Annotated in this window: 100 protein-coding genes, 1 other RNA gene and 1 pseudogene (1 of these 102 cut by a window edge); 46 read left to right on the top strand and 56 right to left on the bottom strand. The window is 64.6% G+C overall.

Annotation, left to right across the window (positions count from 1 at the left end; genetic code table 11):
* Nucleotides 1-344 carry the 3' portion of a YbaK/EbsC family protein gene (locus BN1132_RS11385; protein WP_042077655.1) on the top strand. Its footprint begins 145 nt before the window's first position, so the window shows 344 of its 489 coding nt (coding positions 146-489); the start codon falls outside the window, past its left edge; it ends in the stop codon at nt 342-344.
* A gap of 24 nt (nt 345-368) precedes the next feature.
* Here BN1132_RS11385 and mdtD read toward each other — a convergent pair whose 3' ends face one another.
* The 4 genes from mdtD to BN1132_RS11365 form a co-directional block, all read right to left on the bottom strand.
* Nucleotides 369-1,766, bottom strand: a complete 1,398-nt coding sequence (gene mdtD / locus BN1132_RS11380; RefSeq protein WP_042077654.1) for a multidrug transporter subunit MdtD — start codon at nt 1,764-1,766, stop codon at nt 369-371.
* A gap of 61 nt (nt 1,767-1,827) precedes the next feature.
* On the bottom strand, nt 1,828-2,973 hold the full coding sequence (locus BN1132_RS11375; protein WP_042077653.1) for a CobW family GTP-binding protein: 1,146 nt from the start codon (nt 2,971-2,973) through the stop codon (nt 1,828-1,830).
* A gap of 119 nt (nt 2,974-3,092) precedes the next feature.
* Nucleotides 3,093-4,499: a D-arabinono-1,4-lactone oxidase gene (locus tag BN1132_RS11370; protein ID WP_042077652.1), complete on the bottom strand. Its 1,407-nt coding sequence runs from the start codon at nt 4,497-4,499 to the stop codon at nt 3,093-3,095.
* Between the two features lie 117 nt (nt 4,500-4,616).
* On the bottom strand, nt 4,617-5,234 hold the full coding sequence (locus BN1132_RS11365; protein ID WP_042077650.1) for a LysE family transporter: 618 nt from the start codon (nt 5,232-5,234) through the stop codon (nt 4,617-4,619).
* A gap of 76 nt (nt 5,235-5,310) precedes the next feature.
* Here BN1132_RS11365 and BN1132_RS11360 point away from each other — a divergent pair, with 76 nt between their 5' ends.
* Nucleotides 5,311-6,222 (top strand): LysR family transcriptional regulator, encoded by a 912-nt coding sequence (locus tag BN1132_RS11360; protein WP_042077649.1) that lies wholly within the window; start codon nt 5,311-5,313, stop codon nt 6,220-6,222.
* Between the two features lie 6 nt (nt 6,223-6,228).
* Here the strand turns inward: BN1132_RS11360 and BN1132_RS11355 are convergent, their stop codons facing one another.
* The 3 genes from BN1132_RS11355 to BN1132_RS11345 all read right to left on the bottom strand — a co-directional run bounded on the left by BN1132_RS11355 (nt 6,229) and on the right by BN1132_RS11345 (nt 13,161).
* Nucleotides 6,229-7,803 (bottom strand): EAL domain-containing protein, encoded by a 1,575-nt coding sequence (locus BN1132_RS11355; protein ID WP_042077647.1) that lies wholly within the window; start codon nt 7,801-7,803, stop codon nt 6,229-6,231.
* Nucleotides 7,804-8,030: 227 nt separating this feature from the next.
* The gene (gene acnB / locus BN1132_RS11350; RefSeq protein ID WP_042077646.1) at nt 8,031-10,628 is read right to left on the bottom strand and encodes a bifunctional aconitate hydratase 2/2-methylisocitrate dehydratase; all 2,598 of its coding nucleotides are present in this window, start codon (nt 10,626-10,628) and stop codon (nt 8,031-8,033) included.
* A 229-nt stretch (nt 10,629-10,857) separates the two neighbouring features.
* Nucleotides 10,858-13,161, bottom strand: a complete 2,304-nt coding sequence (locus tag BN1132_RS11345; RefSeq protein WP_042077645.1) for a patatin-like phospholipase family protein — start codon at nt 13,159-13,161, stop codon at nt 10,858-10,860.
* A gap of 271 nt (nt 13,162-13,432) precedes the next feature.
* Here BN1132_RS11345 and BN1132_RS11340 point away from each other — a divergent pair, with 271 nt between their 5' ends.
* The 3 genes from BN1132_RS11340 to BN1132_RS19615 all read left to right on the top strand — a co-directional run bounded on the left by BN1132_RS11340 (nt 13,433) and on the right by BN1132_RS19615 (nt 16,189).
* Entirely contained in the window at nt 13,433-15,343 is a 1,911-nt protein-coding gene (locus BN1132_RS11340; RefSeq protein WP_042077644.1) for a methyl-accepting chemotaxis protein, read from the top strand.
* A 141-nt stretch (nt 15,344-15,484) separates the two neighbouring features.
* On the top strand, nt 15,485-15,667 hold the full coding sequence (locus BN1132_RS11335) for a hypothetical protein (RefSeq protein ID WP_042077642.1): 183 nt from the start codon (nt 15,485-15,487) through the stop codon (nt 15,665-15,667).
* Nucleotides 15,668-15,928: 261 nt separating this feature from the next.
* Entirely contained in the window at nt 15,929-16,189 is a 261-nt protein-coding gene (locus tag BN1132_RS19615) for a hypothetical protein (RefSeq protein ID WP_084202841.1), read from the top strand.
* Here the strand turns inward: BN1132_RS19615 and BN1132_RS11325 are convergent.
* The 6 genes from BN1132_RS11325 to ampD form a co-directional block, all read right to left on the bottom strand.
* Nucleotides 16,186-17,142: a GGDEF domain-containing protein gene (locus BN1132_RS11325; protein WP_042077698.1), complete on the bottom strand. Its 957-nt coding sequence runs from the start codon at nt 17,140-17,142 to the stop codon at nt 16,186-16,188. The two genes, BN1132_RS19615 and BN1132_RS11325, sit on opposite strands and share 4 nt — an antisense overlap.
* 126 nt (nt 17,143-17,268) lie before the next feature.
* Nucleotides 17,269-18,696 (bottom strand): dihydrolipoyl dehydrogenase, encoded by a 1,428-nt coding sequence (gene lpdA / locus BN1132_RS11320; RefSeq protein ID WP_042077639.1) that lies wholly within the window; start codon nt 18,694-18,696, stop codon nt 17,269-17,271.
* Between the two features lie 148 nt (nt 18,697-18,844).
* Entirely contained in the window at nt 18,845-20,737 is a 1,893-nt protein-coding gene (gene aceF / locus BN1132_RS11315; RefSeq protein ID WP_042077638.1) for a pyruvate dehydrogenase complex dihydrolipoyllysine-residue acetyltransferase, read from the bottom strand.
* Between the two features lie 120 nt (nt 20,738-20,857).
* Nucleotides 20,858-23,518, bottom strand: a complete 2,661-nt coding sequence (aceE, locus tag BN1132_RS11310) for a pyruvate dehydrogenase (acetyl-transferring), homodimeric type (protein WP_042077637.1) — start codon at nt 23,516-23,518, stop codon at nt 20,858-20,860.
* 83 nt (nt 23,519-23,601) lie between these two features.
* Complete coding sequence (gene pdhR / locus BN1132_RS11305; protein ID WP_010675815.1) at nt 23,602-24,366, bottom strand: pyruvate dehydrogenase complex transcriptional repressor PdhR; 765 nt, start codon at nt 24,364-24,366, stop codon at nt 23,602-23,604.
* A 278-nt stretch (nt 24,367-24,644) separates the two neighbouring features.
* The gene (gene ampD, locus BN1132_RS11295) at nt 24,645-25,214 is read right to left on the bottom strand and encodes a 1,6-anhydro-N-acetylmuramyl-L-alanine amidase AmpD (protein WP_042077634.1); all 570 of its coding nucleotides are present in this window, start codon (nt 25,212-25,214) and stop codon (nt 24,645-24,647) included.
* Between the two features lie 112 nt (nt 25,215-25,326).
* On the opposite strand from ampD, the gene BN1132_RS11290 reads away from it, so the two are divergent.
* The 9 genes from BN1132_RS11290 (at nt 25,327) to yacG (ending at nt 33,069) form a co-directional block, all read left to right on the top strand.
* Nucleotides 25,327-25,797, top strand: a complete 471-nt coding sequence (locus BN1132_RS11290; RefSeq protein ID WP_042077632.1) for a retropepsin-like aspartic protease family protein — start codon at nt 25,327-25,329, stop codon at nt 25,795-25,797.
* A gap of 3 nt (nt 25,798-25,800) precedes the next feature.
* Nucleotides 25,801-26,676, top strand: a complete 876-nt coding sequence (gene nadC, locus BN1132_RS11285; RefSeq protein ID WP_042077630.1) for a carboxylating nicotinate-nucleotide diphosphorylase — start codon at nt 25,801-25,803, stop codon at nt 26,674-26,676.
* 309 nt (nt 26,677-26,985) lie between these two features.
* Nucleotides 26,986-27,447: a pilin gene (locus BN1132_RS20365; RefSeq protein WP_042077629.1), complete on the top strand. Its 462-nt coding sequence runs from the start codon at nt 26,986-26,988 to the stop codon at nt 27,445-27,447.
* 3 nt (nt 27,448-27,450) lie between these two features.
* Nucleotides 27,451-29,157 (top strand): PilB family type IVa pilus assembly ATPase TapB, encoded by a 1,707-nt coding sequence (gene tapB / locus BN1132_RS11275; protein ID WP_042077628.1) that lies wholly within the window; start codon nt 27,451-27,453, stop codon nt 29,155-29,157.
* 127 nt (nt 29,158-29,284) lie between these two features.
* Nucleotides 29,285-30,526 carry a type II secretion system F family protein gene (locus BN1132_RS11270; protein WP_042077626.1) on the top strand — a complete coding sequence of 414 codons (1,242 nt, stop codon included), beginning with the start codon at nt 29,285-29,287 and terminating at the stop codon, nt 30,524-30,526.
* A 67-nt stretch (nt 30,527-30,593) separates the two neighbouring features.
* Complete coding sequence (locus BN1132_RS11265; RefSeq protein ID WP_042077625.1) at nt 30,594-31,469, top strand: prepilin peptidase; 876 nt, start codon at nt 30,594-30,596, stop codon at nt 31,467-31,469.
* Between the two features lie 18 nt (nt 31,470-31,487).
* On the top strand, nt 31,488-32,102 hold the full coding sequence (coaE, locus tag BN1132_RS11260; protein WP_042077623.1) for a dephospho-CoA kinase: 615 nt from the start codon (nt 31,488-31,490) through the stop codon (nt 32,100-32,102).
* A gap of 37 nt (nt 32,103-32,139) precedes the next feature.
* Nucleotides 32,140-32,862 carry a cell division protein ZapD gene (gene zapD, locus BN1132_RS11255; RefSeq protein WP_042077622.1) on the top strand — a complete coding sequence of 241 codons (723 nt, stop codon included), beginning with the start codon at nt 32,140-32,142 and terminating at the stop codon, nt 32,860-32,862.
* A 12-nt stretch (nt 32,863-32,874) separates the two neighbouring features.
* Nucleotides 32,875-33,069 carry a DNA gyrase inhibitor YacG gene (gene yacG, locus BN1132_RS11250; protein ID WP_042077620.1) on the top strand — a complete coding sequence of 65 codons (195 nt, stop codon included), beginning with the start codon at nt 32,875-32,877 and terminating at the stop codon, nt 33,067-33,069.
* 58 nt (nt 33,070-33,127) lie between these two features.
* Here yacG and mutT read toward each other — a convergent pair whose 3' ends face one another.
* The 21 genes from mutT to rsmI all read right to left on the bottom strand — a co-directional run bounded on the left by mutT (nt 33,128) and on the right by rsmI (nt 57,242).
* On the bottom strand, nt 33,128-33,532 hold the full coding sequence (mutT, locus tag BN1132_RS11245; RefSeq protein WP_174213873.1) for an 8-oxo-dGTP diphosphatase MutT: 405 nt from the start codon (nt 33,530-33,532) through the stop codon (nt 33,128-33,130).
* A gap of 8 nt (nt 33,533-33,540) precedes the next feature.
* Entirely contained in the window at nt 33,541-34,725 is a 1,185-nt protein-coding gene (locus BN1132_RS11240) for a tetratricopeptide repeat protein (RefSeq protein WP_042077618.1), read from the bottom strand.
* 68 nt (nt 34,726-34,793) lie between these two features.
* Nucleotides 34,794-37,514 (bottom strand): preprotein translocase subunit SecA, encoded by a 2,721-nt coding sequence (gene secA, locus BN1132_RS11235; protein ID WP_042077617.1) that lies wholly within the window; start codon nt 37,512-37,514, stop codon nt 34,794-34,796.
* Between the two features lie 57 nt (nt 37,515-37,571).
* Nucleotides 37,572-38,477 carry a M23 family metallopeptidase gene (locus BN1132_RS11230; RefSeq protein WP_042077615.1) on the bottom strand — a complete coding sequence of 302 codons (906 nt, stop codon included), beginning with the start codon at nt 38,475-38,477 and terminating at the stop codon, nt 37,572-37,574.
* Between the two features lie 140 nt (nt 38,478-38,617).
* Nucleotides 38,618-39,541 (bottom strand): UDP-3-O-acyl-N-acetylglucosamine deacetylase, encoded by a 924-nt coding sequence (lpxC, locus tag BN1132_RS11225; RefSeq protein ID WP_042077614.1) that lies wholly within the window; start codon nt 39,539-39,541, stop codon nt 38,618-38,620.
* A 102-nt stretch (nt 39,542-39,643) separates the two neighbouring features.
* Nucleotides 39,644-40,795 (bottom strand): cell division protein FtsZ, encoded by a 1,152-nt coding sequence (gene ftsZ, locus BN1132_RS11220; protein WP_005305686.1) that lies wholly within the window; start codon nt 40,793-40,795, stop codon nt 39,644-39,646.
* A gap of 39 nt (nt 40,796-40,834) precedes the next feature.
* Nucleotides 40,835-42,094 carry a cell division protein FtsA gene (gene ftsA / locus BN1132_RS11215; protein ID WP_025328454.1) on the bottom strand — a complete coding sequence of 420 codons (1,260 nt, stop codon included), beginning with the start codon at nt 42,092-42,094 and terminating at the stop codon, nt 40,835-40,837.
* Entirely contained in the window at nt 42,075-42,827 is a 753-nt protein-coding gene (locus BN1132_RS11210) for a cell division protein FtsQ/DivIB (protein ID WP_029314839.1), read from the bottom strand. Before BN1132_RS11210 ends, ftsA begins: the two co-directional genes overlap by 20 nt.
* A gap of 97 nt (nt 42,828-42,924) precedes the next feature.
* A complete protein-coding gene (gene murC, locus BN1132_RS11205; protein WP_042077612.1) occupies nt 42,925-44,379 on the bottom strand; it encodes a UDP-N-acetylmuramate--L-alanine ligase in 1,455 nt (484 codons plus the stop codon).
* A 110-nt stretch (nt 44,380-44,489) separates the two neighbouring features.
* Complete coding sequence (gene murG / locus BN1132_RS11200) at nt 44,490-45,557, bottom strand: undecaprenyldiphospho-muramoylpentapeptide beta-N-acetylglucosaminyltransferase (protein ID WP_042077609.1); 1,068 nt, start codon at nt 45,555-45,557, stop codon at nt 44,490-44,492.
* On the bottom strand, nt 45,554-46,738 hold the full coding sequence (ftsW, locus tag BN1132_RS11195; protein ID WP_042077608.1) for a cell division protein FtsW: 1,185 nt from the start codon (nt 46,736-46,738) through the stop codon (nt 45,554-45,556). The genes murG and ftsW overlap by 4 nt, the downstream gene beginning before the upstream one ends.
* Nucleotides 46,735-48,018, bottom strand: coding sequence for a UDP-N-acetylmuramoyl-L-alanine--D-glutamate ligase (gene murD / locus BN1132_RS11190; RefSeq protein ID WP_042077606.1), 1,284 nt, complete (start codon nt 48,016-48,018; stop codon nt 46,735-46,737). The genes ftsW and murD overlap by 4 nt, the downstream gene beginning before the upstream one ends.
* 3 nt (nt 48,019-48,021) lie before the next feature.
* Nucleotides 48,022-49,104 carry a phospho-N-acetylmuramoyl-pentapeptide-transferase gene (mraY, locus tag BN1132_RS11185; RefSeq protein ID WP_042077605.1) on the bottom strand — a complete coding sequence of 361 codons (1,083 nt, stop codon included), beginning with the start codon at nt 49,102-49,104 and terminating at the stop codon, nt 48,022-48,024.
* Complete coding sequence (locus BN1132_RS11180) at nt 49,098-50,453, bottom strand: UDP-N-acetylmuramoyl-tripeptide--D-alanyl-D-alanine ligase (RefSeq protein ID WP_042077604.1); 1,356 nt, start codon at nt 50,451-50,453, stop codon at nt 49,098-49,100. The genes mraY and BN1132_RS11180 overlap by 7 nt, the downstream gene beginning before the upstream one ends.
* Entirely contained in the window at nt 50,450-51,934 is a 1,485-nt protein-coding gene (gene murE / locus BN1132_RS11175; protein WP_042077603.1) for a UDP-N-acetylmuramoyl-L-alanyl-D-glutamate--2,6-diaminopimelate ligase, read from the bottom strand. The genes BN1132_RS11180 and murE overlap by 4 nt, the downstream gene beginning before the upstream one ends.
* A gap of 95 nt (nt 51,935-52,029) precedes the next feature.
* Nucleotides 52,030-53,796, bottom strand: a complete 1,767-nt coding sequence (locus tag BN1132_RS11170) for a penicillin-binding transpeptidase domain-containing protein (RefSeq protein WP_042077601.1) — start codon at nt 53,794-53,796, stop codon at nt 52,030-52,032.
* Nucleotides 53,793-54,107 carry a cell division protein FtsL gene (gene ftsL / locus BN1132_RS11165; RefSeq protein ID WP_042077599.1) on the bottom strand — a complete coding sequence of 105 codons (315 nt, stop codon included), beginning with the start codon at nt 54,105-54,107 and terminating at the stop codon, nt 53,793-53,795. Before ftsL ends, BN1132_RS11170 begins: the two co-directional genes overlap by 4 nt.
* A gap of 3 nt (nt 54,108-54,110) precedes the next feature.
* Nucleotides 54,111-55,049, bottom strand: coding sequence for a 16S rRNA (cytosine(1402)-N(4))-methyltransferase RsmH (gene rsmH / locus BN1132_RS11160; RefSeq protein WP_042077597.1), 939 nt, complete (start codon nt 55,047-55,049; stop codon nt 54,111-54,113).
* Complete coding sequence (gene mraZ, locus BN1132_RS11155; protein ID WP_042077595.1) at nt 55,050-55,508, bottom strand: division/cell wall cluster transcriptional repressor MraZ; 459 nt, start codon at nt 55,506-55,508, stop codon at nt 55,050-55,052.
* Nucleotides 55,509-55,959: 451 nt separating this feature from the next.
* Nucleotides 55,960-56,346, bottom strand: an RNA gene (gene rnpB / locus BN1132_RS19190) — RNase P RNA component class A.
* Between the two features lie 62 nt (nt 56,347-56,408).
* Entirely contained in the window at nt 56,409-57,242 is an 834-nt protein-coding gene (gene rsmI, locus BN1132_RS11150) for a 16S rRNA (cytidine(1402)-2'-O)-methyltransferase (protein ID WP_042077594.1), read from the bottom strand.
* Nucleotides 57,243-57,441: 199 nt separating this feature from the next.
* Here rsmI and BN1132_RS11145 point away from each other — a divergent pair, with 199 nt between their 5' ends.
* The 11 genes from BN1132_RS11145 (at nt 57,442) to BN1132_RS11095 (ending at nt 70,719) form a co-directional block, all read left to right on the top strand.
* Complete coding sequence (locus tag BN1132_RS11145; protein ID WP_042077593.1) at nt 57,442-59,232, top strand: penicillin-binding protein activator; 1,791 nt, start codon at nt 57,442-57,444, stop codon at nt 59,230-59,232.
* Nucleotides 59,150-59,545, top strand: coding sequence for a YraN family protein (locus BN1132_RS11140; protein WP_084202835.1), 396 nt, complete (start codon nt 59,150-59,152; stop codon nt 59,543-59,545). Before BN1132_RS11145 ends, BN1132_RS11140 begins: the two co-directional genes overlap by 83 nt.
* A gap of 9 nt (nt 59,546-59,554) precedes the next feature.
* Nucleotides 59,555-60,145: a D-sedoheptulose-7-phosphate isomerase gene (locus BN1132_RS11135; protein ID WP_010675848.1), complete on the top strand. Its 591-nt coding sequence runs from the start codon at nt 59,555-59,557 to the stop codon at nt 60,143-60,145.
* A 4-nt stretch (nt 60,146-60,149) separates the two neighbouring features.
* Nucleotides 60,150-60,728, top strand: coding sequence for a division/outer membrane stress-associated lipid-binding lipoprotein (dolP, locus tag BN1132_RS11130; RefSeq protein ID WP_042077591.1), 579 nt, complete (start codon nt 60,150-60,152; stop codon nt 60,726-60,728).
* Nucleotides 60,729-61,123: 395 nt separating this feature from the next.
* The gene (locus BN1132_RS11125) at nt 61,124-62,023 is read left to right on the top strand and encodes a LysR family transcriptional regulator ArgP (RefSeq protein WP_042077589.1); all 900 of its coding nucleotides are present in this window, start codon (nt 61,124-61,126) and stop codon (nt 62,021-62,023) included.
* An 86-nt stretch (nt 62,024-62,109) separates the two neighbouring features.
* On the top strand, nt 62,110-64,131 hold the full coding sequence (locus BN1132_RS11120) for an exoribonuclease II (protein WP_042077587.1): 2,022 nt from the start codon (nt 62,110-62,112) through the stop codon (nt 64,129-64,131).
* 652 nt (nt 64,132-64,783) lie between these two features.
* Nucleotides 64,784-66,712 carry a PTS mannitol transporter subunit IICBA gene (locus BN1132_RS11115; RefSeq protein ID WP_042077585.1) on the top strand — a complete coding sequence of 643 codons (1,929 nt, stop codon included), beginning with the start codon at nt 64,784-64,786 and terminating at the stop codon, nt 66,710-66,712.
* Nucleotides 66,713-66,749: 37 nt separating this feature from the next.
* Nucleotides 66,750-67,895 carry a mannitol-1-phosphate 5-dehydrogenase gene (locus tag BN1132_RS11110; protein WP_042077583.1) on the top strand — a complete coding sequence of 382 codons (1,146 nt, stop codon included), beginning with the start codon at nt 66,750-66,752 and terminating at the stop codon, nt 67,893-67,895.
* Nucleotides 67,896-68,011: 116 nt separating this feature from the next.
* The gene (locus BN1132_RS11105; protein ID WP_042077582.1) at nt 68,012-68,533 is read left to right on the top strand and encodes an MltR family transcriptional regulator; all 522 of its coding nucleotides are present in this window, start codon (nt 68,012-68,014) and stop codon (nt 68,531-68,533) included.
* Nucleotides 68,534-68,624: 91 nt separating this feature from the next.
* Nucleotides 68,625-70,406, top strand: a complete 1,782-nt coding sequence (locus BN1132_RS11100) for a cation:proton antiporter (RefSeq protein ID WP_042077580.1) — start codon at nt 68,625-68,627, stop codon at nt 70,404-70,406.
* A gap of 64 nt (nt 70,407-70,470) precedes the next feature.
* Nucleotides 70,471-70,719 (top strand): hypothetical protein, encoded by a 249-nt coding sequence (locus BN1132_RS11095; protein WP_042077579.1) that lies wholly within the window; start codon nt 70,471-70,473, stop codon nt 70,717-70,719.
* Between the two features lie 37 nt (nt 70,720-70,756).
* On the opposite strand, the gene BN1132_RS11090 is transcribed toward BN1132_RS11095, so the two are convergent.
* Both BN1132_RS11090 and zntB read right to left on the bottom strand, forming a co-directional pair.
* Nucleotides 70,757-71,275 carry a mechanosensitive ion channel domain-containing protein gene (locus BN1132_RS11090; RefSeq protein ID WP_042077578.1) on the bottom strand — a complete coding sequence of 173 codons (519 nt, stop codon included), beginning with the start codon at nt 71,273-71,275 and terminating at the stop codon, nt 70,757-70,759.
* 9 nt (nt 71,276-71,284) lie between these two features.
* Nucleotides 71,285-72,277, bottom strand: a complete 993-nt coding sequence (zntB, locus tag BN1132_RS11085) for a zinc transporter ZntB (RefSeq protein ID WP_042077577.1) — start codon at nt 72,275-72,277, stop codon at nt 71,285-71,287.
* A 104-nt stretch (nt 72,278-72,381) separates the two neighbouring features.
* Between zntB and BN1132_RS11080 the strand changes: the two genes are divergently transcribed.
* Complete coding sequence (locus BN1132_RS11080) at nt 72,382-72,831, top strand: YaiI/YqxD family protein (protein ID WP_042077576.1); 450 nt, start codon at nt 72,382-72,384, stop codon at nt 72,829-72,831.
* Nucleotides 72,832-72,957: 126 nt separating this feature from the next.
* On the opposite strand, the gene BN1132_RS11075 is transcribed toward BN1132_RS11080, so the two are convergent.
* On the bottom strand, nt 72,958-74,163 hold the full coding sequence (locus BN1132_RS11075) for a NupC/NupG family nucleoside CNT transporter (protein ID WP_042077575.1): 1,206 nt from the start codon (nt 74,161-74,163) through the stop codon (nt 72,958-72,960).
* A 563-nt stretch (nt 74,164-74,726) separates the two neighbouring features.
* Here BN1132_RS11075 and dbpA point away from each other — a divergent pair.
* Nucleotides 74,727-76,106, top strand: a complete 1,380-nt coding sequence (dbpA, locus tag BN1132_RS11070; protein WP_042077574.1) for an ATP-dependent RNA helicase DbpA — start codon at nt 74,727-74,729, stop codon at nt 76,104-76,106.
* A 72-nt stretch (nt 76,107-76,178) separates the two neighbouring features.
* Complete coding sequence (locus tag BN1132_RS11065) at nt 76,179-76,466, top strand: YkgJ family cysteine cluster protein (RefSeq protein ID WP_042077573.1); 288 nt, start codon at nt 76,179-76,181, stop codon at nt 76,464-76,466.
* Nucleotides 76,467-76,505: 39 nt separating this feature from the next.
* On the opposite strand, the gene BN1132_RS11060 is transcribed toward BN1132_RS11065, so the two are convergent.
* A complete protein-coding gene (locus tag BN1132_RS11060; RefSeq protein ID WP_042077572.1) occupies nt 76,506-76,901 on the bottom strand; it encodes a hypothetical protein in 396 nt (131 codons plus the stop codon).
* Between the two features lie 275 nt (nt 76,902-77,176).
* Here BN1132_RS11060 and BN1132_RS11055 point away from each other — a divergent pair, with 275 nt between their 5' ends.
* Entirely contained in the window at nt 77,177-78,574 is a 1,398-nt protein-coding gene (locus BN1132_RS11055; RefSeq protein WP_042077571.1) for a PepSY-associated TM helix domain-containing protein, read from the top strand.
* A gap of 66 nt (nt 78,575-78,640) precedes the next feature.
* Here the strand turns inward: BN1132_RS11055 and BN1132_RS11050 are convergent, their stop codons facing one another.
* The 5 genes from BN1132_RS11050 to BN1132_RS11030 form a co-directional block, all read right to left on the bottom strand.
* Nucleotides 78,641-78,859 carry a DUF6500 family protein gene (locus tag BN1132_RS11050; RefSeq protein ID WP_042077569.1) on the bottom strand — a complete coding sequence of 73 codons (219 nt, stop codon included), beginning with the start codon at nt 78,857-78,859 and terminating at the stop codon, nt 78,641-78,643.
* Between the two features lie 13 nt (nt 78,860-78,872).
* Nucleotides 78,873-79,886, bottom strand: coding sequence for a CobW family GTP-binding protein (locus BN1132_RS11045; protein ID WP_042077567.1), 1,014 nt, complete (start codon nt 79,884-79,886; stop codon nt 78,873-78,875).
* Nucleotides 79,887-79,997: 111 nt separating this feature from the next.
* A complete protein-coding gene (locus BN1132_RS11040; RefSeq protein WP_025325546.1) occupies nt 79,998-80,195 on the bottom strand; it encodes a YbdD/YjiX family protein in 198 nt (65 codons plus the stop codon).
* Between the two features lie 59 nt (nt 80,196-80,254).
* The gene (gene cstA, locus BN1132_RS11035) at nt 80,255-82,378 is read right to left on the bottom strand and encodes a pyruvate/proton symporter CstA (RefSeq protein ID WP_042077563.1); all 2,124 of its coding nucleotides are present in this window, start codon (nt 82,376-82,378) and stop codon (nt 80,255-80,257) included.
* Between the two features lie 242 nt (nt 82,379-82,620).
* Nucleotides 82,621-83,526, bottom strand: a complete 906-nt coding sequence (locus tag BN1132_RS11030) for a 1,4-dihydroxy-2-naphthoate polyprenyltransferase (protein ID WP_042077561.1) — start codon at nt 83,524-83,526, stop codon at nt 82,621-82,623.
* 209 nt (nt 83,527-83,735) lie between these two features.
* On the opposite strand from BN1132_RS11030, the gene BN1132_RS11025 reads away from it, so the two are divergent.
* The 8 genes from BN1132_RS11025 to BN1132_RS10990 all read left to right on the top strand — a co-directional run bounded on the left by BN1132_RS11025 (nt 83,736) and on the right by BN1132_RS10990 (nt 94,830).
* The gene (locus tag BN1132_RS11025; RefSeq protein ID WP_042077560.1) at nt 83,736-85,067 is read left to right on the top strand and encodes an isochorismate synthase; all 1,332 of its coding nucleotides are present in this window, start codon (nt 83,736-83,738) and stop codon (nt 85,065-85,067) included.
* A 34-nt stretch (nt 85,068-85,101) separates the two neighbouring features.
* A complete protein-coding gene (gene menD / locus BN1132_RS11020; RefSeq protein WP_042077559.1) occupies nt 85,102-86,835 on the top strand; it encodes a 2-succinyl-5-enolpyruvyl-6-hydroxy-3-cyclohexene-1-carboxylic-acid synthase in 1,734 nt (577 codons plus the stop codon).
* A complete protein-coding gene (gene menH / locus BN1132_RS11015; RefSeq protein ID WP_042077558.1) occupies nt 86,825-87,586 on the top strand; it encodes a 2-succinyl-6-hydroxy-2,4-cyclohexadiene-1-carboxylate synthase in 762 nt (253 codons plus the stop codon). The genes menD and menH overlap by 11 nt, the downstream gene beginning before the upstream one ends.
* Entirely contained in the window at nt 87,579-88,439 is an 861-nt protein-coding gene (menB, locus tag BN1132_RS11010; protein WP_042077557.1) for a 1,4-dihydroxy-2-naphthoyl-CoA synthase, read from the top strand. The genes menH and menB overlap by 8 nt, the downstream gene beginning before the upstream one ends.
* Entirely contained in the window at nt 88,439-89,368 is a 930-nt protein-coding gene (gene menC, locus BN1132_RS11005; protein ID WP_042077555.1) for an o-succinylbenzoate synthase, read from the top strand. The genes menB and menC overlap by 1 nt, the downstream gene beginning before the upstream one ends.
* On the top strand, nt 89,361-90,779 hold the full coding sequence (menE, locus tag BN1132_RS11000; protein ID WP_244462933.1) for an o-succinylbenzoate--CoA ligase: 1,419 nt from the start codon (nt 89,361-89,363) through the stop codon (nt 90,777-90,779). The genes menC and menE overlap by 8 nt, the downstream gene beginning before the upstream one ends.
* 177 nt (nt 90,780-90,956) lie before the next feature.
* Nucleotides 90,957-93,701, top strand: a complete 2,745-nt coding sequence (locus BN1132_RS10995; RefSeq protein ID WP_042077552.1) for a collagenase — start codon at nt 90,957-90,959, stop codon at nt 93,699-93,701.
* A gap of 166 nt (nt 93,702-93,867) precedes the next feature.
* Entirely contained in the window at nt 93,868-94,830 is a 963-nt protein-coding gene (locus tag BN1132_RS10990) for a SanA/YdcF family protein (protein WP_042077550.1), read from the top strand.
* 153 nt (nt 94,831-94,983) lie between these two features.
* Here BN1132_RS10990 and BN1132_RS10985 read toward each other — a convergent pair whose 3' ends face one another.
* From BN1132_RS10985 to sgrR, 3 genes are read right to left on the bottom strand one after another with little or no spacing between them, the layout of a single operon-like run.
* Nucleotides 94,984-95,682, bottom strand: a complete 699-nt coding sequence (locus BN1132_RS10985) for a hypothetical protein (RefSeq protein WP_042077548.1) — start codon at nt 95,680-95,682, stop codon at nt 94,984-94,986.
* A 30-nt stretch (nt 95,683-95,712) separates the two neighbouring features.
* Nucleotides 95,713-96,108 (bottom strand): acyl-CoA thioesterase, encoded by a 396-nt coding sequence (locus BN1132_RS10980; protein ID WP_042077546.1) that lies wholly within the window; start codon nt 96,106-96,108, stop codon nt 95,713-95,715.
* Between the two features lie 50 nt (nt 96,109-96,158).
* On the bottom strand, nt 96,159-97,898 hold the full coding sequence (gene sgrR / locus BN1132_RS10975) for an HTH-type transcriptional regulator SgrR (RefSeq protein ID WP_042077543.1): 1,740 nt from the start codon (nt 97,896-97,898) through the stop codon (nt 96,159-96,161).
* A gap of 100 nt (nt 97,899-97,998) precedes the next feature.
* Between sgrR and BN1132_RS19600 the strand changes: the two genes are divergently transcribed.
* The 3 genes from BN1132_RS19600 (at nt 97,999) to BN1132_RS10965 (ending at nt 100,318) form a co-directional block, all read left to right on the top strand.
* Nucleotides 97,999-98,175 carry a hypothetical protein gene (locus tag BN1132_RS19600; RefSeq protein WP_084202829.1) on the top strand — a complete coding sequence of 59 codons (177 nt, stop codon included), beginning with the start codon at nt 97,999-98,001 and terminating at the stop codon, nt 98,173-98,175.
* A gap of 138 nt (nt 98,176-98,313) precedes the next feature.
* A complete protein-coding gene (locus BN1132_RS10970) occupies nt 98,314-99,582 on the top strand; it encodes an O-acetylhomoserine aminocarboxypropyltransferase/cysteine synthase family protein (protein ID WP_042077540.1) in 1,269 nt (422 codons plus the stop codon).
* A 106-nt stretch (nt 99,583-99,688) separates the two neighbouring features.
* On the top strand, nt 99,689-100,318 hold the full coding sequence (locus BN1132_RS10965; RefSeq protein ID WP_042077537.1) for a glutathione S-transferase family protein: 630 nt from the start codon (nt 99,689-99,691) through the stop codon (nt 100,316-100,318).
* Nucleotides 100,319-100,448: 130 nt separating this feature from the next.
* Here BN1132_RS10965 and BN1132_RS10960 read toward each other — a convergent pair whose 3' ends face one another.
* Nucleotides 100,449-101,624: an iron-containing alcohol dehydrogenase gene (locus BN1132_RS10960; protein ID WP_084202828.1), complete on the bottom strand. Its 1,176-nt coding sequence runs from the start codon at nt 101,622-101,624 to the stop codon at nt 100,449-100,451.
* A 191-nt stretch (nt 101,625-101,815) separates the two neighbouring features.
* Between BN1132_RS10960 and BN1132_RS10955 the strand changes: the two genes are divergently transcribed.
* Nucleotides 101,816-102,400, top strand: coding sequence for a hypothetical protein (locus BN1132_RS10955; protein ID WP_042077533.1), 585 nt, complete (start codon nt 101,816-101,818; stop codon nt 102,398-102,400).
* A 102-nt stretch (nt 102,401-102,502) separates the two neighbouring features.
* Here BN1132_RS10955 and BN1132_RS10950 read toward each other — a convergent pair whose 3' ends face one another.
* The 4 genes from BN1132_RS10950 to BN1132_RS10935 form a co-directional block, all read right to left on the bottom strand.
* Nucleotides 102,503-102,931, bottom strand: a complete 429-nt coding sequence (locus BN1132_RS10950; RefSeq protein WP_042077531.1) for a hypothetical protein — start codon at nt 102,929-102,931, stop codon at nt 102,503-102,505.
* 194 nt (nt 102,932-103,125) lie between these two features.
* Nucleotides 103,126-103,872 carry an SDR family oxidoreductase gene (locus BN1132_RS10945; RefSeq protein ID WP_042077528.1) on the bottom strand — a complete coding sequence of 249 codons (747 nt, stop codon included), beginning with the start codon at nt 103,870-103,872 and terminating at the stop codon, nt 103,126-103,128.
* A gap of 42 nt (nt 103,873-103,914) precedes the next feature.
* On the bottom strand, nt 103,915-104,151 hold the full coding sequence (locus BN1132_RS10940; protein WP_042077525.1) for a DUF3624 domain-containing protein: 237 nt from the start codon (nt 104,149-104,151) through the stop codon (nt 103,915-103,917).
* Nucleotides 104,148-104,621, bottom strand: a complete 474-nt coding sequence (locus BN1132_RS10935; RefSeq protein ID WP_042077522.1) for a GNAT family N-acetyltransferase — start codon at nt 104,619-104,621, stop codon at nt 104,148-104,150. Before BN1132_RS10935 ends, BN1132_RS10940 begins: the two co-directional genes overlap by 4 nt.
* Before the next feature lie 186 nt (nt 104,622-104,807).
* Between BN1132_RS10935 and BN1132_RS10930 the strand changes: the two genes are divergently transcribed.
* Nucleotides 104,808-106,247: a RimK family protein gene (locus BN1132_RS10930; RefSeq protein ID WP_042077520.1), complete on the top strand. Its 1,440-nt coding sequence runs from the start codon at nt 104,808-104,810 to the stop codon at nt 106,245-106,247.
* A gap of 57 nt (nt 106,248-106,304) precedes the next feature.
* Here BN1132_RS10930 and BN1132_RS10925 read toward each other — a convergent pair whose 3' ends face one another.
* The 3 genes from BN1132_RS10925 to BN1132_RS10915 all read right to left on the bottom strand — a co-directional run bounded on the left by BN1132_RS10925 (nt 106,305) and on the right by BN1132_RS10915 (nt 108,986).
* Nucleotides 106,305-107,921, bottom strand: a complete 1,617-nt coding sequence (locus BN1132_RS10925) for an alpha-amylase family protein (protein ID WP_042077518.1) — start codon at nt 107,919-107,921, stop codon at nt 106,305-106,307.
* Nucleotides 107,922-108,045: 124 nt separating this feature from the next.
* Nucleotides 108,046-108,318: a DUF2442 domain-containing protein gene (locus tag BN1132_RS10920; protein ID WP_042077515.1), complete on the bottom strand. Its 273-nt coding sequence runs from the start codon at nt 108,316-108,318 to the stop codon at nt 108,046-108,048.
* A 197-nt stretch (nt 108,319-108,515) separates the two neighbouring features.
* Nucleotides 108,516-108,986 (bottom strand): Lrp/AsnC family transcriptional regulator, encoded by a 471-nt coding sequence (locus tag BN1132_RS10915; protein WP_042077514.1) that lies wholly within the window; start codon nt 108,984-108,986, stop codon nt 108,516-108,518.
* Between the two features lie 155 nt (nt 108,987-109,141).
* On the opposite strand from BN1132_RS10915, the gene BN1132_RS10910 reads away from it, so the two are divergent.
* Nucleotides 109,142-109,660 (top strand): phosphatase domain-containing protein, encoded by a 519-nt coding sequence (locus BN1132_RS10910; protein ID WP_042077513.1) that lies wholly within the window; start codon nt 109,142-109,144, stop codon nt 109,658-109,660.
* A gap of 4 nt (nt 109,661-109,664) precedes the next feature.
* Here BN1132_RS10910 and metA read toward each other — a convergent pair whose 3' ends face one another.
* Nucleotides 109,665-110,615 carry a homoserine O-acetyltransferase MetA gene (gene metA, locus BN1132_RS10905; RefSeq protein WP_042077510.1) on the bottom strand — a complete coding sequence of 317 codons (951 nt, stop codon included), beginning with the start codon at nt 110,613-110,615 and terminating at the stop codon, nt 109,665-109,667.
* Nucleotides 110,616-110,759: 144 nt separating this feature from the next.
* Between metA and BN1132_RS10900 the strand changes: the two genes are divergently transcribed.
* Together BN1132_RS10900 and BN1132_RS10895 are read left to right on the top strand one after the other, a co-directional pair.
* Nucleotides 110,760-111,998 carry an HD-GYP domain-containing protein gene (locus BN1132_RS10900; protein WP_042077694.1) on the top strand — a complete coding sequence of 413 codons (1,239 nt, stop codon included), beginning with the start codon at nt 110,760-110,762 and terminating at the stop codon, nt 111,996-111,998.
* A 28-nt stretch (nt 111,999-112,026) separates the two neighbouring features.
* The gene (locus BN1132_RS10895; protein WP_042077508.1) at nt 112,027-113,190 is read left to right on the top strand and encodes a competence/damage-inducible protein A; all 1,164 of its coding nucleotides are present in this window, start codon (nt 112,027-112,029) and stop codon (nt 113,188-113,190) included.
* Between the two features lie 9 nt (nt 113,191-113,199).
* On the opposite strand, the gene BN1132_RS10890 is transcribed toward BN1132_RS10895, so the two are convergent.
* Complete coding sequence (locus BN1132_RS10890; protein ID WP_042077693.1) at nt 113,200-113,715, bottom strand: metal-dependent hydrolase; 516 nt, start codon at nt 113,713-113,715, stop codon at nt 113,200-113,202.
* A gap of 393 nt (nt 113,716-114,108) precedes the next feature.
* Here BN1132_RS10890 and BN1132_RS19975 point away from each other — a divergent pair.
* Nucleotides 114,109-114,319: pseudogene (locus tag BN1132_RS19975) on the top strand (DUF342 domain-containing protein); the annotation flags it as partial.

Here is a 114,319-nt window from a genome sequence, read left to right as displayed (position 1 = left end):
CCCTGTTTCTCAAGTTCAAGGACGGCCGCTTCGCCCTGCTGCTGACCCACAGGGACGGGCGGCTCGACAGCAAGGCGGTCAAGGCCGCCCTGGGCGCCAAGCCCTCCATCTGCAGCGCCGAGGAGATGCAGGCCGAGATCGGCTGCCTGCCGGGCGCCGTCTGCCCCTTCCTGCCCAGGGCCGACGTGCCCCTGCTGGTGGACCCGCAGCTGCTGGCCCATCACGCCTTCACCTGGACCCCGGGCCACCCCGAGCTCACCTTCCTGCTGGAAACCGCTCACCTGGCCCGGCTGCTGGCACAACTGCCCGGCCCGGTCAGCTACCTGCCGGCGCCCCAGCCCTGAGGCTCCGGTGCGGGGCTCAGATCCTCATCCCCTGCGCTCCTGCCTGGCCAGCTGGGCAAAGATCAGGGCAGCCAGCATGGACATCAGCCCGATGCACAGATAGGTGAGGTGGAAGCCATCGAGCCAGCGCCCGCTCTCCTGGACCGCCTGCCCGGCGGAGAAGAGCCCCAGCAGGCTGGCGGCGATGGCCACCCCCAGGCTCATGGAGAGCTGCATCACCACCGACAGCAGGCCGTTGCCGCTGCTGGCATGCTCGGCGCTCAGATCTTGCAGCGTGAGCGTGTTCATGGCGGAGAATTGCAGGGAGTTGATGGCGCCAAACACCGCCAGCCACACCAGCAGCACGCCGTGGGGCACCTGGTTGTCGATGAAGTAGAAGCTCGCGATCATGGCCCCGAGCGCCAGGGTGTTGCCGATCAGGATGCGGCGATAGCCGATGCGCGGGATCAGCTTGTTTACCAGCGTCTTGGTCAGCATGGCGCCGATCACGGTCGGGATCATGGTCATCCCCGCCTTGCTCGGCGAGAAGCCGAGCCCCAGTTGCAGGAAGAGCGGGGTCAGGAAGGGCATGGCACCGCTGCCGAGGCGGGCGAACAGGTTGCCCCAGATGCCGATGGCGAAGGTGGAGGTCTTGAACAGCGCCAGGCTGAAGAGCGGCTGATCCACGGTGGCGGCATAGAGCCAGTAGCTCGCCATGGCGGCCAGCCCGAACAGCAGGGCGAACAGGGCCCAGCCGGTGGAGAGGCTGTGTTCCCCCAGCCCCTGCAAACCGACGGATACCAGCACCATGCCGGCGCTGAACAGCGCGAACCCCTGCCAGTCGAACCTGGCGGTGTGCTGGCGCAGTTCGGGCATGAAGTGCCAGCTCGCCACAAAACCTATCACCCCCACCGGCAGATTGATGAGGAAGACCCAGTGCCAGCTCGCCACCTCCACCAGCCAGCCCCCCAGGGCCGGGCCGATGAGGGGCCCGAGCAGGCCGGGGATGGTGACGAAGGACATGACCCTCAGCAGCTCGTGCTTGCTGTAGACCCGCAGCACCGCCAGGCGCCCTATGGGCATCAGCAGGGCGCCCCCCACCCCTTGCAGCACCCGGGCAACGACCAGCACGGGCAGGGTGTTCGCGACCGCACAGGCCAAGGAGCCCAGGGTAAACAGCAGGATGGCGGCCAGATAGACGCGGCGGGTGCCGAATCTGTCTGCCAACCAGCCGGAGGCCGGGATGAGCAGCGCCACCGTCAGCATGTAGGCGATGACCACGGACTGCATCTGCAGCGGGCTCTCCCCCAGGGCCTCGGCCATGCTGGGCAGGGCGGTGTTGAGAATGGTGCCATCCAGCGTTTGCATGAAGAAGCCGACCGCCGTCAGCCAGGGCAGCCAGGTACGTTGGGCTGGGGTCACCATGTGAGTGCTGTCAGGCATGAGCTGCCACCTCCTCGTCAGGTAAGAAAAGACCCGCACGGATGCGGGTCATATCAGCATATCAGGCATCCGGCTGGCCGAGCATGGCCCTGAGCTGCGCTTCCAGGCTGGGCTCAGGCGCCCTCAGAGTGTCGAGGAACAGACGCTCTATCCCTTCCCTGTCCTGGCTCTTCACGATGAACACCAGCCGGGACTGGGCCTTGCCTTCGGGCCACTCCCCCAGGGTCTGCAGCGGATAGAGCTGGCCGTGCACGCCGTGGATCACCACGGGCTGGCTCTCCCCCTCCAGCTGCAGTATGCCCTTGAGCCGCAGCAGGGCGTCGCCGTACTGCGCCTGCACCGCATCGATGGCGGCCAGCAGACGGGCGGCTCTGAGGGGCTCGCCGATGCGCAGGGAGAAGCTCTCAATATTGTTGTGAGCAAAAGAGCCGCCGTGCGCGAAATGGGTCGGCGCGGCCGTGCCCACCCTGGCGGCAAAGGGCGTCATCTGCGGCTGCATGGGAGAAGCCAGCCCCTGCTTCGGGGATTCGGTGCGCAACCAGGCCAGCAGCTGGCGCACGTCGCGCCCCGCCGCCTCGTTGTAGGCGCCGAGCTTCTCAAGCACGGCGGGGGAGAGCACGCCGTTGCTGACCCGCTCGACGGGGGCCGCCGGATTGAGGGCCGCCAGTTGGGCTTCGACCCGTGCCAGTGTCTCTTCATCCACCAGATCGCCCTTGCTCACCACCAGCAGATCCGCCAGGGCCACCTGCTTGACCGCCTCGTACTGTTGGATAAGCTGCTGCTCGATATGGCCGGCATCCACCACGGTGACGGTGCCGTCGAAGCGGTAGCGCTGGGCGATAAAGCCCTCCTCCCTCAGCGTAAAGAGCACGGGAGCGGGATCCGCCAGGCCCGTGGTCTCGATGATGAGCCGTTTAAAAGGCTTAATTTTCCGCTGGATAGCCTTCATAAACAGCCCCTGCAGCGCCTCCACCAGGGAGCCCTGCACCGAGCAGCAGATGCAGCCGGAATCGAGCAGCACCACCTGCTCGTCCACCTGCTGCACCAGGTGGTGGTCCAGCCCCACGGAGCCGAACTCGTTGATGAGCACGGCGCACTCGCCGAGCTCGGGCTGCTTGACCCAGTGGTTGAGCAAGGTGGTCTTGCCGCTGCCGAGAAAACCGGTCAGCAGGGTCACGGGGATACGGGTGTCTTGCGGGTCAGTCATGTCAAATCCTTAGAGCCTGTCGTCATGGGGCTTGAAGAGGTTATCTCCTTCCCCTCCTCCCCCTGCTCCCAGCCGGGGGGAAGGGAGCAAAAATGCCTGCCCTCTCGAAGGGGCCGGCCTCACCGGTCGGCAAACAGCTCGCCAAGCCAGCGGTTCTCGAAGCGGCCATGGGGGTCAAGCTCGCGCTTCAGGGCCAGGAAGTCGTGCCAGCGCGGCAACAGGGCCGGGAAGTCGTAGAGGTCCATCGCCAGATGCTTGCCAAAGTGCGGGGTGCCACCCAGCGGCACCAGCAGCTGTTGCAGCTCGCGCATCTGCTCCATGGAGCCCCCGACGAAGGTGCCGTCCGCCGCCAGATAGACCAGGAACCCAATCCAGCACACCGACTTGCCATAGGCGGCACTGAGCCAGGCCTCGGAGGGGCCGGTGCAGCGCAGGATAAAGGGGTAGTGCAGCACGCCGGGGTTGGCCTGCTGCCACGCCTGCAGGATTTCCAGCGCCTCCCCCATGCGTTCGAGGGGGACCGCCACTTCGCAGTTGATCTGGGGCGCCGGGATCCCCTTGCAGAGGATCTGGTAGACGTTGCCCACCAGATCGGAGGCGTCCTTGAAGCGGCGCACCGTCTCGAAGTGCTCGCCGGCCCGCGCCTCGTCCTTGGTGTCTCTGGCCATCTTCTGCAGGGTCGCGTCTATGGTGGCATTGAGCGCCAGGTTCATGCGCTCGTCCATGTCTCCCGCCAGCACCAGCGGCTCGCTGCCGCCGGCCCGGTAGCGGGCCACCTCCTCGTCGCTCGCCGGATCCACCAGCCAGATGTGACTCTCGCCGGTCCAGGCGAACCACCAGCTCTTCACGAAGGCGTGCTCCCGGTTGAGGCGCTCGTTGTGTGCCAGCAGGAAGGGGTAGTCGGTGGTGAACTTGGTGCAGCGCATGATGCGGTTCGGCACTGTGTTGAGGGTCACATCCAGCAGCACCCCGAGCATGCCCATGCCCATCACGAAGGCGCCAAAGCGTGGATCGCTGCGATCCACCCGGATGATGTCGCCACTCGCCAGCATCACCGTCATGGCCGCTACCGCGTCGCACAGGGCGGACTGGTGCAGCCCCTGGCCATGGGTGCCGGTGCTGAGCGCACCGCCCAGGGTCTGGATGCCGATGACGCCGGGAGACGCCGGCAGCATGCGATCCATGGCGATGAGATCGGCATAGACGGTATCGAGGGGCGTGCCCGCCTGATAGGTCACGGTATCGGCGGTCTTGGCCAGCTGGCCGCGCAGGTGGTGCAGGTCCACCAGCAGCGCCTGGCTGCCCTCGGCATAGACGCTGTGGATAGGTTCGAAGGAGAGGCCGGAGCCGATGAGCCGCATCTTGCGCTCGGGGTATTCGCGCAGCAGCTGCTGCAGCTCGTCGCGGGTCGTCGGGCGCCACACCTGATCCAGGGCGCCGAGGGGGTTGGTCCTGGACCAGTTGAACAGCACCTCCCGATTGCCAATCGCCTTGATGCTGTGAAATGCCTGGAACCTGACCGTCATACCGCGCCTCATCTGACTTCAAAATGAGCGGCAATTCTACCGAAAAGTGGCACCCAAGGCATGAAAAACAAGCCCCTGCAATTCTCGGGTGGATTGCGGGGCCTGCAGGTTGCGCCCTCAGCGGGAGGGTTGGGTCAGCGCCAGCAGCATGCCGAATCCCACCAGCAGAGCGCCAAACCCCCTATCGATCCAGTGACGTACCGCCAGGAGACGGGCCCGCACCGATGCGTTGGAGAAGAAGATCGCCACCGCGCTGAACCAGAGGGCATGGGCCAGCACGATGAAGGCGCCGTAACCGAGCTGGACCGCCAGCGGCGTCTGCGGCTGCACCACCTGCATGAAGAGGCTGACGATGAAGATGGTGGTCTTGGGGTTGAGCACATTGGTCAGGAAACCGGTGCGCAGCGCCCCCAGGCTCGAGAGGGCGGGCTGGTCGGCCATCACCTCATCGACCGCCGGTCGGGCCCGCAGCATCCTGATGCCGAGGAAGACGAGGTAGGCCGCCCCCGCCAGCTTGATGAGGTTGAACAGCCAGAGGGATTGCTGGATCAGCACCCCCACCCCCAGCAGGGTGTAGCTCACGTGCACGCAGACCCCGGCCGCTATGCCAAGCGCCGTCAGCACCCCGCTGCGGCGCGAGAGCAGCAGGCCGTTGCGCGACACCATGGCGAAGTCGGGTCCCGGGCTGATGACGGCAAGGAGGGTAATGGCGACGACGGCGAGCAGTTCGGTCATGAAAATAGTCCTGACAAGAAGTGATATCGGCTATTTTATTTGGCAATAACACCAATAACGAACGATGATTTCTGACATGAATGGTGAAAATAACTCACAAAAATCCCTCTCGCTCCCCTCCCTCACCGCCCTGCGCTGTTTCGAGGTGGCGGCCCGCACCGAGCACTTCGGCCGCGCCGCCGACGAGCTGCACCTGACCCACGGGGCCATCAGCCGGGCGGTGCGCCTGCTGGAGGAGGATCTGGGGGTCATGCTGTTCGAGCGGCGCCAGCGCCGGGTCTTCCTGACCGAGGCGGGCGAGCGGCTCTATGAGTCGGTCAGGGAGGGGCTTGGCCAGATCCGCCGGACGGCCCAGGCGCTGCGCCAGCGGAGCCGCCCCCAGTCACTGGTGCTCTCCTGCGAGCCCACCCTGCTGATGCGCTGGCTGATCCCGCGCTGGCCCGACTTTCAGGCGCTGCACCCGGAGCTGGACGTGCACCTGATGGCGGGGGGTGGCGCCCTCAGCTTCGACAGCGGCATCGATCTCGCCATCCGGCGCAACGACTTCCAGTGGCCTGCCGAGCTCTACAACCAGCCGCTGTTCGAGGAGCGAACCGGGCCTGTCTGCCAGCCGGCCAGGGTGGCGCAGTTTTTCGAGCGACGGAAGGAGGGCTGGGCCCTGAGTGCGGCGGCGCCCCGCCTGCACACCCGAACCCGTCCCGGCGCCTGGCAGGAGTGGCGGCAGCATGCCGGCCTGCCAGCCGGTGACGAGGGATCGGGACAGACCTTCGAGCACTTCTACTTCAGCCTGCAGGCGGCGGTGGCCGGCCTTGGCGTCGCCATCGGCCCCTACCGCCAGGTGTGCGACGACCTCGAGGCCGGCCTGCTGGTGGCGCCGCTCGGCTTCATCCCGGACGGCACCGGCTATCACCTGCTTGCCCCCACGAGACCCGAGCCAGGTAGTGCCCACGAGACCCTGGTGAACTGGCTTCACGGCCTGGTGCGCTGAGCCCCATCAGGCCTGGGCGGCGCGCTCGACGAGGGGCCTGCACCTCTCCCCTGCCGCCAGCTCCCGGCAGAACTGGCGCAGCGGCATGGGGCGGGCGAACAGATAGCCCTGCAGATACTGGACCCCCTTGCCCCTGAGGTAGGCGGCCTGCTGCTCCGTCTCCACCCCTTCGGCCACCAGGGAGAGCCCCAGCCGGCGGCCGAGGTCGATGACGTTGTCGACGATGTGCTCGGAGAGGGACTCGGTGCCGATGCGGCCGATGAAGGAGCGATCGATCTTGAGATAGTCCACGTGGAACTGTTGCAGGTAGTGAAGGCTGGAGTGGCCGGTGCCGAAGTCATCGATGGCGAGCCTCACCCCCATCTCGTCGAGCTGGCGGAACAGGGAGAGGGTCTGCGGGTTGGTCACCAGCAGCTCCCGCTCGGTGAGTTCCAGCACCAGCACCACCCGCCCCGGCACGAAGTGGGCGAGGAAGGCACGGCACTCCGCCAGCAGGGAGAGATCGCGACAGTGCGTGGCGCTGATGTTGAAACTGATGTGAAAAGCCTCTGGCAACTGTCCCTGTACCGGCTGGAGCTTCTGGGCCACCGTCTTCATCAGGTTGACCGTCATGGGTACGATCAGGCCCGACTCTTCCGCCTGGGGGATGAAGAGATCGGGGCGGATCAGCCCCTCGGTGGCATGCTGCCAGCGCATCAGCACCTCGGCCCCCACCGTGTTGCCGCCCTCGCTGGCAATGAGCGGCTGCAGATAGGGGACAAACTCCCTGGCCCGCAGTCCCCGCCTCAGCTCATCCGTGAGGGCCCCGGGCCGCCCGAGCACCCACCACACCAGCAGCGCCAGCAGCAGCGAACTGCCCCCCAGCCAGATCAGGGGCAGATGGCGCGCCTCCCACAGGGCGCGCCAGTAGAACGGCATGGCGTACCCGGCGTGGATGGTGAAGGGGTAGCGCTGGGAGGTGAGGGTCAGCGCGAACTTGCTGTTCAACTGCGGTGGGGCGCTCTGGAAGTGGCCTGACTCATCGAGCCAGGCGGACCCGACCTGCAAGAACAGCTCGCTGGGATCGCTGCTCAGGGTGAGCATGAAGCTGAGCTGGCTGCTGTCGATGGCGCTGAGCACCGCATCGCGCCCCCGCTCGTGGCGCACCACCAACAGGGGGTGATTCTTGCGCACCCGATTGCCGCTCATCAGCAGCAGCTTGTGATCCGTGTAGATGGCACCATCATCCACCTCCCGGGCCGGCCCGAACAGCGAGGTACAGTGGATCACCCCGTCACGCACCAGGTTGACCGAGCGCAGGAAGGGTTCGAGCGCCACCCGCTTGCGCAGCAGCAGCAGGTTGTCGGCACAGGGGCGGTCGATCAGCGGCAACATGTCGAGATTGGCCTGCTCGGCCTGATCCAGCATGCGCTCCAGCAGGGCTTTGGCCTTGTCGGCGGAGGCGCTGGCGTCGCGCTTCAACTCCTGCTCGTAGCTGTCTCGCACCAGCCATCCACCCGCCTGCAGCGGCAGGGTCAATACCAGCAGGGCGCAGCCAAGACGCCACTTCGTACGGGCCAGATCAATCCGGAACAGAAACATAGAGAACCACGCCACAATTCGCAGGCCTGCCTCGCAAGCACTGCAGTGAAAACATACCCGCCGGGAGGGAGACATCATGACCAGACAACGAGAGTGAAGCGAGCGGGCAAGGCGGATCGACAAGGCCGTCACTGGGCATGGGGCCCCATTATCGCGCAGCCCCCTGAAATGGAAAATGCCGCGTCAAGACGCGGCATTGTTATTTTCAGTGGTCAGACCGGCAGGCCTTATACCGCCTGTTGCAGGATCACCGCATCGGCCTTCCTGGTGTAGGAGGCGATCTCGTTGAAGTTGAGGTAGCGATAGGTGTCGGCCGCAGTGGCGTCCAGGGTCTTGGCGTACTGCAGGTACTCGGCCACGGTCGGGATCTTGCCGATGATGGCGGCAACCGCAGCCAGCTCGGCAGAGGCCAGGTAGACGTTGGCCCCCTTGCCCAGACGGTTCGGGAAGTTGCGGGTGGAGGTGGAGACCACGGAGGCCCCTTCCGCTACCCGCGCCTGGTTGCCCATGCAGAGGGAACAGCCGGGTATTTCGATGCGGGCACCGACCCGACCGAAGATGCCGTAATAGCCCTCTTCGGTCAGCTGATCCTTGTCCATCTTGGTGGGCGGGGCTATCCACATGCGGGTCGGCAGCTCGCCCTGATACTTCTCGAGCAGTTTGCCGGCGGCGCGGAAGTGGCCGATGTTGGTCATGCAGGAACCGATGAACACCTCGTCGATCTGATCGCCGGCCACATCGCTCAGCAGACGGGCGTCGTCCGGATCGTTCGGCGCGCACAGGATCGGCTCCTTGATGGTGGCCAGATCGATCTCGATGATCTCGGCGTACTCGGCATCCTTGTCCGCCTCCATCAGCACCGGGTTGGCCAGCCACTCTTCCATCCCCTTGATGCGGCGGGTGATGGTGCGCACGTCGCCGTAGCCTTCGGAGAGCATCCACTTCAGCATCACGATGTTGGACTTCAGATACTCGATGATCGGCTCTTTATCCAGCTTGATGGTGCAACCGGCGGCGGAACGCTCGGCGCTGGCGTCTGCCAGTTCGAACGCCTGCTCCACCTTCAGGGTCGGCAGCCCCTCGATCTCGAGGATGCGGCCGGAGAAGATGTTCTTCTTGCCCGCCTTCTCGACGGTCAGCAGCCCTTTCTGGATGGCGGCGTAGGGGATGGCATGGACCAGGTCACGCAAGGTGATGCCCGGCTGCAGTTCGCCCTTGAAGCGCACCAGCACGGATTCCGGCATGTCCAGCGGCATCACGCCGGTGGCGGCGGCGAAGGCCACGAGGCCGGAGCCCGCCGGGAAGGAGATGCCGATGGGGAAACGGGTGTGGGAGTCACCACCTGTCCCCACGGTATCCGGCAGCAGCATGCGGTTCAGCCAGGAGTGGATGACGCCGTCGCCCGGACGCAAGCTCACACCGCCGCGGTTCATGATGAAGTCCGGCAGGGTGTGGTGGGTCTGTACGTCGATGGGCTTGGGATAGGCCGCTGTGTGGCAGAAGGACTGCATGGTCAGATCGGCGGAGAAGCCGAGGCAGGCGAGATCCTTCAGCTCGTCTCGGGTCATGGGGCCCGTGGTGTCCTGGGAGCCGACCGTGGTCATCCTGGGTTCGCAGTAGGTGCCCGGGCGCACGCCCTTCACGCCGCACGCCTTGCCCACCATCTTCTGGGCCAGGGTGAAGCCCTTGCCGGTGTCGGCGACGGGCTGCGGACGACGGAACACGGTGGAGAACGGCAGACCCAGCGACTCGCGGGCCTTGTCGGTCAGGCCGCGGCCGATGATCAGCGGAATGCGGCCACCGGCGCGCACTTCGTCGATCAGCACCTCGGTTTTCAGTTCGAACTGCGCCAGCACTTCGCCCGTGCCGTGGCGGGTGATCTTGCCTTCATAGGGGAAGATGTCGATCACGTCGCCCATCGCAAGTGCAGAGACGTCCACCTCGATGGGCAGGGCGCCGGCATCTTCCATGGTGTTGAAGAAGATGGGGGCAATCTTGCCGCCGAGGCAGACGCCGCCGGCGCGCTTGTTCGGTACGAACGGAATGTCGTCGCCCATGAACCAGAGCACGGAGTTGGTGGCGGATTTACGGGAAGAGCCGGTACCGACCACATCGCCCACGTAGGCCAGCGGGAAGCCCTTCTCTTTCAGCGCGTCTATGGTCTTGATGGGGCCGATGACGCCGTCCTTGTCCGGTGTGATGCCGGGACGAGCGTTCTTCAGCATCGCCAGGGCGTGCAGCGGAATGTCGGGACGGGACCAGGCGTCCGGGGCCGGCGACAGATCGTCGGTGTTGGTTTCGCCGGGCACCTTGAATACGGTGACGGTGATCTTCTCGGCCAGGGCCGGGCGGGAGAGGAACCACTCGGCATCGGCCCAGGATTGCAGCACCCGCTTGGCATGGGCGTTGCCCGCCTTGGCCTTCTCTTCCACGTCGTGGAAGGAGTCGAACATCAGCAGGGTGTGGGAGAGGCCCTTGGCGGCAAGAGGAGCCAGGGTCGCATCGTCCAGCAGGTCGATGAGCGGCTGGATGTTGTAGCCACCCTGCATGGTGCCGAGCAGTTCGACGGCCTCGGCGGCGGTCAGGATGGGGGAGTGGGCCTCGCCCTTGGCGACGGCGGTGAGGAAGCCGGCTTTGACATAGGCCGCTTCATCGACACCCGGGGGAATGCGGGAGGACAACAGTTCTTTCAGAAAGTCCTGTTCGCCGGCGGGCGGATTCTTGATCAGCTCAACCAGGGCGGCGACCTGCTCTGCGTCCAGAGGTTTGGCAACCACGCCTTCGGCGGCACGTTCTGCGACGTGTTTACGGTATGTTTCAAGCACGACTAATTCCTCTTTGGTCTTTTTTTGGGGGTTCGCCCAAGCTCGCGGCGATCGTCCTTGCGGGACACCCGTAGGGTGCCCCCCACTATATAAGTTTTAACGACTAATTAAAATCCAAACCCTGTACAGTTATTCAACAAACCAGCATAACAATATAAAAACATTGATCTTTTTAAAAATGACAAGACGCTCACCAATGGCGAGTTAACAAAAAGGCATCATTTCATCCTTATTGGAACGTAGTGCCCAATTGCAGATAGAACATGTCATGCCCCCCCTCCGCCACGCCATAGCCGAGGAAGATGGGGCCGAGGAAGCTCTCCACCCCCACGTAGACGGACCCCGAGGTATAGGAAGACTCCAGGCTGATGTCCCTCCCCTTGTCCCAGACCCCCCCCTGCTCCAGGGAGCCCCCGAGGAACAGGGGCGCCTTGATGGCCCCGAAGTCGTTGTCCGCCACCCGGTAGATGTAGCGCAGGCCGCTGAACAGGCTGTAACGGCCGCTCAACTGGTAGTGCTGGAAGCCGGACATGCGGAACAGACCGCCGAGATCCTGCACGAACAGCGGCACCGTCTCCTCAGAAGTAGAGCCGCCCCCCTCCAGCATCAGGTTGAGACTGTGCCTGTCCCAGGACCAGGGCTTGATCATCACCAGCCGGTAGTTCATCCCCTCGGTCTGCTCGGACGGCCCGTCTGACGGGTCCAGCTCGATGTGGGAATACCCCCCCTTGATGTCCCAGTAGACGCCCTGATAGGGGAAGTAGCGGCTGTCGAGGGTATCGTGCTCGAAGCGCACATAGGGCCCCCAGGCGGAGGCATCGGCATCCGCATTGGCGAGGTTCTGGATCTCCACGTTGCCGACCTTGCCCTCCAGCCCCAGGGAGAGTCGGCTCCAGGGCTGGCGGTTCCAGCCGACGGCGAGATCCACGCTGGTGAAGCTGTACTCCGAGTCCAGGTAGCTCACCCCGGACGACGCCGCATCCTCCTCCGGGAAGAAGACACGGCGCTGGGTCTTGTCATAGGCCAGGCTCGCCTCGCCGTAGTAGGTCTGGGACGGCTCCAGCGGCGTGTAGAAGTCGGTCTTGAGATGCTTGGCCGTGCCGAGCGACGCCTCGGTCAGCCACTCGGCCCCCCACTCGTTGACGTTGGTGAGGGTGTAGGACATGCCGACGTTGTAGTTGGAGCTGCTCTCGAAGTCGTCGGAGAAGCCGAGCTGGAAGTTCAGGTAACCAGGCCCCCAGTTCTTCTCGCTGGCATCCACCACCAGCACGTTCTCGCCGCCCCGCTCCTCCACCTCGTAGGTGATGCGATCGAAGGACTCCAGGGCGTAGAGGCGGCGGATCCCCGCCTCCAGGCTCTCATAGGTCTGCACCTTGTCCGGCCGCACATTGAGCATGGCGCGCACGGTGTCGTCCGAGAGGCGCGACTTGTTGATGATCTCCACCTTGTCGATGTAGTAGGCCGGCTGGCCGCTGCGCTCGGCACGGCGGCTCAGCTTCTGGTTGCGATACTCGGCGTAGGCATCGGGAGAGAGGGAGAGGGCGTCCAGCTGGATGGCCGCGCGGCTGGCCACCGCCTCCCCCTGCTTGATCCCCTCCGGCATCAGGGCGAAGTCGGCGATGCCCATGTTGCCGAATTCCGGCGTCAGCAGTATGTCGTTGGGACCGAGCAGCGCCTTCTGCTTCTCGGTCCCCACCTGGGTCATGTAGGTGGTGAGCTGGTCGATCATGGCCAGCCCCGACTTCAAGGATTCCCGGGTGCGCAGCTTGGCGCCGATGTCCACCGCGATCACCACGTCGGCCCCCATGGCCTTGGCCACGTCCACCGGCATGTTGTTGACGGTGCCGCCGTCGGCCAGGATGCGCCCCTCCCAGTCCACCGGCTTGAGGGCACCCGGGATGGACATGGAGGCCTGCATCGCCTTGGCGAGGCTGCCGTGATCCAGCACGAAGGGGGTGACCGTCTCCATGTCGGTCGCCACGGCGCGATAGGGGATGGGCAGATCGTCGAAACTCTTCTGCGCCGGCAGGTTGGAGGTGGCGTGGCGCAGCAGGCTGGCCATGGACTGCCCCTGGAAGAAGCCGTCAGGCAGCTGGGTCTGATCGCCGTTGACCCCGATGTCGGTGCGCAGCTGGTACTTCTCGCTCTGCTGCTTCTTGCGCAGGGAGAGCTCGTCCCGGCCCACCTTGTCCTGATACCCCTTGTTCCAGTCGATGGCCAGCGTGGTGCGCTCCACCTCCTCGGCACTGAGCCCCATGGCGTACATGCCCGCCACGTAGGAACCCATGCTGGTCCCGACGATGATGTCCACCGGGATCCGCTTCTCCTCCAGCACCTTGAGCACCCCGATGTGGGCAGAGCCCTTGGCACCGCCGCCGCTCAACACCAGGGCAATTCTGGGCCGCTCCCCCTTGGCCGCGCCCTGGGCCTGGGTCACAGGCAGGGGATCGTTCGCCTCGGCCGCCGCCATGAAGGGCAGGGTCGCCAGCAGGAGCATAATCAGGTGGGTCCATCCCCGATGAAAGATGCGCATATGAGTGTCCATTGATCCGGTAAGAGTCGAGGCCGGTCTGCCGACCAGGTGCTGCCTACTATAAGTGGAAGCACTTTAACCGCAACCCGGGGTGCTGACGAGATGCCCCGGGGCGGTGACGGCCAATGCGGGGATAAAACGGCGCCAATCCAGTCCTGGCCTGATGTGAGCGCAAACGTTAATCGGCAATAAACGCCCCACCCGCTCAAGAAAGCGCCCGTTCGGCCGCTAATATGAGTTCAAATTCCAGGTCCACACCCGAGTCACGCCCATGTTCGCAAACCTGACACTCAAACAGAAAATTCTGGCCACCGTCATCCTGGCCGTGGCGCTCTCCTGCCTGCTGGTGGGTTATTTCAGCCAGCGCTCGGCCCAGCAGCTGATCGAGACCCGCATGTTCGAGCAGGAGCTGCCGAACCTGACCCAGCGCATCGGCAAGGAGATCGAGAAGGATCTCACCTCGGTCGCCGGCGCCGCCAGACAGCTGGCCAACGATCGCTTCGTGCTGGACTGGGTCGCCCGTGGCATGCCCAAGGAGCAGGAGTCCATCCTCATCGATCAGCTCAAGGACATGACGGCCCAGTACGGCCTGGTCACCGCCTCCTTCGCCGATCGGCAGAGTGCCGCCTACTACAACCAGGACGGCTTCCTGCGCATCCTGAACCACGACCAGGACGGCTGGTTCTACGACTACACCAAGAGCCGCCAGGAGCTGATGCTCAGCATCTTTCGCGAGACCAACGGCGAGGTGAAGCTGTTCGTCAACTTCCAGCAGCTCGACGGCCGCGGCCTCGCCGGCCTCGCCAAGTCCCTCGACAGCATGGTCAGCATGCTGGCCGACTTCCGCATCGGCGACAGCGGCTTCGTCTTCATGACGGATGGCAGCGGCCGGGTGAAGCTGCACCCCGACGCCGCCCGCATCGATCGGGACAACCTGACCCAGCTGGCCAGCGGCAGCAGCACCAACCTGCTCAACAAGCAGCCGTTCGCCGCCACCCGTGCCGAGATCGACGGCCAGCCGGTGATCCTGGCCACCAGCTATATCCCCCTGCTCGACTGGTATCTGGTGGCCCAGGTGCCTGAGGCCGAGATCTATGCGGAACTGGATCGGGCTCGGCTGCACATCCTGCTGGTCAGCCTGGCCATCGCCGTCGGCATGGGGCTGCTCGGCGTGCTGCTGGCCGGTTCGGTCAGCCGCCCGCTCAACGAGCTGGCCCGTCTGTTCCGGGAACTCGGCAGCGGTGACGGCGATCTGACCCAGCGCCTCAGGGTCGATGGCCGTGACGAGCTGGCCCAGGTGGCCACCGGCTTCAACAACTTCGTCACCAAGATCCACGGCTCCATCGAGCAGGTGGCAAGCAACTCCCGCCAGCTCGCCGCCACCGCCAACGAGGTGGCCGCCAAGGCCCAGCTCACCCAGCACAACTGCACCGCCCAGCGGGATCGCACCGTCCAGGTCGCCACCGCCATCCACGAGATGGGGGCCACAGTGAGCGAGATCGCCGGCAACGCGTCGCTCGCCGCCGACGTCGCCAAACAGGCCAACGAGCAGGCCGATGCGGGAGCCCAGGTGGTGGCCCAGGCCCGCCATGGCATCGTCGGCCTCTCCGGCGAGATCGAACAGGTCGCCGGGGTCATCGAGTCCCTGGCCAGCCAGACCGACTCCATCGGCAGCATCCTCGACACCATCCGCAGCATCTCCGAGCAGACCAACCTGCTGGCCCTCAACGCCGCCATCGAGGCCGCCCGCGCCGGCGAGCAGGGCCGCGGCTTCGCCGTGGTGGCCGACGAGGTGCGCAGCCTCGCCAGCCGCTCCGCCGCCTCCACCGCCGAGATCCAGGTGATGATCAACAGCCTCCAGGAGCAGAGCGCCCGCGCGGTCAGCGCCATGGCACAGGGCCGCAACCAGAGCCAGCTGGTGGTGGCCCAGGCCGACGAGGCCAACGGTGCCCTCGACCAGATCACCGGCCACATCACCCAGATCAGCGACATGAACATCCAGGTCGCCACCGCCACCGAGGAGCAGTCCAGCGTGGTGGGCGAGATCAACCGCAATGTGGAGGACATCAACCAGCTCACCATGGAGACGGCCGACATCGCCCACCAGCTCACCGAGTCCAGCCGCAGCCTGCAGCAGCTCTCCGGCGAGCTCGACAAGCTGGTCGGCAACTTCCGGCTATGAGCCACCCCTTCCACCTGCAAACAGGGCGTGCCGTGACGCGCCCTGATTGCACTACGGCAGGCCGTGACGCAGGTCCGCCCGCCCCCTCAAGCTTCCTCATGCCAAGCTGCGTCATAATAGAGGGAAATAACGGGAGGTATCATGAGTAAACTGGTTGTGATCACATTGCTGGCGGGCTTGCTCAGCGCCTGCAGCAGCGGCCCGACGCGGGTGCACAGCGCCGATGTGAGCGTGGGGGATGCCAGGATCCGGGTCAGCGACGGGGATCGAGGGGGTTACGGTACCTTCTGCCCGCCGGGGCAGGCCAAGAAGGGGCGCTGCTAGCGCCCTTTTTTACACCCGGCTGGAACTCGTAAGACCGCAGAAACGACGCCCTCGTCTCGGACGGCAACTCAGGTGCACGGTTCCACGACCGCGCCAGCACAGGCGGCTTCCCGTGCTGGCAACCCCTCTGCATGCTCCCCCCACCGACGGCCGCCCCATTCGGCCCGTCATGCCAGCGGCAAGTCATGACGCAGCACCCGCAATGCCTCCCTGTGTTCTTGGCAAAGGGCAGCATAATCAGGGAAACCCTAGGAGGTTGTTATGGACAAGCGGATTCTGATGGTACTGCTTGGCATCTTGCTCAGCGGTTGTGCCAGCGGCCCGGTACGGGTACACGGCGCAGACTTCAGCGTGGATGACGCCCATATCCGGGTCACTGACGGCTACCATCGTCATTACTATCGCCATTACGATGATCATTATTACCGTGATGGGTATTACCGCCGTGACTACTATGACCACCACCATGGCGGCTATCGCACCTTCTGCCCGCCCGGGCAGGCCAAGAAGGGGCGCTGCTAACGCCCTCTCTTGTGGTCGTACATCTGCCGGTCGGCCTGCATCAAGAGGAGTTCCAGCTCGGGGGGCATGGCCGGATCATAATGCGCGACCCCGGTGGAACAGGCCAGCCGATAGGGTTTTCCCGCCTCCAGGTTGAATCGCGCCAACGCCTCGTCGAAACGGGCAAGTACCCGTGGCACCAGCCCGGGTCCTATGCCCGGCAGCAACACAACGAACTCATCGCCCCCCAGGCGGGCGAAGATGTCGGCATTGCGAAACACCTTGCACAGCAAGCGCGCCATCTGGCGCAGGGCATCGTCCCCCACCTCGTGGCCAAGGCTGTCGTTGATCTCCTTGAAGCGGTTGAGATCGAGGAACAGCAGGCTCGCCTCCCGTCCCTGCCGATGGGAGAGTTGCAGGCACTTCTGTCCCAGCATGACGAAGCCGCGGCGATTGGTGATGCCGGTCAGCTCGTCCAGGATCGCCAACTGGATGGCGGCCAGCTCGTGCTCCACCATGCCCGCCAGATCCGTCAACAGGGACTGCTGACGTTCATCCAGATGGCGCGGCTTGTGGTCGATGAGGCAGAGGGTACCCACCTTGTAACCCCCGGCGATATGCAGGGGGCAGCCGGCATAGAAACGGATATGGGGAGCCCCCAGCACCAGCGGATTGTCGGCGAAGCGCGGATCCCGGGTCGCATCCTCCACCACGAAGATCCCCTCGCCGAGGATGGCGTGACCGCAGAAGGAGATGTCCCGCGGGGTCTCTTGCGCATCCAGACCGCAGCGTGACTTGAACCACTGCCGCTCCTCATCCACCAGGGAGATGAGGGAGATGGGCACCTCGAACATGTTGCGCGCCATCCGGGTGATGCGGTCGAAGCGCTCCTCCGCCGTGGTATCCAGGATGGCGAGGCGGCGAAGGCCATCGAGGCGCTGCTGTTCGTATTCGGAAATAGGGGGTGCTTGCATGGCAGGAAGGGCGGTGAACAGGATTGTTCCCAGCATAGCAAACAGCCTCGAACAAATCTCTTTCATCGTCAAAAAACAAAAAAAGCCGCTCCTGGGAGCGGCTTTTCATGGGTGGGAAGAAGGGACTTATTTCTTCTTCTTGGCCTTGGCGTTCGGCAGGTCGGTGATGGAGCCTTCGAACACTTCGGCAGCCAGGCCCACGGACTCGTGCAGAGTCGGGTGAGCGTGGATGGTCAGCGCGATGTCTTCGGCGTCTGCCCCCATCTCGATGGCCAGACCGATTTCACCCAGCAGCTCACCGCCGTTGGTACCCACGATGGCACCACCGATGACGCGGCCGCTCTCCTTGTCGAAGATCAGCTTGGTCATGCCATCGGCGCAGTCGGAGGCGATGGCGCGACCGGAAGCAGCCCACGGGAAGGTGGCGACTTCGAAGTTCAGGCCCTGTTGCTTGGCTTCCTTCTCGGTCAGACCAACCCAAGCCATCTCCGGCTCGGTATAGGCGATGGACGGGATCACTTTCGGGTCGAAGTAGTGCTTCTTGCCGGCGATGACTTCGGCCGCGACGTGGCCTTCATGAACACCCTTGTGGGCCAGCATGGGCTGACCGACGATGTCGCCGATGGCGTGGATGTGGGCCACGTTGGTACGCAGCTGCTTGTCCACCTCGATGAAACCGCGCTCGTTGACGGCAACGCCGGCCTTCTCGGCATCCAGCATCTTGCCGTTCGGCACGCGGCCAACGGCGACCAGCACGTTGTCGTAGCGAACCGGCTCGGCCGGGGCGTGCTTGCCTTCGTAGGAGACGTACAGGCCGTCTTCACGGGCTTCAACGGCGGTGACCTTGGTCTCCAGCATGATGTTGAATTTCTTGGCAACGCGCTTGGTGTAGATCTTGACGATGTCTTTGTCGGCAGCCGGTACCAGCTGGTCGGCAAATTCCACCACGTCGATCTCGGAACCCAGGGAGGAGTACACTGTACCCATCTCCAGACCGATGATGCCGCCACCGATGACCAGCAGCTTGCCAGGTACGGTCGTCAGTTCCAGCGCATCGGTAGAGTCCCATACGCGGGGGTCGTCATGGGGGATGAACGGCAGCTTCACCGGACGGGAACCGGCGGCGATGATGGCGTTGTCGAAGGTGACTGTGGTCTTGCCGTCGGCGCCTTCCACTTCCAGCGTGTTCGGGCCGGTGAACTTGCCGAAGCCGTTCACGACCTGGACTTTACGCATCTTGGCCATGCCGGCCAGACCGCCGGTCAGCTGGTTGATGACCTTCTCTTTCCACAAACGCACCTTGTCGATGTCGGTCTGCGGGGCACCGAAGACGATGCCGTGCTCGGCCAGCGCCTTGGCTTCTTCAATGACTTTGGCGACGTGCAGCAGCGCCTTGGACGGGATGCAACCCACGTTCAGGCAGACGCCACCCAGGGTGGAGTAACGCTCGACGATAATGGTATCCAGACCCAAGTCAGCCGCACGGAAGGCAGCGGAATAACCGGCAGGGCCAGCACCCAGTACTACGACCTGGGTTTTGATTTCTTTACTCATCATGACCTCTTTGTCGTTCTTATATCCCCGGACAGCACAGTCTTATGCCAAGCAAGGCGGCTGCAGCCGTGAAAAAAACGGGGCAAGTTTACAATCCTGTTAACGAAATGAGAAGCAAAAAGGGCGGGCTCTGGGCCCGCCCTCTCACTTACAGGACCAGTCGACGAATGTCGGACAACACACCACTCAGGGTGGTGATGAAGCGGGCACCGTCGGCGCCATCGATGACGCGGTGGTCGTAGCTCAGAGCCAGCGGCAGCATCAGACGCGGCACGAACTCTTTACCGTTCCACTTCGGCTTCATCTCGGACTTGGAGACGCCCAGGATGGCCACTTCCGGCGCGTTGACGATCGGGGTAAAGCTGGTACCGCCGATGCCACCCAGGCTGGAGATGGTGAAGCAACCGCCCTGCATGTCGGCAGCGGTCAGCTTGCCGGCACGGGCCTTCTTGGAGATCTCGGCCAGATCGCGGGACAGCTCGTGGATGCCCTTCTTGTTGACGTCGCGAACCACCGGAACCACCAGGCCGTTGGGGGTATCTACCGCCACACCGATGTGGATGTACTTCTTCATGATCAGCTTGCTGCCGTCTTCGGACAGGGCGCTGCAGAAGCGCGGATGGGCTTCCAGGGCCTTGGCGGCCGCCTTCAGGATGAACACCAGCGGGGTGATCTTCACGTCCAGCTTCTGCTTCTCGGCCAGGATGTTCTGCTCTTTGCGGAACGCTTCCAGATCCGTGGTATCGGCTTCGTCGAACTGGGTGACGTGGGGGATCATGGCCCAGTTGCGGTGCAGGGCAGGACCGGAGATCTTCTGGATACGGGTCAGTTCCAGCTCTTCGACCGGGCCGAACTTGCTGAAATCAACCTTCGGCCAGGCCACGACGCTCATGCCGTTGCCAGTGCCAGTGCCGGCAGCAGGCGCGGACTCGGCGCGCTTGACCGCATCCTTCACGTAAGCCTGTACGTCTTCTTTGACGATGCGACCCTTGCGACCGGAGGCTTTCACCTTGGCCAGGTTGACACCGAACTCGCGCGCCAGACGGCGTACCGCCGGGGAGGCGTGGACGTAGGCGTCGTTGGCGACGAAGTCGGAGGCAGCTGCCTGGGCAACGGTTGCAGGAGCGGCGGCAGCCGGAGCGGCAGCAACAGGCGCTGCGGCAGGAGCCGGAGCAGCCACGGCAGCCGGAGCGGCACCCGCCACTTCGAACACCATGATCAGGGAACCGGTGGAGACCTTGTCACCCGCCTTCACCTTGATCTCCTTGACCACACCGGCGAACGGCGCAGGCACTTCCATGGAGGCCTTGTCGCCTTCCACGGTGATCAGGGACTGGTCGGCTTCAACCTTGTCACCCACGGCGACCATGATCTCGGTCACTTCCACTTCGTCACCGCCGATGTCCGGCACCTTGACGTCTTTGGCACCGGCGGCAACCGGAGCAGCGGCAGCCACAGGGGCGGCAGCAGGAGCCGGCGCGGCAACGGCGACCGGGGCAGCGCCCGCCACTTCGAAGACCATCACCAGGGAGCCGGTAGAAACCTTGGCGCCGGCGGCAACCTTGATCTCGACCACGCGACCGGCGAACGGTGCCGGCACTTCCATGGAGGCCTTGTCACCTTCCACGGCGATGATGGACTGGTCGGCTTCAACCATGTCGCCCACGGCCACCATGATTTCAGTCACTTCGACTTCGTCACCACCGATGTCCGGCACGTTGACGTCCTGGCGAGCGGCGGCGGCAGGAGCGGCGGCCGGCGCGGCAGCAACCGGGGCAGCAGCCTGGGCCGGAGCCGGTGCGGCAGCACCCTCGGCTTCGAAGACCATGATCTGGGAACCGGTGGCAACCTTGTCGCCCACCTTGATCAGGATCTCTTTGACAATACCGGCGGCGGGGGCCGGGACTTCCATGGAGGCCTTGTCACCTTCCACGGCGATCAGGGACTGGTCCAGTTCGACCTTGTCACCCACGGCCACCATGATCTCGGTGACTTCAACTTCATCGGCACCGATATCCGGCACCATAATCTGTTTGGACATTGCGCTTTATCCTCTTGCGTGCATCCACGTGGCAGCCTGAGCATCGCCACGCGCATCCCGCGTTATCCGTTTAAACCCAGGCAAGGTCGCGCCGGATACCCGGCGCGACACTCAATCCTCTTACGCGTACAGCGGGTTGACCTTGTCGGCATCGATGCCGTACTTGGCGATGGCGTCGGCCACAACCTGCTTGTCTACCTCGCCGCGCTTGGCCAGTTCGGTCAGGGCAGCAACCACCACGTAGAACTCGTTCACTTCGAAGTGACGACGCAGGTTGGCACGGCTGTCGGAACGGCCGTAACCGTCGGTACCCAGCACACGGTAGTTCTCGGTCGGAACGAAGGCACGCACCTGATCGGCGAAGGACTTCATGTAGTCGGTCGCGGCTATGGTGGCTTCGGTACCCAGCACCTGAGCGATGTAGGGCACACGCGCTTCGGCGGTCGGGTGCAGCATGTTCCAGCGATCCGCGTCCTGACCGTCGCGGGCCAGTTCGTTGAAGGAGGTGACGCTGAACACGTCGGAACCCACGCCGTATTCGCTTGCCAGGATCTGGGCGGCGGTGCGCACATGACCCAGGATGGAACCACAACCCAGCAGCTGAACCTTGGCCTTGGTACCGGCCACGGTTTCCAGCTTGTAGATACCCTTGCGGATGCCTTCCTCGGCGCCTTCCGGCATGGCCGGCATGGCGTAGTTCTCGTTCAGGGTGGTGATGTAGTAGAACACGTTCTCCGGGTTCTCACCGTACATGCGGCGCAGGCCGTCCTGTACGATCACCGCCACTTCGTAGGCGTAGGACGGGTCGTAGGAGATGCAGTTCGGGATGGTGTTGGCCAGGATGTGGCTGTGACCATCTTCGTGCTGCAGGCCCTCTCCGTTAAGAGTGGTACGACCGGAGGTCGCGCCCAGCAGGAAGCCACGGGCTTGCTGGTCACCGGCTGCCCACGCCATGTCGCCGATCCGCTGGAAGCCGAACATGGAGTAGTAGATGTAGAACGGGATCATCGGGCAGTCGTTGGTGCTGTAAGAGGTGGCAGCAGCCAGCCAGGAGGACATGGCGCCCAGCTCGTTGATACCGTCTTGCAGAACCTGACCCTGCTTGTCTTCCTTGTAGTAGGAGACGATGTCGCGGTCTTGCGGGGTGTACTGCTGACCGTGCGGGCTGTAGATACCGATCTGGCGGAACAGGCCTTCCATACCGAAGGTACGGGCTTCGTCAGCCAGGATCGGCACGATGCGCTTGCCGATGGACTTGTCTTTCAGCATCACGTTCAGGGAACGCACGAACGCCATGGTGGTGGAGATTTCGCGCGCCTGTTCACCCAGCAGCGGGCCGAAGGCATCCAGCGCCGGGATTTCCAGCTTGGTGGTGCTCTCGCGCAGACGGGTCGGTACATAGCCCTTCAGTGCGGCACGGCGGGCGTGCAGGTACTTGTGCTCTTCGGTACCCTCTTCGATCTTCAGGTACGGCAGGTTTTCCAGCTGCTCGTCGGTCACCGGCAGGTTGAAACGATCGCGCAGGTGACGCACGGAGCCCAGATCCATCTTCTTGACCTGGTGAGCGATGTTCTTGCCTTCGGCCGCTTCGCCCATGCCATAGCCCTTGATGGTCTTGGCCAGGATCACGGTCGGCTTGCCCTTGGTCTGTGCAGCCTTGGAGAAGGCGGCGAACAGTTTGCGGGGGTCGTGACCACCGCGGTTCAGGGCGAAGATCTCCTCGTCGGTCATGTCTTTGACCAGCGCGGCGGTTTCCGGGTAACGGTTGAAGAAGTGCTCGCGCACGTAGGCACCGTCGCGGGACTTCATGGTCTGGTAGTCGCCGTCCACGGTTTCGTTCATCAGCTGGATCAGCTTGCCGGAAGTGTCTTTCTTCAGCAGCTCATCCCACTTGCGACCCCAGATGACCTTGGTGACATCCCAGCCGGCGCCGGAGAACAGGCCTTCCAGCTCGTTGATGACCTTGCCGTTGCCGACAACCGGGCCGTCCAGACGCTGCAGGTTGCAGTTGACCACGAACACCAGGTTGTCCAGCTTCTCGCGTACGGCGACGGTCAGGGCACCCTTGGCTTCCGGCTCGTCCATCTCGCCGTCACCCAGGAAGGCGTACACGGTCTGCTCGGAGCAATCCTTGATGCCACGGTCGGTCAGGTACTTCAGGAAGCGGGCCTGATAGATGGCGGCGATGGGGCCCAGACCCATGGAGACGGTCGGGAACTGCCAGAATTCCGGCATCAGTTTCGGGTGCGGGTAGGAAGGAATACCCTTGCCATCCACTTCCTGACGGAAGTTGTCCAGCTGCTCTTCGGTCAGACGACCTTCGGCGAAGGCGCGGGCGTAGATGCCCGGGGAGATGTGACCCTGGAAGTAGACCAGATCGCCACCGTCCTTCTCGTTGCGGGCACGGAAGAAGTGGTTGTAGCAGACCTCGTAGATGGTCGCGGAAGAAGCGAAGGAAGACATGTGACCACCCAGGTCCAGGTCTTTCTTGGAAGCGCGCAGCACTATCATCATGGCGTTCCAGCGGATGATGGCGCGAATGCGGCGTTCCATCTCCAGGTCGCCCGGGTAAGCCGGCTCGTCGCTGGCAGGGATGGTGTTGATGTAGTCGCGGTTTGCCTTGGCAGCCACGTCCACACCGCTTGCGCGGGCTTTCTCGGCCAACTGTTCAAGGATGAACTGAGCGCGTTGCGGACCCTCTTCACGCAGCAGGGATTCCAGAGAGGCAAGCCACTCCAGCGTTTCTATCGGGTCCACATCGTTCTTCAGGATATCAGACATGGCTGGTTCCTATGTTGTTGTGATTGCACGGCATTGCACGGCGAAGGGCGCAAGCATTCGACAATAAAGAAAGCCTTGTGGGATTAGTTTTCCTGCTGACGGATCCGACGCATGGATCGCTGGATCCGGCTGTCTTCCCTCTGCATATCCAACAAGGTGTCCTCGATAAAGGCCAGGTGCTCATGACAAGCAGCCCTGGCCCGCTCCGGAGCCCCCGACAGGATAGCCTCGATCAGGCTCGCACGATGGCGACGGATCTTGGCGACCACTCCCGGACGGCGATTCAAAATTTCATTGTTTCGTAAAATGTTCTGCTCGAGCATGGGGCCCATGGCCCGCAACAGGTGCAGCAGCACCACGTTGTGGGAGGCCTCGGCCACGGCCAGATAGAACTGGGTGACGGCGGCCGACTCGACCACCAGCGACCCTTGCTGGCCCGCCTCCTCGATGGCGGCCTGCGCCAGGCGGATCCGCTCGAAATCAGCCTCTGTGCCCCGCAGCGCCGCGTAGTAGGCACAGATGCCTTCCAGCGCGTGACGAAACTCCAGCAGGTCGTACTGGGCTTCCGGGTGAGTGCTGAGCAGTTCGAACAGGGGATCGGCGATCCCCTTGCTCAAGGCATTCTGCACATAGGTGCCGCCGCCCTGACGACGATACAAGAGTCCTCTCGCTTCCAGGCGCTGGATGGCTTCGCGCAGGGAGGGGCGCGACACCTGAAACTGGATGGCGAGTTCCCGCTCGGGCGGCAACTTCTGGCCCGGCTGCAGGCTGCCTTCCAGAATCATGCTTTCCAGCTCGGCGACGATGGCGTCGGCCAGCTTGGGCTGAGTAATCTTGATATAGGGCATGAGGCTACTTTGTTAAATTGGTATTACCAATTTTATGGTTGGGGCGAAAATTAGCAGAGGGCTTGGAAAAAGTCCACCCAAAATATGATCTGAATCAAGAAGCCGGCTTGCCACTTTGGGGGTAAAACAGCGGAATCATGATGTAGCTCATAGAAAATGGTCTGACCAATATTTGTGAGCTCGATCACCGGCAACATTTGCTCAACAGCATGAAAAATGGCCTGCCCCATAGGGCAAGCCATTGATTCTAAAAACACTAACTAATTTTGCACTTTTCACTAAAAGTGGAGTTTTTCTCGATATCGCAGCCATTCGAAACTGTCGCCCGGATCCGTCTTGCGGCCCGGCGCGATGTCGCAGTGCCCGACGATCCGCTCCGCCGTGATGGCGGGATAACGGCGAGCAATCGCCCAGCTGAGGTCCGACAGCACCTCGTATTGCACCTCGCAGTAGGGAAGCTCGTCGGTCCCTTCCAGTTCGATGCCGATGGAGTAGTCGTTGCACGCCTCCCGCCCCGCCCAGCTCGACACCCCCGCATGCCAGGCTCTGGCACCGAACGGCACGTATTGCACCAGCTCGCCGTCCCGGCGGATCAGGCAGTGGGCCGACACCCTCAGCTGATGAATGCCGGCAAAATAGGGGTGCGCCTCGGGATCGAGCCGGCCGAGAAACAGATCGTCGATGAAGGGACCGCCGAACTCCCCCGGGGGCAGGCTGATGCCGTGTATCACCAGCAGGGAGACATCGTCCGGACTGGCGCGCTCGTTGTGATGGGGCGACGGCACCTTGCGGGCCTGCTCGCACCAGCCTTCACTATCGATGGAAAACGGGGTTCTGGGTTGTGTCATCGTCTGCTCGACTCACAATGGGAAGGGGGTGATAAACAGGAAACAAGTCCCTGAATCCACGGGTAAAGCTGTGTTAGGCTTGGCCATTCACTCGCGCGATGTGGGACATACTATGCACCCGATGGCACGCCGTCTCTGGCTGCTCGCCTGGCTCTCGCTGCTGGGTCTGCTGACCCTCTACTTTCATGGTCGCGAACAACCGTCGGTGACCGCCAGCGGCGATCTGCTGCTCAAGGCGGATGCCAGCGGTCATTATCGTCTGGAGGGTGCCATCAACGACCAGCCGGTGCAACTGCTGCTGGACACGGGGGCGACCCGGGTGACCATACCGAGCCAGGTGGCCTCCCGGCTCGGCCTCGTCGCCACCGGCCGCAGCCGGGTCAACACGGCCGCCGGGGAGATCCTGGTCGATACCGGCCGGATCGAAAGTCTGGCGATGGGTCCGCTGACCCTGTACGATTTGTCCGTCTTTATCAATCCGGCCGCCGACGGGGAGGAGATCCTGGTGGGCATGAATGCCCTGGGCAGGCTGGAATTGCGCCAGAAAGACAGGCAGTTGCTTCTCAGACCCTTGCAGGAATAAGGCATGTTACAACAGGACATCCGCCGCGCCGTGCGCGCCGCACTTCTCGAAGACTTGGGCGATGCCCTTACCGCACTGGACCAACCGGATGCCAGCGCCGATATCACCGCCCAGCTGATCCCGGCGGATCGCATCTCGACTGCGCGAGTCATCACCCGCGAGGCGGGCGTCTTCTGCGGTCAGCCCTGGGTAGACGAGGTGTTTGCCCAGCTCGGCGGCGACGTCAGGGTGGAGTGGAAGGTGCAGGATGGCGAACGCCTCCTCCCCAATCAGGAGCTGTTCCGCCTGCACGGCCCCGCCCGTGTGCTGCTCACCGGCGAACGCAATGCCCTCAACTTCGTGCAGACTCTCTCCGGCGTCGCCACCCTGACCGCCCGTTATGTGGCCGAGCTGGAGGGAACGGACTGCCGGCTGCTCGACACCCGCAAGACCCTGCCCGGTCTTCGCACCGCCCAGAAATATGCGGTCACCTGTGGCGGCGGCAAGAACCACCGCATCGGTCTCTACGACGCCTATCTCATCAAGGAGAACCATATCCTCGCCTGCGGCGGTATAGCGCCGGCGATCGCACAGGCACGCCACCTCAATCCGGGCAAGCCGGTGGAAGTGGAGGTCGAATCCCTGGCCGAGCTGGAGCAAGCGCTGGCGGCCCGTGCCGACATCGTGATGCTGGACAACTTCGACATCCCCATGATGAAGGAGGCCGTCCACCTGAACCAGGGACGCGCCAAGCTGGAGGTCTCCGGCAACGTGACGCTCGACACCCTTGCCAGCTATGCCGCGACCGGCGTCGACTTTATCTCGGTGGGGGCGCTGACCAAACACGTACGGGCACTGGATCTCTCGATGCGCTTTATGGAAGACGTGGCCGAGGGCTGAACGAGCCAGACCCGCCGTTTGGCCCAGAAATATTACAGGGCTCGAAACTTGCAAAAGGCGCCATCGGCGCCTTTTCTTTATGCAGGATCCCGCGACATAAGGAGTGTGAAGATGGGCCCCCCCCAACCTTGAGCAGTGCCAAGAGAAACCATTTAATCTTTGATTTTTCTACAACTTTCACTAAATGACACAAAAGTGGTTAACAAGGGCTCCGCCTCTGTTGCCAACCCGAAGCGCTCAGATAAGATACCAATGTGGATAGCATTCCACCTGTGCTTATCAGGAACCATGGAAAAAAGGATATTTGACATGAAAAGACAGTCAGGGTTTACGCTAATCGAATTGATGATCGTCGTTGCGATCGTCGCCATCCTCGCCGCCATCGCCTTGCCAGCGTATCAGACCTATACCAAACGAGCTAAATTCTCAGAAGTAATTGCAGCTATAGGCCCAGCAAAAACAGCTATAGAGGTGTGTGTCCAAGGAGCTAGAGACAACGCAGAAATTATGAATACTACGACTGGCTGCGGAGCAAGAGCCTTTGCTGCTCTTTCTGCAGCAGTTGATAACCAAGAGTATGTTAAGACTCCCGTTTCTACCGATGTTACAACTGCCGGTGCAATTACAGTCAGATCCTCAGCTACTTTTGATTCTGCCAAAGAATCAACATACATACTAAGTGCAAGCCCAGCATTAACAACTTCTACAGTACCTGGTGAACAAATAAACTGGGTCACGTCTGGAACCTGCAAGCAAGATGGCTATTGCTAACGCATGACCTCTAGCCTTAATAGCGGCCTGGCTACCAGCCTGGCCGCTTCCTCCCTCCTCAGTGAGCCGGACTCACAGCGCTATCTGAGCCAGGCCAGGGCGCAGCGCAAGCCCTTTGTCACCTTCCTGATTGAAAACGACATCCTCGACAGCAAGGCCCTCGCCGACTTTTGCGAGCTTGAGTATGGGGTACCTCTGCTGGATCTGGCCGCCTTCGACCTGGCCGAGATCCCGCAGAAATACCTCAATCAAAAGCTGATTGAAAAACACCACGTCCTGCCCATCTATACCCAGGGCCACACCCTCTATATCGCCATGTCGGATCCGACCAATGTGTCGGCCCTGGAGGATTTCGGCTTCAGCTTCGGTCTGCACACGGAAGCCCTGCTGGTCGAGGAGAGCAAGCTGACCGCCGCCATCGGCAAGTTGATGGAGAGCGAGCAGGATACCCTCGGCATGGATCACATCGACGAGGCCGAGATCTCCGAGCTCGAGGTGTCCGACGAGAATTCCCGCCTCGATGAGAGCGTCAATACGGCCGACGACGACGCCCCCATCGTCAAGTACATCCACAAGATCATGATGGACGCCATCAAGCGCGGCGCATCGGACCTGCATTTCGAACCTTACGAGACCAAGTACCGGATCCGCTTCCGGATCGACGGCATACTGCACGAAATCGCCACCCCGCCGGTGAACCTGGCAAACCGTTTCGCGGCGCGCTTAAAAGTCATGGCACGGCTCGACATCGCCGAGCGGCGTCTGCCCCAGGATGGCCGCATCAAGCTCAAGATTTCGCGCAACAGATCCATGGACATGCGGGTCAACACCCTGCCCACCATGTGGGGCGAGAAGATCGTCATCCGACTGCTGGATTCATCTGCAGCCAGGCTCAATATCGATCAACTCGGCTTCGACGACCGCCAGAAGGGGCAATACCTGCATGCCCTCTCCAAACCCCAGGGGATGATACTGGTCACCGGCCCCACGGGGTCGGGCAAGACGGTATCGCTCTATACCGGTCTCAACATCCTCAATACCAACGAGGTCAACATCTCCACCGCCGAGGATCCGGTGGAGATCAACCTGCCCGGCGTGAACCAGGTGCAGATCAACCCCAAGGCGGGGCTCACCTTCGCCAGCGCCCTGCGCTCCTTCCTGCGCCAGGATCCCGACATCGTCATGGTGGGGGAGATCCGGGATCTGGAGACCGCCGAGATCGCCATCAAGGCCGCCCAGACCGGCCACCTGGTGCTGTCCACCCTGCACACCAACTCGGCGGCCGAGACGCTCACCCGGATGATGAACATGGGTGTCCCCGCCTTCAACATCGCCTCCTCGGTCACCCTCATCATGGCCCAGCGCCTCGCCCGCAAGTTGTGCGATCACTGCAAGGCGCCCGAGGTGGTGCCGGAAGCCGAGCTGCTGGAGCTGGGCTTTACCCAGCAGCAACTGGCCGCCGGCTTGCGACTGTTCAAACCCGTGGGGTGCAAGGAGTGCTCGGGAGGCTACCGAGGGCGGGTCGGGATCTATGAGATCATGCTGATGTCAGACAACATCGCCAAGCTCATCATGCAAGGAGCCAACTCGCTGCAAATCGCGGCCATCGCCCAGAAGGAAGGGATGCGCACCCTGCGCACCTCCGGCCTTGAAAAAGCCCGCCTGGGAGTCACCAGCCTGGCCGAAATAAACAGGATCACTACCAACTGAGTACGCTGTGTTCGAGTCATCTCACCGGGTGAAGCCGCTGCCATCACCCCGATGATGTTCTTCAAGCCAAGATGAGCCGGATGGGCAGCAGCACCCGGCCACCGTCGCCCAATTGCAGGATGCAGTGATGGCTACATTAGCTCAAAAACAGAACGCACCAAAAAAGGTCTTCTCCTTCCGCTGGCACGGGTTCAATCGCAAGGGACAGAAGGTGTCAGGCGAGTTGCAGGCCGACAGCATCAATACCGTCAAGGCGGAACTGCGCAAGCAGGGCGTCAATGTCACCAAGGTCAGCAAGCAGGGGCAGGGGCTGTTCTCCAAGGGCGGCGCCCGGATCAAGCCGATGGACATCGCCGTCATCTCCCGCCAGATCACCACCATGCTCTCCGCCGGCGTACCCCTGGTACAGAGCCTGCAGATCATCGCACGCGGCCATGAAAAGGCGGCGGTGCGCGAACTGATCGGCCAGATCGCCGCCGACGTGGAGACAGGTACCCCGCTGTCGGAGGCGTTGCACCGTCACCCCCGTTACTTCGACGATCTCTATTGCGACCTGGTCGAGGCCGGAGAGCAGTCCGGTGCACTGGAAACCATCTACGACCGGATTGCCACCTATCGCGAGAAGAACGAGGCCCTCAAATCCAAGATCAAGAAGGCCATGTTCTATCCGGCCATGGTCATCCTGGTGGCCATCGTCGTCACCTCCATCCTGCTGCTGTTCGTCATCCCCCAGTTCGAGGAGATCTTCCGGAGCTTCGGGGCCGAGTTGCCCGCCTTCACCCGGTTCGTCATCGGCATCTCCCGCTTCATGCAGGCGTGGTGGTATGTCATCTTTGGCGGCCTCGCCCTCGCCATCTTCCTCTATGTGCGTGCCTGGCGAAAATCCCAGAAGGTCAGGGACAGCACAGACAGGTTCATCCTCACCATTCCCGTGGTGGGCAACATATTGCACAAGGCCGCCATGGCCCGCTTCGCCCGCACCCTATCCACCACCTTCTCCGCCGGTATCCCCCTGGTGGATGCGCTGGTCTCGGCGGCCGGGGCGTCGGGCAACTATGTCTATCGCACCGCCATCATGGCCATCCGCAACGAGGTGGTGGCCGGCATGCAGATCAACGTCGCCATGCGCACCGTGGATCTCTTCCCCGACATGGTGACCCAGATGGTGATGATCGGCGAGGAGTCCGGCGCCATCGATGACATGCTCTCCAAGGTCGCGGCCATCTTCGAACAGGAGGTGGACGACATGGTCGACGGCCTCACCAGCCTGCTGGAACCCATCATCATGGTGGTGCTCGGGGTGCTGGTCGGCGGCATGGTCGTGGCCATGTACCTCCCCATCTTCAAGCTCGGCTCTGTGATACACTGAGCCCCTTCGGCAAGAGGGCCAGCCAGTTCGGCCTGGCCCCTTCTCTCTCAACGCAAGCGGTTGACTTATGGCGCCCCTGATCGAACTGGCCCAGGCCCTGCCCTGGTTTTATCTCTCCCTGGTGTTTCTCTTCTCCCTGATGGTGGGCAGCTTCCTCAACGTGGTGATCCATCGCCTGCCCATCATGATGGAGCGGGACTGGCACGCCGAATACACCGACTATTTCGGTGACCATACGTCCCCCATCCCGGCCACTGGACGCTACAACCTGATGGTGCCCCGCTCCCGCTGCCCCCATTGCGACCACCCCATAGGTGCGCTGGAGAACATCCCCCTGCTGAGCTGGCTCTGGCTCAGGGGGCGCTGTCGCAACTGCCGAGCCCCCATCTCCGCCCGCTATCCCCTGGTCGAATTGCTCACTGCCCTGCTGTCGGTCGCCGTGGCCGCCACCCTCACTCCCGGCTGGGGAACCTTGGCGGCCCTCGTGCTGACCTGGGTACTGGTGGCGCTCACCTTCATCGATCTGGACAAGATGCTGCTGCCGGACCAGCTCACCCTGCCACTGCTGTGGGGCGGTCTGCTGTTCAACCTGTTGGGAGGCTTCGTCCCCCTGGCGGATGCGGTGATCGGCGCCATGGCAGGCTATCTGGTGCTCTGGGCCCTCTACTGGGCCTTCAAGCTGCTCACCGGCAAGGAGGGCATGGGTTATGGCGATTTCAAGCTGCTGGCAGCCCTCGGCGCCTGGCTCGGCTGGCAGGTGCTGCCCATAGTGCTGCTGCTCTCCTCCCTGGTCGGCGCCGCCATAGGTATCGGCCTCATCCTGCTTCGCAACCACCATCAGGGCAAGCCCATCCCCTTCGGCCCCTATCTCGCCATCGCGGGCTGGATAGCGCTGCTGTGGGGGGATAGCATCACCCGCTGGTATCTCCATGTCGTGCTCTAGCAAGAGGATCTCTGACCCATGTATGTAGTCGCCATCACAGGGGGCATCGGCAGCGGCAAGACCACCATCGCCAACCGCTTTGCCGAGCTGGGCATCGAGGTGGTGGATGCCGACATCATCGCCCGCGAGGTCGTGGAGCCCGGCACCCCGGCCCTGGCCGCCATTGCCGACCATTTTGGCCAGGATGTCATCTCGTCCGATGGCCGGCTCGATCGCCGCAGACTGCGCGAGCATATCTTCAGCGACCCGGCGGCCAAGGCCTGGCTCAACGCCCTGCTCCACCCCCTCATCCGCAGCGAAATGCTGCGCCAGTGCGCGACCGCCGAGTCTCCCTACTGCCTGCTGGTGGTGCCCCTGCTGGTGGAGAACCGGCTCACCTCCCTCGCCGATCGGGTGCTGGTCATCGACGTGGACGAGGAGACCCAGATAGAGCGAACCTGTCGTCGGGATGGCGTGAGCCGGGCGCAGGCAGAGGCGATACTGGCGTCCCAGGCGCGCCGCGGGGAACGCCTGGCGATGGCCGATGACGTGCTGGACAACCAGAGTGTCACAAGTGAGACCATCCGAGAGCGAATTTTGGCCCTGCACCAGACATATCTGGCATTTGCCTCTCAACAAGCCCGCCAACAGTGAGTACACTAGGCCGGTTTATGGCTGGCCAGGATTAGGCATGATTTACGATTTCCCCCTCAATGAAAAAAGCCGGACCTATCTTCGTCTGGAGTCCCTGTTTTCCCAGATCCGCGACAATCTGGAGAGTGACCAGTCCTGGGCACACATCGCCTTCTTCAAGGGGTTGTTCGATTTGCAGGAGCTGCTGGAGCGCGGCGACCTGCGCGCCGATCTCATCAAGGACCTGGAGCGCCTCGGCCAGCGGCTGAGCCACTGGGCCAGCCTGCCTGACGTCGACCTCGAGCAGATCCAGCGGATGCAGCAGGAAAGCACCCAGCTCTCCCGCAGCCTGCTCAACTCCCCCCGTCCCGGTGCCCGCCTGAAGGAAGATCGCCTGCTCGGCTCCATCCGCCAGCGTTTCTCCATTCCGGGGGGGCTGTGCGCCTTCGACGTACCCCAGCTGCATCACTGGCTGGCCACGCCAGCCGTCGCCCGCCACCAGCAGATGCAGCAATGGCTCAGCGACATCACCCTGCTGATGAACGCCATCTCCCTGCTGCTGCGCCTGTGGCGCGAGTCGGGCAACTTCAGCGATCAGGTGGCCACCAACGGCTTCTTCCAGGACACCGCCGAAGGGGCCGAGCTTATCCGTATTCGCTTGCCCAATGGACAAGCCTGCTACCCCACCCTGAGCGGCCACAAGAACCGCTTCGCCCTGCGCTTCCTGCCGACGACGGAACAGCAGATTGGCGACGTCCCCTTCCAGCTCGCCTGCTGCTAAGGAGAGAACGACATGGTCACCAAGGTAAAATGCCCCACCTGTCAGAGTGAGGTTGAATGGACTCCCGAGAGCCCGTTTCGCCCCTTCTGCAGCAAGCGCTGCCAGCTGATCGACCTCGGTGAATGGGCCGACGAAGAGAAGCGCATTCCCGGCGAGATCAACCCGGATCTGCTGCCCGACCCGGAACAGGGCGATCCCTGGCAATAAACACAACACGATCAAGAAAGGGCCTGACCGGCCCTTTTTCAATGGTTGTGCTCTGCCCTCAGGCCAGCGAGGCTTGCAGCCGCGCCACTATGGGGCCGTTGGCATCCGGGAAGTGGTACTCGTGGAGCGAGGCCAGCGGCACCCAGCGGCACTCCTGCCCCTCCTTGCCGAAGGGCTCGCCATGGAAACGGGTTACCTTCCAGATATCCAGCAACACCTGCTTGTCGGGGTAGTCGTGGTGCAGCTCCATGAAGGGAGCGCAGTCCTGCACCCGGATCCCGATCTCTTCCCACAGCTCTCTGTCCAGCGCGGTGAGCAGGTCTTCCCCCGACTCCACCTTGCCCCCCGGAAACTCCCAGCGATCCCCCTGATGGCGATCGGCGGAGCGTTTGGCGATGAAGATATCGCCCCGTTCGTTCTCGATGACACCGACCGCCACCCAGATCCGTTTCTTCTGTTCCATCATTGTCCTCAACGTAAACACGACAAACGGGCGATCCAGGGGGCCAGCCGAGCGGCCTGCTTTTCCCCCTGGGCCCTGAAGAGATCCTGCCCCACATGTTCATTGCCCGCCGGGGCCGGCTGCGGCCAGGGGACGACGCCTGCCGGAGCAAAGCAGCGATCATGTATCAGCGCACTCTGGCGCAGATAGCGCCACAGGCAGTCACGCAGGAACCACTGATCGATATTCGGCGTCTCCATGGTCCTGGATTGATAACCCTCCAGCAGCGGCTGCAAGGGTGGAAGCACGCCGGCCACACCGCCCCACATGCCTGCCAGCACCAGATCGGTGTGGCTCCACCAGTCACGCATGATATGGAACCAGTGCCCCGATGCAAGCCAGTCATCGACCGCCAGCCGCTCCCGCAGATTCAGCACGGAGTCCGCATCGCGCACAAGAAAGCGTCCCACTCCGGGATCATTGGCGACCTGGAAGCGCCAGCACAGGCGCTGACGCAGGGACTGACCGTCGGGTTGCATCCTGACCTCGGCGCCATGCTCCCGCAGGCAGGTCAGCAACTCTCCCGGCACGCTGGCATCCACGTAGAAGCGCACCCGCCAGCCGGGATAGAGGTAGGCTGCGGCCAGCACATTGTCGAGCGCTCCCCGCAAGTAACGGGCCTGCTTGCCCCAGAGGGAGAAGGCGATGACGGGCTGCCTCTCCCCCTGCCCGGCCAGCCAGGCTGCCGGCCCCTCTGCCGGCAGCGCCCACCCCTCGACGGGCTGCGAGACGGCCTCATCCTTGAGGGTCAGGGCCCGGGCCCCCGCCACCGAGGCTTCGGCATAGCGCCCAAGCTTGGCGAGGGAAGTGCAGAGTCCGTCATAGGTCAGATAATCGGCCGGCTCACGGCGGACCAGCTCGGTCAGATGAACCACGGCCCGCTCATGCTGACCCGAGCGGGAGAGACAGACGCAGAGATTGCGCAGCACCTCGTCGTCCTCGGGCGAGCCCTGGTGCGCCAGCATCAGTACCTGAGCGGCCGAGGCGGGATCCCCTGACAAAAAGAGGTAATAGGCCAACTGCAGCTGCAGGGGAACAGGCTTGATCCTTGCCTCGTTCAGCCTCATCAGCACCTGCTGGACAGCCTGCTGGCGATCCCCCCTCGACCAATGGCTATGTGCCTCGTCATCCCACCCCGCCGGCAGCTTGCTCATCGGTGATCTCCTCCTGTCCCGGAAACAAATACACCGCCCGGAGGCGGTGTATTCATCATGGCAGGGTGTCAGGTCAACTGACCGTGACAGTGCTTGTATTTCTTGCCGGAGCCGCAGGGGCAGGGATCGTTGCGGCCCACCTTCTGCTCGTCCCGCACGAAAGTGACGTGACCCGGTTCGGGCTGGGCCTCGTCGTCGGCCAGCTGGTTCTCGGCGGCGGCGTGGGTATAGGTGCGGGGAGCCGCTTGTGCCTGCTGGCGCTGCTGCTCTTCCATCGCCTCCACGTCGCGCTCCTGCACCTGGACACGGCTCAGGATGCTGACCACGTCGCGCTTGAGGGTCTCCAGCATCTGGGTGAACAGATCGAAGGACTCGCGCTTGTACTCCTGCTTGGGGTTCTTCTGGGCGTAGCCGCGCAGATGTATGCCCTGACGCAGGTGATCCATGGCCGCCAGATGCTCCTTCCACAGGCCATCCAGGGTCTGCAGCATCACCGCCTTCTCGAAGTTGCGCAGCACCTCCTTGCCGACCAGCTCCTCCTTGTGGGCATAGAGCTTGGTGGCCTCTTCCAGGATGCGCTCGCGCAGCTTCTCCTCATACAGCTTGTCGTCTTCCGCCAGCCACTGCTGCAGCGGCAGATCCAGCGCGAAGTCGGACTTCAGGCGCGCCTCCAGACCCGGCACGTCCCACATTTCCTCCAGGGACTGGGGCGGGATGTATTCGTCGATGACGCTGCCATAGACGTCGTCACGGATGACGTGGATGGTCTCGGAGATGTCGCTGGTGTCCAGCAGCTCGTTGCGCTGCTCGTAGACCACCTTGCGCTGATCGTTGGCCACATCGTCGAACTCCAGCAGGTTCTTGCGGATGTCGAAGTTGCGACCCTCCACCTTGCGCTGGGCGTTTTCGATGGCCTTGGTCACCCAGGGGTGTTCGATGGCCTCGCCCTCTTCCATGCCCAGCTTCTTCATCATGCCGGTCACGCGATCGGAGGCGAAGATCCGCATCAGGGTGTCTTCCATGGAGAGATAGAAGCGGGAGGAGCCCGGGTCACCCTGGCGACCGGAACGGCCGCGCAGCTGGTTGTCGATACGACGGGACTCGTGGCGTTCGGTACCTATGATGTGCAGGCCACCAGCGGCCAGCACGGCATCGTGACGCACCTGCCAAGCGGCTTTCAGCTCGGCGATCTGCTCGCTGGTCGGGTTCTCCAGCTGGGCGATCTCCGCCTGCCAGTTGCCGCCGAGCACGATGTCGGTACCCCGGCCGGCCATGTTGGTGGCGATGGTCACGGCGCCGGTCTGGCCCGCCTGGGCGACGATCTCCGCTTCCATGGCGTGGAACTTGGCGTTCAGCACCTTGTGCGGGATGTTTTCCTTGGTCAGGATGCCGGAGAGCAGCTCGGAGTTCTCGATGGAGACGGTACCGACCAGCACCGGCTGGCCGCGCTGCACGCAGTCGCGGATGTCCTGCACGATGGCGGCGTATTTCTCCTGGGCGGTCAGGTAGACCAGATCCCCCATGTCCTTGCGCACCATGGGCTTGTTGGTCGGGATGACCACGGTATCCAGGCCATAAATTTGCTGGAATTCAAAGGCTTCGGTGTCGGCAGTACCCGTCATGCCCGCCAGCTTGTCGTACAGGCGGAAGTAGTTCTGGAAGGTGATGGAGGCCAGGGTCTGGTTCTCGTTCTGGATCTTGACCCCTTCCTTCGCCTCGACCGCCTGGTGCAGGCCGTCAGACCAGCGGCGACCCGGCATGGTACGGCCGGTGTGCTCGTCGACGATGACGATCTCGTCCTTCTGGACGATGTAGTCGACGTTGCGCTCGAACAGGGTGTGGGCACGCAGGCCGGCATTGACGTGGTGCAGCAGGCTAATGTTGGTGGCGGAGAACAGGGAGTCCTCCTCCGCTAGCAGCCCCTCTTTCTTGAGCAGCTCCTCCACGAAGATCTGGCCGTTCTCGGTCAGCAGCGCCTGGCGGTTCTTCTCGTCCACCGTGTAGTGGCCGTCGCCGGTGTACTCTTCGGAGTCTTCCTTGTCCTGCTTGACCAGCAGGGGGATCAGCTTGTTGATCTGTGTGTACATGGCGGAGCTGTCCTCCGCCGGGCCCGAGATGATAAGCGGGGTACGGGCTTCATCGATGAGCACCGAGTCCACCTCATCCACCAGCGCATAGTTGAGCGGACGCTGCACGCGCTGTTCCGGCGAGAACGCCATGTTGTCGCGCAGGTAGTCGAAGCCGAACTCGTTGTTGGTACCGTAGGTGATGTCGGCGGCGTAGGCGTCGCGCTTCTGGGACGCATCCATGCCGGGCACGTTGCAGTCGACGGTCAGGCCGAGGAAGGCGAACAGCGGGCGGTTCGCCTCGGCATCGCGCTTCGCCAGATAGTCGTTCACCGTCACCACGTGGACGCCGCGGCCGGTCAGGGCGTTCAGGTAGGCCGGCAGGGTCGCGGTGAGGGTCTTGCCTTCACCCGTCTTCATCTCGGCGATACGGTTGGAGTTCAGCACCATGCCGCCGATCAGCTGGACGTCGAAGTGGCGCATGCCGAACACCCGGCGGGAAGCTTCACGCACGGTGGCGAAGGCCTCCGGCAGCAACTGCTCCAGGGTCTCACCCTGCTCCAGGCGCTGGCGATACTCGGCGGTCTTGGCCTGCAGCTCGCTGTCGGACAGTGCCTCGAACTGAGGCTCCATCGCATTGATCTGTTTTACAATTTTGCGCAAAGCCTTGAGCGTTCTGTCGTTCCGGCTGCCGATAATCTTGGTGAGCAGTGTGCTAATCATGGGTACCAACTGTTTTGGTTATATAAGCGTTCCGTCACTGGAACCTGAAGAAAAAACCTAACCCCGTCTGGCATTCAGAAAGCGCGCGGGGTTGACCTGACGACCATCTTTCAACACTTCGTAATGCAAATGAACTCCGGTCGCACGACCGGTTCGCCCCATCAGGGCGATCTTCTGGCCTTCGTCGACCAGGGTGCCCACATCCACCAGCAACTTGGAATTGTGGGCATAGCGGGTGACCAGACCATTGCCATGGTCTATCTCCACCATGTTGCCGAACTCAGGGTGACGCCCCGCCCAGCTGATGATCCCCTTGCCGGTCGCCAGTATGGGGGTGCCGGGCTTGCCGCGGAAATCCACCCCTTTGTGCATCTTGGCACGACCGTTGAACGGATCGACCCGGCCACCGAAGCCGGAGGAGATCCAGACCCGCTCCTGTTTCACCGGTGAACCCGAGATGAAGCCGGCATCGGTGATATGGTGATTCGTGATGAAGGATTCAAGTACCGACAGCTGCTCTTCGCGGCTGCTGAGCTGACGATTGAGGTGTTCCATGGAGTCTTGCAGCTCGCCCAGGCTGACTTCCAGGTCCGCATCGTAGGAGGGACCGCCCATGGGGGGCAGCTCCTTGAAGTTGAACTCCTCGGGATCGAGGTCCGCCTTCTCGGTCAGGCGTTCGCCGAGGGCGTTGAGACGACCGAGCTGCCCCTGCATGGTGCCCACCTGGGCCGCCAGCATGGCGAGCTGTTCGCGGGCTTCATCGGCCCCTTGCGTGGATTTTTGCTGCTGCGCCAGGGTCAGCGCCACTTCCAGCGCCTCCATCTTCTGGTGCCAGCTCTGCCAGAGCCAGCCACTCCCCAAGGCCAATGCAGTGAAGAGGATACCGCCGACCCAGGCCAGACGTTGTTTGGGTAAGTGCAACTTGCGGCGCTGCTTACCGTGGAGGATCAGGGTAATGCTCATAGGAATCTGTCTTCTCGGTCAGGTGAGGCCAAGGGCCTGCACGGGCAATAAAACCGGGAGATAATCGGTATTAAAGGATGGAATAAACAAATGACAGGACGTCGGTGCGGAGAGATGACCGACGTCCTGTTGCACAGCTATCAGGCCAGAACCAGACCGTTGTCGTAGTAAGCGATGGGCGCTTTGTCGCCCTCACCCTCGAAGGTCACCAGCTCCCAGGCCTCCTGCTGGGCCAGCAAGGCGCGCAGCAGCTTGTTGTTCAGGGCATGGCCCGTCTTGTAGGCACGGAATTCACCGATGATGCTGCGGTTGCACATGTACAGGTCACCGATGGCATCCAGCATCTTGTGCTTGACGAACTCGTCTTCGTAACGCAGGCCATCTTCGTTCAGAACCCGGTAGTCATCCAGCACCACGGCGTTTTCCAGGCTGCCGCCCAGCGCCAGGTTCTGGGAACGCAGGTACTCGATGTCACGCATGAAGCCGAAGGTACGGGCACGGCTGATCTCTTTCACGAAAGAGGCACCGGAGAAGTCCAGCACGCAACGCTGGTTGCGGCCTTCAAACACCGGATGCTGAAAATCGATCTCGAGATCCATCTTGAAGCCGTTGCGATAGGGGTGGAATTCCGCCCACTTGTCGCCGTCTTCAACCCGGATGCTCTGCTTGATCCGCACGAACTGCTTGGCTGCGTTCTGTTCACGGATACCCACTTCCTGCAGCAGGTAGATGAACGGATGCGCACTGCCATCCATCACCGGGATCTCGGGTGCGTCGACCTCTACATAGAGGTTGTCGATCCCCATCCCGGCCAGGGCGGCAGAGAGGTGTTCAATGGTCGACACGCGGACGCCGGCTTCGTTCACCAGAGCGGTACAAAGCACGGTATCACGCACCTGATCGGCGTTGGCTGGCAGCTCTACCACAGGATTCAGATCGGTACGCAAGTAAACGATCCCTGTGTTAACAGGCGCCGGACGGAACGTCATAGTGACTTTCCGGCCCGAATGCAGGCCCACACCGGTGGCCTGGACACTCGTTTTCAAGGTTCTTTGTCTAATCATGGGCGTATCCGCTTTAACAGCTCAAATTCCTGACCAGATGGTCGTTGCCAGGCCATCTTAGCACAATCCTTAAGCAACAAACAAACCAGAGCCATCAGAGGCTTAGTCTGCCTGTTTGCGCAGGAACGCAGGAATATCGAGATAATCCGGTTCGCGACGAGCCTGGGGCTCGGCGTTCACCACCTTGGCCGGCGCCTCTTCCATCACGCGAGACTGCAGGGCTTCGCTGATCAGGGGCTGACGGGCCGGACGCTCTTGGACCATGTTGTTCTTGACCAGGGTGATGTCGGGCTTGCGCTCGGCACCGATACCGGTAGCCACCACGGTGACGCGCAGTTCGTCGTGCATCTCCGGGTCGATGACGGTACCCACCACCACAGTGGCGTTCTCGGACGCGAAGGCCTTGACCGCGTTACCCACGGTCTCGAACTCTTCGATGGTCATGTCCATGCCGGCGGTGATGTTGACCAGGATGCCGCGGGCACCGGCCAGATCCACGTCTTCCAGCAGCGGGCTGGAGATGGCCTTCTCGGCCGCTTCTTCGGCACGGTCGTCACCGGAGGCGGAGCCGGTACCCATCATGGCGGTCCCCATCTCGCGCATCACGGTACGCACGTCCGCGAAGTCGACGTTGATCAGGCCCGGACGGGTGATCAGCTCGGCGATGCCCTGTACCGCGCCCAGCAGCACGTCGTTGGCCGCCTTGAAGGCGTCCAGCAGGGAGATGCCGCGACCCAGCACCTTCAGCAACTTGTCGTTGGGGATGGTGATCAGGGAGTCGACGTTCTTGGACAGCTCCTCGATACCGTGGGCGGCGAAGCCCATCCGCTTCTTCCCTTCGAAGGAGAACGGCTTGGTCACGACGGCAACGGTCAGGATACCCATCTCGCGGGCCACTTCGGCCACGATAGGCGCGGCGCCCGTACCCGTACCACCGCCCATGCCGGCGGCGATGAACACCATGTCGGAACCGGTCAGCAGCTCGCGCAGCGCTTCCCTGTCTTCCATGGCGGCGTCACGGCCCACTTCCGGGTTGGCCCCGGCACCCAGACCCTTGGTGATGCCACCACCGATCTGCAGAGTCGTGTTTGCACTGGAGTTGCGCAGCGCCTGGGCGTCGGTGTTGACGGTAATGAACTCAACACCCTCGATGTTTTGACGAACCATGTGCTCGACTGCGTTGCCGCCGCCGCCACCCACACCTATCACCTTGATGACGGCTTCGTCAGTGTGGCTATCCATAAATTCAAACATGTTGTCTCTCCGCTTTATTTGCCTGACTCAGCAAAATCTTTAGAACTCGCCACGCAACCAGTTGCTGACCCGTTTGACCAGCCCACCTACGCTTGCCTTGGCGGCATATTCCTTGCTACTGCCGGTGGATTGATTGGTACGGCCGTACTGCAGCAACCCGACCGCAGTCGAGTACACCGGCGCCTGTACGTAATCGCTCAATCCCCGGATATTCATGGGTTCGCCCACCCGGACCTGGCTTTGGAAGATCTGCTCTGCGCACTCCACTATGCCTTCGATCTGGGCCGCGCCACCGGTCAAGACCACACCGGCGGCCAGCTGATGCTTGACCCCCTGTGCCTTCAATTCGCTCTGCACCCGCACCAGCTCGTCATTCACCATGGAGAGCAACTCGGTGTAACGGGGTTCAATCACTTCCGCCAGTGTCTGCCGCTGCAGGCTGCGCGCCGGACGACCGCCGACACTGGGCACTTCGATATTGTCTTCCTTGCTGACCAGGCGGCCGAGGGCGCAGCCGTAGCGCACCTTGATCGCTTCGGCGTCCAGCGGCGGCGTGCCAAAGGCGTAGGCGATGTCGCTGGTCACCGTGCTGCCGGCGTAGGGGATCACCTTGGTGTGACGCAGGGCGCCGCCGGTAAAGAGCGACATGTCCATGGTACCGCCACCTATGTCCACCACGCAGACACCCAGCTCCTTCTCGTCCTCGGTCAGCACCGCATAGCTGGACGCCAGCGCCGAGAAGATCAGCTGATCCACCCGCAGACCCACCTTCTCCACGCACTTCTCGATGTTGCGAGCCATGTCGTTGTGGCAGGTGATCAGGTGCACTTTGGCCGCCATCCGCACACCGGACAGGCCGACCGGGTTCTTGATCCCTTCCTGATAGTCGATGGCGAACTCCTGGGGCAGCACGTGCAGCACCCGCAGCTCGTCCGACAGTCGCACCGACTTGGCGGTGTGGATGACGTTGTCCACGTCCTCCTGGGTCACCTCCTCATCGGAGATGGGCACCATGCCGGTCTCGTTGCGGCAATCGATGTGCTTGCCGGACAAGCCCAGATATACGGAGCTTATCTGGCAGTCGGCCATCATCTCGGCCTCTTCCACCGCGCGGCGCAGGGACTTGACCACGGAGTCGAGGTCATTGACCCCGCCCTTCTCCATCCCGCGAGAAGCGTGGCTGCCCATGCCGATGACATTGAGTTCGCCATCGGGCAATACTTCGCCAACCAGTACCGCCACCTTGGTCGTGCCGATATCCAGTCCGACAATCAAATTTCTATCTGCGGTGTTGGTCATTCACTTTCTCTTCGCTTTTCTTCCAGCCAACTGCCATCCCGGTGTCGTATCGAAGATCCACGTAAGCAACCCGCTCACGGGGCTCGATGACCGGAAAGGCATCGATAAACCGCTGCAGACGAAGCGCGATATCAGAGCGCCCCACAAACAGCTGAATGTTGCCATCCAGGGTCAGTTCCCAGGCATGGCGGGGGGTCAGATTCACCCCCAGCAACTTGTATCCCTTGGCCGCCAGCAGCGTCTCGTACTGATGGCTGGCTTCCAGCACCTTGGCGGCCTGATCATCGGGCCCGGACAACTGCATCAGGGGTTTCTTCACCCTGTCCGGAGCACTGAACACCTCACCCTTGGTGTTGACGAAACGGTTGCCGTTCCAGCGGGCCGCCACGTCCTGTTCGGTGAGATAGACCTTGATCTTGTTCGGCCACTTCTTGCGTACCGAGACCTGGGCCACCCAGGGCAGGGCGTTCAACCGCGCCTGCAATTCGTTCACGTCCAGCTCGAAGAAGTTGCGAAGCTCGGCACCATCCAGCACGGCGGCACGCAACTCATCGGCCTTCAAATATTCGTGTTGCCCCTGCAGCAACAGCTCGCTCATGGGCAACCGACTGGCATCCGTCAGCCAGTCTTTAACATCCAGCGCAGTCTGGTAGAGCCCCCACATGACCAGGATGAAAAATGCCACCCCGGCGATGAAGCCCCCCTTGGTGCGCCCTTGTGCCCTTGCCTCCACCCGATCGATCCCCGTTTAACGCGCCTTGCCGGCCACTTGCAGACCGGTTCGCCATTATATAGGCCCCGGCTTGGCGGTCAAAATACTCATTGGGCCCTCAGGCACCGGATTTCATGCTATCCACGCTCAATTTCATCTCGCCGAGACGGCGGGCCAGCGCCCCGACGTTACCCGCCCCCTGGGTCAGCACCAGATCCCCCTCGCCGATGAGATCGGCCAGCACGGCCGGCACGTCGTCAGGCGTTGCGACAAAGATGGGCTCCAGGGTGCCGCGGGAGCGGATGGTGCGGCACAGGGCGCGGCCATCGGCCCCTGGGATCGGCTCCTCGCCGGCGGCATAGACCTCCAGCATCACCAGCACGTCCACCTTGGAGAGCACGTCGGCGAAATCTTCGTAGAGATCCCGGGTCCGGCTGTAGCGGTGGGGCTGGAACACCATCACCAGCCGCTTGTCGGGCCAGCCGGCGCGGGCGGCGTTGATGGTCACCTTCACCTCGCTCGGGTGGTGGCCGTAGTCGTCCACCAGCATGGCCTTGCCACGGCCGGTCTCGAACTCGCCGTATTGCTGGAAGCGACGTCCCACCCCTTCGAACTTTGCGAGCGCCCGGATGATGGCCTCGTCACCTATGCCGTCTTCGGTCGCCACCGCGATGGCGGCGGCGGCATTGAGCGCGTTGTGGATGCCCGGCAGATTCAGGGTCACCTCCAACTCGCCAGCATCCTTGCGACGGACCCTGAATCGGCTGCGGTTGCTGGTCTGCACGAAGTCCAGCACCTGCACATCGGCGTCATCAGACAGGCCATAGGTGATGGTCGGGCGGGCGATCTCCGGCAGCATGCCGCGGATCACGGGGTCATCCACGCAGACCACGGCCAGGCCGTAGAACGGCAGGTTGTGCAGGAAGTCGATGAAGGTGGCCTTCAACTTGGAGAAGTCGCCGCCATAGGTGTCCATGTGATCCGCTTCGATGTTGGTCACGATGGAGACCATGGGCTGCAGATGCAGGAAGGAGGCGTCGCTCTCGTCCGCTTCCGCAATCAGATAACGGCTGCTGCCCAGGCGGGCATTGGTGCCGGCGCTGTTGAGCAGGCCGCCGATGACGAAGGTGGGATCCCTGTCCGCCTCGGCGTAGATGCTCGCCACCAGGCTGGTGGTGGTGGTCTTGCCGTGGGTGCCGGCGATTGCGATGCCGTGGCGGAAGCGCATCAGCTCCGCCAGCATCTCGGCGCGGCGCACCACGGGGATACGCAGCTCGCGGGCGGCCAGCAGCTCGGGGTTGTCCTGCTTGATGGCGGTGGAGACCACCACCACGCTGGCACCGTCCACATGCTCGGCACTGTGCCCCACGAAGATGTGGGCGCCGAGGGACGCCAGGCGCTCGGTCACCCCGTTGCGGGCCAGATCAGAACCGGTGACCTGGTACCCTTCGTTGGCAAGCACCTCGGCAATACCGCCCATACCGGCGCCACCTATGCCGATAAAGTGGATGCGACGCACGCGGCGCATTTCGGGGATAACGGTACGCAGTTTTGCCAGTTCAACCTTGGTCATAGTTCTTTCTCAATTCGCGGCCACAAGCCATTTTCATTCGGCGACACATGTATTCGGAGACAGGAGCGCGGCCTTGGCCAGCGCCATCCTGTCCATCAATCTCGTTCGGCTCACCCGGTGGCGAGCCGCTTGCACTCATCGGCCACCCGTTCGGCGGCATCGATGATGGCGACCCGGCGCGCAGCTTGGGCCATGTTCAGCAGGGTTTCCCTGCGCCCGGCGAGCCAGGAGAGACGGGCGGCCAGAGCGGCCGGCGTCAGCTCGGACTGGGGCAGAAACTCGGCCGCACCGCCGTCGACCAGGGTCAGGGCGTTGCGGGTCTGGTGATCGTCCACCGCATGGGGCAGCGGCACGAAGATGGCGGCCACCCCGGCGGCGGCCACTTCGGAGACCGTCAGGGCCCCGGCACGGCACACCACCAGGTCCGCCCAGGCATAGGCATCCGCCATGTCCCTGATAAATTCACTCACCTCGGCCTCGACCCCCAGCCCGGTATAGGAGGCAGCCACGGCCTCCCCGTTGCCCTTGCCGCACTGGTGGCGCACCGCGATGGGCACACCGGCGGCGGCGACCGCGGGCGGCACCTGCTCGTTGAGAACCCGGGCACCCAGGCTGCCACCGACGATGAGCAGGCGCAGAGGTTCGGCTGCGCTGCGCAGCACGGGGTCCGGCAGGGCCACCACCTCGGGGCGCACTGGGTTGCCCACCACGGCGGTGCGGGCGTTGGGGGCGAAGGCGCCGGGGAAGGCCATCAGCACCCGCTTGGCGAGGCGGGCCAGCAGCTTGTTGGTCATGCCGGCCGCCGCGTTCTGCTCGTGCAGCAAGAGCGGGATGCCGGCAAGCCAGGCGGCCACGCCACCCGGGCCCGAGGCGAAGCCCCCCATGCCCAGCACCACGTCGGGCTGGATGGTCTTGAGCACCTGACGGGCCTGCAGCACGGATTTGACGATGCGGTAGGGGGCCGCGAGCAGCCGCTTGATGCCGTTGCCACGCACCCCCTGGATGTCGATGAAGGAGATGGGATAGCCATGGGCAGGCACCAGCTCCGCCTCCATACGGTCGGCGGTGCCGAGCCAGTGGATGGTCCAACCCTGGGCCTTGAGTCGATCGGCGACGGCCAGGCCGGGGAACACATGGCCCCCGGTACCACCCGCCATCACCAGTAACGTCTTGCTCACGAAACCTCCCGCACGCGCGCCTGGGCACTGACCTGGCGCAACTCGAAATCGATACGAATCAACATGCTCACCGCCACCATCATGATGATGAGGCTGGAGCCGCCATAGCTGACCAGCGGCAGGGTCAGCCCCTTGGTGGGCATCATGCCGCTGGCGGCACCGACGTTGACGAAGGTCTGGAAGCTGAACCAGATGCCGACGCCGATGGCCAGATAGCCTTCATAGAGCCGCTCGGCCACCAGCGCCTGATGGCCCAGCTTGAGCGCCTTGACCGCCAGCGCGAAGATGAGGAAGAGTGCGCCCAGCACGCCCACGTAACCCAGCTCCTCGCCGAGGATGGCGAACACGAAATCGGTATGGGCCTCCGGCAGGTACTCCATCTTCTGGATGGAGTTGCCGAGCCCCTCGCCAAACCAGCTGCCGCGGCCGAACGCCATCAGGGACTGGGTCAGCTGGTAGCCGCTGCCGAAGGGGTCGGCCCAGGGGTCGAGGAAGGAGGTCACCCGCCGCATCCGGTAGGGCTCGGCGATGATCAGGGTCACCACGGCGCTCACCCCCACCAGGATCAGGCCGATGAACTGCACCAGCCGGGCGCCGGCCAGGAACAGCATGCCGAGCGAGGTGACGAACATCACCACCACGGACCCGAGATCCGGCTGGGCCAGCAGCAGTATGGCCACCACGAACAGCACCGCCATGGGCTTCATGAAGCCGATGAAGCGCTCGCGCACCTCGCTCTGGCGGCGCACCAGGTAGCCCGCCAGGTAGACGAACAGCGCCAGCTTGCCGAACTCGGCCGGCTGCAGGTTGAAGGGACCGAGCGGCAGCCAGCGCACCGAGCCGTTGACGCTGCGCCCCACCAGCAACACCATCACCAGCAGCACGATGGCGAGCAGCAGCATGGGGCCGTTGTACTGCTGCCAGCGGGCCATGGGCACCTGCAGCACGAACCAGGAGATGCCGAGCGCCATCACCAGGAACATGCCGTGGCGCTTCACGAACATGAAGGGATCATCCCCCAGGGCTATCCCTTCGGGGATGGAGGCGGACGCCACTATCACCAGCCCCACCGACATCAGCGCCAGCGCCAGCACCACCAGTTGCCGATCGTAGAGACCGGCGGGGCGCGCCGGTAGCAACCAGCGCTGCAGGAAGCCTGCGACTGCGCGAAGGGCGTTCATAACTTCTGTACCAGCTCGGTGAAGCGATCGCCACGCGCTTCGAAGGACTTGAACTGATCCAGGCTGGCGCAGGCCGGCGCCAGCAGCACCCAGTCACCGGGTCTGGCATCGGCCGCCGCCTTGGCGACGGCGGCGTCGAGATCCGCCACCCGCTCGGTCTGCTCGCCCAGGGCCAGCAGCACTTCGGCATCCTGGCCGAAGCAGTACATGTGATCGATCTGGTTGCCGAGCAGGGCCTGCACCGGGCCGAAGTCCTGGCCCTTGCCCTGGCCGCCGGCCAGCAGCAGCAGACGTCCCCTGACGGACTCGCGCACCCCGGCCACGGCGGCCAGGGTGGCCCCCACGTTGGTGGCCTTGGAGTCGTTGATCCAGCGCACCCCGTTCACCTCCCGCACGAAGCGGGCGCGATGGGGCAGGCCCTCGAAACGGCGCAGCACGGCGAGCTGGGGCTCGCGGGGAATGCCGACCGCGTCGCACAGGGCCATGGCCGCCAGGGCGTTGGCCTGGTTGTGGGCACCGACGATCTTCATCTCGTCCACCGCCAGCAGCGGCTCACCGTGCAGGGTCAGCCAGTGGCGGCCCGCCAGCTCACAGCGGCCATAGCCGTTGCAGTCCAGCCCGAAGCTCTGCCATACCTGGCCCACATCGGGCAGGGTCTGGGGATCGTCGCGATTCACCAGGATGTGCTGGGAGTGCTGATGGATCTCCATCTTGGCGGCGCGGTAGTCGGCCATGCCCTCATAGCGATCCATGTGATCTTCGGAGAGGTTCAATACCACGGAGGCGGCGGCTCGCAGGCTGTGGGTGGTCTCCAGCTGGAAGCTGGAGAGCTCCAGCACGCAGAGATCCATGGGCTGCTTGAGCAATTCCAGGGCCGGGGTGCCGATGTTGCCACCGACCCCGACCTTGAGGCCGGCCTCGGCGATCATCTCCCCCACCAGGGTCGTGACGGTGCTCTTGCCGTTGGAGCCGGTGATGGCGATGACGGGCACCTGGGTCTCGCGCACGAACAACTCGATGTCGCCGACTATCCTGATGCCGCGCTCTGCCGCGGCCTTGAGCTCCGGGGTCGAGAGGGCGATGCCCGGGCTCGCCACTATCATGTGCGCCTGCTTGAGCCGTTCTCCGTCCAGCCCGTGGACGAGCTCCACCTCGGGGGGCAGCTGCTCCTTGCCGGGGGGGTTGGCACGGGTGTCCATCACCAGGGGCGTGACGCCGCGGCCGAGGAAGTAGTCGACGCAGGAGAGTCCGGTTTTGCCGAGTCCGATGATGATGACCATGGCTTACCTCACCTTCAGGGTGGCGAGGCCAAGCAGCACCAGCATGAGGGTGATGATCCAGAAACGCACGATGACGCGCGGCTCCGGCCAGCCCTTCTTCTCATAGTGGTGATGAATGGGCGCCATGCGGAAGATCCGCACGCCGCGCAGCTTGTAGGAGCCCACCTGCAGGATCACCGAGACGGTCTCCATCACGAAGACGCCCCCCATGATCACCAGCAGGAACTCCTGGCGCACCAGCACGGCTATGGTGCCGAGCGCGCCACCCAATGCCAACGAACCTACATCCCCCATAAAGACCTGGGCCGGATAGGTGTTGAACCAGAGGAAACCCAGGCCCGCCCCGACGATGGCGGTACAGACGATCACCAGCTCGGAGGTGTAGGGCACGTAGGGGATGTGCAGGTAGTTCGCGAAGTTGACGTTGCCGGTCGCCCAGGCGATCAGGGCGAAGCCCCCCGCCACCATCACGGTCGGCATGATGGCCAGCCCATCCAGGCCATCGGTCAGGTTGACCGCGTTGGAGGTGCCGACGATGACGAAGTAGGTCAGCAGGATGAACATCAGGCCGAGCTGGGGCATCACGTCCTTGAGGAAGGGCACCACCAGCTGGGTCTGGCCGTCGTGGGTGGCGGTGGCATAGAGGAACACGGCCACCCCCAGCGCAACGGCGGATTGCCAGAAGTACTTCCAACGGGCGATCAGGCCGTCGGTGTTCTTGCGCACCACCTTGAGGTAGTCATCGGCGAAGCCGATGGCACCGTAGGCGCCCAGCACGAACAGCACCAGCCAGACATAGGGATTGTCGAGGCGGCACCAGAGCAGCACTGAGATGAAGATGGCGGCGATGATCATCAGGCCGCCCATGGTCGGAGTGCCCTTCTTGCTGAGGTGGGACTCGGGACCGTCGTTGCGGATCACCTGGCCGAACTTCAGGATCTGCAAACGGCGGATGAGGCGCGGCCCCATCCAGAGCGCCACCACCAGGCCGGTGATGATCGACAGGATGGCGCGAAACGTCAGGTAGGAGAAGACGTTGAAGAAGGTGAAGTGCGGGGTGAGCAGTTCCGCCAGCCAGACTAGCATGTGGCTGACTCCTGATGGCCCTTGACCATCTCGACGATATCTTCCATGCGGGAGCCACGGGCGCCCTTGACCAGAATCGAAATTTCCTGATGTGACTTTATCATTTGCGCAAGCACTTCAAACAACGACGCCTTGTTATCGAAATGTCGGCCAGCCGCGGCATCTGCGGTGTGGCGACTCTGTTCCCCTACGGTCAGCACGGCGTCAAGGCCCTGCTCGCGGGCGTGGCGACCGACCCGGGCATGCTGCGCGGCGGACTCCTCACCCAACTCCTTCATGTCACCGAACACCAGCACCTTGTAGCCGCCCATGGCGGTCAGGGCGTCGATGCCCGCCAGCACGGACTCCACGCTGGCGTTGTAGGTGTCGTCCACCAAGGTGAGACCACCCCAGCGCTGCACGCAGAAGCGGCCCTTGACCGGCGCCATCTGCTCCAGACCGACTTTGACCGAGGCCAGAGAAGCACCGAGCGCCAGGGTCCCGGCGGCGGCGGCCAGGGCGTTCGCCACGTTGTGGCGCCCCGGAATGGCCAGGGTCAACGCCACCTCACCCTGCGGGGTCACCATCACGAATCCGGCGCAGCCCTGCTCGTTGAGCACGATGTCGCGAGCATGGAACGGCTGGCTCTGATCCTCGAGGGAGAAGGCGCAGCGGATGCCCTTCTCACGCCACTTGGGCCAGAATTCGTTGTCGGCATTGACGATGGCGCTGCCGCCCTCGCGCAGGCCTTCGAAGATTTCGCTCTTGGCATGGAAGACCCCCTCCAGGGAGCCGAAGCCCTCCAGATGGGCCGCCGCCACGTTGTTGATGATGGCGGCATCGGGCTTGGCCAGCGACGTGGTCCAGGCGATCTCCCCCGGGTGGTTGGCCCCCAGCTCCATCACCGCAAACTGGTGCTGCGGCTCCAGGCGCAGCAGGGTGAGCGGCACCCCCACCTCGTTGTTGAAGTTGCCGGCGGTGGCCAGCACCTCCCCCTCGCAGCGCAGGATGGCGGTCGCCATCTCCTTCACCGTGGTCTTGCCGCAGCTGCCGGTGATGGCCAGCACTTTCGGGTTGATGCGCTCGCGCACCAACCGGCCCAGACGCCCCAGCCCCTTGAGGCTGTCGGCCACCACCAGTTGCGGTATGGCCAGGGGCAGCTCGCGTTCCACCAGCAGGGCACTGGCGCCGGCGGCCACCGCCTGATCGCAGAAATCGTGGGCGTCGAAGCGCTCGCCGCGCAGGGCGACAAACAGCGCCCCTTCGCCCAGGGTACGGGTGTCGGTGCTGACCGCCGTGATCTCATGGTCGCTCCCGATCAGACGGGCATCGAGCACCTGCGCCAGGTCGGCAAGCCTGAGGGTCATCATCTGAATGACTCCATTAATGTGTGCAAGGCGGCCGCGACGGTTTCCCGGTCGCTGTAGTGCCGCTTGTCGGTTCCAATGATCTGATAATCCTCGTGGCCTTTGCCGGCCACCAGGATGATGTCCTCTTTGCTCGCCTGACTCAGCGCCAGCCGGATCGCCTTGACCCTGTCGTGCTCGATCTGCACGGCGCCGGGATCGCGAAGCCCCGCCACCATGTCGGCCATGATCCGGGCCGGCTCCTCGGTACGGGGGTTGTCGTCGGTCAGGATCACGCGGTCCGCATGCAGCTCCGCCATGGCGGCCATCATGGGCCGCTTGCCGCGATCCCGATCGCCGCCGCAGCCCACCAGGCACCAGAGGCGACCGTGGCAGTGCACCCGCAGGGCCTGCAGCGCCTTCTCCAGCGCGTCCGGGGTATGGGCGTAATCGACCACGGCGAGCGGCGCATCGCCACCGCCGAAGCACTCCATGCGACCGGTCACCGGCTGCAGCTGAGGCGCGGTGGCCAGCAGGGCGTCGAAATCGTAACCGAGCACCAGCATGGCCCCCATGGCGCCCAGCACGTTGCTGACGTTGAAGCGGCCGAGCAAGGGGGCGGATAATACACCATTCCCCCAACTGGAGTTAATGCGCGTGTCAAAACCTTGTTGATGGAAATGGGGATCCTGCGCCGTCAGCTGTCGTCCGGCATGGTTTTCAATCGGGCCATGGACGCCGAAGGCCACCGCACCGGGATAGGCCGCCAGCCACTGCCGCCCCAGGCGGTCGTCCGCATTGATGACGGCGCAGGGTTCGTCCACCAGCTTCAGCAGTTCCTCCTTGGCGGCGGCATAGGCCTCCATGGAACCGTGATAGTCCAGGTGATCCCGGCTCAGGTTGGTGAAGACAGCCGCGGCAAACGGCAGGGCGGCGACGCGGTGCTGCACCAGACCGTGGCTGGAGACTTCCATGGCCACCAGATCGGCCCCCTGCTGCTGCAAGGCGGCCAGATTGGCCTGCACCTGGACCGCGCTGCCGGTGGTGTTCTCTGCTTCCACCAGCTCGCCGAACAGGCCGTTGCCTATGGTGCCCATCACCCCGGCCTTGCCCCCCAGCAGGGTGCGCCAGTTCGCCACCAGCAGGGCCGTGGTGCTCTTGCCGTTGGTGCCCGTGATACCCACCAGTTGCAGTTTCTGCCCCGGATGATCGTAGAAGTGGCCGGCCAGCTCGGAGAGGCGGGCGGGCAGATCCTGCATGCCGATGCAGGGGATCTGGGCCGCAGGAGGGACGAATTCTCCATCCTCCTCAAACAGCACGGCGGTCGCTCCCTGAGCCACCGCCTGTTCGATGAAACGCCTGCCATCCACCTGATGGCCTCGGATCGCCACGAAGAGAGAGCCGGGACCGACCCGCCGGCTGTCGAGCTGGAGGTCGGTGAGGGGAAGCGCCGGGGCAGTGATGCCGAAGCGGCTCATCAGTTGATCAAGTGAGATGGACGGCATGGGCAGCCTCCGAAAATGCAGGAATGCGGGCGCACACGGGCACCATGGAAAATGCCCCGACAGCGGCGGGGCCGATGGAAAAAGCCGGATGCCCGTCAAGTACGCGGTGCGCCATTGGTGGCCTCCGTGCGGGCAAGCTTGGCGGGCACCTCGGGCGGGATCGCGTCGGGACGGATGTTGAAGAGCTGCAGCACGCCCCCCATGGCCTCGGCAAAGGGCGGCGTCGCCACGGCGCCGCCGTAGTAGGCATCCCCCTTGGGCTCGTTGATCACCACCACCATGACGAAGCGGGGATTGCTGGCCGGGGCGAAGCCGGCAAACCAGGCCATGTAATCCTTGCCATAGCCCCCCGCCACGGCGACCTTGGCGGTACCACTCTTGCCGCCGACCCGGTAGCCCGGGATCTGGGCCTTGGGAATGGCGTTGCTGACCACGTACTCCAGCGCATGTAGCATGGCGGCCGCATTGTTGTGGTCGATGACCTGCTCGCCCTTGGGCGGCTTGGTCACCTTGATGATGGAGAGCGGCACCCGCTTGCCCTTGTTGGCCAGGGTGGCGTAGGCGGAGGCGAGCTGCAGCGGGGTGACCCGCAGGCCGTAGCCGAACGACAGGGTGGCCCGCTCGATGTCGGACCAGCGGCGACGCTGGGGCAGCATGCCGCTGCTCTCCCCCATCAGGCCGCTGCCGGTGTCCATCCCGAAGCCCACCATGCTGAGGGTGTTGATCATCTCCTGGGCTGGCATCCGCAGCGCGATGCGCGACATGCCGATGTTGGAGGAGTAGCGCAGGATGTCGTACAGGTTGGTCGCCTTGTGGATGCTCACGTCACGGATTTGCTTGGCCCCGATAAAGAGCGGCCCACCCGGGATGAAATCCTTCCAGCTGGTGACGCCGGCCTGCAGGGCGCTCAACAGAATCAAAGGCTTGACGGTCGAACCAGGCTCGTAGGTGTCGGTGACCACCCGGTTGCGCACCCGGAAACTCTGGTACTGGCCGCGGTTGTTCGGGTTGTAGGAGGGGGTGTTGACCATGGCGAGCACCTCGCCGGTCTTCACGTCCAGCATCACCATGGAGCCGGAGGTCGCCTTGTTCTCGTCGGTGGCCCGCTTGAGGGCGCGATAGGCCAGCGCCTGCACCCGCTGATCGATGCTCAGCTGCAGATCGTTGGCATGCTTGCCCTCTTTCACCAGGCCCAGGCGCTCGATGACGCGGCCCTGCCTGTCCTTGCGCACCCGCATCTCGCCAGGGGTCGCGGTCAGCCACTCGTTGTAGCTGCGCTCGATCCCCTCGATGCCGCTGCCGTCGATGTTGGTCACCCCCACCAGGTGGGCGCTGATCTCGCCGGTCGGATAGAAGCGGCGCGCCTCGGGGCGCAGATAGATGCCTCCAAGTTTCAAGCCCTTGATGTATTCCGCCACCGCCGGCGTCACCTGCCGCTGCAGGTAGACGAAGCGCTTGCTCGGATTGGCGATGCGGTGCTTGAGGGTGTTGATGTCGAGCTTGAGCACGGCGGAGAGCGCCAGCCAGGCGCGCTCGTTGTGGATGGCGCCGGACTCGTGCACCGTCTTGGGATCGGCCCAGACGGCCTCGACCGGCACGGAGACCGCCAGCTGCTCGCCGTTGCGATCCGTGATCATGCCGCGCACCGCCTGGGTGGAGGTGGTGCGCAGGGAGCGCATGTCCCCCTCCTGGCGCAGCCTGTCCGGATCGATCACCTGGATCCAGGCCAGCCGCAGGATCAGCCCCGCAAATGCGATGCCGATGAAGAAAACCAGGGTGCGAAAGCGCCAGGGGTAGAGTGACGGTGCTTTCGCCTTGGCTTTGTCCTTTGCCGGAGCCTTGGTGGCGGCCTTGCGTGTCATGGTTGTGTAATTACCTTCTCGGTGGTCACCAGCGGGCGAGCCATCTGCAACTTGTCCATGGCCAGGCTCGCCACCCGGGAGTGCTCGGCCAGGGTGCCCTGCTCCAGCAAGAGGTGGCGCCACTCGATGTTGAGCCTGTCCTCTTCCGCCATCAGATCGTTCTGCTTGGCCGTCAGCCCCCGGGTCATGTTGGTCACCAGGATCACCGCGAAGGCGGTGACCAGCACTGCGATGGTCAGCACGACCTGCAACTTGTGGCGCCAGAGATCCGCAACGATCTCCCTGGCGAGGTGAACGCGCACTTCGCTCATGGCTTACTCCGCCAGCCGCTCTGCGACCCGCAGCACCGAGCTGCGGGATCGGGTGTTTTCATTGACTTCATGCTCGGAAGGCTTGAGCGCCTTGCCGACCGACTTCAGCTTGCGACCGCCGGCCAGCTGGGCCTCGGTCAGCGGGATGCCGTGGGGCACCTCGGGTCCTTTCTCGTGCTTGCGGATGAAGTGCTTCACCAGCCGATCTTCCAGGGAGTGGAAGCTGATGACGGAGAGACGGCCGTGAGGAGCCAAGACTTCTAGCGCGCCGTTCAACGCGGTTTCGATCTCGTCCAGCTCGCTGTTGATGTAGATGCGGATGGCCTGGAAGCTGCGGGTGGCAGCGTGCTTGCCCTTCTCCTTGCTCGGATTGACCCGGGCGATCATCTCTGCCAGCTGGCGGGTGCGCACATAGGGCTCGGTGACCCTGTCGTGCACTATGGCGCGAGCAATCTTCTTGGCGAAGCGCTCCTCGCCGAAGGTCTTCAGCACCCAGGCGATGTCGTCCACATCGGCGCGGGCCAGCCACTCGGCGGCGCTCTGGCCAGTGGTCGGGTCCATCCGCATGTCGAGGGGGCCGTCCTTCATGAAGCTGAAGCCGCGTTCGGCATCGTCCAGCTGGGGGGAGGAGACCCCGAGATCCAGCAGGAAGCCGTCCACCTTCCCCAGCAGGCCGCGCTCGCTCAGGTAGGAGGTGATGCCGGAGAAGGGGCCGTGCACGATCTCGAAACGGGGATCCTGGATCTTCGCGGCCTCGGCGATGGCTTGGGGATCCCGATCGATGGCGATCAGTCGGCCGTTGGGGCCGAGCTGCTGGAGAATGAGACGAGAGTGACCACCCCGGCCAAAGGTGCCGTCGACGTAGATGCCGTCCGGCTTGATGGCCAGCCCTTCGACGGCTTCGTGCAACAGCACTGTGATGTGTTCAGCGGCTTGGGTCATTTATAAAGAAAAATCCTGTAGTCGTGGTGAGCTTGCCCAGTCGTCCTCGGGCAGGCCCAGGATGTCGTCGTTGATCTGTTGTTGCCAGCGGGCTTCATCCCACAGCTCGAACTTGTTGAGCTGGCCCACCAGCATGACTTTCTTGTCCAGCCCGGCATGGCTGCGCAGCGGCTGGCTCAGCAGCAGACGGCCATTGCCATCCAGTTCGCATTCGGCCGCGTGGCCGAGCAGCAGACGCTGCAGGCGGCGTTCCGCCGGGTTGGTGCTGGAAAGGGTCTTGAGCTTGCGCTCTATCTCTTCCCATTCGTTCAGGGGATACAGCAGCAGACAGGGATGAGCGATGTCGATGGTGCAGACCAGCTGGCCGTCGCACTCGTCGCGCAGCCAATCACGAAATTTGGTCGGAATCGCCAACCGGCCCTTGCTGTCCAGGCTGATGGCGTGAGCGCCACGCAACAAATTGCAGTCCCTGAAAATGAGTTAAGGGGGGCAAATCGCCCGATAAAAACCACTTTGATCCACTTTTCTCCACCATGAAGTTTAAGGACGAGCAGGAGGCTTTTCAAGCAAGGATCTCGGGCAGGGGAAACATATTGACGCAGCGTGGGGAGGCGACCGATTAAATGAATTGATTTTTCACAAGTTATTGCTGCTCACAAGCAAGAGATAAATTGGGAACAATTAGAAAATGAACAAAGTAGATATATAAGGGCAGGCTTTTACCTCATCCGTCCTGCGAGAAATCCAGTCACTAACATTACGATGAGGTAAATCATAACAGCATGATTTATAAGCATATCACTCTCATCAAAACCAAGTGCTATTATGGCGAGAACGTGGATGATTGTTCCGCTGTTCCTCAAATAATAAAAAGAGCCTTGCGAGAAGGCGCAAGGCTCTTTGGGAAAGAGGTCGGAGTCGGCCTGTAAGCCGGGTTCTGTACCGGGTTGCCCCGGGTAGCAATCATTCCTCTAGGCCAGCAATCGCTCACTGGCTCAAGCAACCTACCCGCCCCCAACGCGGGCCGCGCCAATAGGGGCCTATTTGGTCTTGCTTCGGGTGGAGTTTACCGTGCCACGAACTGTTGCCAGTCGCGCGGTGCGCTCTTACCGCACCCTTTCACCCTTACCTGATCCCTTGCGGGCCATCGGCGGTCTGCTCTCTGTTGCACTGGTCGTAGGCTCGCGCCCCCCAGGCGTTACCTGGCACCCTGCCCTGTGAAGCCCGGACTTTCCTCCCCTCCGCCCGTCTGTCCCGAGGGACACAACGACGAAGCAGCGATTGCCCAGCCAACTCCGAGGCGCGGATTATAGCCTCGTGAAGCGGACGGGGTAAACCGGCAATTCCCGATTACGGCAATTAATGATGCTCGAGACCGTACTTGTAGAGGGCATTCTTCTTCACCCCGTGGATCTCGGCGGTGAGGGCCGCCGCCTTCTTGAGCGGCAGCTCGGCCACCAGCAGCCCCAGGGTGCGGATCGCCTCCGCCGGCAGCTCCTCTTCTTCCTTTCTGGCCCCCGCCACCACCAGCACGATCTCGCCGCGGCAGCGGTTCTCGTCTTCCCCGAGCCAGGCCAGCATCTCGGAGGCGGGCAGCCCGTGAATGGACTCGAAGGTCTTGGTCAGCTCGCGGCACACCACCACCTGGCGCTCCCCCAGGATACGGGCGATGGCCTCCACCGTCTCCTGCACCCGGCGCGGGGATTCGTAGAACACCAGGGAGCGGGTGTCCTCGATCACCGCCTGCAGGCGATCGTCGCGCCCCTTGGCCTTGGCGGGCAGAAAACCCTCGAAGGCGAAGCGGTCGGTGGGCAGGCCGGCCGCCGAGAGCGCCGTGATGGCGGCGCAGGGGCCGGGCAGCGGCACCACCTTGACCCCGGCCTCGCGACAACGGGTGACCAGATGATAACCGGGGTCGCTGATGAGGGGCGTGCCCGCATCGGAGACCAGGGCCACGCTCTTGCCCTCCTTGATCCGGCCGATCAGCACGTCCGCCTTCTGCTGCTCGTTGTGATCGTGCAGGGCGAAGGTCGGCACCGAGATCTGGTAGTGGCCGAGCAGGATGCCGGTATGCCGGGTATCCTCGGCGGCCACCAGATCGACGCGGCGCAGAGTGTCCAATGCTCGCTGGGTGATATCCGCCAGATTGCCGATGGGGGTGGGGACTATATACAGGGTTGGGATGTCACTCATGGGATCTCCGAGCGTCCCGACAATTGTGTCGCCATATTGGCCCGTTTACACTATGGAGAATTTCAACACTGGTCGGGGAATGAACTTGAACCGGGTTACAAAGCAGCTAAGTGTATCACGACTCTTCGGCATCCTACTCGCGGCAGTCCTGCTTGCCGCCTGTGCGTCGGAGCCCAATCAACCTTCCGGACAGCCCGGCATGCCGTCGGCCTTCTCGGATCTGACCAAGAATGCCCAGTGGTATCTGGAGCAGGTGGAGCCCGCCAAGCCGGCGGAAGCCTTCGTCTGGCAGGTGATGGCTGCGCGCAGCTACCTGGCCCTCGGCCAGGCCAAGCCGGCTGCCGCCCTGTACCAGCAGTTGCAGAAGCAGGCCCAGAGCCCGGAGCAGCAGGCGCAACTGCAGCTGCTGCAGGCGCACCTGCTGCTCGCCCAGGGCAACGCCAACCAGGCGCTGATCCTGCTGGAGGGCAAACCCGAGGTGGCGCTGGATGCCGATACCCAGAAGGACTGGTACCGCCAGCGCGTGGTGCTGCAACTGGACATCAACAACAAGTTCGGTGCCGCCAAGTCGCTGATCCTGCTGGAGCCCTACCTGGCCAAGAATGAACTGGCCACCAACCATCAGCAGATCTGGTCCCTGCTCAAGAGCATGACTCCCTCCACCCTGCAGGCTCTGGAAGAGGCGCCTGCCCCCGACGTCACCACCGGCTGGCTGCGACTGGCCGCCCTGGTGAACGAATTCGGCGCCCAGCCGAGCCAGCTTGCCCGCCAGCTCGCCGGCTGGAAGCAAGCCTTCCCGAACCATCCGGCCCAGAGCGACATGCCGGCCGGCCTGGGTGATCTCGCCACCACGGATGCAGGCCCCCTGCAGCAGGTCGCCGTCTTCCTGCCCCTCTCCGGCAATCTGGAAGCCCAGGGCGCCGCCATCCGCAACGGCATGCTGATGTCCTACAAGGAGAATCAGGGGCAGTTCACCCTGAACTTCTACGACACCCAGGGCAAGGCGATGGGGGATCTCTACAAGCAGGCGATCCAGGAAGGGGCCAACATGATCATAGGCCCGCTGCTCAAGGATCAGGTCGAGGATCTGCTCAAGTCCAACCCGACCGTGCCCGTGCTGGCGCTGAACGAGCTGGACAAGCCCATCGTCAACGACAACACCTTCTATTTCTCCCTCTCCGCCGCCGCCGATGCGAGCCAGGCCGCGCAGTATCTCTATGGGCAGGGCTATCGCAAGCCGCTGTTGATCGCCGCACAAGGCCGGATCGGCTACAGCAGTATCAAGGCGTTCGAGCAGGCCTGGGCCGGCGTCAGCCAGGAGAAACCCGTGGTTGCCACCTTCGGCGCGCGCAACGAGGTGCAGGGCATGGTCAAGAACGCCCTGAGCGGCCGCTCCACCGCCCGTGCCGGGGAGATAGTCCAGCTGTCCGATGCGACGCCGCGCAGCATAGACGCCGTCTACGTGGTGGCCAACAGCCTGGAAACCCGGATGATCAAGCCCTATGTGGACATCTCGGTCAATCCCATGGGCAGCCTGCCCATCTACAGCAGCGCGCGCGGCTATGACAGCGGCGCGACCGAGGTCGCCTCCGAGCTCAACGGCATGCACATCTCCGAGATGCCGCTGTTGCTGGGCGGCTATGAGAAGCAACGTGAACAGATTGCCCTGCTCTGGCCGCAAACCCAGGGGGACCTGCTGCGCCTGTTCGCCCTCGGCTACGATGCCGTCGGCCTGGCTGGCAACCTGCAACAGATGCGCAAGCTGAACGCCATGCAGCAACCTGGCATGAGCGGTCAGCTGAGCGTGGATCCTCAGGGCAACATAGTGCGCATGCTGGACTGGGCCACCTACCAGAATGGCCAGCTGGTCAGCGACAGCGCCGTGCCCCAGCTGGAGGACGCGACCCATGAAGAGGCTACTGGCACAACTGCACCAGCAGTGGTTGAACCTGTTGCCATCGGCGGCGACGAACAAGGGACAGCACTTTGAGCAAGTAGCGGAACGCTGGTTGCAGGCCCGTGGCCTGCAACCCGTGGCCCGCAACTACCGCTGCCGCGGTGGTGAAATCGACCTCGTCATGCGCCAGGGGGAGACCCTGGTGTTCGTCGAGGTCAGATATCGCGCTCAAGCCAGCCATGGCGGAGCCGCCAGCTCGGTCACCCGGCGCAAGCAGCACAAGATCGTGCTGGCCGCACGCCACTATTTCAAGCAACATGCCATCAACGAGGCCAGCCAGGCCTGTCGATTCGATGTGATCGCGTTCGAGGGTGACCAGCCGGACTGGATCCAGAACGCGTTTTAAGAGGACCCCATGACAGACCCCATCAAAGAGAATTACACCGAGAGCATCCAGACCAAGATCGCCGCCGCAGAGGCGCTGCCGGACGCCATCCATACGGCGGCACAGATGCTGACCATCTGCCTGCTCAACGGCCACAAGGTGATGGCGTGCGGCAATGGCCCCTCCTCCGCGCTGGCACAGCTGTTCATCTCCGAGCTGGTCAACTGCTATGAGACGCCCCGCCCCTCTCTGCCCGGACTGGCCCTGACCCCCGACATGGCTACCATTAGCGCCATCGCCACCGATCACGGTTTCGAAGAGGTGTATGCCAAGCAGATCCGGGCCCTGGGTCAGCCCGGCGACATCCTGGTGGTCATCACCACCACGGGCAACAGCCGCAGCCTGATCAAGGCCGCCGAGGCCGCCCTCTCCCGCGACATGACCATCATAGTGCTGGGTGGCGGAGACGGGGGAGAAATCGCCGGTCTGCTCGGACCCAATGACGTGGAGATCCGCGTGCCGTCCGCCCGCCGCCCTCGCATTCTGGAAGTGAATCTGTTGACCCTGCACTGCCTGTGTGATCTCATCGACCAGACTCTTTTCCCGCAACAGGAAGACTGAAACCATGAAGAAGCCCATTCTCGCATTTGTCCTTCTGACCGGCGCCCTGCTGCTGCAAGGCTGCGCAGCCGTGGTGGTCGGCGGTGCAGCCGGTACCGCCAAGGCGACCGGGGATCGTCGCACCCTGGGCGCCCAGTGGGACGATCAGACCATTGAGCTGAAGGCGGCCAATCTGCTGGCCGACAACAAGCCCCTGAGCGCGGCCAGCAAGATCAGCGTCTACAGCAACAATGGCCGCGTTCTGCTGGTCGGCCAGACACCCTCTGACGCTTACAAGCAGGAGGCGGGCAAGATAGTGGCCCGCATCGAAGGGGTACGCCACGTCTATAACGAGCTGCGTCTCGGCAAGCCGGTCAGCATAGGGGTGCGCAGCAACGACACCTGGATCACCTCCAAGGTAAGGGCCGACATGCTGGGGACCAAGAACTTCGACAGCACCAAGGTCAAGGTCGTCACCGAGAACAGCGAGGTGTTCCTGATCGGTCTGGTGACCCGTCAGGAGGGGGATCAGGCCGTGGAGATCGCACGCCACGTCAGCGGGGTCAAGCAGGTGATCAAGGCCTTCGAGTTCGCCCAGAACTGATCCGGCAGAGGCATATAAAATCTCTGGTCACTCTGAACACCGTACGGCCAGATTGATGATGACACTGACAAGGCAGGGTGCTCGAAACTACCCCGACTTCGCTGGGCAGCCCTGCCCCATCCATGATGTGAGTCGCGCCTGAGGGAGCCTTAAAGCCGCACAGCCTCGGAGACTGCCTATGTTTCAGGGTCTCCCTCAGACCGTTGGGCCAGTGGTCGTCATCCCGTTCTGGACACACACAAGCAAGCGGGTTGCTTCATCTTCCCTCGTTACCAGACCCCAATAGATGACTCTTGCCTGCTGGGGTGGCCACTACCCGATCCGCGGCCGGGTTGTCCTCCCGCCGTCGCTCCAGTAGCATTCTTGCTCAATCCTCTTGTTCATAAGGAATGCTGATGAAGGCGTTGGACTACAAGCTGCTGCTGGCGCTGGATGCGGTGATGGAAGAGCAGAACTTCGAGCGGGCCGCCCAGCGCCTGCACATCACCCAGTCCGCCATCTCCCAGCGCATCAAGCAGCTGGAGCAGCAGTTTGCCGAGCCCCTGCTCATCCGCAGCCAGCCGCTGCAGGCCACCGCGCTCGGCCAGAAGCTGCTGGCCCACTACCGCCAGGTGCACCAGCTGGAGCTGGAGCTGGCAGGCGAGCTCTCCCCCGCCGAGCCCCAGGCACCGATCCGGGTCAGCATCGCCGTCAACGCCGACAGCCTGGCCACCTGGTTCCTGCCCGCCCTGGCGCCGCTGCTGGAGCAGCACCCCATCGAGTTGAACCTGCTGGTGGACGACGAGAGCCGCACCCTGGACCGGGTGCGCGAGGGGCAGGCGTTCGGCGCCGTCAGCCTGCAACCCCAGCCCCTGGCTGGTTGCTGCGTCGACGAGCTCGGCGAGATGCGTTATCTGCTCACCGCCAGCCCCGCCTTCGTCGCCCGCCACTTCCCCCGCGGCCTGACCCCGGAGGCGCTCGCCAAGGCGCCGGCGGTGGCCTTCGATCAACGGGACGACATGCATGTGAGCTTCATGGCCCGTCACTTCGCCCTGGCCCCGGGAGGTTACCCCTGCCACACGGTGAGATCCTCCGAGGCCTTCGTCGCCATGGCGGAGCAGGGGCTGGCCTGTTGCCTCATCCCGGAGCTGCAGATCCGCCGCCAGCTGGCCGAGGGCAGCCTGCTCGATCTCAGCCCGGACCACCATCTGGTCGAGCGACTCTACTGGCACCGCTGGGTGCTGGAGCGGGGGCTGCACAAGCAGATCTCCCAACGCCTGATCCAGCAGGGGCGCCGGGCACTGCAACCGCGCTGAGGGGGCCATTCACCTTGGCTTTGGAGGGGTAAAAACGTATAGTGCTGGGCGATTAACCATCAGGTCTCCACTCAGGTTCCCCATTTATGTTCCAAGACAATCCGCTGCTGGCCCAGCTCAAGCAACAAATCCGCGAAAACATCCCCAAGAAAGAGGGTGTGATCCGCGCCTCCGATCGGGGCTTCGGCTTCCTGGAGGTCGATGAGAAGACCAGCTATTTCGTGCCGCCTCCCTACATGAAGAAGGTGATGCACGGCGACCGGGTGAGCGCCCTGATCCGTACCGAGAAAGAGAAGGAAGTGGCGGAGCCCGATGCCCTGCTGGAGCAGGCGGTGACCCGCTTCGTCGGCCGCGTGAAGATGTTCCGCGACCGCCTCAACGTGGTGCCGGACCACCCCCTCATCAAGGACGCCATCAAGGCCCGCGCCAAGAAGGGGCTGGACGAGAAGTCCTTCAAGGAAGGGGACTGGGTGGTTGCCACCCTCAAGCGCCATGCCCTCTCGGACGGCAACTTCTCCGCCGAGATCACCCAGCTCATCGCCACCCAGGAAGATCACAACGTGCCCTGGTGGGTAGTGCTGGCGCGCCACAACCTGGCCCAGATTGAACCGGCCGACCTGCCGGAGTGGAAGGTGATCGAAGAGGAAGAACTGCCTCGCCGCGATCTGACCCAGATCCCCTTCTTCACCATCGACGGTGCCAAGACCAAGGACATGGACGATGCCCTGGCCATCACCAAGCTGGAGAACGGCTGGGAGCTGCTGGTGGCCATCGCCGACCCGACCGCTTACGTGGCCGAGGGGAGCGAGCTGGACAAGGAGGCCGCCCAGCGCGCCTTCACCGTCTACATGCCGGGGCGCAACGTGCCCATGATCCCGCGCACCCTCTCCGACGAGCTCTGCTCCCTGAAGGAGGGCGAGGAGCGCAACACCCTGTGCGCCCGTCTGCTCATCGCCGAGGACGGCCTGCTGCTGGAGGAGACCGAGTTCTTCGCCGCCCGCATCGTCTCCCACGCCCGTCTCAGCTATGACGACGTCTCCGACTGGGCCGAACACGGCAAGGAGCTGGCCATCGACGCAGGTGTGCTGGCCCAGCTGCCCCTGATGAAGGCGATGACGGAGGCCCGCATCAAGTGGCGCACCGAGCACGCCCTGGTGTTCCCGGACAGACCCGACTACGACTTCGAGCTGGGTGAGGACGGCGAGGTGCTGGCGATCCACGTGGAGCCGCGCCGCATCGCGAACCGCATGGTGGAAGAGTCGATGATCGCCGCCAACATCTGCGCCGGCCGCGTGCTCGGCAAGCAGGTCGGCTACGGCATCTTCAACGTCCACACCGGCTTCGACGAGGAGTCCCTGGACGGCGCCATCGAGCTGCTCAAGAGCGCCGAGGCCCCGTTCGAGAAGGAAGAGATCGCGAGTCTCTCCGGCTTCTGCGCCCTGCGCCGCTGGATCGACGGCCTGGACACCCGCTGGCTGGACGGCAAGATCCGCCGCTTCCAGAGCTATGCGCTGATGTCCGCCGAGCCGGGGGCCCACTACGGCCTGGGGCTGGATGCCTACGCCACCTGGACCTCCCCCATCCGCAAATACGGCGACATGGTCAACCATCGCCTGCTCAAGGCCGTCATCGCTGGCAAGACCCCGGGTGAGCGCCCAAGCCTGGAGCTGACCGAACACCTGACCGCCTGCCGCCGCCTGCACCGCATGGTGGAGCGCGACATCGGCGACTGGCTCTATGTCCGCTACCTCAAGGCCGATGCGGGCACCGACAAGGTGTTCAACGCCGAGATCATCGACGTGATGCGCGCCGGCCTCAAGCTGCGCCTGCAGGAGAACGGCGCAGTGGTGTTCATGCCCGCCCGCCACATCCTGGACAACAAGGACAGGCTGGAGTGCAACTGGGACAACGGCCGCGTCTATCTGGACAAGACCGAGGTGGTCTACGAGCTCGGTCAGATCATCGAGGTGAAGCTGACCGAGGCGGTGGAAGAGACCCGCTCCCTCATCGCCAAGCCGGCGGTGGCTCTGGTGCCGGGCCCGGCGCCGGTGGCACCGGCCAGCGAAGCAGAGGCGGCGCCGACCGCCGAGGCCCCCAAGGCGGAATAAACCCGCAGCCAGCCTTGTCCCGAAAAAGCCCGCTTCCCGCGGGCTTTTTCATGGGCGCGCCGCAGAGACGGACCACACCAGGAGGAAGGCGCAGCCGAACGCCCGCATTTTGCCATGCCGCCAGGAAGGGAATGGCAGCCACGGGAAGCGTCGGGAAGCACGAAGGAAGGAAACAGGAGGAGTCATGCCGGAGGCGATCCCCCCGGCGGCGAAAACTGAAAGTGGGTTACAGAATCATTGATTCATCGATGAATAATGGGTGATAGAGCCTGATCAATCGTTGCAGCTTGTCAATTGGATGACACAAGTCATGCCTCAATCGAGTACAAATCATCATTATGTGACGAGAATCACATTGACACATGGTTTGCGCAAACAACAAAACGAGATTCACATCACAAAAAATCGGAGAGAAAAGGCGAGGAGATCGAAATGTAACCGAAATACGGCGATTGATTGTGATCGACATCACTATGTATGGAGGGGGGAGGTCGGGGTATTTGAGACGCGGGTCACAATACCCCCCGTTTTCAGCCTAATTTGATTACAAGCTGGTAGATTGAAGTTGCTTAGACGACAGGGATGGGGTTCTGCAAAACCGACCATCCCCACTACCACCCTTAATCACACAGGCTTAAAACGGGGTCCCGACATGTTATCACCGGATACCAAAGTCAAGATACAGAATTTTGGACGCTTCCTGTCCAATATGGTCATGCCCAACATAGGCGCCTTCATCGCCTGGGGCTTCATCACCGCCCTCTTCATCCCCACCGGCTGGCTGCCGAACGAGACGCTGGCCAAGCTGGTCGGCCCCATGATCACCTACCTGCTGCCCCTGCTCATCGGCTACACCGGCGGCAAGCTGATCGGGGGTGACCGGGGCGCCGTGGTCGGTGCCATCACCACCATGGGCGTCATCGTGGGGACCGACATCCCCATGTTCATGGGCGCCATGATGGTCGGCCCGCTCGGTGGCTGGGCCATCAAGCGCTTCGACAAGGCGATGGAGGGTCGCGTCAAGAGCGGCTTCGAGATGCTGGTGAACAACTTCTCCGCCGGCATCATCGGCATGCTGCTGGCCATCCTCGCCTTCTTCGTGATCGGTCCCTTCGTCAAGGTGCTCTCCGGTGCCCTGGCCGGCGGCGTCGACTTCCTGGTCGCCCACGGCCTGCTGCCGCTCACCTCCATCTTCGTCGAGCCGGCCAAGATCCTGTTCCTGAACAACGCCATCAACCACGGCATCTTCTCGCCACTGGGCATCCAGCAGGCCACCGAACAGGGCCGCTCCATCTTCTTCCTGATTGAAGCCAACCCGGGCCCGGGCCTCGGCGTGCTGCTGGCCTACATGGTGTTCGGTCGCGGTGCCGCCAAGCAGTCCGCTGCCGGAGCCTCCATCATCCACTTCTTCGGCGGCATCCACGAGATCTACTTCCCCTACGTGCTGATGAACCCGCGCCTCATCCTGGCGGTGATCGCCGGCGGCATGACCGGGGTCTTCACCCTGACCCTGTTCAACGCAGGCCTGGTCTCCCCCGCCTCGCCGGGCTCCATCTTCGCCGTGTTGCTGATGACGCCGAAAGCCTCCCTGATCGGGGTGCTGCTCTCCATCATCGCCGCCGCCACCGTCTCCTTCCTGGTCGCCGCCGTGTTCGTCCGTGCCCAGCAGCCGGAGGCCGACGAGGCCGATGCCCTGGGTGAAGCCACCCGCAAGATGAAGGCCATGAAGGGTGCCAAGCCCGAGACCACCGCGGCCAAGAAGCCGGGTGCCGAGCTCACTGCGGTGCGCAACATCGTCGTTGCCTGCGATGCGGGCATGGGTTCCAGCGCCATGGGTGCCGGCATGCTGCGCAAGCGGGTGCAGGCCGCCGGCCTCGACATCAGTGTCACCAACCGTGCCATCAACAACCTGGACGATCAGGTGGATCTGGTCATCACCCACAAGGATCTGACCGACCGTGCCCGTCGCCACGCGCCGCACGCCCGTCACATCTCCCTCTCCAACTTCCTCGACAATGCCCTCTATCAGGAGCTGGTGCAGAACCTCACCCTGGCCAACGCGGCCAACGACGACGTGGCCAACCCGCAGCTGCTGGTGGCGGCCAACGACGACAGCTACGAGCCGCAAGCCAGCGAGGTCTTCACCCTGAGCCTGCAGGACGTGCATCTGGGCCTCAAGGCCGACAACAAGGAGGCCGCCATCCTGGCCGCCGGCAGGTTGCTGGCCGAGCGCGGCTACGTGGCACCGGACTATGTCGACGCCATGCTGGAGCGGGAGAAGCTGGTCTCCACCTACCTCGGCGAGTCCATCGCCGTGCCCCACGGCACCATAGCCGCCAAGGAGCACGTCAAGCGCACCGGCATCGTCATCTGCCAGTACCCGGCCGGGGTCGCCTTCGGCGAGGGCGCCGACGAGGTGGCGCGCCTGGTCATCGGCATTGCCGCCCGCAACGATGAACACATACAGGTCATAACCCGCCTGACCAATGCACTGGACGAACCCGGTCTCGTCGACCGTCTGGCCAGCACCCAGGATCCCCAGGAGTTCCTGGATCTGCTGGGGGCCGAGCAGGCCGCGTAATCATCCGTCATCGTCTTTGGTTATAGAGGTTAATATCATGAAAACATTGCATTTTGGTGCCGGCAACATAGGTCGTGGCTTCATCGGCAAACTGCTGGCGGACGCCAGCCACCAGGTCACCTTCGCCGACGTCAACGAAACCCTGATCGATCAGCTCAACCACCGCCAGGAGTACAAGGTGCACGTGGTGGGCACGGATCAGAAGCTGGACGTGGTGCGCAACGTGGCGGCGGTCAGTTCCGCCGGCCACGAGGTGATCGCCCGCATCATCACCGCCGATCTGGTGACCACCGCGGTCGGCCCCAACATCCTGGACAAGATTGCCAGCACCCTGGCCAAGGGGCTGCAGGCCCGCTTCGATGCCGGCAACCTGACCCCGCTCAACGTCATCGCCTGCGAGAACATGGTGCGCGGCACCAGCCACCTCAAGCAGGAGGTACTCAAGTATCTGCCGGTCGCGTATCATGCCACCCTCGAAAACTGTGTCGGCTTCGTCGACTCGGCGGTGGATCGCATAGTCCCGCCCGCCGCAGCCAACGACGACCCGCTGGAAGTGACGGTGGAGAGTTTCAGCGAGTGGATCGTCGACCAAACCCAGTTCAAGGGGGAGCTGCCCCAGGTGGCGGGCATGGAGCCCACCGACAACCTGATGGCCTTCGTCGAGCGCAAGCTGTTCACCCTCAATACCGGCCACATCGTCACCGCCTACCTCGGCAAGCTCAGGGGCTATGGCACCATCCGCGAGGCGATCGAGGATCCGCTGATCCGCAGCAAGGTGCGCCGCGCCATGGAGGAGAGCGGGGCCGTGCTGGTGAAACGCTACGGTTTCGACCCGCGCCTGCACGCCGCCTACATCGAGAAGATCCTGGCCCGCTTCGCCAACCCCTATCTGGTGGACGAGATTGACCGGGTCGGCCGCCAGCCACTGCGCAAGCTGTCGGCAGGGGACAGGCTGGTGAAGCCGCTGCTCGGCACCCTGGAGTACGGCCTGCCGAGCGATCACCTGCAGGAGGGCATAGCGGCGGCGCTGCACTACCACAATGCCGACGATCCCCAGGCGGTGGAGCTGCAGACGCTGCTGGCCGAGCTCGGTCCGGCCCGGGCCCTGGCCAGGGTGACCGGCCTGGATGAAAACAGCGATGTCGTGCGCACCATAGTCGCCCGCTACAACAACTTGAAGTGACCCTATGGGGTGCCTTCACCGCCGCCGGTCAGCGCAGACCGGCCAGTGAGGCACCCCATACGATAAAACCGGGGAAGAGCCTGGCTCTCCCCCTGTCAGCCGGACCCTAGAGACCTATGACCACACACCAGGAAGATGATGTACTGGAGCGACTGAACGAGCAGGACGGCCCCCGCGGCTTCTTTCTCGAGGTCGTGACCATCCTGGAAGAGGCGGTCGACTCCCTGATGCGGCGAGCCTTTCGCCAGGAGGAGTATGCCGTCAAATACGCCATCGAGCCCCTGCTCAACCAGAGCGGCCCCCTCGGCCAGCTGGAGGTGCGCCTCAAGCTCATCTTCGCCCTCGGCCTCATCTCCCTCGAGCGCTATCAGGATCTCGAGGCCTACCTGAAGATCCGCGATTTTCTGGTGCGCGATCCCAAGGATTACCGCTTCAGCGACAAGCCGATCCGGGATCTGCTGGCTCGCCTCCATGGCATCAATCAGGGCAGCATGATGCCGCAGGATCCGCCGGCCAACGAGGAGGACTGGCCCCTCTACCAGATGCAGCTCAACCGGCTCGATCAGATGGTGCGCTCGGCCCTGGTGCTGGCGGTGACCGACTGTGTCACCGAGCTCCACAAAGAGAGTCCCATCTGATCGGGACCGTCCGCTGAGGGCCCACCCACAGGGTGTCAATTTGCCCTCCCCGCTACACTAGGTCCAACCCCATCATCTGTCCGAGGTTGGCATGATTGCACTCTCCCTCGCCGGGATCGCCCTGATCTCCCTGCTGGCCCAGTGGCTCGCCTGGTCGCTGCGCGTCCCCGCCATCCTGTTCCTGCTGCTGAGCGGCCTGCTGCTCGGTCCGATCACGGGCGCGCTCGACCCGGATCTGTTGCTGGGGGAGCTGCTGTTTCCCCTGGTCTCCCTCTCGGTCGCCATCATCCTGTTCGAAGGGGCGCTGACCCTGCACCTGACCGAACTCAAGGGGATCGGCAAGGTGGTGCGCAACCTCTGTTCGGTGGGCATGCTGGCCAGCTTCGCCGTCATCGGTGTCGCCAGCTACTTCCTGCTCGGGCTGGACTGGCGGGTCGCCATGGTGCTCGGCGCCGTGCTGGTGGTCACCGGCCCCACCGTGGTCGCCCCCATGCTCAACGTGATCCGGCCGGTGCGGGAGGTGGACAAGATCCTGCGCTGGGAGGGGATCGTCATCGACCCCATCGGCGCCCTGTTCGCGGTGCTGGTATTCGAGGCGGTGCGCCTCGGCAGCCAGAGCGACGTGCTCAGCCACACCCTGCTGGCGCTGGCCAAGACGGTGGGGGTCGGCTCCCTGATGGGGGCGGCCGCCGGCTGGCTCACTACCCTGCTGATCCGCAAGGACTGGTTGCCGGTCAGCCTGCACAAGTTCGGTGTGCTGGCGCTGGTGCTGGTCACCTTCACCCTGTCTGACTGGCTCAGCCACGAGTCCGGCCTGCTGGCGGTGACCGTGTTCGGCATCTGGCTCGCCAATCAGGAGGGGCTGGATCTGGAGGAGGTGCTCGCCTTCAAGGAGGACCTTGCCGTCATCCTCATCTCCTCCCTCTTCATCCTGCTGGCGGCCCGCCTCGATCTGGCCCAGCTCTGGCAGCTCGGCCCCATGGTGCTGGCGCTGCTGTGCGTGGTGCAGTTCGTCGCCCGCCCGCTCTGCATCCTGGTCTCGACCTGGGGCTCCGATCTCCCCTGGCGGGCGCGGGCCCTGCTCGGCTGGATAGCGCCCCGCGGCATAGTGGCGGCGGCGGTCAGCGCCTCCTTCGCCATCAGCCTGCACCAGGCCGGCATCGCGGATGCCGACAAGCTGGTGCCCCTGGTGTTTGCCGTCATCATCTTCACCGTGGTGCTGCAGAGCCTGACGGCCACCCCCCTGGCCCGGCTGCTCGGCATGCGCCAGAGCGCGCCCAACATCTGGCTGCTGATCGGCGCCAACTCGGTGGCCCGCGCCATAGGCCGGGCGCTGGCGGATCAGGGCATCCCCGTCCATCTCTCGGATCCGGCCTGGGAGCACTGCAAGCTGGCCCGCATGAGCGGTCTGCCCTGCTATTTCGGCAACCCGCAGTCGGAGCACGCCGAGCTGCACCTGCCCCTCACCAGCATCAATACGGTGCTCGCCCTCTCCCCCAACCGCCACAACAACGCCCTCGGCGTGCTGCACTTCGCCCACCTCTACGGGGAGGAGAAGGTCCACTCCCTGCGCTCCAGCGAGCAGCATGGCAAGGCGAACCGGGAGAGCGCCACCTTCCGCGCCCGCCAGCACCTGTTCGGCCCCGACGTCAATTTCGCCCGCCTGAGCGGCCTGCTGAGCCGGGGCGGCCAGATCAGGGCCACCAGGCTGAGCGACGCCTTTGACTGGGGCCAGTACCAGGACGCCAATCCGGGCGCCATCCCCCTGTTCGTGCTGGATGCCAGGGGCAGGCCCAGGGTCGTCACCGGTCCCGTCGCCCCCCTGGCAGAGGAGCTGCTGATCGCCCTGCAACCGCCCAGGGAGGCGGGATGAAGGGGCCGCATCCTTGGCTGCGAGCTAGACTTGAGGGTGGCGCCATGAGTCACAGGAGGATGTCATGACAGTCAGCGAATTGCGTGCGCTTCACCAGCAGCACAGGTTCAGGGAGGCGGAGATCATGCACGACATCATCGCGCCCGGCTGGATCGTGGAGTTTCGGGGGCAGGACGGCCATCTCTACGTGATGACGGATACCCTGGGGTGTCCCATGAGTTTCTCCTCCACCGAGGAGGCTCGCGACCACATCCATCTGGTGGCCGATTGCCCCATCCAGGTCGAACACCTCTACCGCTTCTTCGAGCGTTGAGCCCCCGACCAGCAGAAGGATCCCGCGGGAGCCTTCTTCATTCCGGTTGCAGGGGTTCAACCTCCTTGCCCTCCAGCCGCCTGACCGGCTTTTGCAGGATAAGGTTGGCCGGGTAGGTGACCAGATCGCCGTTGTCATCCCGCACCCGCACATAGAAGAGGCCGATCTCGGTGATGACGCCGGTGACGGAATCGTCCTTGTCCAGGATGCGGATCCGGTCGCCGATCTTGTAGGGGAAGGCGAAGAAGATGGTGATGCTGGCGGTGATGTTGGAGAGGATCGACCACTGGGCCACCATGGCGACGCCGAGCACCGCGAAGAAGGAGGAGGCGAGCACCACCAGCCGGGAGAAGTCGAGCCCCCAGACCCCCGCCAGGATCAGCAGGGTGGCGCAGCCGAGCAGGAAGTGGAACACGTGCTCCACGTAGATCACCCGGTTCTCGCTCACCTGCCGGCTCTGGCCAAGGGCCATCAGGCTCTTGTGGATGAGGCCGCGGATCAGGGTGTGACCCAGCAGCAACAGCAGGGTCCAGCCAAAAGATTCCCATGTCGTCATGTTCACTCCTTACCACCAGCGCCTGTGCTTGAGCCAGACCGCGAGTCCGGTCGCCAGCGCCAGCAGGGAACCACAGAAGACCCAGAAGGCGGTCGGGCTCTCGGCCCCCGGCATGCCCCCCAGGTTGATGCCGAACAGGCCGGTCAGGAAGCTGGCGGGCAGGAACAGCAGCGCCATCACCGACATCTGGTAGGCGCGGCGGTTGGTCGCCTCCGCCATCAGGTTGTTGATCTCGTCCGCCAGCACGGCGGTGCGCGCCACGCCGGCATCCAGATCGTCAAGCCAGCGCCGCAACCGATCGGCGATGTCGAGCAGGCGCCGCCTGTCATCCTCGTCCAGCCAGCTGATCTTCTCGTTAGCCAGGCGCGCTACCAGATCCCGCTGGGGGGAGAGGTAGCGGCGGATCATGATGAGCTGCTTGCGGATCCGTGCCAGCCGGCCATTGGGGGGCAGATCGCGCATCAGCACCATCTCCTCCAGATCCAGGATCTGATCGTGCAGCTCCTCGACGAATTCCCCGGCCCTGTCGGTCAGGGCATCGCAGATCTCCACCAGCCAGTCGGCGGGGGAGTCGGCGCCTCCCCCCAGCGTCAACTGCTCGAACACGTCCTTCTCGGAGAGCAGCGGACGGCGGCGACTGCTGATGATGAGATCCGGCGTGATGTAGATGCGCAGCGCCACCATCTCTTCGGGTCTGTGATCCTTGTTGTGGTTGATGCCCCGCAGGATCAGCAGCACCGTCTCCCCCATCCGCACCAGCTTGGGCCTGTTGCTCTGGCCGAGCAGGGCCTCGCGCGCCGCCTCCCCCAGCAAGGGGGTCTGCAGCAGCCAGCGCGCGGCCTCCGGGTTGCCGTAATCCAGATGCAGCCAGCCGGGCTGGGCTGCCGGAATCTCGCTGCCCGCCGCCAGCGGCTGCATGCCTCCCTTGCCATCCAGGGTCAGGCCATAAATCACGTCACTGGGCACCCGATCCATCCACACGTCCTTCTCGCTCATGGTCATCGGCCCAGCTTACACCAAAGCCGGGCCCGACTCAGCCCCGGGGCAGCCGCCCCGCACCGGCCGTGCTAAGATGCCGCCTCGCCTCAGACACAGGAAACCATGCCATGCCCATCTGGGTTGATGCCGATGCCTGCCCGCTCCCAATCAAGGAGATCCTCTACCGCGCCGCCCACCGCGCCCAGGTCGTCACCACCCTGGTGGCGAACCAGGGGTTGCGGGTGCCCCCCTCCCCCTTCATCAAGACCCAGCAGGTGGAGAAGGGGTTCGATGTGGCGGATCATGTCATCGCCCAGCAGGTCAAACCCGGCGACCTGGTGATCACCGGCGACATCCCCCTCGCCTCCTGGGTGATCGATGCCGGGGGCGAGGCGCTCAACCCCCGCGGCGAGATCTACACCCGCGAAACCATCAAGGCGCGCCTCGGCATGCGCAACTTCATGGAAGAACTGCGCTCAGCCGGGGTTCAGACCGGCGGCCCCGCCCCCCTCAACGCCGCCGACAAGCAGCGCTTCGCCAATGCGCTGGACAAGTGGCTGGTCAGGGGCAAGCTCTGACCCCTGCCCCACGCCGTCTGACAGGGCCAGGCCCTGCCCCTTGTGGACGGCCTGAGACCGCCAGACGCCCAAAAAACAACCCCCTGCCGAGGCAGGGGGTTGTCAGCGCGAGCGCGGAGGGATGAGTTAGAGCATCACACCGGCGATGACGGCGGAGAGCAGGCTCACCAGGGTGGAGCCGTAGACCAGCTTCAGGCCGAAGCGGGAGACCATGTTGCCCTTTTCTTCGTTCAGCGCCTTCACCGCACCGGCGATGATGCCGATGGAGCTGAAGTTGGCGAACGACACCATGAAGATGGAGAGCATGCCGACGGTACGCGGGGAGAGCTCGGCGGCGATCTTGCCGAGATCCATCATGGCCACGAACTCGTTGGTCACCAGCTTGGTCGCCATGATGGAGCCGGCCTGCAGCGCCTCACCGCTCGGGATGCCCAGGATCCAGGCGATGGGGTAGAAGATGTAGCCCATGACGTGCTGGAAGTTGACCCCAAATGCCGCCTCGAACAGGAAGTTGATGAGGGCGATCAGGGCGATGAAGCCCACCAGCATGGCACCGACGATGACCGCCACGGTGAAACCGGCCATGATGTATTCGCCCAGCATCTCGAAGAAGTTCTCCTTCTTCGGGGTGTGGTGCTCGTCACCCTCGGCCAGCGCCTTGGCGTCGGTCACGGTATTGTCCGGCTCGTAGGGGTTGATCAGCGACAGCACGATGAAGGTGCTGAACATGTTGAGCACCAGGGCCGCCACCACGTAGCGCGGCTCGATCATCTGCATGTAGGCACCGACGATGGACATGGAGACGGTGGACATGGCGGTCGCCGCCAGGGTGTACATCTGCTTCTCGTTCAGGTGCGGCAGCACGTTTTTCAGCGCGATGAAGTTCTCGGACTGGCCGACGATCATGGAGCTGATGGCGTTGAAGGACTCCAGCTTGCCCATGCCGTTGATCTTGGCCAGCACGGTGCCGATGCCGCGAATGACGATGGGCAGCAGGCGGATGTACTGCAGGATGCCGATCAGCACGGAGATGAAGACGATGGGCATCAGCACCATCAGGAAGAAGGAGAAGGCCCCCTCGTTCATCAGGCCGCCGAACACGAAGTCGGTCCCCTGCTTGGCAAACTCCATCAGCTTGGTGAAACCGGCGGCGAACCCGCCGATGACGGCCAGACCCACTTCGGAGTTCAGCATGAACCAGGCGAGCGCCAGCTCGACCACCAGCAGTTGACCGATGTAGCGCGGCTTGATCTGTTTCCAGTTGCGGCGGTTTGCCAGCAACGCCAGAGCCAGGACCATCACGAGTCCGAGCACAAAGTGAACGTATTCCATACCTGTAGCACCTGAGTGAATTGTAATTTTTGACCGGCGCCATCATAGACATTTGCACATTTAAAAATCTGATAGCCATCACAATCCGCGGTAAAAATATGCATGCAGGATAATACAAACGTTTTTAAATTAATTAAACAATTTCGCCGGTATTAATCCATCGTCCACAAAACAATTAAATCATTATAAAACAATTACTTAAAAATAATCCACTTCACATTAAAGGCTTATTTTCACAGCCGCATTACATCCCTTTAAAATTCGCACAGTGGCGTCGCAGCCAACCTGTCAAATTTACGACCGCTTTATTTAATCAAGGCGAAATGACAAACGTTTATCTTATTTGCAATGAATGATGACGGCGCCATCAACCTATTTCCACGACAGCGGAACGGTGACTCGCATGATCCCTGCCCGGCTGGCAGCCCAGACTCCCCTGCCGGGGCGGGAAGGCAGGCTCCCGCACTGTCGCTCAAATTTGCGCCACATCCGGCGGGGGATTCTGGTACAATGCGCGCCCCTGCGCCCGGCGCAGCCCGTTTTCTCCGATATAGAGTCCTTTTGTGAACAACAGCGAATTTAGCAGCCTCACCCTCTCCCCCGCCCTGCAAGAGAACCTCGTCAGCCTGGGCTATCTGCAGATGACCCCGATCCAGGCCCAGAGCCTGCCCCTGGTACTCGATGGCAAAGACTTGATCGCCAAGGCAAAAACCGGCAGCGGCAAGACAGCCGCCTTCGGCCTCGGCCTGCTCTCCCGCCTCGACGTCAACCGGCTCGAGGTACAGGCCCTGGTGCTCTGCCCGACCCGCGAACTGGCGGATCAGGTGGCCACCGAGATCCGCCGCCTCGCCCGCACCCTGCCCAACGTCAAGCTGGTGACCCTGTGCGGCGGCACCCCGACCGCCCCGCAATCGGCCACCCTAGGCTTCGGTGCCCACATCGCCGTCGGCACCCCGGGCCGGATCCTCAAGCACCTGGAGCAGGGTACCCTGGATCTGGATGGCCTCCAGACCCTGGTGCTGGACGAGGCGGACCGCATGCTGGACATGGGCTTTGGCGAGGACATCAACCGTGTCATCAGCTATGCCCCGCACGAGCGTCAGACCCTGCTCTTCTCCGCCACCTATCCGGAGGGGATCGCCCGGATGAGCCGCGGCGTGCAGCGCAACCCGGTCGAGGTGAGCGTGGAGTCGCTCCATGAAGAGAGCGCCATCGCGCAGACGCTGTACGAAGTGCCGGCCGGCCAACGCCTGGACGCGCTCACCTGGCTGCTGAGCCACTATCAGCCGGGCTCCTGCGTGGTGTTCTGCAACACCAAGCGCGCCTGCAACGAGGTGGCCGACCATCTGGCCGCCAAGGGCTTCTCGGCGCTGGCGCTGAACGGCGATCTGGAGCAGCGGGAGCGGGATCAGGTGCTGGTGCGCTTCGCCAACGGCAGCGCCACCATACTGGTGGCCACCGACGTGGCCGCCCGCGGGCTCGACATCAAGGAGCTGGGCGCCGTCATCAACTACGAGCTGACCTACGACCCGGAAGTGCATGTGCACCGCATCGGCCGCACCGGTCGCGCCGGTCAGCAGGGCCTGGCCCTGAGCCTCTACCAGCCCAACGAGGCCCAGCGCGTCAACTTTATCGAGGAGTACCAGAAAGCGCCGATGCCGCTTGGCGATCTCGACGGGATAGGCCGCGAGATCAAGCCGATCGCGCCGCAGATGGTGACCCTCTCCATCGACGCGGGCCGCAAGAGCAAGGTGCGCGCCGGCGACATCCTGGGCGCCCTGACCGGCGAAGGCGGCATTGCCGGGGCCGACGTCGGCAAGATCCAGATCGCCGAGCAGTACTCCTACGTCGCGGTCAGACAGGGCGCGGCCAAGGCGGCGCTCAAGCGACTGCAGGAAGGCAAGATCAAGGGGCGCAGCTACCGTGCCCGCAAACTGGGCTAAGGTTCAGACCACAGGCGCCGCACCGGCGCCTGTTTCCTATTCTTCCGTGCCCATGACGGCGAGGCAGGTGCCATGACCCGGACAACTCCCGAAGTAAGCTGCCAGAACTGCGAGGCGTGCTGCTGCCGCCTCGAGGTGATGCTGTTTACCGATACTGGCGTGCCGGACCGCTATGTCGAAGAGCGGGAAGGCGAGGTGCCGGTGATGCACCGGCTGGAAGATGGCTGGTGCGCGGCGCTCGACCGGAACACCATGATGTGCCGCATCTACGAGGTACGCCCGCTGATCTGCCGCGAATTCGAGATGGGTGAGCCCGACTGTCTCGACGAGCGGGACAAGTGGTTTATCACGTTGAGTTAATCCGCTGAAGGGGCTCGTTCGCCACTCCATTGATGTCGTTCAGACAAGCTCGGCCAGCTGCTGTTCCAGCCAGAGCAGCGCCTCGTCAGTCTGCTCGAAGTAGCGGATCCCCTGAAACGGCAACTCGTGAAAGACCCGATCCGCCAGATAGCGCTTGAACCCGCCCGTCACCACCACCGCCAGAAAGGCACAGCCGTGGGTGGCACACCAGCCAAACTGGCGGCGAAAGCGCGCCAGCACCTCGGGCCCGGCCGCCTCGAACTCGGTCGCCACCTCGACTATGCCCCAGGGCGCGGCATGCAGGCTGGCGATCTGCTGGCTGAACTGCGCCTCATAGGCCATGGCCCCCGCCAGATTGAAGGGGCCGCTCGGACGGCAGATCAGCACCTGCCCCCGTCGCTGCATCTCGAAATGGCCGTGTGGTTTCAACGTCACGCCAGTCTCCTTCCTTGGATCCTTCCCGACTTCACCCAGAGGGTGGCATGTTGCAACAAGGTAAGGATTTATCTGCTGAAAGTCCATTTTGGCGGCGGCAGTCCCGCGCTCTCGACCACGCCCGCCCGGCCACAATCCCCCATGTGTTTCGCCTTTCTGCCCCCCGGCGACGCCCGTGCCATGTTCTGTTGCAGTTAACAAAACGTTGCTGCTATCATCCGCGCCGACAAACCTTCCACTAACTGCAATGTTTGCCCTTGCCGCAAGGATCCGAGATGAAAACCCGAGATGCGAACCACTACCAGAGGATCTGGCGCTGGCACTTCTATGCCGGGCTCTTCGTCGCCCCCTTTCTGATCCTGCTCTCCCTCACCGGCATGGTGTATCTGTTCAAGCCCCAGCTCGACAATCTGATGTACCCCGAGCTGATGAAGGTGGCCCCCAGCACTCAGACCCGGAGCGCAGACCAGTTGCTGGCCAAGGCGATGATGGCCATGCCGGACGCCAGCCTGAGCAAGTACCTGCCCCCCGCGGCCCCGGATCAGAGCGCCCAGTTTATCGTCCGCCAGCAGGGTCATGAGTTGACCCTGTTCATGGATCCCGCCAGCGGCGCCCTGCTCGGCACCCAGGATAACCAGTGGAACCTGCAGGCGGTGGCGCGGGCCCTGCACGCCGATCTGCTGATCGGCACCACGGGGGATCGCCTGATAGAGCTGGCCGCCGGCTGGGGAATAGTGTTGCTCGTCAGCGGCCTCTATCTCTGGTGGCCGCGCAAGGGTCCTGGGGTGGGCGGCATCCTCTGGCCCAGGGCGAACCAGAAGGGACGCCTCTGGTGGCGCGATCTGCACGCCGTGGTCGGCTTCTGGGGGGCGGGCTTCCTGTTGCTGCTGCTCTTGAGCGGCATGACCTGGACCGGCTTCTGGGGGGATCAGTTCGCCAACCTCTGGAACCGCTTCCCCGCGGCCATGTGGAACGAGGTGCCCAAATCCGCCCCCCTGACCCGCAGCCTCAACCATGCCCATGAGCAGACCGTGCCCTGGGGGGCAGAGACCCTGCCCATGCCGAGCTCCCAACCCAAGCCCGAGAGCCACGACCACGGCGCCATGAACCATGGCGGCGGCCACGAGGGCATGGTGATGGCCAGCCACCGCATCCCGCTGCAGCAGGTGGTGGAGATCGCCAGGGAGCGCCGGGTCACCCCGGGCTACAGCATCACACCGCCGACCGGCGAGCACGGAGTTTACACCATCGCTGTCTTTGCCGACGATCCCCGCAACGACGCCACCCTGCACATCGACCAGTACAGCGGCAAGGTGCTGGCGGACGTGCGCTGGCAGGATTACGGCCCGGTCGCCAAGACGGTGGAGACCGGCGTCATGCTGCACATGGGCAAGATGTATGGCTGGCCTCACCAGCTCGTCATGCTCCTCATCTGCCTGATGATCCTGGCAAGCTCGGCAAGCGGGCTCTGGATCTGGTGGCGCCGCCGCCCGACAGGCCGACTCGCCGCGCCCCCCCGGCCCGCCAGTCTGCCCCCCATGCGCGGTGCCATCGCCGTGCTGGTGCTGCTCGGAGCCGCCTTCCCCCTGGTCGGTGCCTCCATGGTGGTCATCTGGTTGCTGGACACCCTGATCTTCTCCCGCCGCTCGAGGGAACTGGCGCAGGCCGAGTGAGGCCAGACGCCGGGACTGACGAAGGAAGGGCTTCTTGTCAGAAGCCCTTCCTGTCTCATCGCACCGTCATTCCATGCTCTCAACCAGCCTGATTATCTTCCTCGCCTTCTCGAAGTGGTCTAGTCGATGGGTCTGGATCCACCAGGTCGCGGCCTCCATCAGCAGATCGGGATCATCATTCCTGTTGGCGAAAAACGCATAGAAGGAGACGCCGACCTCCTCCCCCTTCTGCGCGATTTTCTTCTGGCAAACCTGGATCATCTTCTCTCTCAGCGATGCGCGCATCGGCGGCTCTCCCTCACTCCTGTGTCTGCAGAAAGTCTGCCCGCAGCACCTCGACGGGCAGGTAGCGGCCGATGATCACCAGACGCGACCGGGGCGTCTCATCCCCCCAGGGGGAGCCGTAATCGAACCCCGCCACCCTGTGCACCCCCTGCACGATCAGGCGGCGCGGCTCACCCGCGATGGCCAGCACCCCCTTGTAGCGCAGCATGTCGTTGCCGTGCCGCTCGATGCAGGATTCCATGAAGGCGCCTATCTTCTTCAAGTCCAGCTCGCCCCCCTCGAACAGCTGGGCCGAGATGGCGTCGTGCCAGGAGCGGGGACGGGCCGAGAGGGGACCAAATGCCTCCAGGCCCAGGTCGCCACCGCGCACTATCCTGATGCCCTGGCTCAGGCTCAGCTCGTCGCTCAGGGTGAAGGCATCGAGATCCAGCCAGAGCGCGGCCGGGCACTCCCCCCGCACTATGTCGAGGATCTGGGCCCTGGCATTGATCTTGTGGATCCGGGCGATGGCGGCTTCCCGCGTCGTCTCGTCCACCCTGTCGGTCTTGGTGAGCAGGATGCGGTCGGCGAAGCCGAGCTGGGCCGCCGCCACCGGATGCTCGTCCAGCTGACGGTCGATATGTTCACAGTCGGCCAGGGTGATGACGGCATCCAGGCGCAGGACATCCCGCAGCGCCTCTTCAACGAAGAAGGTCTGAATGATGGGGGCGGGATCGGCGAGCCCCGTGGTCTCGACGATCAGTCGCTCGAACTGCAACTCCCCCGTCGCCCGCCGGGCCAGCAGACCCCTCAGGGCAGCGCCGAACTCCCCGCGCACGCTGCAGCAGACGCAGCCGTTGCTGAGCTCCACCACGCTGACCCCGGCGCCTCCCTCCAGCAGGGAGCCGTCGATATTGGCGGCGCCAAACTCGTTCTCGAGAATGGCCACCGAGGCGTCGCCATGGTGGCGCAGGAAGTGGTTGAGCAGGGTGGTCTTGCCGGCGCCGAGAAAACCGGTCAGCAGAGTGACCGCTACAGCTTGTGTCATGTTGGAAATCCTGTGAGATGGGGATCGTATCTCTCGCCAAAACCGAGAAAACCGTTCAATAAAGAGTGACCGCTACAGCCTGTGTCATGTTGGAGTCCTGTGATGTGAAACCTAGCAGCAACGCCCGCCATTCTTGCCGCCATAGCGGGCATCCTGGCGTTCGCGAAAGAACTCGTCGTGGCTCATGGGGGTCTGCTCTGGATGAGTCAACCGCATGTGCTGCACATAGTTGTCGTAATCGGGCACGCCCACCATGAGTCTGGCGGTCTGTCCCAGATACTTGCCCGCCTTGGCCAGGGTATCGAACATGCTTGCTCCTCGTTCGCCGTCGATGAGGGGCCGACACCCCGGGGTGCCGGCCTGCTGACTTACTTCAGGCTGGGGGCCAGATCGCCGTCGTCATCAGAGTCGGGCTGAGCCGCCTTGCCCGCCGGCATCGGCTGATAAGGGGTTTCGTTCGCGGTCGGCTGCGGATTTTGCAGCGCCTTGAGGGCCGTCTTCAGGGAGAAGAAGGCGAGCACCACCACCACCCCCATGAAGAAGATGGTCAGCCCCGCATCCAGCCGGTTGTTGAACACCAGCTGGGCCAGCTGGGACTCGGTGTACTGGGCCGGGATGGTGCCGCTGTCGATCATGGCCTGGAACTTGTTCGCGATGGCCAGGAAGCCGAGCTTGGGATTGTCGCTGAAGGTCTTCTCCCAGCCCGCCGACAGGGTGCAGATGAGCAGCCAGCTGGTGGGCAGCAGGGCCACCCAGGCGTAGGCCTGACGCTTCATCTTGAACAGCACCACGGCACACAGCATCAGCGCCATGCCCGCCAGCATCTGGTTCGCGATGCCGAACAGCGGCCACAGGGTGTTGATGCCGCCGAGGGGGTCCACCACCCCCTGATGGAGGAAGTAGCCCCAGGCCAGCACGCACAGGGCGGTGGCGAGCAGGTTGGCCGGCAGGGAATCGGTGCGTTTCAGGGACGGGGAGATGACCCCCATCAGATCCTGCAGCATGAAGCGCGCGGCCCGGGTGCCGGCGTCCACCGCCGTGAGGATGAAGAGCGCCTCGAACAGGATGGCGAAGTGGTACCAGAAGGCGACGTTCATCAGGCCGCCGAGGGCGCCGTGCAGTATGTAGGCCATGCCCACCGCCAGGGTCGGGGCGCCGCCGGCACGGGAGATGATGCTCTGCTCGCCCACCTCGCCGGCGATGCGGGTCAGGGTCTCCGGGGTGATCTGGAAGCCCCAGCCGCTCACCACGGCGGCGGCGGAGGCCACCACGTCGGCGGTGCCCGCCGGCGCCAGCACCGCCAGGGGGCTGTTCATGGCGAAGTAGACGCCCGGATCGATGACGCAGGCGGAGACCAGGGCCATGATGGCGACGAAGGACTCCATCAGCATGCCGCCGTAGCCGATGAAGCAGGCCTGGTTCTCGTTGGCCAGCATCTTGGGGGTGGTGCCGGAGGAGATGAGCGCGTGGAAGCCGGAGACGGCGCCACAGGCGATGGTGATGAACAGGAAGGGGAAGAGATCCCCGGCCCAGACCGGACCCGTGCCGTCCACGAACTGGGTCAGCGCCGGCATCTGCAGGGTCGGCTGGGTCACCAGAATGCCGATGGCCAGGCCGACTATGGTGCCGATCTTGAGGAAGGTGGAGAGGTAGTCCCGTGGCGCCAGCAGCAGCCAGACCGGCAGCACGGAGGCGACGAAGCCATAGCCCACCAGCATCCAGGTCAGCTGCACCCCGTCGAAATCGAAGTAGGGCGCCCAGGTCTCGCTCTCGGCCACCCAGCCGCCGGAGACGATGGCGAAGACGAGGCACACCAGGCCGATGATGGAGACCTCGCCGATGCGGCCCGGCCTCAGGTAGCGGGTGTAGATCCCCATGAAGATGGCGAGCGGTATGGTGAAGGCGACCGTGTAGGTGCCCCAGGGGCTGTGGGTGAGCGCCTTGACCACTATCATCGCCAGCACCGCCAGGATGATCACCATGATCATGAAGGTGGCCACCAGGGCGATGACCCCGGCGACGGGGCCCATCTCCGACTTGATCAGCTCGCCGAGGGAGCGACCGTCGCGGCGGGTGGAGACGAACAGCACCATGAAGTCCTGCACCGCCCCCGCCAGCACCACCCCCGCCAGCAGCCAGAGCATGCCGGGCAGATAGCCCATCTGGGCCGCCAGCACGGGGCCCACCAGGGGGCCGGCACCGGCGATGGCGGCGAAGTGGTGGCCGAACAGCACCTTCTTGTCGGTCGGCACATAGTCCAGGCCGTCGTTGTGGCGCACCGCCGGGGTCATGCGGCTGCCGTCCACCGCCAGCACCCGGCTGGCGATGTAGAGGCCGTAGTAGCGATAGGCGATCAGATAGACGCACACCGCCGCCACCACTATCCAGAGCGCGTTGATCTGTTCACCCCGGTTGAGGGCGATGTAACCGAGGGAGCCGGCGCCCAGCAGCGCCAGCAGCCCCCATCCCAGGTGTTTCCCTAACTTGTCCATAAGTGTGTCCCTGCCGTCGATTTTTACATGTGCAACCAAGTACGGTTACATCTCTATAGCAATCAGGCAGGCGCCACAATCGGAGCCCGTCACAACTCGGAAGCCTGCCCCGGGAATTTCTCAATATTGCCGGACGGATCACGGCCCTGTGGGGAGAGGCGACATGGATGGGATTGAATTGGCAGGAAAAACTGGCGATGGCCCCACAAAAAAGGCCCCTTGCGGGGCCCTTCAGGCAGCCCTCAGGAGAGGGCGAGGCCGATGGAGAGCAGCAGGCTGTAGAGGAAGGCGCTGATGGCGGTCTTCTTGAGGGCGCCGGTCAACACCTCCCCATCGAAGCTCTGGCGCAGGGTGTGGGCGGCATCGGCGAGGGGCTTCATGGCGGGCAGGAAGATCCAGGGCCAGAGGCTCGCAGGCTGGGTCAGCAGAAAGGCGACGGTGGCCAGCAGCGCCGCCCCCAGCAGCCCCCAGTGATAGGCGATGGCGCGGTTGCGGCCGAGCCGCACCGCCAGGGTGATCTTGCCGCTGGCGGCGTCCGTCTCGATGTCGCGCACGTTGTTGATGTTGAGCACGGCGGTCGCCAACAGGCCGCAGGCAGTGGCGGGCAGCAGCAGATCCCACTGCAGGGTGTGGGTGAACAGGTAGTAGGAGCCGAGCACCCCCAGCAGGCCGAAGAACAGGAACACCGAGATATCCCCGAAGCCGCGATAACCGTATGGAGTCTTACCCACCGTGTAGGTGATGGCCGCGACGATGGCGGCGCCTCCCAGCAGGATGAAGGTCAGGATCTGCTGCCACGCCTCCCCGAAGGCGCAGGCCAGCAGGGCGAGCCCGCTCACCACGGCCGCCAGGGCGGTCAGCCCCATGGCCAGGCACATCTGGTGCCTGGTGATGAGGCCGGAAACTACGGCGCGCTGGGGTCCGATCCGCTCCCCGTTGTCGGCGCCGGAGACCGCATCCCCGTAGTCGTTGGCCAGGTTGGAGAGGATCTGCAGCAGGATGGCGGTCAGCAGGGAGAGGCCCATGATGGTGCCGTCGAAGGCCCCCCGGCTGGCTGCCAGCCCCGAGCCCAGCAGGATGGAGGAACACGCCAGGGGCAGAGTTCGCAAACGCGCCGCCAGCAACCAAACAGAGAAGGTATTTGTCATATTGTGATGGCCAAACGATCGGATATTGATCGTGTTAAGGGTTATCGAACCGGATTTCGGTATACTTGGCTCCGCGGGGGCTGGACTCCCTCGGGCAATTTACATGGAAGAATGGGCAGATAATATATAGGAAATCGTCGCCCTTTGGCATCAACCTGCGCCATCCTCCCCCAGAGTGATTGCGACAATCCGGCTCAGACAAGACATCCATGTTGGCTCAGACCCATCTCAAGCAACAACTGGACGCCCTGCGTCACAGCACTGTCAGCGGTTTCGTGCGCTTGCGCGTGGCGGCCAGCGTCGAGGCGTTCCCGGGCTGGCTGGCGGCGCAGGCGATCTACCCCCGGATCTATTGGCGCGCCAGAGGGGCCAGCCGCCCCGAATACGTGGCGCTCGGCGCCATCCACGAGCTGACCCGGCCGGAGGATATCCAGCGGGTCTGCGATCTCGCCGGGGCGGACAGTGAAGACAGCCCCCGCTACTACGGCGGCCTGGCGTTCGACCCCACCCAGCCAGGCTGGGACGGCTTCGGCCCCTGCCGCTTCGTGCTGCCGCGCATCGAGCTGGTGCGCCGGGGGGAGTGCACCAGCCTCTGCCTCAACCTCTGGCTGCCCGCCCGGGAGCAGGAGCGCGAATTCGAAGCCGAGCTGCAGGCCGCCGAGGCGGCGCTCGATGCCCTGCAACCCGAGGCGCCCCTGCCCGCGCTGACCAAACAGCCCTGGCAGCGCCGGGATCTGCCGGGCCCGGCCCAGTGGCAAACCCTGGTGGAGCAGGTGACGGCCCCCGACTTCCAGGCCCACACCCCCAAGGTGGTGCTGTCGCGGGAGAGCCTGCTCGCCGGCGAGGAGAGCGGCTCCCCCCTCTGTCCCTGGTCCCTGCTGACCCAGTGGGCCCGCCATGCCCAGGAGTGTTTCCACTTCGGCTTCCAGTTTTCCCCCGAGCAGAGCTTCATCGCCTGCTCCCCCGAGCGTCTCTATCGCCGGGAGCGGGGCCACCTCTTCACCGAGGCGCTGGCGGGCACCATACGCCGCTCCGGCGACGAGGCGACCGACGCGGCCCTGGCCGCCGAGTTGCTGGCCGACAGCAAGAACCGGCTGGAGAACCGGCTGGTTCACGCGGACATCCTGAGCCGCCTGGCCCCGCTCACCACCCGGACCAGCCTGACCGAGCCGCGCATCCTCAAACTGCGGCTGCTGCAGCACCTCAAGTGCGACATCGAGGCCGAACTCCAGCCCGGTGTGTGCGACTGGCAACTGCTGGCCGCCCTGCACCCCACCCCCGCCGTGGGCGGGGCCCCCCGCGAGGCGGCGCTCGCCTTCATTCGCGAACACGAGCCCCATGAGCGCGGCTGGTATGCCGGCGCCTGCGGCATGCTGAGCCGGGAGACCTCGGAGTTCTCCGTCGCCATTCGCAGCGCCCGCATCACGGCCCGGGGCATCAGCCTGTTTGCCGGCGCCGGCATAGTGGCGGGGTCGCAGCCGGCCGCCGAGTGGGCCGAGCTCGACAACAAGATCGCCAACGTGCTCTCCCTGCTGGGATAGCGTTTCTTCATCGTTTCCTCACTGCGAGAGCCTTATGCCCGCCAGCCAATTGCCTGAGCACCGCGCGTTTGCCAGCCAGCATGCCACCTTCAACCACGTCTGGTCTTCCCTCCTGCTGGAGGAGCTCTATCGGCTCGGCGTGCGGGACATCGCCCTGGCCTCGGGTTCGCGCTCGGCACCGCTCACCATGGCCGCCGCCGCCCACCCGGGCTTTCGCCGTCACCTGCACTTCGACGAGCGCGGCCTCGGCTTCATGGCGCTCGGGCTCGCCAAGGGCAGCGGCCGGCCGGTGGCGGTGATCATGACCTCGGGCACGGCGGTGGCGAACCTCTGGCCCGCGGTGGCCGAGGCCCAGCTCACCGGCGTGCCGCTCATCATCCTCTCCGCCGACCGCCCCCCCGAGCTCATCGACAACGGCGCCAACCAGGCCATCGACCAGCAGGGGATCTTCGGACGCTATCCCGTCCATCAGCAGAACCTGCCGAGCCCCACCCCCAGCATCCCGGCCGCCTTCGTGCTGAGCTCGGTGGATCAGGCCCTGGCCCGCCAGGCGCACACCCCTGGGCCGGTGCACTTCAACTGCATGTACCCCGAACCCCTCTATCCCGGCGAGGCGTACCTGGACTTTGCCGACTACCTGGCCCCCCTCGGCGACTGGCTCCACTCGGGCAAACCCTGGAGCCCCTGGCAGCTGGCCGAGGCCCCCTGCCCCCGCCAGCCGGACTGGGAGGAGCTCCAGGGCAAGCGCGGCATCATCGTCGCAGGGCGCATCCAGGATCCCGCGCAAGGCAGGGCGGTGGCCGAGCTGGCCGAGCGGCTCGGCTGGCCGCTGCTGGCGGACCTGCAGAGCCAGATCCGCTTCGACGGCCGCAACCTGGTGCACGCGGATCTCGCCCTGCAAAACGGCGACTTCGTGGCCGAGCTGGCCCGCGCCGAGGTGCTGCTGCAATTCGGCGCCCGCCTCATCTCCAAACGCCTCGGCCAGTTCATCAAACAGCACCCCTGGCAGGATTACTGGCTGGTGGACCCGCAGCCGGCCCGGCTCGATCCCGACTATCGGCTGCGCCGCCGCCTGGTGTGCACGCCCTCGGCCTTTGCCGCCGCCCACCCTCTGGGCCGGGAGTCACATCCCTGGCACCAGCTGGGCGCGCACCAGCAGGGGATCAGCCAGCAGATCCGTGCCGCCTGCGATCGCTTCTCCGAGCTCGGGATCTGCCACCGTCTGAACCGGCTCATCCAGGGCCAGCTGTTCGTCGGCAACAGCATGCCGGCCCGGCTGATGGACATGCTGGGCGAGGCGGGCACGGGCCCCAACCGGGTGATGACCAACCGCGGCGCCTCCGGCATCGACGGCCTGATCGCCACGGCCTTCGGTTTCTCCCAGTGCAGCGACGAGCCCACCACCCTGCTGCTCGGGGATCTCAGCGCATTGCACGATCTCAACAGCCTGGCCCTGCTCGGCAAGGCGAGCCGCCCTCTGGTGGTGATCCTGCTCAACAACGACGGCGGCAGCATCTTCCGCATGCTGCCGGTGCCGACCCAGGACGCCCTGCTGGAGACCTACTACTGCCTGCCCCACGGCCTGCACTTCGAGCACGCCGCCGCCATGTTCGGCCTCGCCTACCGGGCGCCGACCACCCTAGACGAATTTGAACGAGACTACGCCGCGGCGCTGCAAAGCGGGACAACCCTGATTGAAATCAAGGTCCCGAGCAGTGAAGTCGCCGAGGATCTCAAGGCGCTGGGAGCCGCCATCCGTGGCCTCTGATCCCGTACCTCTGGTGCTGCTGCACGGCCTGCTGGGGGACGCCGAGGACTGGCGGCCCGTCATCCAGGCCCTGGCCGGCATCGAGTGCCACGCCCTGGATCTGCCGGGCCACGGTCGCAACCAGGCTGTGCGGGTGAGTGGCTTCGACGAGGCCCATCGCTGGCTCCGCGACGAGCTGGCCACGCGGGATATCACCCACTACCGGCTGGTGGGTTATTCGCTGGGGGGGCGGCTCGCGCTTCATCACGCCAGCCTGTCACCGACGGGGCTGCAGGCCCTGCTGCTGGAGAACTGCCATCCGGGCCTGCCGGAAGCCGAGCGGGCGGCCCGCCTCGTGCACGACGAGCTGTGGGCCAGCCGTTTCGAGCACGAGCCTCTGACCCGGGTGCTTGCCGACTGGTACCGCCAGGGCGTCTTCGCCGACCTGGACGAGGAGGCCCGCGCCCGCCAGGCCGCCCGCCGCCTTGGCAACGACGGGCAGGCCGTGGCCACCATGCTGCGGGCCACCTCCCTCGGCAGGCAGCCGGATCTCGCCCCCTGGCTCGGGGAGACCCGGCTGCCGGTGCACTGGGTCTCCGGCAACCGGGATCACAAATTCCATGCCCTCGCTTGCCAGTTGGTAAAGCAAGGCTGCAATATCAAACACTTGGCTCTGGATGGCGGGCACAACCTGCACGCCGGCCAGCCCGATACCTTTGCCCGGCTCCTGTGGGAGTGGGTCAACCAACCAGAAGAGAAGATCCATGATTGAAGCAATGACGGAAGCCGAGCTCTATGCCCCTGTCGAGTGGCGCGACTGCTCAGCCGATTACGAAGACATCCTCTATCACAAGTCCCGGGATGGCATTGCCAAGATCACCATCAACCGCCCCCAGGTGCGCAACGCCTTCCGCCCCCGCACCGTGAAAGAGATGCTGCAGGCCCTGGCCGATGCCCGCTACGACGATCAGGTAGGCACCATCATCCTCACCGGCTTCGGCGAGCAGGCGTTCTGCGCCGGCGGCGACCAGAAGATCCGGGGCGACTACGGTGGATACCGCGATGACGAGGGCACCCACCACCTCAACGTGCTGGACTTCCAGCGCGACATCCGCACCTGCCCCAAGCCAGTGGTGGCCATGGTGGCCGGCTACGCGGTCGGTGGCGGCCACGTGCTGCACATGATGTGCGACCTGACCATTGCCGCCGACAACGCCCAGTTCGGCCAGACCGGCCCCAAGGTCGGCTCCTTCGACGGCGGCTGGGGTGCCTCCTACATGGCGCGCATCGTCGGCCAGAAGAAGGCCAGGGAGATCTGGTTCCTGTGCCGTCTGTATGACGCCGAGCAGGCGCTCGACATGGGGCTGGTCAACACCGTCGTGCCGCTGGCGGAGCTGGAACGTGAAACCGTGCGCTGGTGCCGCGAGATGCTGCAGCACAGCCCCATGGCGCTGCGCTGCCTGAAGGCCGCCCTGAACGCCGACTGCGACGGCCAGGCCGGCTTGCAGGAGCTGGCGGGCAATGCCACCATGCTGTTCTACATGACCGAAGAGGGTCAGGAAGGGCGCAACGCGTTCAACGAGAAACGCCGTCCCGACTTCTCCAAATACAAGCGGAATCCCTGATGACACTCGCCCTCTACCGCTACCAACTGCCCTTTACCCAGCCCCTGACCTTTCACGGCCAGGTGCAGGTGGCGCGCGAGGGCCTGCTGGTGCGCATCCATGACGGCTGGGGGGAGATAGCCCCCCTGCCCGGCTTCTCCAGAGAGACCCTGGCCCAGGCCCAGACCGACGCCCTCGACTGCCTGGCGCAGCTGGCCAGGGGCCAGGCCATGACGCCCCGGCTGCCCTCGGTGCAGTTCGGGCTCGACTGTGCCCGCCGGGCCTGGCCGGCCCAGACGGCCCCCCTGCCCGAGCCCTATCCGCTCATCCAGGGCTCTCCCCAGGAGCTGCTCAAGAACTGGAAGCAGTGGCTGCACGAGACCCCGCCCAAGGCCAAGCTGAAGGTGGCCCGCTACCCCATGCGAGACGAGCTGGCGCTGATCCGGTTGCTGCTCGACCGGCGACCCAACCTCAAGCTGGTGCTGGATGCGAACCAGGGCTGGACCCGCGAGGAGGCCTGGGCCTTCTGCGGCCACCTGGATCCGAACCGCATCGAGTACCTTGAAGATCTGTGCGCCGACTTCGAGGACATCGCCTTCGTCGCCAGCCGCACCGGCATGCCGGTGGCGCTGGACGAGCTGCTGGCCCAGGGCAAGACCTGGGAGCCCATCCCCCAGCTGCGCGCCCTGGTGCTCAAGCCCACCCTGCTCGGGTCCCTGGCCCACTGCGAGGCCCTGGTGACACGGGCCCGGGAGCTGAGACTCAAGGTGATCGTCTCCTCCTGCTTCGAGTCCGGTGTCGGTCTCGGCCAGCTCGCCCGCCTCGCGGGGGAGTGGGCGCCGGATCAGGCCCCCGGCCTCGACACCCGCCGCTGGCTGGCCAGGGATCTGCTGGACAAGCAGGGCCAACCCGACCCCAGCCGGATGGAGCCCCTGTTCCACCGTGACTGACCGGAAGAGGCTGTCGCCTGAGCCTCACCCCGTCGAACCCTGCCCGGTACGCCACTGGGCCAGGGTGGCGCCCAGGCGGATCGCCATCCAGGGAGCCACCCCCCTCGACTATCAAGAACTCGATCGACGGCTCAACGGCCTGAGCGAGCAGCTGGCCCGGGCAGGATTGAAGCCGGGCGATCGCCTCGCCGCCGTGGTGCGCGGCGCCCTGGAGGATGTGCTGCTGGCCTGGGCCTGCGTGCGCAGCGGCCTGGTCTTCTGCCCCCTCAACCCCGCCTTTCCCCTGGCGAAACAGGCCGGGCTGGCACGCCAGCTCCGGGTGCAGGCCTGCTGGTCGGCGGGGGAGATCCCGACGGGCGACTGGCAAGCGCTCAGCCTCGACTTCGCCCATGTGCCGGCGACGGACGAAGGCGACTGCACGCTGGATCCTGCCCGACTCAGCAACATGATCCTCACCTCGGGCTCCAGCGGCACGCCCAAGGCGGTGGTACACCGGCTGGCGAACCATCTGGCCTCCGCCCGGGGCTCCGCCACCCTGATCCCCCTGGACGAGACCTGCGGCTGGCTGCTCTCCCTGCCGCTGTTTCACGTCGGCGGCTACGCCATCCTGTTCCGGGTCTTCCTGGCGGGGGCCGCCCTGGTGCTGGACGATCGCAGCCAGCCGCTCAAGGCGCGGCTGGAGCGCCAGCCCATCACCCACCTCTCCCTGGTGCCGACCCAGCTCTGGCGGCTGCTGGCGGCGGGGTTCGAGCCATCGCGCACCCGGGTGCGCGAACTGCTGCTCGGCGGCGCCGCCATCCCGACCCCCCTGGTGAGCCGGCTGACCGCCATGGGGCTGGTGCCCAAGGTGAGCTATGGCCTCTCGGAGATGGGCAGCCAGGTCTGTACCGGCCAGCCCTGCGCCGCCGGCGTGGTGGGCCGTCCGCTGCCGGGGCGGGAGATCTGCATCCGCCAGGGGGAGATCTGCGTGCGCGGCGACACCCTGTTTGCAGGCTATTTCCAGGAGGGCGAGCTGGTGCGACCGCTGGACGAGGCGGGCTGGTTCCACACCCGGGACAAGGGGCACCTCACCGCCGAGGGCGAGCTGGTGGTGGAGGGCCGGCTCGACAACCTCTTCATTTCGGGGGGCGAGAACATCCAGCCCGAGGCCATAGAGCAACGGCTGGTGGACCACCCCGCCGTGGCCCAGGCCCTGGTGGTGCCGGTGCCGAGCGAGGAGTGGGGGCAGAGGCCCGCCGCCTTTATCGACTGGCACGGCGAACCTGTTCCTCCTGCCGAGCTCGCCGCCTGGATCAGGCTGTCGTTACCCGGCTTTATGGTGCCGGATCGCTGGCTGCCCTGGCCGGATCTCGGCGGCAACCTCAAACCCTCCCGCACCCTGCTCGCCCGGCGCCTGCGGCAAGACGACTGACGCCGCCCCCCATATGGGGCTGAGCCCTTGCTATCAACACAGCCCCTTTTGGGGCTGTTTTTGTGCTGTTTGCTCCCGAACGCAGGATTCTGCCTCGCCATCTGGCACATTGATATTCTTTTGGAGCCCAATACCCTGTCTGGTCCCCACGCCCATCCATCCACCAAAGGGATCACGATGAACCACCTCTCTACCCGGCTGCTGCTCCTGGCAGCCCCCTGCCTGCTCGCCACCTCGGCGCAGGCCAACTACTCCTCCGACTGGCAACAGTACCAACTCAAGGGGGAATCCAGCCGCCAGCTGGGAGACCGTCTCACCGAAGTGACCTACGAGCTGAGCGCCCGCAGCGGCGATGCCCCCTATCAGCAGCTGAGGGTGTATCGCCGCTTCGACTGGCGCGATGCCAACCTGGCCGTACTGGCAGAGCGGCAGTGCGGCGAGCCCCAGCTCAGGATCGAGCAGGGCTGGCAGATCCGCTACCTCAGCTGTGAGGAGGTGGTGCCGGCCCGCAAGGCCGTCCCGGCCAGCAGCTACGACTATGGCTACGGCATGAGGCAGGGCCGCTGGGAGCCGCTGGCAGGCACCCCGACCGCGCCGCGTCAGGATCGCCTGCCGCTGGCGGAGCAGGTCATTCTGGGTCATAGCGAGCAGGAGCTGGATCGCTGCGAGCTCAACGCCGAAGGGCGCTGCGCCGAGCAGGCATGGCAGTACCAGCCGCAAAACTGGCAGCAGTTGAAGGTGCTGGAAGAGACCCCCAATGAACGGGATGGCCGCCTCGAGCAGATCTTCTTCCGCCTGCAGCCCATCGCGGGCAGCCAGGCCGCCCGTCAGGTGAGCGAGCTGCACGTCTGGCGCCAGTACACCTGGTTGCTGGACGAGATCAAGACCCAGCAGGAGTGCGATGAACCCCAGACCCGTCAGGAAGGGGACAAGACCATCAGCTACCGGGTGTGCCGTCAGACCCTGCCCGCCGGCAGCGAAGTGCAGGTGGTCTTGAAGGACACCGGCTATCAATACCCGGTGGGGGGCAGCGAATGGCAGACCCTGCCGGAGACAACCGAGTGGCAGGAGAGCCGGGTGCTCAATCGCCCCATGGTGCTGGTCAGCAAGGAAGAGCAGCTCGACTGTCGCCGTGCCGACGGCCGCGCCTGCTCCGAGCCGGAGCTGCCGGGCACCGAGCTGCTGGACGCCGAAGCAGCCAGGATAGTGCAGGATGCCAGTGGCCAGCCCGCGCCGGTCTGGCAGGAGAACTATGGTCACGATGACACCAAGCTGCTGGCCGCGTCCCGCGGCATCCAGAGCCTGCTGGCGGCCAATCAGCCGGCCCATCCGGCCATGAAGCTGCTGCTGGAATACGTGCGTGCCCACAACTACCACAACTACGGCAAGCACAAGGAAGACGGCCCGGCTGCCGCCGAGGCGCTGGCCGAGGCATTGACGGCGCTCGGCGCCCATCCGCTGCTCTTCCCGGAGCAGGCCAGCGACGAGGTTGGTGCCGTCATGGGTGCCTGGAGCATCGCCCTGCACGGCCAGTTCAAGAGCCCGGCAGTGCAGAGCCGCTTTGGCACCCTGCTCGGCGAGTTCAACCAGATGCTGGCCTACAGCACCCGCCATGCCAGCGAGATCAACGGCCGGCACCCCTGGGCGACCGGCCTGTTCGATCTGCTCAACTTCCTCGACTTCGCCAGCGACTACAGCGACCCCTTCGCCAACGACTTCCGCCAGCAGGATGGCGAGCTGCGCAAGCAGCTGCACGCCCTCGGCATGAGCGAGCTCGCGCTGTGGCAAGGAAGGGATGGCAAGGATCTGTTCCTGCTCAACAACGTGCTGGATGCCTACACCCGCCTCTACCGGGTCGCCCGCTATACCCGCCCGGACGAGCTCGACGGCTACCGCAAACTGCTGGATGACTCCGTCATCGCACTGGTTCGCCACCACGACCTGATCCCCGGCGGTCAGCAGAGCCAGGATCTGCTGGAAGACATGTCGCTGACCCTCTCCACCTACTACCTGACCTACACGGACCGCACCGGCGAAGCCTGCATCAGCGGTGACTTTGCCGGCCTCTGCACCCCTGTCCGGGTGGAGGACGTGCTGCCGTTCGAGCACACCTGCTCGCCGACCCTGCGCCTGCGGGCCCAGGATCTGACCCTGGATCAGGCCGAGGGGATCTGCCGTGAACTGGGTGCCGAAGAGCAGCAGTTCCATCAACAGATGGAAACCGGCTGGCAGCCGGTGGCGGACGATCACAACGAGGCGCTGGAACTGGTGGTCTTCGACTCCTCCGCCGACTGGAAACGCTACGGCAGTGCCCTGTTCGGCGGCGTCTCCACCGACAACGGCGGCATCTACATCGAAGGGGATCCGGCTCGCCCCGGCAACCAGGCCCGCTTCTTCGCCTACGAGGCGGAGTGGAAGCGCCCCGCCTTCCAGGTGTGGAACCTGCGCCACGAGTACGTGCACTACCTGGACGGCCGCTTCAACCAGTACGGCAGCTTCGGCCACTACCCCCTCAACCGCACCACCTGGTGGTCGGAAGGGCTGGCAGAGTTCATCGCCCACGGCCAGTGCTTCGCCCGCGGTCTGGACAACGTCGCCGGCCGTCCTGCCAGCGATCGTCCGGCTCTGGCCGACATCCTGCACCTGGATTACGACAAGGGCGGCGAGATGGTCTACTCCTGGTCCTACACGGTGCACCGCTTCCTCAGCGAGACCGGTCGCGGCGCCAGCTGGCTGGCCATGGCCCGGGCCCTGCGAGGCCCGGATCAGCAGCAGGCGATGAGCGCCTTCGAAGCCGAGCTGGATGCGCTGATCGCAAGCGACAGCGAGGCCTACCAGCAGTGGCTCGGCCGCGAACTGCTGCCCTGGTGGGAGGCCAACAAGGACTCTGACGAGTGCAAGGCCAACGACTCTGCCCACTGAGGGCGAGACGGGGATGACAAGGGGCGGCCATGACCGCCCCTTCTTATGAATGATGTTAATCGGCTCAGGATCAAGCAGTTAGCCGACCTCTCCCTGCGACAACCTCTGCCCGTGTGACACCCTGGGCGGTCATCAAGCCTGACGCGCGGCGGCAACTTGTAATAGAATGACCCCCTGTCTTCTCTTACTTCAGACCCGAACCGCACCGCGCATGAAGAAGTTTGCCAAGATCCTGCTCGCCTGCCTCTGCCTGTTGCTGGCCTCCGCCGCCGCCCTGCTTGGCTACAGCGAGTGGACCGTCTCGGACGCCCGTCACTACACCTATGACGACGTCAACGCGGTGCCCTACAACCGGGTCGCCCTGGTGCTCGGCACCTCCAAATACCTGATCGGGGGCAGCCCGAACCACTACTTCAAATACCGGATCAAGGCCGCCGCCGAGCTCTACAACAACGGCAAGGTGGACTACATCCTGGTCTCAGGCGACAACGCCACCGTGCAGTACAACGAGCCGCGCCAGATGCGGCGGGCGCTGATCCAGGCCGGCATCCCGGCCAGCGCCATCTACAGCGACTACGCCGGCTTTCGCACCCTGGACTCCATCGTGCGGGCCAAGGAGGTGTTCGGCCAGGCCCGCTTCACCGTGGTCTCCCAGGCCTTTCACAACGAGCGCGCCATCTTCATCGCCCGCCACTTCGGCATAGAGGCCATCGGCTTCAACGCCCTGGATCCCAGCGCCTATCAGGGCATCCGTACCCGGGTGCGCGAGGTGTTCGCCCGCCTGATGGGGCTGCTCGACCTCTACGTGCTGGACAAGGGGCCCAAGTTCCTCGGCGAGCCCATCGTCATCGGCGCTCCCGCCCCCTGCCAGGTCTTGAGCACCATAGGAACGGGTCGGCCCTGCCTGCCCATTGTCGCCCCCAAGACGCCGGCCCAGCCGCCGACAGCCGGCACCGCACCAACGGCCAGCGCGGCAACCTCGACCGTCAGCGGGGCGGCAGCAACCAGCAGTGCCTTGGCCACCAGCGCAGCCTTGCCGAGCGAGACCACGCCCGTGGACACCCCGGCTGCCGCCAGTGCGGCGACGCCAACCAGCAGCGCCCCGGCCACCCGGGCGCAAGCACACTGACCCTCAATAGCAGAGACCCGCCAACTGGCGGGTCTCTTTCATTGGGTGATCGGGCTGCTCATATCGGCGCGTCGATGTGAAGATCCACGCCGACCCGCCGCCGGAATAAACCAGGGGCCCATATCTGGGCCCCTTTCGTTGATGTGGCCGCGCTTACAGCGGCTTGTTGGCGCCCGGCAGCGGCTGCCAGGTGAGGCGGGTCACACGGGTGCCCTGCACCTCGCAGGTGAGGCAGAGATCCTGCCACCCCTTCTCCCGGCGCAGGGAGACCTCCCCCTCGATACCCTCGGCACTCGTCTTGAGCCTGGTCTGCTCGAAGGTCACCTTGTCTCCCCCGGCGAGCGCCATCAGCTTGCCGTTGCAGAGCCAGTGGGCGAGCTCGGCCCCCTTCAGCTTGACGCCCTTGGCGGCCTGCTCCTCGGCAGGGCTAGGCGCAAACAGCCTGCCCAGCTCGGCCGCCCGCCTGGTAAGCCAGGCCTCCCGCTGCTGCATGCTCATCTTGCTGACGAACTCCGCCGGCTGGCCCTTGTCGTCGAGCCACTGGGTCAGGGTGCCCTTGTCATCGAAGGCGAACTGGGCGGCGGGCTCCTTGACCCCGAACAGCTTGCCCCCCTTGAAGTAGTAGCGGCTCTCCCCCTCCTGCTTGCCCTGCTCGTTCAGAATGGGAACGGCGATGATGACGGGCTTGCCGTCGACCCAGGCCTTGATGTCGACGCCGTCGTGGCTGAACAGCCGGGTGTCGAGGGCGCCCTCGGCCCCCTTCTCCATCAGGGTGAACTGTTCGGCCAGGGTGGCGGCCAGGGAAGGCAGGGAGCAGAGTCCCAGCGTCAGAGCGATCAGGGTGTTGCGCATAGTTGTCCTGTGATGGGCCAGAAGGCCGGATTAACTCTCTACCAGCCAGGCCCGCAGCCCCTCCCGGTGAGCCTCGCTCAGGGGGATGGACTGGCGGGTCCGGTAGTCAAAATGGATCAGGGTCGTCTCGGCGGTCACCGCCAGCTCGCCGCCCTGCCAGGCCTCCTGCCAGAGCGTGAAGGAGCTGGTGCCGATGCGGCGTACCCCGGTTTTGATCGACACCTGCTGGCCATAGAACAGCTCCCGTTTGAACTGCACCGTATAGCCCGCGATGATCAGATGCCAGTCGTGCACGTCCAGCTCGGGGGAGAAGAGGCGAAACAGCGGGTCGCGGGCCGATTCAAACCAGACCGCCGGCACCGTGTTGTTGATGTGGCCGAGGGCGTCCGTCTCTTGAAAACGGGGTTGGATCTGCATTTCCAGCATGGATGTCGACTCCTTGTCGTGGGACCGCGCACAGGCTAGCGCGCCCATCCTCAGGACTCAAGCATCCCGCGCTTCGGCTGAGAGCCCTCTCCGGTTTCCGGCGCCGCCATTCCCTGCTCGGGCCTTAGCCAGGCGCTGCGAAAATCGAACCAACCCAGGGCCGTCATCCGCACGCCGTGCACGCCGACCCGGCTCTCCAGCTCCAGCCAGTGGTGGAACAGGGGCACGAACCAGCCCTGGCGTTGCACCTCGGCCAGCAGGGCGCGCGGGCCGGGCTCGACGCCGCTGGCACGCCACTGCGTCAATCCCTGCCACAGGGCCTGTCGTCCCCCCCATACCCGACGCAGCAAGGGGGTGCCCTGGAGCCAGGCGTAGGGGGCGAAGGCGTGCTCGTGCTCCAGGTTGAGGGTGCCGAGCCAGAGATCCACGTCCTCGTCCGCCCCGCTCACCCAGCGGCCGTAATCCAGGGTGCGCACCTCGAGCGCGATGCCCTGTTCTGCCAGCAGGCCGGCCATGGCGCCGGCGCACTCCTCAAACTCCAGGTGCTGGTTGAAGCAGGCCAGCACCAGCCGCTCCGGCAAACGGGTCGGCGTGGGCTCGGGGGCGGACTGGGTCTCGCGCCAATGGGGCAGCAGGCCCAGCGCGCTGGTCCAGCCCCGCTGCAGCTCGGGGGCGACCCGCGCCATCAGGGCGATGGGGTTGAGCAGCCGGCTCAGCCACTGGCGCAGGGCAGGATCCTGCAGCAGGGGGGATCTGTCGTCCTGAAGCAGGAAGTAGCAACCCGATTCGAGCTCGGACTCACCGCGCATGGTGCCGAGTTCCGGGCTGTCGCTCCCGAGCCGCAGGTGGCTCTCCAGCCGATCCGCCAGCTCCGGCAGCATCCAGATGTCGATCTCGTCGAGCAGGGCCCGCAGGCCGAAGTAGTCGTCGAATGCCTCTAGGCACAGGTGCAGGGGATCGTTGGTGGTCACCCGATAGGGGCCTGTCCCCACCGGCTGCAGGGCAAAGCCCGGCTCCCCCTTGAGCTCGCGGGGCAGGATGGCGGCCACCGGCTCTGCCAGCAGGTGCGGCAGCAGGGGATCCGGGCTGTCGAGGTGCAGATCCAGGGTGCGCGGCCAGGGGCTCTCCAGCCGTGCGAGATGGGCAAACAGGGGGCGATCCCGCAAGGCCAGCAGGCTCTCCATCACGTCCTCCACCGCCAGCACGCGTCCGTGGTGGAAGCGCACCGCCGGCCTCAGGTAGAAGCGCCAGTGACAGGGGCCCAGGCACTCCCAGTGGTGGGCGAGATCCCCCTCGATTTCCCCATTTTCCTCATTTCGCCGGGTCAGGCCGTTGAAGATCTGGCGGCTCAGGTGCACCTCGGAGCGGCGCAGGGGGTCGGTGGGCAGCAGGCGCGGCAGCGGCCGGTAGTAAGGCACCCGCAGGATCTGGCGCCCCTCCCGGGTGGCCTGACCGAGCTGCTCGATGAGCAGCGGGGTGAGCAGATCCAGCCGATCTTCCGCCAGCCGCACCGCCTGGGCGAGTTGGCCCTGGCTCAGCAGCTCCCGCAGCCGGCGGCGGGTCAGGCTCTCCTGGTTGTCCAGCAGGGTGAGGCGGGAGCGCCGCCCCCGTCCTGCCTCGGCCGACCAGTCGAGCCAGCCATGCTCCTGCATCCGGCGCAGCAGCAGGCGGGCGTTGCGCGGGGTGCAGCAGAGCAGCTCCGCCACCTCGGCGAGGCTTGTCTCCCGTTCGTCGCCGCCAAGCTGCTGGGCGAGCCGTTGAAACTGCTGATAGAGGCGGCTGCTGGGCATAAAAGAGGAAATCCTTGTGAGAAAAGTCATCAGTTTTTACTTCCTCATTTTAGCTCAATACTGCTGGCGAACGTGAACACCACAGCACAGGAGCACCATCATGAGCCAAGCCGCCACCCCCAAGCCGAACCGGATCCAGCAGACCCTGCGCCGCTACTTCCTGCGGATCCTGCCCCGTCCCCTGACCCTGATCGAGGATCCCATGAGCCAGCTCAACCGCCTGATGCAGTGGGACATGCACCAGATAGACGACAGGGAGTATCGCCGCCGCCTCTGACCCCGCCCCGGACAGGCCCCATGGCCACCGCAGCGTGCCGGCATTGCTTTACCGGATTGGGTGGTTTACATCGGCGCCGGGCCTGCTAGATTGGACGTCTATCCATCCATGATGGCGACATCCAACAAGGAGTGTGTGATGAAAGATGCGACCCTGGCCCTGCACCACGGCTTTTCCCACGATCCCGCCACCAGGGCGGTGGCCGTACCCATCTACCAGACGGTGGCCTACGAGTTCGAGAGCGCCCAGCACGGGGCGGATCTGTTCAATCTGGCGGTGCCGGGCAACATCTACACCCGCATCATGAACCCCACCAACGACGTGCTGGAACAGCGGATGGCCGCCCTGGAAGGGGGGATCGCCGGCCTGGTGGTCTCGGCGGGTTCCGCCGCCATCACCTACGCCATCCAGGCGCTGACCGCCGCCGGCGACAATATCGTCTCCACGCCCCAGCTCTACGGCGGCACCTACACCCTGTTTGCCCACATGCTGCCGAGCTTCGGGGTCGAGGTGCGCTTCGCCAGGGATGACAGCGCCGAGGCCATCGCCGCCCTCATCGACGACAGGACCAAGGCGGTCTACTGCGAGAGCATCGGCAACCCGGCCGGCAACATCGTCGATCTGGCGGCCTTCGCCAAGGTAGCCCATGCCCGTGGCGTGCCGCTGATTGTCGACAACACGGTCGCCACCCCTGTGCTGTGCAAGCCCATCGAGCACGGCGCCGATATCGTGGTGCACAGCCTGACCAAGTACGTGGGTGGCCACGGCAACTCGCTGGGAGGTGTCATCGTCGACTCGGGCAAGTTCCCCTGGGCGGACCATGCCGAGCGCTTCCCCCAGCTCACCCAGCCCGAGCCCTCCTACCACGGGGTGGTCTATACGGAGGCCTTTGGGCCGGCGGCCTTCATCGGCCGGGTACGCACGGTGCCCCTGCGCAACACGGGCGCGGCCCTGGCCCCCATGAACGCCTTCCTGCTGCTGCAGGGGCTGGAGACGCTCAGCCTGCGCATGGAGCGCCACGTGGACAACGCCCTGCGGGTGGCCCACCACCTCAAGCACCACCCCAAGGTGGCCTGGGTCAGCTACGCCGGCCTGCCGGGCCACCCCCACTACCCGCTGGCGGAGAAGTACATGGCCGGCCGCCCCTCTGCCATCCTCTCCTTCGGTCTGAAGGAGGGCTACGAGGCGGGGGTGCGCTTCTATGATGCGCTCAAGATCTTCAAGCGGCTGGTCAACATCGGGGATGCCAAGTCCCTGGCCTGCCACCCCGCCTCCACCACCCATCGCCAGCTGAGCGAAGAGGAGCAGGCCAAGGCAGGGGTCAAGCCGGAGATGATCCGCTTGTCGGTGGGGATCGAGGCCATCGAGGACATACTGGCGGACCTGGATCAGGCGCTGGAGGCCTGAGCCAGCAGCAGAGCGGGGGCAGCCCCGCTCTTTTCTTCTGTGAGCCAGTGAACCAGTTTCAGTACCGGCGCGTATCATGCCCTTCCGTCACCCCGTTGAGGTTCCCATGATAGTCCTGCACCACCTGAACAAATCCCGCTCCCAGCGCATCATCTGGCTGCTCGAAGAGCTGGGCCAGCCCTACCGGGTCCAGGCCTACCAGCGCGATGCCGCCACCTTCCTGGCGCCCCCCGAGCTCAAGGCCATCCACCCCCTCGGCAAGTCGCCTGTCATCGAGTTTGACGGGCGCGTGCTGACGGAATCCGGCGCCATCACCGAGTACCTGATCGCCCGCCACGCCCCCGAGCGGCTGGCGCCGGCCCCCGACAGCCCGGAGTACGCCGAGTACCTGCAGTGGCTCCACTTCGCCGAGAGCTCCGGCATACTGCCGCTGCTGCTCGACATCTTCGTGCGCAAGGATGGCAGCCCGATGCGCTTCCTGCCGGGCTACGCCAGGGCGGAGTGCGCCAAGGTGCTGGGCTACCTCGATGAGGTGTTGGCCAGCCGCCGCTACCTGGTGGCCGATCGCCTCACCGGCGCCGACATACTGAACTCCTTCCTGGTGGATCTGCTGGCCCAGAGCGGCCAGCTGGCGCACTTCCCCCACTTGCAGGTCTACTGGCAGCGGCTCAACACCCACCCGGCCCGCCAGAAGGCGGCGGCGCTGGAGCGCGAGCTGGACCAGAGCGCCGAATAAGCGGCTGTGCGACAGGCAACACCATGCAAAACGCCCCGATGATCGGGGCGTTTTTTCGTTGATCAGCCAGTGATCAGAGGGTGTGGAAGAGGATCCACGCCACTATGGTTGCCAGGCGCTGGCCCCTGACTTAAAGCGCGTGGGAAAGGATCCTGGCTACCTTGTCGGGGTCGATGTCCTGCTGCTCCCCGAGCGCCGTCAGGCCGAAGCGCTTGAGGTTGGAGCAGATCCCCGGGATGCAGCGCGCATCCAGGCCGTAGTCGGTGAGGCGGGTGCCCACCCCCATCTGCTGGAAGAACTGCTCGGTGCGGATGATCGCCTCCTCGATGCGCAGCGCCTTGTCCTCGCGGCCGGAGTGCCACACCCGCTCGGCGAACTGGGCCAGCTTCTCCTGCTTCTGGGCCGATTGCTCGCGCAGCAGGGAGGGCAGCACCACCGCCAGACTTTGGGCATGATCCAGCCCGTGCAGGGCGGTAAGCTGGTGACCGATGGCGTGGGTGGACCAGTCCTGGGGCACGCCGCGACCGATGAGGCCGTTGAGCGCCAGGCTGGCCGCCCACATCAGGTTGGCGCGCACCTGGTAGTTGGCGGGCTCCGCCAGCGCGCGCGGGCCGTTGTCCACCAGCACCTGCAGCAGGCCTTCCGCCAGCCGGTCCTGCACCTCGCCCCCCACCGGGAAGGTGAGATACTGCTCGATGATGTGAACGAAGGCATCCACCACGCCGTTGCCCACCTGGCGCGGCGGCAGGCTGTAGGTGGTAGTGGGATCCAGCACCGCAAACACCGGCTGCACCAGCGGGTTCATGAAGGAGAGCTTGGCCTCCCCCCGGCTCACCACCGCGGCCGGGTTGCTCTCCGAACCGGTAGCCGGCAGGGTCAGCACGCAGCCGAGCGGCAACGCCGCCTCGACGGGGGCCTTGTGCAGCAGGATCTCCCAGGGGTCCGCCCCTTCGAAGCAGGCCGCGGCGGCCACGAACTTGCTGCCATCCACCACGGAGCCGCCACCCACCGCCAGCAGGAAGTCGATGCGCTCGCGCTTGACCAGGGCCACCGCCTCCATCAGCTGATCGTACTGGGGGTTGGCGCCGATGCCGGGAAACTCCTGCCACTCCCGTCCCGCCAGCGCCTGGGTCAGCTGCTCATAGACCCCGTTCCGCTTGATGCTGCCACCGCCGTAGAGCACCAGCAGGCGGCTGCCGGCCGGGATCAGCTCCGGTAACCTGGCGATCTGGCCCTCGCCGAAACAGACGCGGGTGGGGTTGGCATATTGGAAGTTGTACACGGCAGAGCCCTCGGTTGAATGCATGCAGGGGGATTGTGCGCCCGCCGTGCCACCAGGTCAAAACGAGAGCGCGCCGTCAAAACGGCGATGACCTGCATCCGGCATGATGGTACTCAGGTGCGACTTTGCTATGTTGGTAGCGGGGAGCGGCGTGTCGCCCTTCCCGCCGTCATGACCCCTCTCGGGGTCCCGTTCCCAGCCACAGGGTCTCAATCATGAAACTGAAGCACGCATGGATTGCCGGAGCGCTCGCCCTCTGCACTCATCCCCTGATACAGGCCGCCCAGGTGACCACCAATGTGGCGGTCACCCCGGGCCAGGCCAGCCTGGCAGAAGAGCTGACCGCCGAAGCCACGGTGACCGCCATCGACCTGGCCAGCCGCAAGGTCGGCCTCAAGAACGCCGAAGGCAAGGCGTTCGATCTGGTCGCCGGGGAAGAGGTGGCCAACCTCCAGAACCTCAAGGTGGGGGACGTGGTGGCCTTGCGATACCTGCAACTGCTGGATCTGACGCTGCTCAAGGGCACCGCCGGGGTGAGAAAGCGGGTGGTGGAAGTGGAAGGGGGCAAGGCCGCCCCGGGAGAACAGCCTGCGGCGGGCGCCGGCATGCAGGTGACCATCTATGCGGACGTCATCGACGTCGACAAGGCGCAGCAGACCATCAGGGTCAAGGGGGTGGACAAGACCCTCAGCATCCAGGTGAAGGATCCGGCCCAGTTCGCCCTGATCGCCAAGGGGGATCAGATCAAGGCGGTGCAGACCACGGCCATCGCCATCGGGATAGTGCCGAAACAGCCCTGATCCCCCCTGGGCAGGGAGGGCCGCGACCCTCCCTGCTTTATCCGGCCCGGTGCCCCCGGGAGCTCGACGCCTTGTCCCCTGGCGCCAGCCTTGCCAATCCCGTCACGCCTGAACGGGCGACGACTTGCCGGTGAGGCGATCCATGGCCGCCTTGAGCATGGCATCGCGCTGCTCGGTGAGCCCTTGGGTCTGGCTCTCCCGTTCCTCGTCCGAGAGCGTCTTGTCGTCGGCCAGGCGCTTGATTTGGCTCTCGAGATCGTCAAATTTCTTGCGATCGAAGCCCAGGGCCTTGTCCACCATCTGCTGCACCCGCGCATCCTTGACGCCGCCGGTCAGGGCCGCACTCTTGCCATTCCTGGCCAGATGCTCGTAGGTGAGGGCCTGCTGCGCCTTGCCGGTCAGCGCCTGGCTGGAGAGACTGACCTGCTGAGACCAGCCGCTCTGCTTGTCGTCGCTATCGCCAAGGGTGGCCAGGGCACGGCTCTGGGACGCACTCTGGGCGAGCTGCTGACCATAGGGTTTGATATCCATGAAGACTCCACGCTGACTGCCGGTCGCACCGGACTTTGGGGCCCCTCGCCCCGCCATGGCCAGGGTGCAGCAAATTGCGGGCCAACTTGAGTACCGCGCGCCAGACAACCCAGGGCGACGGCACCCGGCAGCGGCGCCATAAAAAGAGGCGCCGAAGGGCGCCTCTCTTGGGTTGGTGAATCACCAGACCGGCCTCAGCGGCGGCTGATATGCAGCGGGCCGAAGGTCTGGGCCACCGGCATGATCTCGATGCTGTTGATGTTGACGTGGGCGGGCTGCTCGCTGATCCAGCGCACGGTATTGGCGATATCCTCCGGCTGGATGGCCTGCACCCCCTGGTAGACGGTGGCCGCCTTGGCATCGTCCCCGTGGAAGCGCACGTTGGAGAACTCGGTGCCGCCGCACAGGCCGGGCTCCACGTTGGTGACACGCACCGCAGTGCCCGCCAGATCGGCACGCAGGTTGAGGCTGAACTGCTTCACAAAGGCCTTGGTCGCGCCGTAGACGTTGCCGCCCGGATAGGGATAGGTCCCTGCGATGGAGCCGATGTTGATGACGTGGCCGCGGTTGCGCGCCACCATGCCCGGCAGCAGCAAGCGGGTGATCAGGGTGAGGCCGCTGATGTTGGTGGCGATCATCTGCTCCCAGTCTTCCAGATCCGCCTTGTGGGCAGGCTCCAGCCCCAGGGCCAGACCGGCGTTGTTGACCAGCAGGTCCACCTGTTGCCATTCGGTCGGCAGCGCCTCGATGGCGGCGCGGGTGGCGGCCTTGTCCTGCACGTCGAACACCAGGGGCAGGAACTGCTCGCCCAGCTCCTCGGCCAGGGCGGCCAGCCGTTCGGCGCGGCGACCCGTGCCGATCACCCGATGGCCTGCGCTCACCAGCAGGCGGCTGATGGCCTCACCAAAGCCGGACGAGGCGCCCGTTACCATTGCAATCATGTGAACCTCCATTGTTATTTGTCTTCTTGAAAAATCAGCATCTTATCTGTCTCGCTGCGCCAGCTTGCGCCATGCAAAGGCCGCCAGGTGCAGCAGGAAGAGACCCGAGCCCCCGAGCGCAAACAGCAGGCCGGTCAGGGCGTTGACCGAGGTGTCGGCCCCGCACCACCACCAGACCAGCCAACCGACGACCCCGATGAGAAGGGTCTGGGCGGCGCAGATCGGGCAGCGCCCCAGCCTGGCCCTGATGGCCGTGGCCAGGCAGTCATCGCAGCTCATGATGGGTCCTGCCTCTCGTCACCCAGCACCAGCACCAGGCGGTGGGCATGCTGGCCGGGCCCGTAGTAGTCGGGCAGCCGTACCCTTGGGCGAAATCCCAGCCCCTGATAGAGGGTTCTGGCCTCGGGGTTGGCGTCGGCGACTTCGAGCCGGATGGCCCCCCAGCCGGCCTCGCGGCCTTCCCGGATCACCTGCTCCAGCAGGCGGCGTGCCCAGCCCTGGCGGCGCACCGTCCAGCGGATGGCGAGGGTCTGGATGATGAGGCGATCCCAGCCTTTGTGCTCCAGCACGCTCAAATAGCCCATCACCTGCGCCTTCTCGTCTTGCAGCAGCAGGGTGCGCCCCTTGGCCTGATTGAGCAGATAGTGCCAGCGGCTGCGGCCGAAGGCGACCTCGGGGGGAAAGCAGTAGCGTTCCAGCTTCACGATGGCGCCCAGATCGTCGGTTCGGGCGACGCGCACGGTCAACACGGGGAGTCCTTGTTCGGTTATTTATCCTCAGCACCAGAAATGCGACTTGTATCACAAGTTACCAAGGCAGAATATTAGGCACTGTAACCTCTTGTTTCCCCTCGCGCCATTGTCGTGCTTGTCGGTGCATCGAAGCCCACTGGGGATCCTGCCGTTTCTGGCAGCCCTTTCTGTGGAGCCGAAAATATGAGTACCTATGTCATCGTCGAGGAGGCGGGCGACTGGCCCTGCCATGCCGACTATCTGCTGACCGCCCGCACCTACCTGCAACACGGCCTGCCCACCACAGGGGGACGTCCGCGCATCATCAACCTCTGCCGCTCGCTGGAACACCTGGGGGCCGGCTACTACTGCTCCCTGCTGGCCCAGGCCCGCGGCCACCACTGCCTGCCGGGATTGCAGGCCATCAGCCGGCTGCAACCCCAGCAGCCCCCCGCCAAGCTGTGGCGCAAGCTGCAGGGCTGGCTGGCCCAGCAGACCGAGGACAGGATCCGGGTGCGCGCCATCTTCGGCCAGTGCGAGCAGAGCGAGCTGGCGGGGCTGGCCCGCTACTACTACGGCCTGAGCCAGCTGCCGCTGCAGGAGCTGACCCTCAAGCGCGGCCGCCACGGCTGGTCGGTGCGCCAGCAGGAGAGCCTGTCACCGTTGGCGCTGAGCCCGAGCGAGAAGGCGCTGATGCTGCAGCACGCCCAGGCCCTGGCCGGTGCGGGGGACGAGGAACAGGCGGCGCCGCGCTACCAGCTCGCCATCCTGGTGGATCAGGGGGATGGTCGCGCCAGCAGCGATGCCCTGGCGCTGGAGCGCTTCATCGAGGCCGCCGCCGCCCAGGGGATCCGGGCCGAGATCCTGGCCCCCTCGGCCATCGAGCGACTGCCGGAGTTCGACACCCTCTGGCTGCGCGCCGAGACCGCGGTGGGCCACTACACCTTCGAATTCGCCCGCCGTGCCGAGCAGCTCAAGATGCCGGTGATCGACAGCTCCCGCGCCATCCTCGCCTGCAGCAACAAGCTCTACCTCTACGAGCTGATGGTGCGCAGCGGTGTCCCCATGCCCCCCACCATGGTGGTGACCCGGCGCGGCCGCCAGCACGTGGACGAGCTGGTGCAGCGCCTCGGCCTGCCGCTGATGGTGAAGATCCCCGACGGCGCCCAGGGGCGGGATCTCGCCATGGCCAGCGACGAGCAGCAGCTCGCCCGTCTGCTGGACGAGGGGCTGGCCCGCTCCGCCCTGCTGCTGGTGCAGAGCCGGATCCCCGCCGAGTTCGACTGGCGCATCGGCTTTCTCGACGGCTCGCCACTGTTCGCCTGCCGCCGCTACCGGCCCGAGCCCGGCAACCGCATCCGCCGCCGCATGCACCCCCTCGACATGAGCCGGATCGAGGCGCTGCCGCTCACTGAGGTGCCGGAGCGGGTGCTGCAGACCGCCCGCCGCGCCGTCCACCAGCTCGGCAACGGCCTGTTCGGAGTGGATCTGCGCCAGCAGGGCCAGGGCTGCGTGCTGCTGGAGATCATCGACAACCCCTGGATCCGGGGCGACATCGAAGACAGGGAGGCCAAGGACCTCTACGAGCGCCTCGCCCGGGCCTTCCGCCTGCGGCTGGAGAACCGGGGGCAGGGCGCCTCCTGACCCGCCAGAAACAAGAAGGGCCCCGTAGCGGGGCCCTCTTCATTGCCGGGACAGGCGTCATTGCAGCAACAGGAAGCGGCCGGTCAGGGGCGGCAAGTCCACCGTCAGGCTGCTGCTCCCCAGGGTCAGGCGCTCGCCGCTCTGCAGATCCACCAGGGCGCTGCCGCTACGCAGCCTGGCCAGGGGCAGGCTGTAGCTCTGGGGCGTGCTGGAGACGTTGAGCAGGTAGACGATCTGCTCGCTCGCCGTCTGCTTGAGATCGCCGTAGACGCTGCCGTCCGCCACCAGCTTGACCCGCTCCCCCTGATAGAGGGCGGGATGCTTGGCGCGCAGGGCCAGCAGCTCGCTCAGCCACTGCTTGAGCTCGGCCTGCTCGCCGCTCGGCACGAAACCGGTGACACCGGGCACCTTGCCGTCGCTGCGGGCCACGTGATCGTCGCACAATCCCTGGGCCGCACAGTCACCGCTCACCTGGGCAGCAAAGCCCGGCACCTCGTCGCCAAACTCCTCGCCGTAGTAGAGGGTGATGGGGCCGGAGCGGGCCGCCAGGAAGCTGAAGGCCGCCTTGTGGCGCTGCCAGTAGTCCGCCTGGTTGAAGTTGCCACGCTCCAGCAGATCGCCGAAGCGCACCAGATCGTGGTTGCCCAGCATCAGGTTCGGCATGGCGTGGTTCGGGTAGTTCTCCACCCTGTTCCAGCTGGCATCGAGCACGCTGGCCCCCTGCCCGCCCTTGCCGGACTCCTCCACCGCCAGCGCCTGCACCAGGCCGTAGCGCAGCGGGAAGTCGAACGCCGAGGAGAGCGCCGGGTTGTCGCTCGAGCCATAGGCCTCGTTGCGGATGTCGTCGGCCCCCTTCCACACCTCCCCCACCATGTAACCGAGCGTGCCCCACTGCAGGCCGGCGGCCTTGCGTGCCGCGCTGGCCTGTTCCACCTCGGTGCGAATGGCGCGCCAGTCGTCGAGGCCGAGCTGATAGGCCTGATCGAGGCGCCAGCCGTCGATGCCGTACTGCTCGATCCAGTAGCGGGCCACCTCCTTGAAGTAGGCCAGGCTCTCGGGCTGGCTGTAGTCCACCAGCTGGCCCGGGTAGCCGGCGCCGCCGCTCTTGAGGGCGGGCAGGCGCCCCTCCGGCGAGGGCTTGCTCACCCCTACCTTGTTGACGTGGCCAAACACCCCGTCGAGGAAGACATGGAGCCCGCGCTGGTGCGCCGCGTCCACCAGGGTCTTGAGCTGGGCGTTGCTGCCGAAGTTGGGATCCACGTTGAAGAAGTCGCAGGCGAAGTAGCCGGTCGCGTCCAGCCGGTCGTCCCCGGCCTGGCCGGCGCAGGAGTCGAACACCGGGGTGAGCCAGATGGCGTTGACGTTGAGGCTCTTGATGTGGTCCAGGCTGTCGATGATCCCCTGCAGATCGCCGTTGTGCCGGGAGGGGCCGTAGCCGACGCCGTAGTTGGCGCTGCCGTCGCCATCGACGAAGGACTCCACCATCACCTGGTAGGTTCTCAGGTTGCAGGCCGGCTGATCATCCCCGTAACAGGCGCGGGCAGCAGCCGGGGGGTCAGGATTGACCACCGGCGGCTCGGTCTCGGTGCTGGAGCCACCGCCCCCGCTGCCGCAAGCCGTCAGTAACAGGGCGGCCCCGATCAGGCCGCCACGACGCAACGTTCCTTGTTTCATTGTTATCTTCCCGCTGTGGTGGTGTCGGCGCAAAAGGCGCCGCCTTTGAGGCCATGATAACGGCCGGAGCAGAGCGGGTCTGTGACTGAAAACGTTACCTGCTCAACGAGTTAGCAGGCCACGCTCAATGCGCATTGCGATCGTGGAAGGCGTCGCGCTCGTCGATGGGCAGGATCAGGTGGTAGACCTCCTGGGCCGACAGGGTGCAACCTGCGGGCCACTCCAGCTGGTGGCGGCGATTGATGAAGACCCGGGCGAAACGTCGCTCGGTGTCGATGGCGGCAAACAGGGGCTGGTGGCGCCAGGGGGTCAGATCCAGTACGCCCGTGACGCCGTCGGAGAGCACCACGAACAGGCACCATCCCCGCAGATATTCCACATCGATAAAGACCGGCATCCCTTCGGCTCCGATTGAGAAATTCGGCGCCATTATAGGCAAGCAACCCTCCCCGCTTTGCCGGGAGGATCACAGTTTTTTCAGCCGTTTATCTCGTAGTGGCCCGGGCTGGCCCCGGATCCGCTCGTTCCGGCTGCCGCCGGAGGCAGGTCAGGCCACCTCGCGCACCTTCACCCCTCGCCATGGACGAAGGAGACTCAGGCATGGGGGAAACAGGGCAGGGAGCGGCTGAACCTGTGCTCGAACACCAGGGAGGTCTCGAGGTGCACCACCTCTTCGCGGGAGGTGAAGTGGTCGAACACGAAGTTGCGCAGGTGCTCGGTGTCGGAGACGCACAGGTGCACCAGGAAGTCATCCTTGCCACCCATGTGGAACAGGCTGATCACCTCGGGCAGCGCCAGGATGGCGTCGCGAAACGCATCGATGATCTGGCGGCTGTGGCGCGCCAGCTGCAACGAGACCATGGCCTGGATGTGGCCGCCCAGGGCCTGGTAGTCCACCTCGCAGTGTGCCCCCTTGAGCACCCCGTCCTGCTGCAGCTTGCGCACCCGCTCCAGGCAGGTGGACGGTGCCACCCCGACCAGGGCCGCCAAGTCCTTGTTGGTCATGCCCGCATCGCGAAACAGATGGGCCAGGATGTCCAAGTCCAGTTGATCCAGGTTTCTCATCTCTACTCCTTCCATCGCTCGATTTTTTTAGACTCTGCCCGTAAACCGGGACGAACACAACGCGGATTGACATCGCCCCCGGCGCCCCTATGCTGTGCCGCACCCCAGCGGGAGGCCAAGCCATCCCGCCTATCCCAGCCACCACGAGGACCCCCATGCTCAGTGCCCACCCCTTCTGGAGCCTGGAGGTGTTGCGCCTCGACGGCCAGTTGTTGCTCACCCCCTGCCCCGGCAGCCAGCAGGTCCCCATGGAACAGGCTCTGGCCCAGTTGCAGCTAGCCGGTGCCGGCGGAGTGCTCACCCTGATGACGCAGGCCGAGCTGGCCGACCTCGGCATGGGAACACTCGGCTCACTGGTGGAGGCCAGAGGCATGGGCTGGTTCCACCTGCCCGTCGCGGACGACCAGGCCCCTGACGACGCCTTCGAGCGGGCCTGGCCCAGGGTGTTGCCCGAGCTGCTCACCCTGCTGCGGGAGGGGCGCCACCTGGCCATTCACTGCCACGGGGGGAGCGGTCGCACCGGGCTGGCGGCGGCCCTGCTGCTGATGAGCCAGGGCCAGCCCCAGCAGGAGGCCATGGCCTGCATCCGGGCCAGGCGGCCCCGCGCCTTCACCCTGGCCAGCCACCGCCACTGGCTCGACACCCGGGGACGGCGGCTGGCCGGGGCCGACTGAGGCGTTACTGCCCCTTGGGCTGCTGGTAGGTGAACACCTTGCCGATGTCTTCCACCCTGTAGCTGGTCAACTGATAGACGTAGTAGTTGAGCCAGTTGGAAAACAGCAGGTGACCGTGGCTGCGCCAGGTGGCGCGCGGGGTCTGATCCGGATCGTTGTCCGGGTAGTAGTTGACCGGCACCACAGGGGAGAGGCCGGCCGCCAGATCCCGCCGGTACTCGCCGTCCAGGGTCAGGGCATCGTATTCCGGGTGACCGGTGACGAACACCTGGCGGCAATCCTTGGTCGCCGCCAGATAGACCCCCGCCTCTTCGGACTCGGCGAAGATCTGCAGATCGGTGTGGGCACGGATGAGATCCCCGTCGAACGCCGCGTAGCGGGAGTGGGGGGCGACGAACTCGTCGTCGAAGCCGCGCAGCAGCGGCTCGTGCTCGTCGAGACGGTGGTGACGATAGACCCCGGAGAGCTTCTCGCCGTGTGTCTGCTTCTCCATGCCATAGAGCGCCTTGAGCGCCGCCTGCACCGCCCAGCACAGGAACAGGGTGGAGGTCACGTGCTGATGGGACCACTCGATGATCTCGACGATGCGGGGCCAGTAAATCACCTCCTCGAACTCCACCAGCCCGAGCGGCGCCCCCGTGATGATCATGCCGTCGTAGTTGTTGCCGCGCACCTGCTCGAAGTCGTGATAGAAGTTCTCCAGGTGCGCCTGGGGCGTGTTTTTCGACTCCCGATCGTCGATGCGCAGCAGATCCACGTCCACCTGCAACGGCGAGTTGGAGAGCATTCGCATCAGCTGGATCTCGGTCTCGATCTTCTTGGGCATCAGGTTGAGGATGAGCACCCGCAGCGGGCGGATGTTCTGGGTGACGGCCCGGGATTCCGTCATCACGAAGATGTTCTCCTGCCCCAGCACTTCGGCGGCGGGCAACTGGTCCGGGATCTTGATCGGCATGCTGACTCCCTGTACTGCATCGGTAAATATGTCTGGACATCTAGAAGCCTATAATAAAGCGCTCATCCTGTCATCAGATACCTTTTGTATTCACTCCGGCCTTTGACTAGCATACGGCTCAGTGTGTCTCTCGTGCCCAACCCCATGACAGGAATCAAGATCTCGGTCGACCGGCTGCAAGTCGGCAATTACGTCTCCCTGCCGCTGGGGTGGCGTGAACACCCCTTCCTGTTCTCCAGCTTCAAGCTCAAAAGCGAGGAGGAGATAGAGCTGATCCGTCGGCTCGGCCTCAAGCTGGTCACCATCATCCCCGACAAGAGCGACACGCCCCCCAAGCCCCTCGGCCAGGACACATCCCACGAGGAGGACGGCGAGGCGCTCGTCGCCCGCCAGCAGGTGATGGAGCAGGAGAAGACCCGGCGCATCGAGCAGTTGCAGCGCTATCGCCGCGACCTGCAGCAGTGCGAGAAACAGTTCCGCCAGTCCCTGGCCCAGGTGCGCAACCTGATGGGCAAGATCCAGTCCCGCCCCCTCAACGCCATCTCCGAGGCCCAGGAGCTGATCAACGCCATGACGGAGCAGCTGCTGTCGGTGGACGAGATGGTGCTGCACCTGGTGTCGGACAGCGCGGACGGCAACAGCCTCCAGTTCCACTCCCTCAACGTCAGCGTGCTCAGCATGCTGCTGGCCAGGGAGTGCAAGCTGCCGGCCGAGGCGATCCGCCAGGTCGGCATGGGGGCCCTGTTCCACGACATCGGCAAGCTCAAGCTGCCGAGCCAGCTGCTGCGCAAGACGGAGCCGCTCACCAAGCCTGAGCTGAACCTGATGGCCCAGCACCCGCGCTACGGGCTGGAGCTGCTGAGCCTGGCCAAGGATTTTCCGGATCCGGCCAAGCTCATCGTGCAGCACCACCACGAATACCTGGATGGCAGCGGGCCCCAGGGGCTCAGGGGCACCCAGCTCGATCCCCTCACCCAGATCGTCTCCCTCATCAACGAGTACGACAACCTCTGCCACCTGCAGGCCAAGGTGCCCTATTCGGCCCTCGGCAGCCTCTACAAGCAGCGCAAGGCCCAGTTCAACGCCGATCACCTCGGCATGCTGATCCGCCTGATGGGGGTCTACCCCCCGGGCAGCGTGGTGCAGCTCTCCAACGGCCAGGTGGGCCTGGTGATGTCGGTCAACGCCTCCCGCCTGCTCTATCCCGCGGTGCTGGTGTATGATCCCCGCATCCCGCGCCAGGAGGCGGCCATCATCGACCTCGACGAGGCAGGGCTGACCATCGCCAAGGTGATCCACCCCAAACGCCTGCCCCCCGCGGTGTTCGAGTACCTCAACCCGCGCACCCGGATCAGCTACTACTTCGAACACGGCAAGCCCTGATCGGGCGCAGCCCACCCAAGGAGTCCCCATGCGCATCGAGATCATCAGCACAGGCGACGAGATAGTGACCGGCCTGGTGGTGGACACCAACGCCGCCTGGCTCAGCGCCCTGCTGCTGGAGCAGGGCTGGCAGGTGCGCCGCCGCGCCACCGTGGGGGACAACCTCGCCGACCTGAAGGCCGTGCTGCGCGAGAGCAGCGAACGCGCCGAGGTAGTGCTGGTGTGCGGCGGCCTCGGCCCCACCGCCGACGACCTCACCGCCCAGGCGGCAGCCGAGGCGTTCGACCAACCCCTGACCCTGTTCCCCGACTGGCTCGCCACCATGGCCGAGCGCTACGCCAGCCGTGGCCGCACCATGGCCGCCAGCAACGCCAAGCAGGCCTGGCTGCCACAGGGTTGCGAGATCCTCGACAACCCGGTGGGCACCGCCTGCGGCTTTGTGGTCAGCCACCCGGCCAGCCAGGGCCAGAGCCGACTCTTCTTCACCCCGGGCGTGCCGTTCGAGTTCAAGCAGATGGTGCGCGAGCAGATCATGCCCCGCCTCAAGGCGCTGGCGGGGGAAGCGACGGATACCGAGCTGCGCCGCTTCTACACCTTCGGCATCTCGGAATCCGCCCTCTCGGACCGGCTGGATGCGGCCCCCTGGCCCTCCGGCATAGAGCTGGGCTACCGCTCGTCCATGCCGCTCATCGAGTTGAAGCTCATCGGCCACGGGGCCAGTGCCGCCGACATGGATGCCGCCGAGGCGCGCCTGCTGGGGGAGATTGCGCCCTGGCTGGTGGGACGGGGCAACGAGGAGCCGGCCAGCCAGATCCTGGCCCTGCTGGGCGCGCGGCCGCTGCACCTGCGAGAAGGGGAGAGCCGGGGCGCCCTGCTGGCCATGTGCCATTTCCACCCCGGGCTGGAGGCGCACTTCAGCCACAGCCTCCCCGCCGACCTGATGCAGCTGGCGGTGCCCGCCGCGCCCCTGAGCCTCACCATAGGCCGTGCCGGGCCGGACGGCGTGCCCCTGCTGCTGTGCGTCGACGGGCGGCAGTTTGGCCAGACCCTCAAGGTCAGCCACCCGGATCCCGAGAGCGGGCGCCGGATCCTCGCCTTCGCCGCCCTCGACATGCTGCGCCGCCACCTGCAGGGGCTGCCGGTGCTCGCCGACTACCTCACCCTGACGAGAACGGCCAGGCGCCAAGGCTGAACCTTCGCACTAGAAGGCGGCAAACCCCAGATCCCCGTGGACCCAGTACCCGGCGAGCGCCAGGGTCAGCAGGCAGAAGGCCCTCTCGTAACCCCCGCCGCTCCTGAGGGGCAGGCCGGGCAGGCGAAAACGCCGACGCCAGGGCCAGAACAGGGGAATCCCCATGGGGGTGAGCCAGTCCCCCAGCAGATGGCTGAGATAGCCCACGATGAGGGCATCCTTCACCGCCCCCGACAGCAGCCAGGGGGCCTCCACCTGTGCCAGCCCCCAGACCCCCATCCCCACCGCCAGCAGGCTGTGGGTGAAGCCGCGATGGCCGAACAGGCGGGAGAGGGGCCCCGAGAGCCAGGGCAGCTGTCGCCCGAGCAGGGAGTGGGGATGGTCCAGATCCGGCAGCAGGGCGCTGGCCAGGGCCATGGGGACCAGGTGCCAGAGGCTGGCATCGGCCAGGGCCGGGGTGAGCTCGGCCTTGTGGGCAAGCAGGACGCAGGTGACGGAAAACAGCAGGTGGCCTTGGGCGGTCATGGGGCTCGTTCGGTTGGACAAAAAAAGGGGCTGGTCGGTGGCGACCAGGGCCATCTCCCTGGGGCGGCGGCAGATTAAAATCTCTCTCTTCCTGCCTGGCAAGGTGAATCGTATTGCCACTCTCAACTTGATTGACACTCTGGATAGCGAAAGCATAAAAATTCAGCATGTTGCGCTAAAAAGCCGCAATGCGGCACATGGCATGTGCCGACTCCGCCCCTCTCCCGTCAGCCGATATTTCCTCAACCCGGTTCACCCATTTGCATTCAGATCGTTGACCCGGAAGGAAAAATACCCGAATACTGCGACCTGGGCCGCCCCGGCGGCATCGGTTTTCGGCAAGGACCTGCCCCGTTCGGGCAAGCCGGACAGGCGCAACGAGGGAGGCACCCGGTGTTAAGCAAAGCGTGGTTTCAGCTGTCGGCCGACATGAGCTATGTCTGCCTGCGCATCGCCCCTGGCCTCACCGAGCCCGTCCGGGAGGACGATGTCCTGGCCCTGCTGCGCCTCTCCAACTGCCGGCGCTATCAACCCCTCGACGAGGGGATCCGCGAGGCCGTCACCCTGCTCAACACCCTGACGTCAACGCCGGATGCCCCAGCCC

This window comes from Aeromonas sanarellii, from assembly GCF_000820085.1.
Classification (GTDB): Bacteria; Pseudomonadota; Gammaproteobacteria; order Enterobacterales; family Aeromonadaceae; genus Aeromonas; species Aeromonas sanarellii.
Note: the sequence above shows the minus strand (reverse complement) of the source record. Positions and strands in the feature narration are given on the sequence as shown.

Excerpts from the sequence above, each read along its gene's own strand:
- BN1132_RS11270 (WP_042077626.1), top strand. The coding sequence starts at position 29,285 with ATGGCTACATTAGCTCAAAAACAGAACGCACCAAAAAAGGTCTTCTCC.
- BN1132_RS10920 (WP_042077515.1), bottom strand. The coding sequence starts at position 108,318 with ATGCCGGTCTTTATCGATGTGGAATATCTGCGGGGATGGTGCCTGTTC.
- BN1132_RS11090 (WP_042077578.1), bottom strand. The coding sequence starts at position 71,275 with ATGACGACATGGGAATCTTTTGGCTGGACCCTGCTGTTGCTGCTGGGT.
- BN1132_RS10990 (WP_042077550.1), top strand. The coding sequence starts at position 93,868 with ATGACCCCCTGTCTTCTCTTACTTCAGACCCGAACCGCACCGCGCATG.
- mdtD (WP_042077654.1), bottom strand. The coding sequence starts at position 1,766 with ATGCCTGACAGCACTCACATGGTGACCCCAGCCCAACGTACCTGGCTG.
- sgrR (WP_042077543.1), bottom strand. The coding sequence starts at position 97,898 with ATGCCCAGCAGCCGCCTCTATCAGCAGTTTCAACGGCTCGCCCAGCAG.
- secA (WP_042077617.1), bottom strand. The coding sequence starts at position 37,514 with ATGATTAGCACACTGCTCACCAAGATTATCGGCAGCCGGAACGACAGA.
- menB (WP_042077557.1), top strand. The coding sequence starts at position 87,579 with ATGATTGAAGCAATGACGGAAGCCGAGCTCTATGCCCCTGTCGAGTGG.
- BN1132_RS10970 (WP_042077540.1), top strand. The coding sequence starts at position 98,314 with ATGAAAGATGCGACCCTGGCCCTGCACCACGGCTTTTCCCACGATCCC.
- BN1132_RS11125 (WP_042077589.1), top strand. The coding sequence starts at position 61,124 with ATGAAGGCGTTGGACTACAAGCTGCTGCTGGCGCTGGATGCGGTGATG.
- BN1132_RS11325 (WP_042077698.1), bottom strand. The coding sequence starts at position 17,142 with ATGCAAGCACCCCCTATTTCCGAATACGAACAGCAGCGCCTCGATGGC.
- BN1132_RS11075 (WP_042077575.1), bottom strand. The coding sequence starts at position 74,163 with ATGGAATACGTTCACTTTGTGCTCGGACTCGTGATGGTCCTGGCTCTG.
- pdhR (WP_010675815.1), bottom strand. The coding sequence starts at position 24,366 with ATGCCCTATATCAAGATTACTCAGCCCAAGCTGGCCGACGCCATCGTC.
- BN1132_RS10890 (WP_042077693.1), bottom strand. The coding sequence starts at position 113,715 with ATGACCGCCCAAGGCCACCTGCTGTTTTCCGTCACCTGCGTCCTGCTT.
- BN1132_RS10985 (WP_042077548.1), bottom strand. The coding sequence starts at position 95,682 with ATGCGCAACACCCTGATCGCTCTGACGCTGGGACTCTGCTCCCTGCCT.
- BN1132_RS11265 (WP_042077625.1), top strand. The coding sequence starts at position 30,594 with ATGGCGCCCCTGATCGAACTGGCCCAGGCCCTGCCCTGGTTTTATCTC.
- ftsA (WP_025328454.1), bottom strand. The coding sequence starts at position 42,094 with ATGACCAACACCGCAGATAGAAATTTGATTGTCGGACTGGATATCGGC.
- aceF (WP_042077638.1), bottom strand. The coding sequence starts at position 20,737 with ATGTCCAAACAGATTATGGTGCCGGATATCGGTGCCGATGAAGTTGAA.
- BN1132_RS11370 (WP_042077652.1), bottom strand. The coding sequence starts at position 4,499 with ATGACGGTCAGGTTCCAGGCATTTCACAGCATCAAGGCGATTGGCAAT.
- BN1132_RS11365 (WP_042077650.1), bottom strand. The coding sequence starts at position 5,234 with ATGACCGAACTGCTCGCCGTCGTCGCCATTACCCTCCTTGCCGTCATC.
- BN1132_RS10910 (WP_042077513.1), top strand. The coding sequence starts at position 109,142 with ATGCTCAGTGCCCACCCCTTCTGGAGCCTGGAGGTGTTGCGCCTCGAC.
- BN1132_RS10940 (WP_042077525.1), bottom strand. The coding sequence starts at position 104,151 with ATGAGCTGCGATGACTGCCTGGCCACGGCCATCAGGGCCAGGCTGGGG.
- BN1132_RS11135 (WP_010675848.1), top strand. The coding sequence starts at position 59,555 with ATGACAGACCCCATCAAAGAGAATTACACCGAGAGCATCCAGACCAAG.
- mutT (WP_174213873.1), bottom strand. The coding sequence starts at position 33,532 with ATGGAACAGAAGAAACGGATCTGGGTGGCGGTCGGTGTCATCGAGAAC.
- BN1132_RS11120 (WP_042077587.1), top strand. The coding sequence starts at position 62,110 with ATGTTCCAAGACAATCCGCTGCTGGCCCAGCTCAAGCAACAAATCCGC.
- BN1132_RS11375 (WP_042077653.1), bottom strand. The coding sequence starts at position 2,973 with ATGACTGACCCGCAAGACACCCGTATCCCCGTGACCCTGCTGACCGGT.
- BN1132_RS10950 (WP_042077531.1), bottom strand. The coding sequence starts at position 102,931 with ATGGATATCAAACCCTATGGTCAGCAGCTCGCCCAGAGTGCGTCCCAG.
- BN1132_RS11025 (WP_042077560.1), top strand. The coding sequence starts at position 83,736 with ATGTTGGCTCAGACCCATCTCAAGCAACAACTGGACGCCCTGCGTCAC.
- yacG (WP_042077620.1), top strand. The coding sequence starts at position 32,875 with ATGGTCACCAAGGTAAAATGCCCCACCTGTCAGAGTGAGGTTGAATGG.
- lpxC (WP_042077614.1), bottom strand. The coding sequence starts at position 39,541 with ATGATTAGACAAAGAACCTTGAAAACGAGTGTCCAGGCCACCGGTGTG.
- lpdA (WP_042077639.1), bottom strand. The coding sequence starts at position 18,696 with ATGAGTAAAGAAATCAAAACCCAGGTCGTAGTACTGGGTGCTGGCCCT.
- aceE (WP_042077637.1), bottom strand. The coding sequence starts at position 23,518 with ATGTCTGATATCCTGAAGAACGATGTGGACCCGATAGAAACGCTGGAG.
- BN1132_RS20365 (WP_042077629.1), top strand. The coding sequence starts at position 26,986 with ATGAAAAGACAGTCAGGGTTTACGCTAATCGAATTGATGATCGTCGTT.
- BN1132_RS10995 (WP_042077552.1), top strand. The coding sequence starts at position 90,957 with ATGAACCACCTCTCTACCCGGCTGCTGCTCCTGGCAGCCCCCTGCCTG.
- mraY (WP_042077605.1), bottom strand. The coding sequence starts at position 49,104 with ATGCTAGTCTGGCTGGCGGAACTGCTCACCCCGCACTTCACCTTCTTC.
- BN1132_RS11340 (WP_042077644.1), top strand. The coding sequence starts at position 13,433 with ATGTTCGCAAACCTGACACTCAAACAGAAAATTCTGGCCACCGTCATC.
- BN1132_RS11290 (WP_042077632.1), top strand. The coding sequence starts at position 25,327 with ATGCACCCGATGGCACGCCGTCTCTGGCTGCTCGCCTGGCTCTCGCTG.
- BN1132_RS11105 (WP_042077582.1), top strand. The coding sequence starts at position 68,012 with ATGACCACACACCAGGAAGATGATGTACTGGAGCGACTGAACGAGCAG.
- murD (WP_042077606.1), bottom strand. The coding sequence starts at position 48,018 with ATGGTCATCATCATCGGACTCGGCAAAACCGGACTCTCCTGCGTCGAC.
- BN1132_RS19600 (WP_084202829.1), top strand. The coding sequence starts at position 97,999 with ATGAGCCAAGCCGCCACCCCCAAGCCGAACCGGATCCAGCAGACCCTG.
- BN1132_RS11110 (WP_042077583.1), top strand. The coding sequence starts at position 66,750 with ATGAAAACATTGCATTTTGGTGCCGGCAACATAGGTCGTGGCTTCATC.
- BN1132_RS10960 (WP_084202828.1), bottom strand. The coding sequence starts at position 101,624 with ATGCATTCAACCGAGGGCTCTGCCGTGTACAACTTCCAATATGCCAAC.
- zapD (WP_042077622.1), top strand. The coding sequence starts at position 32,140 with ATGATTTACGATTTCCCCCTCAATGAAAAAAGCCGGACCTATCTTCGT.
- murE (WP_042077603.1), bottom strand. The coding sequence starts at position 51,934 with ATGCCGTCCATCTCACTTGATCAACTGATGAGCCGCTTCGGCATCACT.
- BN1132_RS11170 (WP_042077601.1), bottom strand. The coding sequence starts at position 53,796 with ATGACACGCAAGGCCGCCACCAAGGCTCCGGCAAAGGACAAAGCCAAG.
- BN1132_RS10930 (WP_042077520.1), top strand. The coding sequence starts at position 104,808 with ATGAGTACCTATGTCATCGTCGAGGAGGCGGGCGACTGGCCCTGCCAT.
- BN1132_RS11040 (WP_025325546.1), bottom strand. The coding sequence starts at position 80,195 with ATGTTCGATACCCTGGCCAAGGCGGGCAAGTATCTGGGACAGACCGCC.
- ftsL (WP_042077599.1), bottom strand. The coding sequence starts at position 54,107 with ATGAGCGAAGTGCGCGTTCACCTCGCCAGGGAGATCGTTGCGGATCTC.
- BN1132_RS11065 (WP_042077573.1), top strand. The coding sequence starts at position 76,179 with ATGACCCGGACAACTCCCGAAGTAAGCTGCCAGAACTGCGAGGCGTGC.
- ampD (WP_042077634.1), bottom strand. The coding sequence starts at position 25,214 with ATGACACAACCCAGAACCCCGTTTTCCATCGATAGTGAAGGCTGGTGC.
- BN1132_RS11335 (WP_042077642.1), top strand. The coding sequence starts at position 15,485 with ATGAGTAAACTGGTTGTGATCACATTGCTGGCGGGCTTGCTCAGCGCC.
- coaE (WP_042077623.1), top strand. The coding sequence starts at position 31,488 with ATGTATGTAGTCGCCATCACAGGGGGCATCGGCAGCGGCAAGACCACC.
- menD (WP_042077559.1), top strand. The coding sequence starts at position 85,102 with ATGCCCGCCAGCCAATTGCCTGAGCACCGCGCGTTTGCCAGCCAGCAT.
- tapB (WP_042077628.1), top strand. The coding sequence starts at position 27,451 with ATGACCTCTAGCCTTAATAGCGGCCTGGCTACCAGCCTGGCCGCTTCC.
- BN1132_RS10955 (WP_042077533.1), top strand. The coding sequence starts at position 101,816 with ATGAAACTGAAGCACGCATGGATTGCCGGAGCGCTCGCCCTCTGCACT.
- nadC (WP_042077630.1), top strand. The coding sequence starts at position 25,801 with ATGTTACAACAGGACATCCGCCGCGCCGTGCGCGCCGCACTTCTCGAA.
- BN1132_RS11180 (WP_042077604.1), bottom strand. The coding sequence starts at position 50,453 with ATGATGACCCTCAGGCTTGCCGACCTGGCGCAGGTGCTCGATGCCCGT.
- BN1132_RS11140 (WP_084202835.1), top strand. The coding sequence starts at position 59,150 with ATGAAGAGGCTACTGGCACAACTGCACCAGCAGTGGTTGAACCTGTTG.
- BN1132_RS19615 (WP_084202841.1), top strand. The coding sequence starts at position 15,929 with ATGGACAAGCGGATTCTGATGGTACTGCTTGGCATCTTGCTCAGCGGT.
- BN1132_RS11230 (WP_042077615.1), bottom strand. The coding sequence starts at position 38,477 with ATGAGCATTACCCTGATCCTCCACGGTAAGCAGCGCCGCAAGTTGCAC.
- BN1132_RS11345 (WP_042077645.1), bottom strand. The coding sequence starts at position 13,161 with ATGCGCATCTTTCATCGGGGATGGACCCACCTGATTATGCTCCTGCTG.
- BN1132_RS11050 (WP_042077569.1), bottom strand. The coding sequence starts at position 78,859 with ATGCGCGCATCGCTGAGAGAGAAGATGATCCAGGTTTGCCAGAAGAAA.
- ftsZ (WP_005305686.1), bottom strand. The coding sequence starts at position 40,795 with ATGTTTGAATTTATGGATAGCCACACTGACGAAGCCGTCATCAAGGTG.
- BN1132_RS10925 (WP_042077518.1), bottom strand. The coding sequence starts at position 107,921 with ATGAAACAAGGAACGTTGCGTCGTGGCGGCCTGATCGGGGCCGCCCTG.
- BN1132_RS11355 (WP_042077647.1), bottom strand. The coding sequence starts at position 7,803 with ATGTTTCTGTTCCGGATTGATCTGGCCCGTACGAAGTGGCGTCTTGGC.
- BN1132_RS11145 (WP_042077593.1), top strand. The coding sequence starts at position 57,442 with ATGCCGTCGGCCTTCTCGGATCTGACCAAGAATGCCCAGTGGTATCTG.
- BN1132_RS10965 (WP_042077537.1), top strand. The coding sequence starts at position 99,689 with ATGATAGTCCTGCACCACCTGAACAAATCCCGCTCCCAGCGCATCATC.
- dolP (WP_042077591.1), top strand. The coding sequence starts at position 60,150 with ATGAAGAAGCCCATTCTCGCATTTGTCCTTCTGACCGGCGCCCTGCTG.
- BN1132_RS11030 (WP_042077561.1), bottom strand. The coding sequence starts at position 83,526 with ATGACAAATACCTTCTCTGTTTGGTTGCTGGCGGCGCGTTTGCGAACT.
- ftsW (WP_042077608.1), bottom strand. The coding sequence starts at position 46,738 with ATGAACGCCCTTCGCGCAGTCGCAGGCTTCCTGCAGCGCTGGTTGCTA.
- BN1132_RS11080 (WP_042077576.1), top strand. The coding sequence starts at position 72,382 with ATGCCCATCTGGGTTGATGCCGATGCCTGCCCGCTCCCAATCAAGGAG.
- metA (WP_042077510.1), bottom strand. The coding sequence starts at position 110,615 with ATGCCGATCAAGATCCCGGACCAGTTGCCCGCCGCCGAAGTGCTGGGG.
- rsmH (WP_042077597.1), bottom strand. The coding sequence starts at position 55,049 with ATGACCCAAGCCGCTGAACACATCACAGTGCTGTTGCACGAAGCCGTC.
- BN1132_RS10895 (WP_042077508.1), top strand. The coding sequence starts at position 112,027 with ATGCGCATCGAGATCATCAGCACAGGCGACGAGATAGTGACCGGCCTG.
- BN1132_RS11360 (WP_042077649.1), top strand. The coding sequence starts at position 5,311 with ATGAATGGTGAAAATAACTCACAAAAATCCCTCTCGCTCCCCTCCCTC.
- murC (WP_042077612.1), bottom strand. The coding sequence starts at position 44,379 with ATGACCAAGGTTGAACTGGCAAAACTGCGTACCGTTATCCCCGAAATG.
- menC (WP_042077555.1), top strand. The coding sequence starts at position 88,439 with ATGACACTCGCCCTCTACCGCTACCAACTGCCCTTTACCCAGCCCCTG.
- BN1132_RS11055 (WP_042077571.1), top strand. The coding sequence starts at position 77,177 with ATGAAAACCCGAGATGCGAACCACTACCAGAGGATCTGGCGCTGGCAC.
- BN1132_RS10900 (WP_042077694.1), top strand. The coding sequence starts at position 110,760 with ATGACAGGAATCAAGATCTCGGTCGACCGGCTGCAAGTCGGCAATTAC.
- BN1132_RS11045 (WP_042077567.1), bottom strand. The coding sequence starts at position 79,886 with ATGACACAAGCTGTAGCGGTCACTCTGCTGACCGGTTTTCTCGGCGCC.
- BN1132_RS10945 (WP_042077528.1), bottom strand. The coding sequence starts at position 103,872 with ATGATTGCAATGGTAACGGGCGCCTCGTCCGGCTTTGGTGAGGCCATC.
- rsmI (WP_042077594.1), bottom strand. The coding sequence starts at position 57,242 with ATGAGTGACATCCCAACCCTGTATATAGTCCCCACCCCCATCGGCAAT.
- BN1132_RS10980 (WP_042077546.1), bottom strand. The coding sequence starts at position 96,108 with ATGCTGGAAATGCAGATCCAACCCCGTTTTCAAGAGACGGACGCCCTC.
- BN1132_RS10915 (WP_042077514.1), bottom strand. The coding sequence starts at position 108,986 with ATGAGAAACCTGGATCAACTGGACTTGGACATCCTGGCCCATCTGTTT.
- BN1132_RS11095 (WP_042077579.1), top strand. The coding sequence starts at position 70,471 with ATGACAGTCAGCGAATTGCGTGCGCTTCACCAGCAGCACAGGTTCAGG.
- cstA (WP_042077563.1), bottom strand. The coding sequence starts at position 82,378 with ATGGACAAGTTAGGGAAACACCTGGGATGGGGGCTGCTGGCGCTGCTG.
- BN1132_RS11115 (WP_042077585.1), top strand. The coding sequence starts at position 64,784 with ATGTTATCACCGGATACCAAAGTCAAGATACAGAATTTTGGACGCTTC.
- BN1132_RS11100 (WP_042077580.1), top strand. The coding sequence starts at position 68,625 with ATGATTGCACTCTCCCTCGCCGGGATCGCCCTGATCTCCCTGCTGGCC.
- BN1132_RS11240 (WP_042077618.1), bottom strand. The coding sequence starts at position 34,725 with ATGAGCAAGCTGCCGGCGGGGTGGGATGACGAGGCACATAGCCATTGG.
- zntB (WP_042077577.1), bottom strand. The coding sequence starts at position 72,277 with ATGACCATGAGCGAGAAGGACGTGTGGATGGATCGGGTGCCCAGTGAC.